116 protein-coding genes and 1 pseudogene (2 of these 117 only partly in view) are annotated in these 111,655 nt (G+C 72.1%); 67 read left to right on the top strand and 50 right to left on the bottom strand.

What is annotated here, in order from left to right; genetic code table 11:
• The 8 genes from K4S16_RS26870 to K4S16_RS26835 form a co-directional block, all read right to left on the bottom strand.
• A protein-coding gene (locus tag K4S16_RS26870; RefSeq protein ID WP_149261810.1) for a sodium:proton antiporter crosses the window boundary here: on the bottom strand, positions 1-760 show its 5' portion. 515 nt of this gene lie to the left of the window's left edge; the window shows 760 of its 1,275 coding nt (coding positions 1-760); it begins with the start codon at positions 758-760; the stop codon falls past the left edge of the window.
• A 127-nt stretch (positions 761-887) separates the two neighbouring features.
• Positions 888-1,430 carry a DapH/DapD/GlmU-related protein gene (locus K4S16_RS26865; protein ID WP_149261809.1) on the bottom strand — a complete coding sequence of 181 codons (543 nt, stop codon included), beginning with the start codon at positions 1,428-1,430 and terminating at the stop codon, positions 888-890.
• Between the two features lie 78 nt (positions 1,431-1,508).
• Positions 1,509-2,459: a LysR family transcriptional regulator gene (locus tag K4S16_RS26860; RefSeq protein WP_149261808.1), complete on the bottom strand. Its 951-nt coding sequence runs from the start codon at positions 2,457-2,459 to the stop codon at positions 1,509-1,511.
• 59 nt (positions 2,460-2,518) lie between these two features.
• Positions 2,519-3,154, bottom strand: coding sequence for a TetR/AcrR family transcriptional regulator (locus K4S16_RS26855; protein WP_149261807.1), 636 nt, complete (start codon positions 3,152-3,154; stop codon positions 2,519-2,521).
• Positions 3,155-4,936: an amidohydrolase family protein gene (locus K4S16_RS26850; protein WP_149261806.1), complete on the bottom strand. Its 1,782-nt coding sequence runs from the start codon at positions 4,934-4,936 to the stop codon at positions 3,155-3,157.
• A 62-nt stretch (positions 4,937-4,998) separates the two neighbouring features.
• Positions 4,999-5,820 carry an alpha/beta fold hydrolase gene (locus K4S16_RS26845; RefSeq protein ID WP_149261805.1) on the bottom strand — a complete coding sequence of 274 codons (822 nt, stop codon included), beginning with the start codon at positions 5,818-5,820 and terminating at the stop codon, positions 4,999-5,001.
• A 1-nt stretch (position 5,821) separates the two neighbouring features.
• Positions 5,822-6,256: a VOC family protein gene (locus K4S16_RS26840; RefSeq protein ID WP_200842141.1), complete on the bottom strand. Its 435-nt coding sequence runs from the start codon at positions 6,254-6,256 to the stop codon at positions 5,822-5,824.
• Positions 6,257-6,330: 74 nt separating this feature from the next.
• Positions 6,331-7,299 carry a helix-turn-helix domain-containing protein gene (locus K4S16_RS26835; RefSeq protein WP_160161049.1) on the bottom strand — a complete coding sequence of 323 codons (969 nt, stop codon included), beginning with the start codon at positions 7,297-7,299 and terminating at the stop codon, positions 6,331-6,333.
• A gap of 160 nt (positions 7,300-7,459) precedes the next feature.
• On the opposite strand from K4S16_RS26835, the gene K4S16_RS26830 reads away from it, so the two are divergent.
• Positions 7,460-8,719 (top strand): hypothetical protein, encoded by a 1,260-nt coding sequence (locus K4S16_RS26830; protein WP_160161048.1) that lies wholly within the window; start codon positions 7,460-7,462, stop codon positions 8,717-8,719.
• A gap of 52 nt (positions 8,720-8,771) precedes the next feature.
• Here the strand turns inward: K4S16_RS26830 and K4S16_RS26825 are convergent, their stop codons facing one another.
• Positions 8,772-9,785: a TerC family protein gene (locus tag K4S16_RS26825; RefSeq protein WP_149261801.1), complete on the bottom strand. Its 1,014-nt coding sequence runs from the start codon at positions 9,783-9,785 to the stop codon at positions 8,772-8,774.
• Between the two features lie 211 nt (positions 9,786-9,996).
• Between K4S16_RS26825 and K4S16_RS46980 the strand changes: the two are divergent.
• From K4S16_RS46980 to K4S16_RS26770, 10 genes and pseudogenes are all read left to right on the top strand, one after another.
• Positions 9,997-10,092: pseudogene (locus K4S16_RS46980) on the top strand (KUP/HAK/KT family potassium transporter); the annotation flags it as partial.
• 532 nt (positions 10,093-10,624) lie between these two features.
• Positions 10,625-12,373 carry a hypothetical protein gene (locus K4S16_RS26815; RefSeq protein ID WP_149261800.1) on the top strand — a complete coding sequence of 583 codons (1,749 nt, stop codon included), beginning with the start codon at positions 10,625-10,627 and terminating at the stop codon, positions 12,371-12,373.
• Between the two features lie 664 nt (positions 12,374-13,037).
• Positions 13,038-13,346, top strand: a complete 309-nt coding sequence (locus tag K4S16_RS45205; protein ID WP_200842139.1) for a hypothetical protein — start codon at positions 13,038-13,040, stop codon at positions 13,344-13,346.
• A gap of 207 nt (positions 13,347-13,553) precedes the next feature.
• The gene (locus tag K4S16_RS26805) at positions 13,554-14,147 is read left to right on the top strand and encodes a TetR/AcrR family transcriptional regulator (RefSeq protein WP_160161047.1); all 594 of its coding nucleotides are present in this window, start codon (positions 13,554-13,556) and stop codon (positions 14,145-14,147) included.
• Between the two features lie 72 nt (positions 14,148-14,219).
• Entirely contained in the window at positions 14,220-15,038 is an 819-nt protein-coding gene (locus K4S16_RS26800) for a helix-turn-helix domain-containing protein (RefSeq protein ID WP_149261798.1), read from the top strand.
• 22 nt (positions 15,039-15,060) lie between these two features.
• Positions 15,061-15,366: a putative quinol monooxygenase gene (locus tag K4S16_RS44505; protein ID WP_160161046.1), complete on the top strand. Its 306-nt coding sequence runs from the start codon at positions 15,061-15,063 to the stop codon at positions 15,364-15,366.
• A 34-nt stretch (positions 15,367-15,400) separates the two neighbouring features.
• Positions 15,401-16,378: an aldo/keto reductase gene (locus tag K4S16_RS26790; protein WP_149261796.1), complete on the top strand. Its 978-nt coding sequence runs from the start codon at positions 15,401-15,403 to the stop codon at positions 16,376-16,378.
• 111 nt (positions 16,379-16,489) lie between these two features.
• Positions 16,490-17,362 (top strand): alpha/beta fold hydrolase, encoded by an 873-nt coding sequence (locus K4S16_RS26785; protein ID WP_149261795.1) that lies wholly within the window; start codon positions 16,490-16,492, stop codon positions 17,360-17,362.
• A gap of 402 nt (positions 17,363-17,764) precedes the next feature.
• Entirely contained in the window at positions 17,765-18,769 is a 1,005-nt protein-coding gene (locus K4S16_RS26775) for a nitronate monooxygenase family protein (RefSeq protein WP_149261794.1), read from the top strand.
• A gap of 145 nt (positions 18,770-18,914) precedes the next feature.
• Positions 18,915-19,490: a dihydrofolate reductase family protein gene (locus K4S16_RS26770; protein WP_149261793.1), complete on the top strand. Its 576-nt coding sequence runs from the start codon at positions 18,915-18,917 to the stop codon at positions 19,488-19,490.
• Positions 19,491-19,539: 49 nt separating this feature from the next.
• Here the strand turns inward: K4S16_RS26770 and K4S16_RS26765 are convergent, their stop codons facing one another.
• Both K4S16_RS26765 and K4S16_RS26760 read right to left on the bottom strand, forming a co-directional pair.
• Positions 19,540-20,025 (bottom strand): hypothetical protein, encoded by a 486-nt coding sequence (locus K4S16_RS26765; protein WP_149261792.1) that lies wholly within the window; start codon positions 20,023-20,025, stop codon positions 19,540-19,542.
• Positions 20,022-21,881, bottom strand: a complete 1,860-nt coding sequence (locus K4S16_RS26760; protein ID WP_149261791.1) for a glycoside hydrolase family 15 protein — start codon at positions 21,879-21,881, stop codon at positions 20,022-20,024. Before K4S16_RS26760 ends, K4S16_RS26765 begins: the two co-directional genes overlap by 4 nt.
• Positions 21,882-22,018: 137 nt before the next feature.
• Between K4S16_RS26760 and K4S16_RS46535 the strand changes: the two genes are divergently transcribed.
• The 7 genes from K4S16_RS46535 to K4S16_RS26730 are packed head-to-tail and all read left to right on the top strand — an operon-like array spanning position 22,019 to position 30,220.
• Positions 22,019-22,150, top strand: a complete 132-nt coding sequence (locus K4S16_RS46535; RefSeq protein ID WP_268843276.1) for a hypothetical protein — start codon at positions 22,019-22,021, stop codon at positions 22,148-22,150.
• The gene (gene kdpF, locus K4S16_RS26755; protein ID WP_149261790.1) at positions 22,147-22,236 is read left to right on the top strand and encodes a K(+)-transporting ATPase subunit F; all 90 of its coding nucleotides are present in this window, start codon (positions 22,147-22,149) and stop codon (positions 22,234-22,236) included. The genes K4S16_RS46535 and kdpF overlap by 4 nt, the downstream gene beginning before the upstream one ends.
• Positions 22,237-23,898, top strand: a complete 1,662-nt coding sequence (kdpA, locus tag K4S16_RS26750) for a potassium-transporting ATPase subunit KdpA (protein ID WP_149261789.1) — start codon at positions 22,237-22,239, stop codon at positions 23,896-23,898.
• Positions 23,898-26,072 carry a potassium-transporting ATPase subunit KdpB gene (kdpB, locus tag K4S16_RS26745; protein WP_149261788.1) on the top strand — a complete coding sequence of 725 codons (2,175 nt, stop codon included), beginning with the start codon at positions 23,898-23,900 and terminating at the stop codon, positions 26,070-26,072. Before kdpA ends, kdpB begins: the two co-directional genes overlap by 1 nt.
• Positions 26,069-26,983, top strand: a complete 915-nt coding sequence (locus K4S16_RS26740; RefSeq protein WP_149261787.1) for a potassium-transporting ATPase subunit C — start codon at positions 26,069-26,071, stop codon at positions 26,981-26,983. The genes kdpB and K4S16_RS26740 overlap by 4 nt, the downstream gene beginning before the upstream one ends.
• 16 nt (positions 26,984-26,999) lie before the next feature.
• Entirely contained in the window at positions 27,000-29,546 is a 2,547-nt protein-coding gene (locus tag K4S16_RS26735) for a sensor histidine kinase KdpD (RefSeq protein WP_149261786.1), read from the top strand.
• Positions 29,543-30,220 (top strand): response regulator, encoded by a 678-nt coding sequence (locus K4S16_RS26730; protein ID WP_149261785.1) that lies wholly within the window; start codon positions 29,543-29,545, stop codon positions 30,218-30,220. Before K4S16_RS26735 ends, K4S16_RS26730 begins: the two co-directional genes overlap by 4 nt.
• 70 nt (positions 30,221-30,290) lie before the next feature.
• Here K4S16_RS26730 and K4S16_RS26725 read toward each other — a convergent pair whose 3' ends face one another.
• Positions 30,291-30,962: a hypothetical protein gene (locus tag K4S16_RS26725; protein WP_149261784.1), complete on the bottom strand. Its 672-nt coding sequence runs from the start codon at positions 30,960-30,962 to the stop codon at positions 30,291-30,293.
• A gap of 3 nt (positions 30,963-30,965) precedes the next feature.
• A complete protein-coding gene (locus K4S16_RS26720; RefSeq protein WP_149261783.1) occupies positions 30,966-31,469 on the bottom strand; it encodes a SigE family RNA polymerase sigma factor in 504 nt (167 codons plus the stop codon).
• A 144-nt stretch (positions 31,470-31,613) separates the two neighbouring features.
• Between K4S16_RS26720 and K4S16_RS26715 the strand changes: the two genes are divergently transcribed.
• Positions 31,614-32,726 (top strand): ABC transporter substrate-binding protein, encoded by a 1,113-nt coding sequence (locus tag K4S16_RS26715; protein WP_149261782.1) that lies wholly within the window; start codon positions 31,614-31,616, stop codon positions 32,724-32,726.
• Between the two features lie 26 nt (positions 32,727-32,752).
• Here the strand turns inward: K4S16_RS26715 and K4S16_RS26710 are convergent, their stop codons facing one another.
• Positions 32,753-33,748, bottom strand: a complete 996-nt coding sequence (locus K4S16_RS26710; RefSeq protein WP_160161045.1) for a helix-turn-helix domain-containing protein — start codon at positions 33,746-33,748, stop codon at positions 32,753-32,755.
• Positions 33,749-33,897: 149 nt separating this feature from the next.
• Between K4S16_RS26710 and K4S16_RS26705 the strand changes: the two genes are divergently transcribed.
• The 3 genes from K4S16_RS26705 to K4S16_RS26690 all read left to right on the top strand — a co-directional run bounded on the left by K4S16_RS26705 (position 33,898) and on the right by K4S16_RS26690 (position 37,355).
• Entirely contained in the window at positions 33,898-35,457 is a 1,560-nt protein-coding gene (locus K4S16_RS26705) for a class I adenylate-forming enzyme family protein (protein ID WP_149261780.1), read from the top strand.
• Complete coding sequence (locus K4S16_RS26695; protein WP_160161044.1) at positions 35,454-36,833, top strand: class I adenylate-forming enzyme family protein; 1,380 nt, start codon at positions 35,454-35,456, stop codon at positions 36,831-36,833. Before K4S16_RS26705 ends, K4S16_RS26695 begins: the two co-directional genes overlap by 4 nt.
• Before the next feature lie 135 nt (positions 36,834-36,968).
• Entirely contained in the window at positions 36,969-37,355 is a 387-nt protein-coding gene (locus tag K4S16_RS26690; protein WP_149261779.1) for an ATP-binding protein, read from the top strand.
• A gap of 48 nt (positions 37,356-37,403) precedes the next feature.
• Here K4S16_RS26690 and K4S16_RS26685 read toward each other — a convergent pair whose 3' ends face one another.
• Entirely contained in the window at positions 37,404-38,615 is a 1,212-nt protein-coding gene (locus tag K4S16_RS26685; RefSeq protein WP_149261778.1) for an NAD(P)/FAD-dependent oxidoreductase, read from the bottom strand.
• Between the two features lie 69 nt (positions 38,616-38,684).
• Positions 38,685-39,242: a GTP cyclohydrolase I gene (gene folE / locus K4S16_RS26680; protein ID WP_200842168.1), complete on the bottom strand. Its 558-nt coding sequence runs from the start codon at positions 39,240-39,242 to the stop codon at positions 38,685-38,687.
• A 174-nt stretch (positions 39,243-39,416) separates the two neighbouring features.
• On the opposite strand from folE, the gene K4S16_RS26675 reads away from it, so the two are divergent.
• The 5 genes from K4S16_RS26675 (at position 39,417) to K4S16_RS26655 (ending at position 43,247) form a co-directional block, all read left to right on the top strand.
• Entirely contained in the window at positions 39,417-40,112 is a 696-nt protein-coding gene (locus K4S16_RS26675) for a metalloregulator ArsR/SmtB family transcription factor (RefSeq protein ID WP_149261776.1), read from the top strand.
• Positions 40,109-40,342: a hypothetical protein gene (locus K4S16_RS26670; protein WP_149261775.1), complete on the top strand. Its 234-nt coding sequence runs from the start codon at positions 40,109-40,111 to the stop codon at positions 40,340-40,342. Before K4S16_RS26675 ends, K4S16_RS26670 begins: the two co-directional genes overlap by 4 nt.
• A 116-nt stretch (positions 40,343-40,458) precedes the next feature.
• Positions 40,459-41,520: a type III polyketide synthase gene (locus K4S16_RS26665; RefSeq protein ID WP_149261774.1), complete on the top strand. Its 1,062-nt coding sequence runs from the start codon at positions 40,459-40,461 to the stop codon at positions 41,518-41,520.
• A 5-nt stretch (positions 41,521-41,525) separates the two neighbouring features.
• Positions 41,526-42,056, top strand: a complete 531-nt coding sequence (locus K4S16_RS26660) for an isoprenylcysteine carboxyl methyltransferase family protein (protein WP_149262043.1) — start codon at positions 41,526-41,528, stop codon at positions 42,054-42,056.
• A 9-nt stretch (positions 42,057-42,065) separates the two neighbouring features.
• Positions 42,066-43,247, top strand: coding sequence for a hypothetical protein (locus K4S16_RS26655; protein WP_149261773.1), 1,182 nt, complete (start codon positions 42,066-42,068; stop codon positions 43,245-43,247).
• A gap of 82 nt (positions 43,248-43,329) precedes the next feature.
• Here K4S16_RS26655 and K4S16_RS26650 read toward each other — a convergent pair whose 3' ends face one another.
• From K4S16_RS26650 to K4S16_RS26635, 5 genes are all read right to left on the bottom strand, one after another.
• Positions 43,330-43,872, bottom strand: coding sequence for a hypothetical protein (locus tag K4S16_RS26650; protein WP_268843275.1), 543 nt, complete (start codon positions 43,870-43,872; stop codon positions 43,330-43,332).
• A complete protein-coding gene (locus tag K4S16_RS46530; RefSeq protein ID WP_268843274.1) occupies positions 43,788-44,177 on the bottom strand; it encodes a hypothetical protein in 390 nt (129 codons plus the stop codon). Before K4S16_RS46530 ends, K4S16_RS26650 begins: the two co-directional genes overlap by 85 nt.
• Positions 44,174-44,647: a hypothetical protein gene (locus tag K4S16_RS26645; protein WP_235037116.1), complete on the bottom strand. Its 474-nt coding sequence runs from the start codon at positions 44,645-44,647 to the stop codon at positions 44,174-44,176. The genes K4S16_RS46530 and K4S16_RS26645 overlap by 4 nt, the downstream gene beginning before the upstream one ends.
• A 110-nt stretch (positions 44,648-44,757) precedes the next feature.
• Entirely contained in the window at positions 44,758-45,234 is a 477-nt protein-coding gene (locus K4S16_RS26640; protein WP_149261772.1) for a RidA family protein, read from the bottom strand.
• Positions 45,235-45,263: 29 nt separating this feature from the next.
• Positions 45,264-45,986 (bottom strand): aspartate/glutamate racemase family protein, encoded by a 723-nt coding sequence (locus tag K4S16_RS26635; RefSeq protein WP_149261771.1) that lies wholly within the window; start codon positions 45,984-45,986, stop codon positions 45,264-45,266.
• 112 nt (positions 45,987-46,098) lie between these two features.
• Between K4S16_RS26635 and K4S16_RS26630 the strand changes: the two genes are divergently transcribed.
• The gene (locus K4S16_RS26630; protein ID WP_149261770.1) at positions 46,099-46,998 is read left to right on the top strand and encodes a LysR family transcriptional regulator; all 900 of its coding nucleotides are present in this window, start codon (positions 46,099-46,101) and stop codon (positions 46,996-46,998) included.
• Positions 46,999-47,162: 164 nt separating this feature from the next.
• Positions 47,163-47,705, top strand: coding sequence for a hemerythrin domain-containing protein (locus K4S16_RS26625; RefSeq protein WP_200842138.1), 543 nt, complete (start codon positions 47,163-47,165; stop codon positions 47,703-47,705).
• A 35-nt stretch (positions 47,706-47,740) separates the two neighbouring features.
• Here K4S16_RS26625 and K4S16_RS26620 read toward each other — a convergent pair whose 3' ends face one another.
• The 5 genes from K4S16_RS26620 to K4S16_RS26600 form a co-directional block, all read right to left on the bottom strand.
• On the bottom strand, positions 47,741-48,640 hold the full coding sequence (locus K4S16_RS26620) for a carbamate kinase (RefSeq protein WP_149261769.1): 900 nt from the start codon (positions 48,638-48,640) through the stop codon (positions 47,741-47,743).
• A complete protein-coding gene (argF, locus tag K4S16_RS26615; protein WP_149261768.1) occupies positions 48,637-49,575 on the bottom strand; it encodes an ornithine carbamoyltransferase in 939 nt (312 codons plus the stop codon). Before argF ends, K4S16_RS26620 begins: the two co-directional genes overlap by 4 nt.
• Positions 49,572-50,786 carry an arginine deiminase gene (locus K4S16_RS26610; protein WP_149262041.1) on the bottom strand — a complete coding sequence of 405 codons (1,215 nt, stop codon included), beginning with the start codon at positions 50,784-50,786 and terminating at the stop codon, positions 49,572-49,574. Before K4S16_RS26610 ends, argF begins: the two co-directional genes overlap by 4 nt.
• A 20-nt stretch (positions 50,787-50,806) precedes the next feature.
• Complete coding sequence (locus tag K4S16_RS26605; RefSeq protein WP_200842137.1) at positions 50,807-52,132, bottom strand: amino acid permease; 1,326 nt, start codon at positions 52,130-52,132, stop codon at positions 50,807-50,809.
• 191 nt (positions 52,133-52,323) lie between these two features.
• The gene (locus K4S16_RS26600; protein ID WP_200842136.1) at positions 52,324-53,775 is read right to left on the bottom strand and encodes a serine/threonine-protein kinase; all 1,452 of its coding nucleotides are present in this window, start codon (positions 53,773-53,775) and stop codon (positions 52,324-52,326) included.
• A gap of 507 nt (positions 53,776-54,282) precedes the next feature.
• Here K4S16_RS26600 and K4S16_RS26595 point away from each other — a divergent pair.
• Positions 54,283-54,849 carry a hypothetical protein gene (locus K4S16_RS26595; RefSeq protein ID WP_200842135.1) on the top strand — a complete coding sequence of 189 codons (567 nt, stop codon included), beginning with the start codon at positions 54,283-54,285 and terminating at the stop codon, positions 54,847-54,849.
• 131 nt (positions 54,850-54,980) lie between these two features.
• Here the strand turns inward: K4S16_RS26595 and K4S16_RS26590 are convergent, their stop codons facing one another.
• Positions 54,981-55,469 carry a MarR family winged helix-turn-helix transcriptional regulator gene (locus K4S16_RS26590; protein WP_149261766.1) on the bottom strand — a complete coding sequence of 163 codons (489 nt, stop codon included), beginning with the start codon at positions 55,467-55,469 and terminating at the stop codon, positions 54,981-54,983.
• 30 nt (positions 55,470-55,499) lie between these two features.
• On the opposite strand from K4S16_RS26590, the gene K4S16_RS26585 reads away from it, so the two are divergent.
• From K4S16_RS26585 to msrA, 3 genes are all read left to right on the top strand, one after another.
• A complete protein-coding gene (locus K4S16_RS26585) occupies positions 55,500-56,573 on the top strand; it encodes a bifunctional NAD(P)H-dependent oxidoreductase/GNAT family N-acetyltransferase (RefSeq protein WP_149261765.1) in 1,074 nt (357 codons plus the stop codon).
• Positions 56,574-56,695: 122 nt separating this feature from the next.
• Positions 56,696-56,995 (top strand): hypothetical protein, encoded by a 300-nt coding sequence (locus K4S16_RS26580; RefSeq protein ID WP_149261764.1) that lies wholly within the window; start codon positions 56,696-56,698, stop codon positions 56,993-56,995.
• Positions 56,996-57,240: 245 nt separating this feature from the next.
• The gene (gene msrA, locus K4S16_RS26575) at positions 57,241-57,750 is read left to right on the top strand and encodes a peptide-methionine (S)-S-oxide reductase MsrA (protein ID WP_149261763.1); all 510 of its coding nucleotides are present in this window, start codon (positions 57,241-57,243) and stop codon (positions 57,748-57,750) included.
• 154 nt (positions 57,751-57,904) lie between these two features.
• Here msrA and K4S16_RS26570 read toward each other — a convergent pair whose 3' ends face one another.
• Positions 57,905-58,438, bottom strand: a complete 534-nt coding sequence (locus K4S16_RS26570; RefSeq protein ID WP_149261762.1) for a YbhB/YbcL family Raf kinase inhibitor-like protein — start codon at positions 58,436-58,438, stop codon at positions 57,905-57,907.
• 156 nt (positions 58,439-58,594) lie between these two features.
• Between K4S16_RS26570 and K4S16_RS26565 the strand changes: the two genes are divergently transcribed.
• Entirely contained in the window at positions 58,595-59,290 is a 696-nt protein-coding gene (locus K4S16_RS26565) for a GntR family transcriptional regulator (protein ID WP_149261761.1), read from the top strand.
• A gap of 241 nt (positions 59,291-59,531) precedes the next feature.
• Here the strand turns inward: K4S16_RS26565 and K4S16_RS26560 are convergent, their stop codons facing one another.
• Complete coding sequence (locus tag K4S16_RS26560) at positions 59,532-59,957, bottom strand: SRPBCC domain-containing protein (RefSeq protein ID WP_160161043.1); 426 nt, start codon at positions 59,955-59,957, stop codon at positions 59,532-59,534.
• Positions 59,954-60,292, bottom strand: coding sequence for a helix-turn-helix transcriptional regulator (locus tag K4S16_RS26555; protein ID WP_149261759.1), 339 nt, complete (start codon positions 60,290-60,292; stop codon positions 59,954-59,956). The genes K4S16_RS26560 and K4S16_RS26555 overlap by 4 nt, the downstream gene beginning before the upstream one ends.
• An 86-nt stretch (positions 60,293-60,378) precedes the next feature.
• Here K4S16_RS26555 and K4S16_RS26550 point away from each other — a divergent pair, with 86 nt between their 5' ends.
• On the top strand, positions 60,379-60,867 hold the full coding sequence (locus tag K4S16_RS26550) for a DUF1579 family protein (RefSeq protein WP_149261758.1): 489 nt from the start codon (positions 60,379-60,381) through the stop codon (positions 60,865-60,867).
• 372 nt (positions 60,868-61,239) lie between these two features.
• Positions 61,240-61,608 carry a histidine phosphatase family protein gene (locus K4S16_RS26545; protein WP_235037096.1) on the top strand — a complete coding sequence of 123 codons (369 nt, stop codon included), beginning with the start codon at positions 61,240-61,242 and terminating at the stop codon, positions 61,606-61,608.
• On the opposite strand, the gene K4S16_RS26540 is transcribed toward K4S16_RS26545, so the two are convergent.
• The 4 genes from K4S16_RS26540 to K4S16_RS26525 are packed head-to-tail and all read right to left on the bottom strand — an operon-like array spanning position 61,571 to position 65,241.
• Positions 61,571-63,145, bottom strand: coding sequence for a pyruvate, phosphate dikinase (locus K4S16_RS26540; RefSeq protein ID WP_149261757.1), 1,575 nt, complete (start codon positions 63,143-63,145; stop codon positions 61,571-61,573). The two genes, K4S16_RS26545 and K4S16_RS26540, sit on opposite strands and share 38 nt — an antisense overlap.
• A complete protein-coding gene (locus K4S16_RS26535) occupies positions 63,142-63,768 on the bottom strand; it encodes a transcriptional regulator (protein ID WP_149261756.1) in 627 nt (208 codons plus the stop codon). Before K4S16_RS26535 ends, K4S16_RS26540 begins: the two co-directional genes overlap by 4 nt.
• A complete protein-coding gene (locus tag K4S16_RS26530) occupies positions 63,765-64,901 on the bottom strand; it encodes a TetR/AcrR family transcriptional regulator (RefSeq protein WP_308800842.1) in 1,137 nt (378 codons plus the stop codon). The genes K4S16_RS26535 and K4S16_RS26530 overlap by 4 nt, the downstream gene beginning before the upstream one ends.
• A gap of 10 nt (positions 64,902-64,911) precedes the next feature.
• Positions 64,912-65,241: a hypothetical protein gene (locus tag K4S16_RS26525; protein ID WP_149261755.1), complete on the bottom strand. Its 330-nt coding sequence runs from the start codon at positions 65,239-65,241 to the stop codon at positions 64,912-64,914.
• Between the two features lie 107 nt (positions 65,242-65,348).
• Here K4S16_RS26525 and K4S16_RS26520 point away from each other — a divergent pair, with 107 nt between their 5' ends.
• The 3 genes from K4S16_RS26520 to K4S16_RS44500 all read left to right on the top strand — a co-directional run bounded on the left by K4S16_RS26520 (position 65,349) and on the right by K4S16_RS44500 (position 67,130).
• Positions 65,349-65,960 (top strand): ABC transporter permease, encoded by a 612-nt coding sequence (locus K4S16_RS26520; RefSeq protein ID WP_149261754.1) that lies wholly within the window; start codon positions 65,349-65,351, stop codon positions 65,958-65,960.
• A gap of 179 nt (positions 65,961-66,139) precedes the next feature.
• A complete protein-coding gene (locus K4S16_RS45200) occupies positions 66,140-66,568 on the top strand; it encodes a hypothetical protein (RefSeq protein WP_200842134.1) in 429 nt (142 codons plus the stop codon).
• Positions 66,569-66,986: 418 nt separating this feature from the next.
• Positions 66,987-67,130 (top strand): hypothetical protein, encoded by a 144-nt coding sequence (locus K4S16_RS44500; protein ID WP_160161042.1) that lies wholly within the window; start codon positions 66,987-66,989, stop codon positions 67,128-67,130.
• 131 nt (positions 67,131-67,261) lie between these two features.
• Here K4S16_RS44500 and K4S16_RS26510 read toward each other — a convergent pair whose 3' ends face one another.
• The 4 genes from K4S16_RS26510 to K4S16_RS26495 all read right to left on the bottom strand — a co-directional run bounded on the left by K4S16_RS26510 (position 67,262) and on the right by K4S16_RS26495 (position 71,465).
• Positions 67,262-68,347: a glycosyltransferase gene (locus K4S16_RS26510; RefSeq protein ID WP_149261753.1), complete on the bottom strand. Its 1,086-nt coding sequence runs from the start codon at positions 68,345-68,347 to the stop codon at positions 67,262-67,264.
• Positions 68,344-69,087, bottom strand: a complete 744-nt coding sequence (locus K4S16_RS26505) for a DUF2334 domain-containing protein (RefSeq protein ID WP_149261752.1) — start codon at positions 69,085-69,087, stop codon at positions 68,344-68,346. The genes K4S16_RS26510 and K4S16_RS26505 overlap by 4 nt, the downstream gene beginning before the upstream one ends.
• On the bottom strand, positions 69,084-70,226 hold the full coding sequence (locus K4S16_RS26500) for a glycosyltransferase family 1 protein (protein WP_200842133.1): 1,143 nt from the start codon (positions 70,224-70,226) through the stop codon (positions 69,084-69,086). The genes K4S16_RS26505 and K4S16_RS26500 overlap by 4 nt, the downstream gene beginning before the upstream one ends.
• A 273-nt stretch (positions 70,227-70,499) precedes the next feature.
• Positions 70,500-71,465, bottom strand: coding sequence for a metallophosphoesterase (locus tag K4S16_RS26495; protein WP_149261750.1), 966 nt, complete (start codon positions 71,463-71,465; stop codon positions 70,500-70,502).
• A 240-nt stretch (positions 71,466-71,705) separates the two neighbouring features.
• Between K4S16_RS26495 and K4S16_RS26490 the strand changes: the two genes are divergently transcribed.
• The 4 genes from K4S16_RS26490 (at position 71,706) to K4S16_RS44495 (ending at position 75,241) form a co-directional block, all read left to right on the top strand.
• Positions 71,706-73,295 (top strand): DUF1254 domain-containing protein, encoded by a 1,590-nt coding sequence (locus tag K4S16_RS26490; protein WP_200842132.1) that lies wholly within the window; start codon positions 71,706-71,708, stop codon positions 73,293-73,295.
• Positions 73,296-73,306: 11 nt separating this feature from the next.
• Positions 73,307-73,984, top strand: a complete 678-nt coding sequence (locus K4S16_RS26485) for a GAP family protein (protein WP_149261748.1) — start codon at positions 73,307-73,309, stop codon at positions 73,982-73,984.
• A 148-nt stretch (positions 73,985-74,132) separates the two neighbouring features.
• Positions 74,133-75,074: a hypothetical protein gene (locus K4S16_RS26480; RefSeq protein WP_149261747.1), complete on the top strand. Its 942-nt coding sequence runs from the start codon at positions 74,133-74,135 to the stop codon at positions 75,072-75,074.
• Positions 75,074-75,241, top strand: coding sequence for a hypothetical protein (locus K4S16_RS44495; protein ID WP_160161041.1), 168 nt, complete (start codon positions 75,074-75,076; stop codon positions 75,239-75,241). Before K4S16_RS26480 ends, K4S16_RS44495 begins: the two co-directional genes overlap by 1 nt.
• On the opposite strand, the gene K4S16_RS26475 is transcribed toward K4S16_RS44495, so the two are convergent.
• Both K4S16_RS26475 and K4S16_RS44490 read right to left on the bottom strand, forming a co-directional pair.
• Positions 75,242-75,727 (bottom strand): hypothetical protein, encoded by a 486-nt coding sequence (locus tag K4S16_RS26475; RefSeq protein ID WP_149261746.1) that lies wholly within the window; start codon positions 75,725-75,727, stop codon positions 75,242-75,244.
• 160 nt (positions 75,728-75,887) lie between these two features.
• Positions 75,888-76,451 (bottom strand): hypothetical protein, encoded by a 564-nt coding sequence (locus K4S16_RS44490; RefSeq protein ID WP_160161040.1) that lies wholly within the window; start codon positions 76,449-76,451, stop codon positions 75,888-75,890.
• A gap of 110 nt (positions 76,452-76,561) precedes the next feature.
• Here K4S16_RS44490 and K4S16_RS26465 point away from each other — a divergent pair, with 110 nt between their 5' ends.
• From K4S16_RS26465 to K4S16_RS26440, 6 genes are all read left to right on the top strand, one after another.
• The gene (locus tag K4S16_RS26465; protein ID WP_149261744.1) at positions 76,562-77,245 is read left to right on the top strand and encodes a response regulator transcription factor; all 684 of its coding nucleotides are present in this window, start codon (positions 76,562-76,564) and stop codon (positions 77,243-77,245) included.
• Complete coding sequence (locus tag K4S16_RS26460) at positions 77,242-78,525, top strand: HAMP domain-containing sensor histidine kinase (protein WP_149261743.1); 1,284 nt, start codon at positions 77,242-77,244, stop codon at positions 78,523-78,525. The genes K4S16_RS26465 and K4S16_RS26460 overlap by 4 nt, the downstream gene beginning before the upstream one ends.
• 60 nt (positions 78,526-78,585) lie before the next feature.
• Positions 78,586-79,734 carry a M23 family metallopeptidase gene (locus tag K4S16_RS26455; RefSeq protein WP_149261742.1) on the top strand — a complete coding sequence of 383 codons (1,149 nt, stop codon included), beginning with the start codon at positions 78,586-78,588 and terminating at the stop codon, positions 79,732-79,734.
• The gene (locus K4S16_RS26450; RefSeq protein ID WP_149261741.1) at positions 79,731-80,549 is read left to right on the top strand and encodes a hypothetical protein; all 819 of its coding nucleotides are present in this window, start codon (positions 79,731-79,733) and stop codon (positions 80,547-80,549) included. Before K4S16_RS26455 ends, K4S16_RS26450 begins: the two co-directional genes overlap by 4 nt.
• Positions 80,546-82,021, top strand: a complete 1,476-nt coding sequence (locus tag K4S16_RS26445; protein WP_149261740.1) for an NADH-quinone oxidoreductase subunit NuoF family protein — start codon at positions 80,546-80,548, stop codon at positions 82,019-82,021. The genes K4S16_RS26450 and K4S16_RS26445 overlap by 4 nt, the downstream gene beginning before the upstream one ends.
• A gap of 215 nt (positions 82,022-82,236) precedes the next feature.
• Complete coding sequence (locus K4S16_RS26440) at positions 82,237-82,803, top strand: DoxX family membrane protein (protein ID WP_149261739.1); 567 nt, start codon at positions 82,237-82,239, stop codon at positions 82,801-82,803.
• Positions 82,804-82,924: 121 nt separating this feature from the next.
• On the opposite strand, the gene K4S16_RS26435 is transcribed toward K4S16_RS26440, so the two are convergent.
• Positions 82,925-84,223, bottom strand: a complete 1,299-nt coding sequence (locus tag K4S16_RS26435; protein ID WP_235037095.1) for an MFS transporter — start codon at positions 84,221-84,223, stop codon at positions 82,925-82,927.
• A gap of 354 nt (positions 84,224-84,577) precedes the next feature.
• Between K4S16_RS26435 and K4S16_RS26430 the strand changes: the two genes are divergently transcribed.
• Together K4S16_RS26430 and K4S16_RS26425 are read left to right on the top strand one after the other, a co-directional pair.
• Positions 84,578-85,159 (top strand): TetR/AcrR family transcriptional regulator, encoded by a 582-nt coding sequence (locus K4S16_RS26430; protein WP_149261738.1) that lies wholly within the window; start codon positions 84,578-84,580, stop codon positions 85,157-85,159.
• Positions 85,160-85,296: 137 nt separating this feature from the next.
• The gene (locus K4S16_RS26425) at positions 85,297-85,536 is read left to right on the top strand and encodes a hypothetical protein (protein WP_235037094.1); all 240 of its coding nucleotides are present in this window, start codon (positions 85,297-85,299) and stop codon (positions 85,534-85,536) included.
• A gap of 28 nt (positions 85,537-85,564) precedes the next feature.
• Here K4S16_RS26425 and K4S16_RS26420 read toward each other — a convergent pair whose 3' ends face one another.
• From K4S16_RS26420 to K4S16_RS26410, 3 genes are all read right to left on the bottom strand, one after another.
• Positions 85,565-86,773 carry a PAS domain-containing sensor histidine kinase gene (locus K4S16_RS26420; protein WP_149261737.1) on the bottom strand — a complete coding sequence of 403 codons (1,209 nt, stop codon included), beginning with the start codon at positions 86,771-86,773 and terminating at the stop codon, positions 85,565-85,567.
• A 487-nt stretch (positions 86,774-87,260) separates the two neighbouring features.
• Positions 87,261-87,512, bottom strand: a complete 252-nt coding sequence (locus tag K4S16_RS26415) for a DUF4873 domain-containing protein (RefSeq protein ID WP_149261736.1) — start codon at positions 87,510-87,512, stop codon at positions 87,261-87,263.
• 268 nt (positions 87,513-87,780) lie between these two features.
• A complete protein-coding gene (locus K4S16_RS26410; RefSeq protein ID WP_149261735.1) occupies positions 87,781-88,629 on the bottom strand; it encodes a helix-turn-helix transcriptional regulator in 849 nt (282 codons plus the stop codon).
• Between the two features lie 464 nt (positions 88,630-89,093).
• Between K4S16_RS26410 and K4S16_RS26405 the strand changes: the two genes are divergently transcribed.
• Complete coding sequence (locus K4S16_RS26405) at positions 89,094-89,912, top strand: helix-turn-helix transcriptional regulator (RefSeq protein WP_160161039.1); 819 nt, start codon at positions 89,094-89,096, stop codon at positions 89,910-89,912.
• A 53-nt stretch (positions 89,913-89,965) separates the two neighbouring features.
• Here the strand turns inward: K4S16_RS26405 and K4S16_RS44485 are convergent, their stop codons facing one another.
• Positions 89,966-90,160, bottom strand: a complete 195-nt coding sequence (locus K4S16_RS44485; protein ID WP_160161038.1) for a DUF397 domain-containing protein — start codon at positions 90,158-90,160, stop codon at positions 89,966-89,968.
• Positions 90,161-90,300: 140 nt separating this feature from the next.
• Here K4S16_RS44485 and K4S16_RS26395 point away from each other — a divergent pair, with 140 nt between their 5' ends.
• From K4S16_RS26395 to K4S16_RS26370, 6 genes are all read left to right on the top strand, one after another.
• Positions 90,301-91,218 (top strand): BTAD domain-containing putative transcriptional regulator, encoded by a 918-nt coding sequence (locus tag K4S16_RS26395; protein ID WP_160161037.1) that lies wholly within the window; start codon positions 90,301-90,303, stop codon positions 91,216-91,218.
• Positions 91,219-91,255: 37 nt separating this feature from the next.
• On the top strand, positions 91,256-93,331 hold the full coding sequence (locus tag K4S16_RS26390; RefSeq protein WP_149261731.1) for a hypothetical protein: 2,076 nt from the start codon (positions 91,256-91,258) through the stop codon (positions 93,329-93,331).
• Positions 93,332-93,333: 2 nt separating this feature from the next.
• Positions 93,334-94,674: a hypothetical protein gene (locus K4S16_RS26385; RefSeq protein WP_149261730.1), complete on the top strand. Its 1,341-nt coding sequence runs from the start codon at positions 93,334-93,336 to the stop codon at positions 94,672-94,674.
• Positions 94,658-96,019 (top strand): DUF4407 domain-containing protein, encoded by a 1,362-nt coding sequence (locus K4S16_RS26380; protein WP_149261729.1) that lies wholly within the window; start codon positions 94,658-94,660, stop codon positions 96,017-96,019. The genes K4S16_RS26385 and K4S16_RS26380 overlap by 17 nt, the downstream gene beginning before the upstream one ends.
• Positions 96,020-96,304: 285 nt before the next feature.
• Positions 96,305-96,832, top strand: coding sequence for an FAD-dependent oxidoreductase (locus tag K4S16_RS26375; protein WP_235037093.1), 528 nt, complete (start codon positions 96,305-96,307; stop codon positions 96,830-96,832).
• Positions 96,833-97,066: 234 nt separating this feature from the next.
• Entirely contained in the window at positions 97,067-98,074 is a 1,008-nt protein-coding gene (locus tag K4S16_RS26370) for an RNA polymerase subunit sigma-70 (protein WP_149261728.1), read from the top strand.
• Between the two features lie 102 nt (positions 98,075-98,176).
• Here K4S16_RS26370 and K4S16_RS26365 read toward each other — a convergent pair whose 3' ends face one another.
• Entirely contained in the window at positions 98,177-98,740 is a 564-nt protein-coding gene (locus K4S16_RS26365) for a dihydrofolate reductase family protein (RefSeq protein ID WP_149261727.1), read from the bottom strand.
• A gap of 121 nt (positions 98,741-98,861) precedes the next feature.
• Complete coding sequence (locus K4S16_RS26360) at positions 98,862-99,545, bottom strand: LysR family transcriptional regulator substrate-binding protein (protein WP_235037092.1); 684 nt, start codon at positions 99,543-99,545, stop codon at positions 98,862-98,864.
• Positions 99,546-99,599: 54 nt separating this feature from the next.
• On the opposite strand from K4S16_RS26360, the gene K4S16_RS26355 reads away from it, so the two are divergent.
• Positions 99,600-99,983, top strand: coding sequence for a DUF5997 family protein (locus tag K4S16_RS26355; protein WP_149261726.1), 384 nt, complete (start codon positions 99,600-99,602; stop codon positions 99,981-99,983).
• Between the two features lie 288 nt (positions 99,984-100,271).
• Positions 100,272-101,372 (top strand): glycoside hydrolase family 6 protein, encoded by a 1,101-nt coding sequence (locus K4S16_RS26350; protein ID WP_235037091.1) that lies wholly within the window; start codon positions 100,272-100,274, stop codon positions 101,370-101,372.
• 277 nt (positions 101,373-101,649) lie between these two features.
• On the opposite strand, the gene K4S16_RS26345 is transcribed toward K4S16_RS26350, so the two are convergent.
• Positions 101,650-102,636 (bottom strand): zinc-dependent alcohol dehydrogenase family protein, encoded by a 987-nt coding sequence (locus K4S16_RS26345; protein ID WP_149261724.1) that lies wholly within the window; start codon positions 102,634-102,636, stop codon positions 101,650-101,652.
• Between the two features lie 314 nt (positions 102,637-102,950).
• Between K4S16_RS26345 and K4S16_RS26340 the strand changes: the two genes are divergently transcribed.
• From K4S16_RS26340 to K4S16_RS26325, 4 genes are all read left to right on the top strand, one after another.
• Complete coding sequence (locus K4S16_RS26340) at positions 102,951-103,679, top strand: alpha/beta fold hydrolase (RefSeq protein WP_200842131.1); 729 nt, start codon at positions 102,951-102,953, stop codon at positions 103,677-103,679.
• A 48-nt stretch (positions 103,680-103,727) separates the two neighbouring features.
• Positions 103,728-104,696: an alpha/beta hydrolase gene (locus K4S16_RS26335; RefSeq protein ID WP_149261722.1), complete on the top strand. Its 969-nt coding sequence runs from the start codon at positions 103,728-103,730 to the stop codon at positions 104,694-104,696.
• 42 nt (positions 104,697-104,738) lie between these two features.
• The gene (locus tag K4S16_RS26330; protein WP_149261721.1) at positions 104,739-106,124 is read left to right on the top strand and encodes an NAD(P)/FAD-dependent oxidoreductase; all 1,386 of its coding nucleotides are present in this window, start codon (positions 104,739-104,741) and stop codon (positions 106,122-106,124) included.
• Between the two features lie 108 nt (positions 106,125-106,232).
• Positions 106,233-109,055 (top strand): LuxR family transcriptional regulator, encoded by a 2,823-nt coding sequence (locus K4S16_RS26325; RefSeq protein WP_149261720.1) that lies wholly within the window; start codon positions 106,233-106,235, stop codon positions 109,053-109,055.
• 26 nt (positions 109,056-109,081) lie between these two features.
• Here K4S16_RS26325 and K4S16_RS26320 read toward each other — a convergent pair whose 3' ends face one another.
• Positions 109,082-109,765, bottom strand: a complete 684-nt coding sequence (locus K4S16_RS26320) for an NAD(P)-dependent oxidoreductase (protein WP_200842130.1) — start codon at positions 109,763-109,765, stop codon at positions 109,082-109,084.
• Between K4S16_RS26320 and K4S16_RS46975 the strand changes: the two genes are divergently transcribed.
• Together K4S16_RS46975 and K4S16_RS26310 are read left to right on the top strand one after the other, a co-directional pair.
• Positions 109,747-110,286: a hypothetical protein gene (locus K4S16_RS46975; RefSeq protein WP_200842165.1), complete on the top strand. Its 540-nt coding sequence runs from the start codon at positions 109,747-109,749 to the stop codon at positions 110,284-110,286. The genes K4S16_RS26320 and K4S16_RS46975 overlap by 19 nt on opposite strands.
• A gap of 110 nt (positions 110,287-110,396) precedes the next feature.
• Positions 110,397-110,576: a hypothetical protein gene (locus K4S16_RS26310; RefSeq protein ID WP_235037090.1), complete on the top strand. Its 180-nt coding sequence runs from the start codon at positions 110,397-110,399 to the stop codon at positions 110,574-110,576.
• Between the two features lie 135 nt (positions 110,577-110,711).
• Here the strand turns inward: K4S16_RS26310 and K4S16_RS26305 are convergent, their stop codons facing one another.
• A complete protein-coding gene (locus K4S16_RS26305) occupies positions 110,712-111,281 on the bottom strand; it encodes a TIGR03086 family metal-binding protein (RefSeq protein WP_149261718.1) in 570 nt (189 codons plus the stop codon).
• A 65-nt stretch (positions 111,282-111,346) separates the two neighbouring features.
• Here K4S16_RS26305 and K4S16_RS26300 point away from each other — a divergent pair, with 65 nt between their 5' ends.
• A protein-coding gene (locus K4S16_RS26300) for a helix-turn-helix domain-containing protein (RefSeq protein WP_200842129.1) crosses the window boundary here: on the top strand, positions 111,347-111,655 show its 5' end (the start). Its footprint extends 435 nt past the window's final position; the window shows 309 of its 744 coding nt (coding positions 1-309); it begins with the start codon at positions 111,347-111,349; its stop codon lies beyond the right edge, outside the window.

Here is a 111,655-nt window from a genome sequence, read left to right as displayed (position 1 = left end):
CGACCGTCGCGACGGTGACGCCGGCGGCGAACGCGGCCAGGAACAGGTTGCCGTGCGTGGCCTGCGCGGTGGCCAGCACGAGCAGCCCGATGGCGACGGCGTTCAGCGGCTCGTACTTGGGCGCGATCGCGAACCACCGGGTCCGCACCAGCATGATCGCGGCCCACGGGATCGCCACGCCGATGGCCACCCCGCCGGCCAGCTCGGCGCCCAGCTCACCCAGATGCAGGCTCTCCTCGCCCCGCGCGATCGCCAGGAACAGCACCACGAACGGCAGGACGAGCCCGTCGTTGACGCCCGACTCCACGTTCAGCAGATGGCGCAGCCGCGGCGGCACCTTGTCGTTGCCGACCAGCGCGGCGGCGAACACCGGGTCGGTCGGGGTGAGGATCGCCGCTATCAGCAGCGACTCCACCCAGCCGAGCCCGACGACGTAGTGCGCGAAGAGCGCGGTGACCAGCAGCGTGAGAGGCAGTCCCCAGCCGAGGGCGCGGCCGGGCAGCCGCCAGGCGCTGCGCAGGTCCTGCCAGCCCGCGTGCATGCCGTCGGTGAACAGCACGGCGAACAGCGCCAGCTCCGCCAGCTCGGACACCAGCGTGTCGCCCGGCTTCAGAGTGATCAGTCCGGTGACGCCGTCGCCCAGCAGGAACCCGCCGACCAGGAACAGCGCCGCCGTCGACAGCACGGTGCGGTGGGCGAGGTTGGACACCAGCACCGCCAGCAGCAGCATGGCGGCGAAGGCGAGCAGAAGGTTGGTCATACCGGGGCTCTCTCGGGAATGGCGGACGCAGTGCCGACCAGACTTCCCGGCTCACCAAGCCACGACCCTAACGGGACTCACGGGTCGATTTCCACGCACGCCGCCCCTCGGCCTGCTCCCGCCGCGGTCACCACTGCCTGTTCAGGGTCGCTTTCGGGCCGGTCACCAGGGTTGCGGGCGGGACGTCGTCGGCCACGACCGCTCCGGCGGCGACCACCGAGTCTCGGCCGATGCTGACGCCGGGCAGGACGGTGGCGCCCGCGCCGATCCACACGTTCTCCGCAACGTCGATGGGCGCGCCGGTCAGCCACTCCCGGCGCTCCCCGGGATCGACCGGATGGCCGACGGTGATGAACGTGGCCTTCGGCCCGACCATCACGCGCTCGCCGAGCCGGATGCCGGCGTAGTCCAGGAACGTGCAGTTCTGGTTGATGAACACGCGCTCCGCGAGATCCAGGCGCAGGCCGTGATCGGTGTAGAAGGGCGGGTAGATCGTGGCGCTCGCGGGCAGCGGCCTGCCGAGGATCCGTTCGAACAGCTCGGCCTTGCCCGCTTCGTCCTCGAAGGGCAGGACGTTCAGGCGGGAGGTGAGCTCCGTGGCCCGGAGGACCCTGTCGGACATGGCCTTGAACTCGGGGCTGTGGATGCGCATGAGGCGGTCGCTGGGCATGCCGCGATCCCTTCTGGTGAATCGGTGAGATGGGGCTCAAGGGGAGGCCGCCATCAGCGGTCGGCCGGGTCGCCTTCGTCAGGCGGGCTCTTGCGATGCCTCTTCGGGCGCCCAGGACGGGAGCCAGACCGGGTCGGGGAGGCTCGGCAGGGTTCTGAGGTGGGCGATGATTCCGCGTAGTCCCGGATGCGGGTTCGTTCTGGGGAGGATGAGCGAGAGCGGGTACGCGAGGGTCGGCTCGACGATGGGGATGCGGCGCAGGTCGTAGCTCGCCGGCCAGATGTAGCGGTCCCGGGCGCCGACGAGGGTGGCCACGTCGGCGGAGTCCGCGAGGACGTCCAGGAGCACTTCGTCGCCGAAGTGCGGGCCCGCCGCGTCGATGCGCAGGTCGAATCGGGCGGCGAGCCGGTCGTAGAACTCTCCCCACTCGCTTCGGGGCGCGATGCCCGGCACCCATATCCGGTGCTTGCGCAGCCGGGCCGGGGTCAGCTCCCGCGCGGAGGCGAGCGGGTGGCCCGGGCCGACGAGGAGTTCCAGCGGGGAGTCGAACGCCCGGATCATCCGCACGCCGGACGGCAGGGCGGCCGGGTCGGTCACGGTGCGGAACGAAGCGTCGATCTCGCCGGCTTCGATGGCGGCGACCGCCGCGCGCGGGTCGTCGACCCGGAGTGTCACCACGTCGAGGTCGGTCCCGGGATGCGACCGCCAGTACTCGTGCAGGACGACGGCCTGCGCGCTCCGGAAGCCGAGGACGTCGATGCGAAGGGCCCGCGACCCCGGCCTGACCGCGGTGACGGCGCGCTCCACCCCGGCGACGACGCTCCGCGCGTGGGGGAGGAACGCCTGGCCGTCGAGGGTCAGCTCCACCCCTCGCGCGGTACGCGTGAACAGGCGGACTTCCAGATCGCGCTCCAGTGCGGCGATCCGCTTGGAGACCGCCTGCTGCGTCACGCCCAGCTCGTCGGCCGCGTGCCCCAGCTGACCGAGCTCGGCCGCCCGGACGAACGATCGCAATGCCTCGGTGTCCACCGGTTCACCCTAGGCGCGCACAACCGACCGTTGTGGCGCGCCGGGAACCGGTTGTCCGGTCACGCGCCGCCGACGCTCACGCGGGTCCGGCGGACGGCGAGGAACTGGGCGAAGTCGGCCAGGAAGTCGAGGCGGGCGTCCTCGACTGCGGGTTCGGGGACGAGGGTCCTGGAGATGGTCTCGCCGTCGAGGAGGTTGCGCGCGGAGGAGACGAGCAGGTGGAGGGTCTCGTCGGGGAAGTCGTCCAGGGCGGGGACCCGGCGGGCGAGACGGGTGATGTCGGTGAAGAAGCGCTCGGCGACGGGGGACAGCCGGGCGCGCAGGGCGGCGTCGGTGCGGGCGGCGACCATCAGCTCGAACCAGACGACGTTCTCGCGGTCGCGGTGGCGGCCGCGCATCCACTCCAGTGCGGCGCGCAGGTCCGACGGCGGCGCGGCGGCCAGGTGGTCGGCGGCGGCTTCGAGGTGGTGGGCGGCGACCCGCTCGGCCGCGGCGACGACGAGGTCGAGCCGGGACCCGAAGTGGCGGAACAGCCCGCCGCGCGAGACGCCCGAGCGGGCGCAGACCTCGCCCACCGAGGTGCCGGCGTAGCCGGCTTCGGCGATGGCCGCGATCGTCGCGTCCAGCAGCCGGGTGACGGTCGCCTCCTTGCGTTCGCGCTGGGTGCGCCGCCGGACGGGCTGCTGGGCGTCCACTCAGCCGACGATAGCAGCCGGGCCCGGGAGGGTCCGGGGGTCGACGGTGCCGCGCGGTTCGCCGGCCCGCAGGAAGCGGCCGGTGCGGCGGCGGCCGAGCTCGGGGGCGTACTCGCCCGCGCCGAAGATCCGGGTGCCCGCGACGAACGTCGCCACGACGGTGGCGTCGTTGCGGTTGACCATGCGCCGCAGCCCGCCGAACGCCTCGACCGGGGCCTCCTGCGCCTGGTCGAGCTCCGGACCCAGGTGGTCGGGGTCGACGATGACGAGGTCGGCGCGATCCCCCTCGCGCAGGAACCCGGCGTCCAGCCCGTACCAGGAGCCCAGCTCGCCGGTGAGCCGGTGGACGGCCCGCTCGATCGTCATGAAGCCCTCGTGGTGGGCGCGGCGCAGCAGCCGCAGCGGGAAGTTGTAGAACGCCATGTTGCGCAGGTGGGCCCCGGCGTCGGAGAACCCCATCTGCACCTCGGGCAGCGAGCTGAGGTGGTTCAGGGCCTGGGGCCGGTGGTTGGAGATGGTGGTGTGCCAGCGGACCTTCGGGCCGTGCTCGACCACCAGGTCCAGGAAGGCGTCGACCGGGTGCACGCCGCGCTCGTCGCCGACCTGCCCGAACGTCCTGCCGACGGCGGACGCGTCGGGGCAGTCGACGATGTGCGCGTCGTACAGGTCGCGGTGCCACACGCGCGGCGTCCACCGGTTCTCGTACTCCCGCCGGAAGCGCCGCCGGTAGGCCTCGTCCTGCAGCAGGGCGTTGCGCTCGACCTCGTCCTTCAGGTGCAGCGCGGCGGCGCCGGCGCCGAACTCCTCGAACACCACCAGGTCGATGCCGTCGGCGAACACCTGGAACGGGACGGGCAGGTGCTGCCAGCGGAAGTCGCCGCCCAGCCGGTTCACCGCGCGGGCCAGCGGCCCCATGATGTGCATGAGGAACGGGTTGGCCTTGACGTCGGCGGCGGTCAGGTAGCTGGTCTTCAGCGGCTTGGTGCCGCCCCGTCCGATGGAGGCCAGCAGCGCGGGGATCAGGGAGACGGGCAGGTTGAGGTTCGGGATGGACTGCAGGACCCGCCCGGAGCTGCGCAGGATGCGGTAGAGGCGGCGGCGCTCGGCGCGGGTGCCGAAGGTGGAGGGAAGGGTGCGCGAGCGGTAGCGGTCGCCGTCCAGCTTGTCCCAGGGGTTGCGCATCTCCGACATGCCGATCATCCCGGCGCGCAGGGCGTCGACCAGCAGCAGCTCCATCCTGCGCAGCTCGGCGCCGGTCGGGGCGGCCTTCGCGTCGGTGGAGCGGCCCAGCCCCATCACCGCCGCGCGCAGGTCGGAGTGGCCGAGGAACGCGGTGACGTTCGGGCCCAGCGGCCGGTCTTCGAGCGCCGCGATGTACTCGGCGGCCGAGCCCCAGGTGTCGCGGTGCCGTCCCAGGATGGACAGGACGTGCTCGCGCGGCACGGCCTCGACCCTGCTGAACAGGTCGGCCGCGTCCAGGGGCTCGACGTGGACGGTGCCCAGCGAGCACGACCCGAACACGACCGTGGTGACCCCGTGGCGCACCGACTCGCCCAGTCCAGGCGCGGCGAGGGCCTCGACGTCGTAGTGGGTGTGGATGTCGATGAAGCCCGGCATGACCCACTTGCCGGACGCGTCGACGACCCGCGCGCCCTCCGCGGGGAGGTCGGCGGCGGAGACGGCGGCGACCTTGCCGTCCTTGATGCCGAGGGTGCGGATCGCGGAGGGCGCGCCCGTCCCGTCGAACCAGCGGCCGCCGCGGATGATGACGTCGAAGCCCATGGCCGACATAGAAACCAATCGGTCGCTATGTGTCAAGGGTGCGGGCGGACGGCCGGCGGGCGTCAGGCGTGCCGGGCGAAGAACTCGAGCAGTTCGGGGGCCAGCGCGTCAGGGGCGACGGCGTGGGTCTGGCCGCTCAGCGTCCGGTGGACGGCCCCTGGGACGGCCTGAGCGAGAGCGGCGCCGGCGTCGCGCATCCAGGCGGGGCTGTCCTGGCCGTTGAGGACGAGGACCGGTCGCCCGATCGACGTGGCCGTGTCGACGGGCAGGGGGTTGCCGGGGCCCATGACCTCCGCCTCGTACGCCAGGGTGTGGGCGAGCGCCTCCATCTGCCGCCACGACGGATCGGCGCGCATCGCACCGACCACGTCGGCGGGGACCTCGGCGGCCCGGACCATGAACAGCTCCACCGCCTCGCCTCGCGCTCCCCCCTCCACCAGAGCGGTGAGGCGCGAGGCGAAGTCGTGCGGCAGTTCGGGGGCGCCGGGGCCGACGTGGTACGGCGGTTCCCACAGCGCGAGGCGGGTGACGGCCGGGAGGCGGGCGGCGGCCCGCAGCGCCAGCGCGGCGCCGGAGGAGCCGCCGAACACCATCGCCGTGCCGCCCGCCGCCTCGATGACCGCGGCCAGGTCCTCGATCTCCCGCTGGACGGCGTAGGGCCGGGTGTCCCCGCTGGCGCCGCGGCCGCGGCGGTCGTAGTCGAACACCGTGAACCACGGGGCCTGCGTCCGCGCCACCTCGTGGAGCAGCGGATGCGACCGGTCGGTGAAGGCGCCGTGCACCAGGACGAGCGCGGGTCCCGTGCCGGTGCGGTCGAAGACGATCGACGTGCCGTCGGCCGAGGTCGCGGTGTCCGTGGCGATCGGAGCCGGAATCGCCGCCATCTCAGCCGGCCGGGTTGATCAGGCACAGCGCCGACCACTGGTGGCCGTCGGGGTCGGCGAAGCCGCGCTGGTAGCGGGGGCCCTCGGTCAGCGGCTCGCCGACGGGCGTCGCGCCGGCTGCCACCGCCTTGTCGAACAGCTCGTCCACCTCCGCGGGGCTGTCGAGGCCGAGCACCAGGATCACCTCGGTGGTCTCGGCCGGGTCGGCGACCGGGTTGCGGCTGTAACCGGCGAACGTCGGCTCCGCCAGCAGCATGACCTGGGTGCGCTCGCTGATGACCACGGAGGCGATGTCGTCGGTCATGCCGAAGAAGTCGAAGCCGAGCTCGGTGAAGAACTTCTTGGACCGGTCGAGGTCCTTGACGGGCATGTTGACGAACAGGGTGTGGGACATTTCCGTTCCCTTCTCGGAGGTCGTGGCCTCGCGGCCTGCCATGTCCACGATTCTGCGGACCGCGCTGCGGCGGGGCTTGTACCTGAGAGCCGGGGACTTGACGATCCGTGCGGGACTCAGCCGCCCGGCGCCGGGCACGCCCTGCGGTACTCGGCCGGCGGCCTCCCGTACGCCCGGCGGAAGAGCCGGCTGAAGTGGGCCGGATCGGGCAGCCCCCACCGCGCGGCGATGGTGCTGACCGACTGGTCGGAGCAGCCCGGGTCGGCCAGGTCCCGGCGGCAGCGTTCCAGCCGCCGGTGCCGGATCCACCCCGCGACCGTGGTGTCCTGCGACTCGAACAGCCGGTGCAGGTAGCGCAGCGACACGTGGTGGGCCGCCGCCACCACGGCCGGGCTGAGGTCGGGGTCGCCGAGGCGTTGTTCGACGAACGCGTGGACGCGGTGCAGCAGCACCCGTTCGCGGGTCTCCGGCTCCAGCGCGTCGGCCTGCGACGCGTGCTCGGCGACCGTCGTCGTGAGCAGGTCCGTCACCACCGTGGCCAGCCGGGCGGCGCTGGCCGGCCGGTAGGTGTCCACGTCTTCGGCGACCCTGCGCAGCAGCGGCCCGGCGAGGGCCGCCGTACCGCCGTCCCCCGGGATCGGGACGCCGGTGAGCCGGTGCAGCGTGCCGGCGGGTACGGCAAGCGCTTCCCTGGGGAGGCTGAAGACCGCCAACTGGACGGCCGAGTCGTAGACCAGCTCGTACGGACGGGTGAAGTCGTACACCGCCAGGTCGCCGCCGCGCAGCCGCGCCGTCCGGTCGTCCTGGCGGAGCAGCACCGTTCCCGAAGCCGCCAGCAGCACCCGGTACAGCGCCGGCCCGCCGCGTTTGATCAACCCTGGCGTGCGGTGGACGCTGTGCGGTGTCGAGGTCTGGATCCTGCCGACGCCGAGCGGGCCGAGCTGCGCGGCCTCGATCCGTCCTTCCAGAGGGACGTCCCGATCCATCCGCACATCCAGCGGGCCCAGGGTGTCGCAGACCACGTCGAGCCAGGTCTGCGCCCGCTCCGCGGCAGGCACCTCACTGGCGTGGATGAGGACGGCCATCCCACCTCCTGTAAATGCCGTCCGCATTGTGGCACTCGGCTCGGACACGCGCGGTGGAGCACTTCGCGACCGTCCGGGCGGTCGGTTCGCTCGCCGGAGGGAGGCGGCTCCCCCGGCAGGGGGAACCGGGCTCCGGCCAGCTCTTTCTAGCCTCCCTGCCATGGAAACGCAGAAGGACGACGCCTGCGAGGCGAGGCCGCCCCGAGGGCCGGTCGCGGCGTCGGGAATGCTTACGCTGCTCATAGCCGGGGTGGGTGCGCTGTGGTTCGCCCGTCCGTCGAGCTACCCGTTCGGCTCCGCCGACAAGGTCACGGTGTCGGTCACCCACCTGATCGAGCACCGGGCGGCGGGCGCGATGCTGCTGGCGGCCTCGGCCGCCGGGCTCGCGGCCACCGCGTTCGCCGCCCGCGGGCGCGCCCGCGTCGCAGCGCTGCGGGCCGCCGGCGCGATCGCCCTCGCCGAGACCCTGTTCTTCGGCCTGGTGATGGCCGACATCACGCTGATGGTGGGGCTCGCCTACACCCTCGCGCTCACCAGCCCGTTGATCGTGCTGACGACCGTCCTGGTGGCCTGCGTCCGCCGCCAGCGGATCGGGTACCTGGCCGCCGGGATGCTGCTGGCCCTGGCCGCCGTCGGGGTGGCGACCGGCTTCCTCACCGTCGGCTCGGTGTCCCGGTTCGCGCGCAACGTGGGGCACAGCTTCGCCGACTACGACCTGCGGCTGGTCTGGGGCATCGGGATGTCGGCCGTCACCGCCGGCTGGGCGTTCCTGGCCTACCGGCTGCTGCGCCGCTCGATGCTTCTGGGCGGTGGCGGTCGTCTTCCGGCCTGGGCGACCCCCGAGGGCGCCCGCCGATGGGGACGGATCGCCACGATCGCGGCGGGACTGTGCCCGCTGACGTACGGCCTCGTCCGGCTGACCTGGCTGACCCCGTGGCCCATAGGACTGATGGGCAGCGAGGACAATCCGGCGACCCGGATGCAGGGCGCGGGACTGGGGGTGGCCGCGGTCGGCGGCACGGTGCTCACCCTGGGGCTGATCGCCAGGTGGGGCGAGCGGTTCCCGCGCTGGGTCCCGGTCGTGGGCGGACGTCCCGTGCCGCCGGGGATGGCCGTGATCCCGGGCGGCGTGGTCGCCGCGGCGGCGTGCGTGGCCGCGCCGGGCTTCGTCGTGCACGGGCTGGAGAGCGACGGCATGGGCGTCGGCATGGTCATGGCGTTGCTGATCTTCCCGTTCCCGATCTGGGGTCCGCTGCTTGCCGCCGCCGTCCTGGCGTACCGGCTGCGCCGCGCCCCCTCAGCGGGACCCGGCGGCGCTGCACCGGCGGCGGCCCGCGCCCGCCGCTCGACCGCCGGGAGGGCATCGCGCCCTTCGGACACCGGCACCACGCTGGGGAACCTGTCGGTCGCCTTGTCCTGATCGGCACTGCCTGACGCCCTCGGCCGCGCCGACGCGATGGCGACTTGCAGGGTCACAGGTCGTCTCCGGGCGGACGGGCTCCTGGCTCGGGGACGTCCGGCGACCCTGGGGCCCGTCCATCGTGGCTTTCGTCGGTCCCACCGCGGGTGGCGAGGAGGGACCAGCCGATGGAGACGGCGATGGTGACGGCGATGACCGAGAGGGTGAGCGGGATGGGGAGCTTGCCGACGGGCGTCTCGGACAGGATGAGCTTGACGCCGGCGAACACGAGCAGGACGGCCAGGCCGTAGTGCAGGTAGGCGAAGCGGCGCAGGAGGCCGGACAGGCAGAAGTAGAGGCTCCGCAGGCCGAGGACGGCGAAGGCGTTCGCCGTCCACACCAGGAAGGTGTTGGTGGTGATGGCCAGCACGGCGGCGACGGAGTCCACGGCGAAGATCAGGTCGGTGGCCTCGACGGCGACCAGGACGACCAGGAGCAGCGTCGCGACGCGCCGTCCGTCGACGCGGGTGACGAACCGGTCGCCGTGGAAGCGGGGGTCGGTCGGGACGATCCTCCTGACGGCGCGGACGACCGGGTTCCTGTCGGGGTGGACTTCGGAGTCCTTGGAGACGGCCATCTTGTAGCCGGTCCAGATGAGGAAGGCGCCGAAGACGTAGGCGGTCCAGAAGAACACCCGCAGCAGTTCGGCGCCGACGAAGATGAACACCAGCCGGGCCCCCAGCGCGCCGATCACGCCCCAGAACAGGACCTTGTGCTGGTAGGCGTCCGGGACGGCGAAGAACGAGAAGACGAGCGCGAAGACGAACACGTTGTCGATCGAGAGGGCCTTCTCGATCAGGTAGCCGGCGTAGTAGGTGGAGGCGACCTCGCCGCCCTGCCACAGCATGAGGACGCCGCCGAAGCCCAGCCCGGCGGCGATCCAGCCCCCGCTCCAGAGCGCGGCCTCCCGGAAGCCGATCACGTGGCCGTCGCGGTGGGCGAGCAGGTCGACGGCGAGCATGGCGACGATGCCGGCCATGACCGCGGTCCAGACCCACAGCGGGACGGTGAACGTCAGATCGTTCATGGGACGGCCGGCCTCCTCGGGGACACGGGCGGGATCTCCAAGCCCGGCGACCAGGGGAAACGCCCCGCCGCCGGTTCACCTCACCCGTACCCGCCGTCCGGGTAGGTATGGCGTCATGACCGACCCGCGGACGGCGAAGGACACGCCGGGGCCGCCCGCGTCCGGGAACGGCGCCCTCACGTCCTGGGCGCGGGGGCGCGGCGTGCTGATGCTGGGCGCTCTCGGCGTGGTCTACGGCGACATCGGCACCAGCCCGCTGTACGCCCTGCAGACGGTCTTCTCGATCGACCACGGAGCGGTCCTGACGCTGCTGTTCATGGCGCAGCGCTGGGGGACGCATCGGGTCGGCGGCCTCTTCGGTCCCGTCACCCCGATCGCCCTCCCGCAGGACCTCCCCGCCGCGCTGCGCCGCGCCGCCGCGCTCCCCGTCCCCGAGCTGCGCTTCGACCCCGACCACGCCTCCTACTTCCTGTCCCGGATCACCCCGCAGCTCACCTGGGCGCCCGGCATGCGCCAGTGGTGCAAGAGGCTCTTCCTCCCTGGCCCGCAACGCCGCTGACCCCGCCGAATACTTCCGCCTCCCCGAGAACCGCACGGTCACCATGGGCTCCCAGGTCGACATCTGACGTGGTGCGAAATGGCTTCCATTTGGTCATCGGGCGACAAAGTCCGTCCTTGATTTCGGTGGTCGCCCCAGGGGAATCCGAAACTCGCGCAAGCGAAGAGTGATCATGATGGGTGGCGCCGGCCGGTCCGATCAGCGTGACGGCCGATCGATGAGGGTCGGGCGCCGTTTCCGATGAAGGAATGCCGGATGTGGACGGAGGCGGCGCGGCGCCATGGGATCGCTCGAAGTCTTGAGGCCGCCCGAGCGGGCGTGGCGGCCGGCGCCGACGGTCGGCGGGACCGGGCGCCGGACGCTCTGGTGGCCGGCGCTGCTCGCCGGCGGCTGGCTGACGCATTTCGTGGTGCGGCTGCTGTTCCTGCCGTTCCACCGGATGCCCGTTCTCGTTCCGGACGAGACCGGTTATCTCCTGGCGGCCCGTCTCCTGTCCGGCGGTGACCGAGGAGATCTGTCGGGTCGCACCCTCTACGAGGGCGGGTACCCGCTGCTCATCAGTCCGGCGTTCCATGCGAGCGACGACCCGGCGACCGTCTACCGGATCGTGCTGGTCATCAACGCGCTGATCGGCGCGTTTCTCTTCGTGCTCGCTTACGCGGCGCTGAGACGCCTGGGGTTGTCGCGCGTGCCCGCGTACGCGGTCGCCATGACGACCGGTTTGCTGCCGTCCGCTCTCTACTACGGGCAGTTCGCCCTGACGGACGCGGTCCTGCCCGTGGTCGTCCTCGGGTGGATGCTGTGCATCCATTCCTGGATGTCCCGAGGCGGAATGGGGCACGGGGCGGCGGCCGCCGCGCTGGCGGCCTACACCGCCAGTGTGCATGTCCGCGGCGACGTCATCGTGGTGGTGCACGCGGCGCTGCTGATGGCCGTGTTCGTCCGCCGCTGGGCGCCCAGACGCGACGTCGCCGCCGCGACCGGTGTCCTGGCGCTGGGCGTGGCCGCGGGTGCTCTGCTGAACAGGATGCTTCAGTCGCAGATCTATCCCGGCGGCCCCATGGACCTGGACGGCTTCCTCGTCCAGCGGCTGACGAGCCTGGACGGCTGGGGCTGGACGCTGGGCCTCACGGCGGGGAAGCTCTGGTACCTCGTCGTGTCCACATGGGGAGTGGCAGGAGCGGGCCTGGCGGCCGCCGGGTTCGTCGCGGTACGGCGCGGGGCGGGTCGGGCGCTGCGGGTGTCGGCCTTGGCCGTCCTGGCCGCGATGGCGGGGATCGCCCTTGCGTCTTCGGCCGCCGTGCCGGACGAGGGGACGGTCGCGAACTTCGCCTACGGCCGCTACCTGGCCTGCTTTGCACCGGTCCTGTTCTTGGCGGGTGCCGCTCTAGCGCTGCGCCGACCCCGCAGGGAAGTTCAGCGCGCCGCGGTCGCCACGGTGATGGTGACGCTGCTGTGCGCCGTGATGGTGATGCAGCACGCGGGTCAGCGCCTGTACACCGACTTCTTCGGAGTGTTCGACTTCCCCGAGATGAGCGTGGTGACGTGGAGCTGGGACGCCCTGAAACCAGGATGGGCGACGCTTGCGGTGCTCCCCGGGCTGGCGCTGCTGGTCCTGCTGAAGAACCGCCGGATGGCCGCGGCGGCGCTCGTTCTCGTCGTCGTCCTGAACATCGCGGTCGTGACGGCGGTCAGCGTCCGGGAGACGCGGTACTGGGGGCGCAGGCTCGACTCCGCCACCAGCCTGGCCGTGGCGGGGCTCACCGCGCGCGACGTGGTGGCGCTGGACTACGGGGGCGTGCCGTGGCGGGTGTGGGTGTCCCAGGCGTTCCAGGTGCGGACGCACCTGAGGCCCCTGGACCGCTTCGATCCTTCGACCCTGGCTCCGGACGCGACACTGGCCGTCGTCCCCTGGGATCCCGGGACGCCACCCGCGAAGAGCTGGCCGGGCGCACCCGCGAACTTCACGTTCGTGGCCGCCCGCTGGACGTACACGGGGGCCTGGGCCGTCTGGCGCCGCACAAGCTGACCGCCGCCCGCGCAGGGTAAGTCCGGTTTCGGCTCCGTATAGCGGCATGCCGAGATTTTGACTGCGCTGTGGCTTGCGAATAGTCGGCTCCGCCTTGTTGTTGAACTCTTTCTTTCGCCATGAGCTGATCTCGCGTCCGAGTGGGGATTTAGTGCACGCCGCGTCCGCGGTGCCTCGAAAGACAGTTCGTGCAATTCGTAGAAGAGGGATGAAGTTGACCTACTACAGGAAACGGCGCGATCGGCGAACACTCGCACAGGGGCGCCCCTTGCTGGTAGCGCTGGCGGCCGCCGGCGGGCTCACCCTGGTGTCGGCCCCCACGCTGGCGATGACACCGCAAGGCGCATCCGCCGCAGTGCTCCAGCGCGGAGACGCTCGGCCCGGCGGATGTCATCCGCCCGCATGCGATGAGGGCCACCACGGATGCGAGCATTCGTGCGCGACGGGCCCGACGGGACCCGGGGCCGGTGAGCCCGGTGCCACCGGACCGACTGGTCCGGTGGGGGCCACCGGCCCGACGGGACCCGCCGGTGGAGTCGTGGCCGGCCCTACCGGGGCCACCGGCCCCTCGGGAAGTCCGGGAGCGACCGGGCCGACCGGAGCGACCGGGCCTCAGGGGGCGACGGGTCCGACCGGGCCGAGAAGCCTGGGCCTCGACAGCACGATGCTGGGCGACGACAAGTACATCGGCGTGGTCGGCCAGAACGGCCGGACCCATGTCTACGATCCGAACCTGGGTTCCTGGCACGACATCTCCAGCCTGCCCGGCTACCCCGTCAGAGGGGCCGACGACATCTCCGTGATCTCCCAGGGCGCCAACCGGATCCACATCACCGTTCGTGGCACGGACGCGGCCGGCCACGACGTCATACGCCAGACGTCGTGCAGGGTGTCGCCCGTTCCCGGCCGGGGAGGCAATCCGCGCTGGCCGCGCAACTGCACGGCCTTCTTCGACTTCACGCCTCCGGCGTGACGGCCGAGTCATGAGATGACGTGGCACCGGTCGGGCGGAGAGCCCCGCCCGACCGGTGGCGCGCTCCGGGCGCAAGGGCAAGCGGATGATGCGGACTTGTCCAGATATGACCGCAATGCAGGGTTATTTCACGCCGGGCGGCGGGTGTCGTGGGCGACGGGGGGAAGGACCGAGGACGGGAGAGCGTGTTTCTGGGAAGGGGGGACTGTGGCTGCCCAGGAGGGCGCGGGGGAGGAGCGTGAGCTGGTCATCCAGGCGGCGGCCAGGCTCTTCGTCCAACTCGGATACGACGGCACCACGCTGCAGATGATCGGGGCGGCCGCCGGGATGAGCGCGAAGCAGGTCAGCCGTCTCGTGGAGGACAAGCAGCATCTCTACCTGGAGGTGATGACCCGGTACTCCAGGGCCGAGGCCGTGTACATGAGGGGCGTGATGGAGCGCATCTCGCCCGACATGGCCGGTCTGCACACGCTCGTGGACGGCTACCTGGACTACTCGATCGCCCATCCGGAGCTGCGGGCCCTGTGGTTGCACCGCTGGCTCCAGGACGCGGCCGACGTGCAGGACGTCGAAGGCCTGTACCGGCCATTGCTCGGCGCCCTCGTCGAGATGTTCAAGGACGCGGTCCGCCCCGGCTACGACCTCGAACTCGGCCTCTGGAACATCATCTGGATGGTGAACGGGTTCATCCACGTGGGCCTCGTCGACGCGGAGGGCACACGCCGCTTCGCGGACCATCCCCCGACCCTCCGCCGCTTCCGCGCCTACATGCACGACATGCTGGAGCGCACCGCCGCCTGACGCCCGGGAACCCGATGGGCGCCGCTGATCACGCCCCAGAGATCGCGCGAGGACGGCAGGTAGGCTGGAGGGGTGCTCCAGATCGGGCGCGTGCTGCCGGCGCCGCCGCTGCGGGGATTGATCGAGCGCTACTGGTGGTGTGCCGGTGCGACGGAGCTGCCAGTGGTGTTCCCCGGCACCGGCGCGGAGTTCTGGATCCACCTGGCGGGCGGCGTCGAGTTGGACGGTGCGCCTCTGCCGCGCGCCCATGCCGTCTGCCTGCGCCGGACACGCTGGTCGCTGAAACCCCGCAGTGAAGCGAGCTTTGTCGCCGTCCGTTTTCGCGCGGGCGCATTGCGCCACTTCACCGGGCAGGGACTGGCTGAGTTGGCCGACCGCGTGGTGAGCGCCGAGGATCTGTGGGGACGCCTCGGGAACCGGATCGTCGAACAGGTCGCAGAGGCGGGCCCGCCGTCGCGGTCGACGGCCTGGGCCCGGGCGCTGGACCGCGGGCTGGAGGAGTTGCGACGCTCGCACGGGCGGGAGGAGTCCCGGGTGGACGTTGCCGTCCGGGTGCTTCATGCCCGTCCCGGGACGGCCCGGGTGGACGGGCTGGCGAGCGAGCTGGGGCTGACGACGCGGCAGTTGCAGCGGACGTTCCCCAGAGCCGCCGGCGCGACGCCCAAGGAGTTCCAGCGTCTGGCCCGGTTCCGGTCGGTGGTGCGGCCGCTGCTGCTGAGCGGGAGCACGGACTATGTGCACGCTGCGCTGGATGCCGGTTTCTACGACCAGAGCCACTTCATCCGCGAGTTCCGACGCATCACGGGGGAGTCCCCGATGGCGGTGCTCGGGCGAGGGACGTCGCATTTCTACTATCCGTCGCTGCCGGAGGGGCCGGAGACTCGGCACTGACCGAACGACGGGAGGCAGTGCGATGACGGTTGCGATGGCGAGGCTGGAGGCCGTTCCCGGCCGGGGCGACGAGGTGGAGGCGGCCCTGGCCGAGGTCGCGGAGCGGACGGCGCGGGAGCCGGGAGCGGTCGCCTACTCGGTGGTGCGCCACGACCAGGTCCGTTTCCTGGTGTACGAGGAGTACGTCGACCAGGCCGCATGCGATGCCCATTTCACCGCTCCTTACGTGCAGGAACTGCTGGAGCGGTTCGCCGATCTGCTCGTCGCGGCCCCACAGGTGGACTTCGGCTCGAGAGTCGCCGGCTTCCGCGCCTCCACCACCGCCTGAGGCACGGCATCCCCCAAAGCCAAGGAGTATTCGAATGTTGAGGCGTGCGTTGGGCAGCCAGGGGGCGGAGGTCTCCGCCATGGGCCTCGGCTGCATGGGAATGACATTCGGCTATGGCCCGGTCGCGCAGGAGCGCGCCATCGCCACCATCGACCGGGCACTTGAGCTGGGTGTCACCTTCTTCGACACCTCCGACCATTACGGGCCCGAGAGCAACGAGGCGCTACTTGGGAAGGCCCTCGCCGGGCGGCGCGACCGAGTCGAACTGGCCACGAAGTTCGGTTCGTATTCGCCGGACGGTCCTGTCCCCGACGGGCGTCCGGAGCATGTGCGCTGGGCCATCGACGGGTCACTGAGGCGGCTCGGCGTCGAGCATGTGGATTTGTACTACCTCCATCGGGTGGACCCGAGGGTTCCGGTGGAGGACACCGTCGGGGCGATGGCGGAACTGGTCGAGGCGGGGAAGGTGCGGTACCTGGGACTCAGCGAGGCGTCGGCGGACACGATCCGCCGCGCCCACGCCGTCCATCCGCTGACGGCCGTCCAGAGCGAGTACTCGTTGTGGAGCCGCGACATGGAGGCCGAGGTCATCCCGACACTGCACGAGCTGGGCATCGGCTTCGTTCCTTACAGCCCCCTTGGCCGCGGGTTCCTCACGGGGAGCATCAGCGGCCCGGACGACCTCGCCGAGAACGACTTCCGGCGCACCAACCCGCGCTTCCAGGGGGACAGCCTCGTCCGCAACCGCGAACTGGTCGGGCACGTCCAGCGGATCGCCGCTGACCGCGGTGCCACCGCCGCGCAGGTCGCGCTGGCGTGGGTGCTCGCCTCGGTACCGGACGCCGTCCCGATCCCCGGCACGACCCGGCCGGAACGGGTCGAGCAGAACGCCGCCGCGCTGGACGTCGGACTGACCGAGGAGGACCGCAGGCTCCTGGCCGAGACGTTCCCGCCGGGAGCCGCCGCGGGTGAGCGCTGGCCGGCCCCCTTCATGGCCACCTTGAACGGCTGAGCCGACCGCCCCGGAAGAGACGCCCGACAGTCGGTCTGGCAAACCAGACCGACTGTCGGTCCATTCACCCGGCCGACTTGTGGGGCGGTAGGTGCCGCCCTGGGAGGGTTCATGACGCCCGACGAGTTCGAACGCCACCGCCAAAGGGTCCAGACCGCCTCCGGGCCGGTCGGGTACGCCGATACCGGCGGGGACGGGCCGCCCGTCCTTTTCCTGCACGGTCTCGCCACGAGCGGCTACCTCTGGCGCCACGTGGTCGAGCGGCTGGACCGCCGCTGCGTCGTCCCCGACCTGCCGCTGCACGGCACCACGCCGGCGGCACCGGACCAGGACTTCACCCTGCCGGGGCTCGCCCGCTTCGTCGGCGACTTCTGCGACGCCCTCGACCTGGACGGCTTCCACCTCGTCGCGAACGACACGGGCGGCGCGATCGCCCAGACGTTCGCCGCCCGCAACGCCCACCGGCTCGCCACACTGACCCTCACCAACTGCGAGACCAACGGCAACCTGCCCCCCAGGGCGCTCCTGCCAGTGATCATGTTGGCGCGCGCCGGGCTGCTCGCCCGCACGGCTCCGAGAATGCTCCGCGACCTGCCGCGAGCGCGCAGGCGGGTCTACGGCAGCGGGTATCAGGATGTCCGGACGCTGCCGGAGGAGGTCGTCCGCGCCTATCTGGAGCCGATCTTCGGTACTCGCGAATCGGCCCGCCGGTTCGAGCGGTTCCTGCTCTCCCTCCATGCCCGCGACCTGCCGGCGATCGATCCCGACCTCGCCCGGCTGCGCGTTCCCACGCTCATCGTCTGGGGCACCGCCGACAAGTTCTTCCCGCTGAAATGGGCCTACCGGCTTCGAAACACCATTCCCGGCGTGACAGAGGTCGTCGAGCTGGAGGGCGCCAAGCTCTTCTTCCCCGACGAGAGGGCGGCCGACCTCGCCGCCGCGCTCATCGCCCATTGGGCGGCGCAGCCTGGCGGCCACCTGTGAGCCTATGCCGCACAGAACGGGGATCTCAGGAGCGGGCGCCGTCTTTGCGTTACCGAGGTTCGACCGCCACCCTGATTCCCAGGGCTACCAGGATTGTCCCGGTCACCATGTCCAAGCCGCGGCGAATTGACGGGCGGCGCAGCAGGCTACTGAAGAAGACGGCCATTTTGGGATTGCCGAGATCGCTCAACAGTCCGCGGCGAAAGCAACTGGACCCGGTCCTTCTTCGCGCCGGATGCAAGTAGGAGAGTGAACATTTCACCGCCTCGAAGCAGTTCGCTGGAGCGGTTGCGACAAAGAGTCCAGTGCCAATGCATGTCCAAGATTGCCGTCACGGGGCCCCAGCGTCAATGCCTATTTTTCGGTGCAGGTATAATCCGTTGGCCGTCAAAGGTCTGACCAATGGAGGGGGCCGGAGTGGCCGGGACGTTGACGACGCCATTGTGCGGTCGGCTGGGCATAGCGGTGCCGGTGATCCAGGCACCGATCGGATCGGCCGCGACACCCGAACTGGCGGCGGCGGTCTCGGCGGCGGGAGCGCTGGGCACGCTGGCGCTGACGTGGGTCGACGCCGCTGAGGCGGTGCGGCAGGTCCGGAGAGTCACCGAACTCACCGACAGGCCGTTCGCCGTGAACCTGGTCCTCGACTTCGACGTAGAGGACGTCCTGACGGCCTGCCTGGCCGAAGGGGTGCCTGTCATCTCCACCTTCTGGGGAGCCCCCGAGGCCGTGACCGCTCGCGTGCACGAGGCCGGTGCGCTGCATGTGCACACCATCGGCTCGGTGGGCGAGGCCGTGGACGCGGTCCGCGCGGGCGTGGACGCGGTGGTGGCCCAGGGCTGGGAGGCCGGCGGCCATGTGCGCGGCCAGGTCACCACCATGTCGCTGGTGCCCGCGGTGGTGGACGCGGTCGGCCCGACCCCGGTGATCGCCGCCGGTGGCATCGCGGACGGACGCGGGCTGGCCGCGGCTCTGATGCTCGGCGCGCAGGCGGGCTGGCTGGGCACCCGGTTCCTGACCGCGGACGAGGCCGCCAGCCACCCGGTCTACCGGGACGCCGTCGTGCGCGCCGCTCCCGAGGACAGCGTCCACACCAGGTGCTTCGACGGCGGTTGGCCCAACGCCCCGCACCGCGCGCTGCGCAACACAACCCTCACCGCCTGGGAGGAGGCCGGCAGCCCCGCGAGGCCCGACCGCCCAGGCGAGGGCGCGGCCATTGCCAGCGATGCCCAGGGCCGCACCCACATGCGCTACGACGACATGGTGCCGGTCGAAGGCATGAGCGGAGACCTCACGGCCCTGGCCCTGTACGCCGGGCAAAGCGCCGGGCTGGTCCGCGACCGGGCGTCCGCAGCCGAGATCGTCGCGACCATCGCCGACCAAGCCACCAGGGCCCTGCGTGGCTAGCCGCCCACTTGCACGGCGCCCCTCCGTCATGCCCGGGGTTTCGCCCGAAGTTCTTTGACGAGGATGTCGATGCGCGGGCGCCCTGTTCGTCGGTGGGTCGAACCGCCGGTGAAGTCCACCGGCGGTAACGACCAGGGAGAACGACGTGCGCAAGCTGATCGCCGCCTTCAAGACCTCGCTCGACGGGCAGGTGGAGGGCCCGGAGGGATACGCGGACTGGGTACCGGCCTGGTCGGAGGACTACGGCCTGACGCCCCAGGTGGACGCGGTCGTGATCGGGGCGGGCATGTACCCCGGCTACGAGCAGTACTGGACCGCGCTCAAGGACAAGCCGGAGGGGCCCCACCCGCTGACCGGCCACACCCCCACCCCGGGCGAGATCGAATGGTCCCGCTTCGCCGAGCGGACCCCGCACTACGTCCTGTCGAGCACCGTGACCTCGGCCGCTTGGCCGCAGACCCGCTTCCTCCGCAAGGTGGAGGAGATCGCGGAGCTCAAGCGGCAGCCCGGCAAGGACATCTACCTCATGGGCGGAGCCCGGATCACGGCGAGCCTCATCGACGCCGGACTGGTGGACGAGCTCCGGCTCATCGTGTACCCGCTGATCGCCGGTGAGGCCAAGCCGCTGTTCGGGACGACGGAACGCCGCCACACACTCCAACTGCGCGACGTCCAGCCCCTCCCGGACGGCCTCGTGAACCTGACCTACACGATCACCTGACCACCACCCAGCGGCTCGACCGCCCCCAACCCGAGGGTCGGGTTGGGGGTCAGGTTGAGCCGAGTGTGGTGAAGCCTCCGACTATGGCGCCGTAGCCGACGTGGGCGAGGACGGTGACCAGGGGTGTTGTGGGCCCGTAGTTGAGCATCAGGAAGCCCGGGGGTTCCAGGAGGGCCACCCGAGGGGCGCTTGTCAGCGGGCTGCCCATCCGGGGGTGGACCAGCGGCAGCAGGATGTTCACCAGCGCGGTGCCGGAGAACAGTCCGTGCACCAGGCCGAAGAGGGCTCCGAGCCACCAGCCGGCGTGGCCGATGGCGAGGAAGACCGCGTAGTAGACGAACGCGAACACCTCTCCGTTGGCGAAGTGCACGAGGTAGCCGAGCGCCTTGGCGCGGCCCCGGTCGGCGGTCACGGCGGTCCCGAGCAGGAACGGCAGGTCCATGCGGGTGAGCCGGAGCTCGCTGGCGGTGCGCAGGACGGTGGTCAGCACCAGCGTGCCGACGAAGGCGCCCGCGGCGGTCCCCCAGGCGCTCACCCGCCCGCCTCCCCGGTGATCGACTCGATGGCGCACGCGGCACTGATCAACGCCAGGTGGCTCAGTCCCTGGGGCAGGTTCCCCAGGAAGGCGCCGGTGGCCGGATCGATCTCCTCTCCGTACAGGCCGACGTCGTTGGCCAGCCCGACCAGGTCGTCCATCAGCGCCGTGGCCTGTTCGATGCGTCCGGTGCGGGCGAGGCATTCGGCCAGCCAGAAGGAGCAGGCCAGGAACGCGCCCTCGGTGCCGCTCACCCCGTCCTCGCCCGAGTACCTGTCGACGAACGGGCCGTGGCGCAGTTCCCGATCCAGCACATCGACCGTGGAGCGCATGCGGGGATCGCCGGGACGCGCATACCCGTGCAGGAGGCCGAGCAGCACTGCGGCGTCCAGCTCCGGGCTGTCGGCGGAGCGCGTGTAGCAGTGGCGGAGCGAGGAGAAGCAGCGCGTCTCGATGAAGTCGCGCACCTGCGCGCGGGCCTGCCGCCAATGGGCCGAACCGCGGTCGGGGATCAGGCCGCGCTCGCAGAGGTCGATCGCCCGGTCGAGCGCGACCCAGCACATCATCTTCGATTGCGTGAAGTGCAGGGGAGCGCTGCGCACCTCCCAGATCCCCGAGTCCGGCTCCCGCCAGGCGGCGCAGACGAAGCCGGCCAGTTCCGCGAGGCGCCGGGCGATGTCCGCGTCGAGCCGTCCGGCGGCGCCCGCGTACAGCCACCCGGTCTGCAGCAGCTCGCCATAGGTGTCGAGCTGGGTCTGCGCGCCCGCCGCGTTGCCGATCCGCACCGGTCTGGAGCCGCGGTACCCGTCGAGGGGGAGCGTCCGTTCCGGGGCGTGGCCGCCGCCGTTCAGCCGGTAGAGCACCCGCAGCCGCGGATGTGTGAGCTGGGAGGCGTGCATGAGCCACCAGAAGTAGGCGTCCGCCTCGGCGGGGCATCCCAGCCTCAGGAACGCGTCGAGGGTGAACGCCGAGTCGCGGACCCAGGAGAAGCGGTAGTCCCAGTTCCGTTCGCCCCCGACCTGCTCCGGCAGCGAGGAGGTCACCGCGGCGGCGATCGCCCCCGAGGGCGCGAAGATCAGGAGCTTGAGCGCCAGCGCGCTGCGCAGCACGGCGTCCCGCCACCTGCCGCCGCAGGAGCGGGCCCGGGCCCAGTCGCGCCACGCCGCGATGGTGTGGTCCATGCGGGCATCGCACTCGGAACGGGTCGGAAGGACGAGCGGTTCCTGGTGGGCGAGCGGCATCGCCAGCAAGGCCCGCCCTCCCTGCCGCACATCGAAGCGGCCGTTGATCGACCGGTCGGTGCACTCGGGCTCTCCCGCGTCCCAGGCGCAGACGGCGAGCGCGTCCGCTCCGGCCACCGCGACCGGGGTACCGGCCCGCTTGGTGATGCGTGGCCGGTGGGCGCCGTAGCCGAACCGCGGCTGCACGCTCCAGCGCAGCGGTACCGTTCCGGCCACGCCGTCGAGGCGCCGCTGCACCTCCCGCATCGGCCCCAGGGCCCCATCGGCATCCAGGGTCATCGCATCGGTGACCCGGACGCTGCCGCGGTCGGTGGTGAACGTCGTCTCCAGCACGTTCGTCCCGGGGAGGTACCGGCGCGCGACCGTGTAGGGCTCCTCCGGCTCCAGCAGGAAGCGGCCGCCTCGGGCGGGGTCCAGGACGGCGGCGAACACCGAGGGGGAGTCCAGGTCCGGCATTCCCAGCCAGTCCACGGACCCGTCGGCGGCGATCAGTGCGGCACTCCGCCCGTCTCCGATCACGGCGTAGTCGCGCAGCCGGGCGTAGCCGTCCCTCCGGAAGGCCGTCGCGCTTCCGGGGCCGGGCGGGGGGTCAACGGGCGGACCGCTGACTCTCATGGAACCAGGATCTCATCCGGTTCCGGCCGTCCCGGGAAGGGGAGGGCCGTAGGGGGCGCGTGAAGATCGCGCGGTCGGGCGTAAGGAAGGCGTCAAGATGAGCCATTTGTCCTGCTGACGGGTGTTTTCTGCGGGGTGTGCCGTGGATCGCGCGGCGCCGGACGAGACGGCAGGGACTCGGAGTCATGGCAGACGTGGTGCTCGTGGCGCTGACCATCGCGGTGTTCGCGGTGCTCGCGCTGGTGGTGAAGGCGGTGGGGCGCCTGTGAGCGTCGAGAACGCGGCGGGGCTGGTGCTCGCCGTCGGGCTGGTCGTCCTCCTCGTGGTCGCGCTGCTCTTCCCGGAGAGGTTCTGAATGGGTTCCACGACCGCGGGGATCGTGTTCGTCGCGTCCCTGCTCCTGGCGCTCGCCGCGGTGCACGTGCCGCTCGGCGACCACATGTACCGGGTGTACTCCTCGCCCCGGCACCTGCGGGTGGAGAAGGCCCTCTACAAGGTCATGGGCGTGGACCCGGAGGTCGAGCAGACGTGGGGCGTCTACGCCCGCAGCGTCCTGGCGTTCTCCCTGGTGTCGGTGCTCGTGCTGTACGGGTTGCAGCGCCTTCAGGGGCTGCTGCCGTACAGCCTGGGCCTCGGCGGCGTGGAGGACCAGGTCGCCTGGAACACCGCCGTCAGCTTCGTCACCAACACCAACTGGCAGGCCTACTCCGGCGAGTCCACGATGGGCTACCCGACGCAGATGGCCGGGCTCGCGGTGCAGAACTTCGTGTCGGCGGCGGTCGGGATGTCCGTGGCGGTCGCGCTGGTCCGCGGGTTCGCCCGGCAGCGGACCGGCGAACTCGGCAACTTCTGGGTGGACCTCACCCGCGGCACCCTGCGGATCCTGCTGCCCGTCGCCGCCGTCGGCGCGGTCGTGCTGGTCGCGGGCGGCGTCGTGCAGAACTTCGCGGATCCGCACGCCGTCACCACGATCGCCGGGCAGCGGCAGGCGCTCCCGGGCGGGCCGGTGGCCTCGCAAGAGGTGATCAAGGAACTCGGGACGAACGGCGGCGGCTTCTACAACGCCAACTCCGCCCACCCGTTCGAGAACCCCGCGGCCTGGACGAACTGGATCGAGATCTTCCTGCTGCTGCTGATCGCGTCCGCGCTGCCCCGCACGTTCGGCCGGCTCGTCGGGCAGAAGCGGCAGGGGTACGCGATCGCCGCGGTGATGGCCGTCCTGGCGCTGATCGCCGTCTGCGCGACGGCGGCGGCGCAGGCCGTCCACCACGGCACCGTCCCGCAGGCGGCGGGCGCGGCGGCCGAGGGCACCGAGACCCGCTTCGGGGTCATCGGCTCCGCGATGTTCGCCGCCGCGACCACGCTCACCTCCACCGGCGCCGTCGACTCCGCGCACGACTCCTACACGAGTCTCGGCGGCGGGATGCTGCTGGTGGACATGATGCTCGGCGAGGTCGCGCCGGGCGGCGCAGGCTCGGGCCTGTACGGCATGCTGATCCTCGCCGTGATCGCGGTGTTCGTCGCCGGGCTGATGGTCGGCCGGACGCCCGAGTACCTCGGCAAGCGGATCGGCGCCCGGGAGATCAAGTTCGCGGCGCTGTACTTCCTGGTCACCCCCGCGCTGGTGCTGGTCGGCGCGGGGATCGCGATGGCGTTCCCCGGCCCGCGCGGGTCGATGCTGAACGGCGGGGCGCACGGCTTCTCCGAGGTGCTGTACGCGTTCACCTCGGCGGCCAACAACAACGGGTCGGCGTTCGCCGGGCTGTCGGCCGCGACCTGGTTCTACGACGTCGCGCTCGGCCTGGCGATGCTCCTCGGCCGGTTCCTCCCGATCGTCCTCGTGCTCGGGCTGGCGGGCTCGCTGGCCCGCCAGACCCCCGTCCCCGCGTCGGCCGGGACGCTGCCGACCCACCGCCCGCAGTTCGTCGGCCTGGTCGTGGGCGTGGCGGTCGTCCTGGTCGCCCTGACGTTCTTCCCCGCGCTGGCTCTCGGGCCGCTCGCCGAAGGGATCCACTGATGTCCCCCCGAAACCTCCGGACGAGGCCGTCCGGACGGCGCCCCGCACGCGGCCGTCCCGCGTCGGACCTGGTGGGCGGCGGCCTGCTCGACCCCGGGCAGCTGCTCGTCTCGCTGCCTGCCGCGCTCCGCAAGCTCGACCCGCGCATCATGTGGCGCAACCCCGTCATGCTGATCGTCGAGGTCGGCGCGGTGTGGACGACGGTCCTGGCGATCGCGGACCCGTCGTCGTTCTCGGTCCTGATCGCGGTGTGGCTGTGGTTGACGGCGCTCTTCGCGAACCTGGCGGAGGCGGTCGCCGAGGGGCGCGGCAAGGCCCAGGCCGAGACGCTGCGCAAGGCAAAGCGGGGCACTCTCGCGCGCCGGCTGCGCGGCTGGACGCCCGGTGCCGCCGCCCTGGACGAGGAGGAGGTCCCGGCCGCGGAGTTGCGCCGCGGTGACGTGGTCGTGGTCGAGGCGGGCCAGATCATCCCGGGGGACGGCGACGTCGTCGAGGGCATCGCCAGCGTCGACGAGTCCGCGATCACCGGGGAGTCCGCCCCGGTCATCCGGGAGTCGGGCGGCGACCGCAACGCGGTGACCGGCGGGACGAAGGTGCTGTCCGACCGGATCGTCGTCGAGATCACCCAGCGGCCCGGCGAGTCGTTCATCGACCGGATGATCGGTCTGGTGGAGGGCGCCGCCCGGCAGAAGACGCCCAACGAGATCGCGCTGAACATCCTGCTGGCCGCGCTGACGATCATCTTCCTGGTCGCCACCGCCACCATGCAGCCGTTCGCGATCTACGCCAAGGCCGACAACCCAGGCGTCCCGGACAGCGCGGCGCTGGACGGGAACGGCGTCACCGGCGTCGTGCTCGTCTCGCTGCTGGTCTGCCTGATCCCGACGACGATCGGCGCGCTGCTCAGCGCCATCGGCATCGCCGGGATGGACCGGCTGGTGCAGCGCAACGTCCTGGCGATGTCCGGCCGCGCCGTCGAGGCCGCGGGCGACGTCAACACCCTGCTCCTCGACAAGACCGGCACCATCACCCTCGGCAACCGGCAGGCGGCGGATTTCGTCCCGGTCGGCGGCGTCACCGAGGAGGCCCTCGCGGACGCCGCCCAGCTGTCGAGCCTCGCGGACGCGACGCCCGAGGGCCGCTCCATCGTCGTCTACGCGAAGGAGGCGTACGGGCTGCGGGAGCGGTCTCCGGGCGAGCTCGCGCACGCCGACTGGATCCCGTTCACCGCGCAGACGCGGATGTCCGGCGTCGACCTCGACGGGCGCCGGCTCCGCAAGGGCGCCGCCGGGGCGGTGGCCGCGTGGGTCCGCGAGCAGGGCGGGCAGGTGCCGCCCGCGCTCGCGGAGGTCGCCGACGGCATCGCGGCGGCGGGCGGCACCCCGCTGGCCGTCGGCGAGACCCGCCCCGGCCCGGACGGGACGCCCGGCGCGGCCGTGCTCGGCGTCGTCCATCTCAAGGACGTCGTCAAGCAGGGGATGCGCGCCCGGTTCGATCGGATGCGCGCCATGGGCATCAAGACGATCATGGTGACCGGGGACAACCCGCTGACCGCGCGGGCGATCGCCGACGAGGCGGGCGTGGACGACTACCTCGCCGAGGCCCGGCCCGAGGACAAGCTCGCCTTCATCAAGGCCGAGCAGCAGGGCGGCCGGCTCGTCGCCATGACCGGCGACGGGACCAACGACGCGCCCGCGCTCGCCCAGGCGGACGTCGGCGTCGCCATGAACACCGGCACCTCCGCCGCCAAGGAGGCCGGGAACATGGTCGACCTCGACTCCGACCCGACCAAGCTCATCGAGATCGTCGAGATCGGCAAGCAGCTCCTCATCACCCGGGGCGCGCTGACCACCTTCTCCATCGCCAACGACGTGGCCAAGTACTTCGCGATCATCCCGGCGCTGTTCGTGTCGCTGTTCCCCGGCCTGGAGGCGCTGAACGTCATGCGGCTGACCAGCCCGGAGTCGGCGATCCTCTCGGCGGTCGTGTTCAACGCGCTCGTCATCGTCGCGCTGATCCCGCTGGCGCTCCGGGGCGTCCGCTACCGGCCGACCTCGGCCTCCCGGCTCCTGCGCCGCAACCTGTCCCTCTACGGGCTGGGCGGCGTCCTCGCCCCGTTCGCCGGGATCAAGGTGATCGACCTCATCGTCCAGTTCATTCCGGGGATCTCATGAACACGCTTCCCGCCTGGGCCCGCCGGCATCTGGCGGCCCTCCGCGCGCTGCTGGTCTTCACCGCCGTCTGCGGCGTCCTCTACCCGCTGGCCGTCACCGCCGTCGCCCAGGCGCCCGGCCTTCGGCACAGGGCCGACGGCTCCCGCGTCGTCGTGGACGGCAGGGCCGCCGGCAGCGCACTGATCGGCCAGAGGTTCACCGACGGGCACGGCGAGCCGCTCAAGCAGTACTTCCAGGGCCGCCCGTCCGCCGCCGGCGACGGCTACGACCCCGCGGCGTCCGGCGCGAGCAACCTCGGTCCCGAGGACGTCGTGGACGTCCTCCCCGACCCCACGCTGGTCAAGGCGGGCAAACCGGACCCGAACGCCCGGCAGAGCCTCCTCACCCAGGTCTGCGCGCGCAGCAAGGCGATCGGCGCCCGGGAAGGCGTGGACGGGGCGCGTCCGTACTGCACCGGCGGGGGCGTGGGCGCCGTGCTTTCCGTGATCGGTCCGCGCGACGCGAGCGGCGCCGTCGTCCGCCCGACGCGGGTCGTCAGCGTCAACGAGGCGTGCCCCGCGACGCCGTTCCTCGCGACGTACCGTGGAGTCGAGGTCGAGTGCCGCGCCGCGGGCGAAGACGTCGACGAGGGCCGGATCATCCCCGTCCGAGGCGGGGCTCCGGCGCGGCCGGCGGTCCCGTCCGACGCCGTCACCGCGAGCGGCAGCGGCCTCGACCCGCACATCTCACCCGCGTACGCGAGACTGCAGGCCGGACGCGTCGCGCGGGCGCGCGGCCTGAGCGTCGACCGGGTCCGCGCGCTGATCGACGGGAACACCGCCGGGCGCGCGCTGGGGTTCATGGGGGAGCCCGCGGTGAACGTCCTCCAGCTCAACATCGACCTCGACAGGACCGCCCCGTACCGGGGCTGAACGGAGGAGACCGACCATGGCCAGGGGGCTGCTCCGCATCTACCTGGGGGCCGCCCCCGGCGTGGGCAAGACCTACGCCATGCTCGCCGAAGGCAGGCGGCGCGTCGCTCGCGGCACCGACCTCGTCGTCGGCTTCGTCGAGACCCACGGCCGCGTCCACACCGCCGAGCTCCTCGACGGCCTGGAGATCGTCCCGCGCCGCGCCCTCACCTACCGCGGCGCGGAGTTCACCGAGCTGGACGCCGAGGCCGTCATCGCCCGTGCGCCCCAGGCCGCCCTGATCGACGAGCTCGCGCACACGAACGTCCCGGGCAGCCGCAACCCCAAGCGGTGGCAGGACGTCGAGGAGATCCTGGAGGCCGGGATCGACGTCGTCACCACCGTCAACATCCAGCACCTGGAGTCGGTGAACGACGTCGTCGAGCAGATCACCGGGGTCGCCCAGCGCGAGACCCTGCCGGACGAGGTCGTGCGCCGCGCCGACCAGGTCGAGCTGGTCGACATGTCCGCCGAGGCCCTGCGCCGCCGGATGGCGCACGGCAACGTCTACCCGCCGGAGAAGATCGACGCGGCGCTGTCCAACTACTTCCGGGTCGGGAACCTCACCGCCCTGCGCGAGCTGGCCCTGCTGTGGCTGGCCGGCAAGGTCGACGAGCAGCTCGACCGGTACCGCGCCGACCACGGCATCGCCCGCACCTGGGAAGCCCGCGAGCGCGTCGTCGTCGCGCTCACCGGCGGGCCCGAGAGCGAGACCCTGATCCGCCGCGCGTCCCGCATCGCCGCCCGCACCAAGGGCGCCGACCTGCTCGCCGTGCACGTCATCCGCGGCGACGGCCTCTCCGGCACCCGCCCCGACCGGCTCGCCCGCCAGCGCGACCTCGTCGAGAGCGTCGGCGGCACCTACCACCAGGTCGTCGGCGACGACGTGCCGAAGGCGCTGCTGGAGTTCGCGCGCGCCGTCAACGCCACGCAGCTCGTCCTCGGCGTCTCGCGCCGCAACCGGTTCGCGCAGGCACTGTTCCCCGGCGTCGGCGTCGCCACCACCGCGCTGTCCGGCTCGATCGACGTCCACATGGTCACCCACGAGCACGCCCACCGCGGCCTGCGGCACCATCGCGCGGCGGACACCGGCCTGGCGCCGCGCCGCCGGCTCGCCGGGTTCGTCCTCGCGGTCCTCGGCCTCCCGCTGCTCAGCCTCACCCTCGCCGAACTGCGCGGCGCGTTCTCCCTGCCCGTCGACATCATGTTCTTCCTCGCCGCCATCGTCGGGGTCGCGCTCGTCGGCGGCATGTGGCCGGCGCTCATCGCCGCGGTCACCGGGTCCGTCCTGCTGAACTACTTCTTCACCCCGCCCCTGCACACCCTCACCATCGCCGAGCACGAGAACCTGCTGGCCCTCGGCGTGTTCCTGGTGGTGGCCGCCGCCGTCAGCGCCGTGGTCGACCTCGCCGCCCGAAGATCGCGCGAGGCCACCCGCCTCGGCGCGGACGCCGAGGTCCTCTTCACCCTCGCCGGCAACGTCCTGCGCGGCGAGCGCGCGCTCGACGCGCTGCTCGGGCGCCTCCGGGAGACCTTCGGGCTCGACTCGGTCACCCTCCTGGAGCGCGGCCCCGGCGCCCTGCCCGCGCCCGGCGGCCACGGCGGCACCGCCGACTGGAAGGTCATCGCCGCGGTCGGCGGACGTCCCTGCACCACCCCGGAGGAGGCCGACACCGAGATCCCCTTCGACGAGGGCCTCGCCCTCGCCCTGCGCGGACGCATCCCGACCGCCGGGGACCGCCGCATCCTGGAGGCGTTCGCCGTCCAGGCCGTCGCCGCGCTGGAACAGCAGCGGCTGGAGGCCGAGGCCGAGCGGGCCCGGCCGCTGGAGGCCGTGGACCGGATGCGCACCGCCCTGCTCAGCGCCGTGAGCCACGACCTGCGCACCCCCCTCGCGTCCGCCAAGGCCGCCGTCGAGAGCCTCGGCAACACCGAGATCCGCTGGACGCCCGAGGAGCGCGCCGAACTCCTCGACACCGCCGCCGAGTCCCTCGACCGGCTCGACCGCCTCGTCGCCGACCTCCTCGACATGAGCCGCCTGCAGGCCGGCGCCCTCGGCATGGCCGCCCGACCGCTGGCCCTGGACGAGGTCGTCCCCCGCGCCCTGGACGAGGCCGGACCCGAAGGCCACGACGTCAGCGTCCGGATCCCGGCCGACCTCCCCGAGGTCGAGGCCGACCCGGCGCTGCTGCAGCGGGTCCTGGTCAACCTGATCACGAACGCGCTGCGCTACAACCCGCCCGGCAGGCCCGTCCTCGTCACCGCGGGCGCCCTCCGGGACCGCGTCGAGCTCCGTGTCGCCGACCGCGGCCCCGGCGTCCCCGCCGCCGACCACGACCGGATCTTCCTGCCGTTCCAGCGGCTGTCGGACCGCGACAACCACACCGGCTCCGGCCTCGGCCTCGCCCTCGCCCGCGGGCTCACCGAGGCGATGGGCGGTGAGCTGATCCCCGAGGACACCCCCGGCGGCGGCCTCACAATGACCGTCTCGCTTCCCCGCGCGACCCGGACGGACGGCCCATGACCCGCGTGCTCGTCGTCGACGACGACCCCCAGATCCTGCGGGCCCTGCGCATCAACCTGCGCGCCCGCCACTACGACGTCGAGACCGCCGCCGACGGCACCGCCGCGCTCCGCCTCGCCGGCACCGCCCGCCCCGACCTCGTCGTCCTGGATCTCGGCCTGCCCGACATCGAGGGCCTCGACGTCATCCACGGCCTGCGCGGCTGGACCGACGTCCCGATCATCGTCCTGTCCGGGCGGGCGGGCAGCCGCGACAAGGTCGACGCCCTCGACGCCGGGGCCGACGACTACGTCACCAAGCCCTTCACCGTCGAGGAGCTCATCGCGCGCATCCGCGCCGTCACCCGCCGCGCCAGACCCGGCGAAGCCGTCCCCACGGCCTCCGTGGGCGACCACACCGTCGACCTGGTGAACAAGACCGTCACCGCGTCCGACGGCACGACCCTGCGCCTGACGCCGACCGAGTGGCACCTGCTGGAGATCCTGCTGCGCAACCCCGGCAAACTGATCGGGCACCGGTACCTGCTGACGGAGGTCTGGGGGCCCGAGTACGTCCGGGAAAGCCACTACCTCCGCCAGTACATGGCCCAGCTCCGCCGCAAACTGGAACCGGACCCGACCCGTCCCCGGCACCTCCTGACCGAGCCCGGCATGGGCTACCGCTACAACCCCTGACGCGCCCGCTCCGTGCTCAGCGTGCGTAGGCCTCCAGGGTCCACGCTCCGGCGGGTTTCACAGGAGCGGCTCATGGCTTCGGCGGATGCCGCGTCTTGCACGTGTCGGATGTGCACGGGCCGCTGTAGACCTGGACGCTCCAGTGTCCAGGCGTCGGCTTGTGGGCGGCCAGGTACCGGTTGAGCGCGGGGAGTGTGGGCATGTTGCCCACATCCCTGGCCGCCCCTCTGGACAGGACGGTCGTCTCGATGGTGACGGGCACGCCGGGAGTGGTGAGCATGTAGGCCTCCCCTCCGCACCTGTAACTGCTCAGGGTGTCGTGGCTCAGTCCGAAGACGGTCGCGTCCCCGCAGTCGGCCGCCCTGACCATGGTGAACTCGCCGGTCGGGGTGAATGTGAGGCGGGCCGTCCGGCCGAACTCGGAGTAGTGCACCTCCGCCACCGGTCGCAGTCCCTCGACCCGGGCGGAGTCCGGGAAGGCGCCGTTCGTGACGCCGGTCATCGCCGGTCCGAGCGCCTCCTGCCTGCGAGGGGCGGGGCCGGAGTCGTTCCCGGCCAGCGCCTGGACCGTCCCGAACGTCCCCCCGGCCACCAGCGCGACTCCGAGGGCCCCGGCGGCGGCACGGGCCCGGTTGCCGCGCCCGACCCGGCGCCGGACGTCGGCGAGCAGGTCGGGCGAGGGCCGGCCGGGCGCGCTCGCGGCCTCCATGACCTCGGTCAGGTCCTTCAGCGTGTGGGCCATCGGTCACTCCCTTCCCTGCGGCGTGGCGGCGAGGACGCCCGGATCGACCCTGAGCTTGGCGAGGGCCTTGCTGGTCTGGCTCTTGACCGTGCCGACCGAGCAGCCGAGGACCTCGGCGACCTGCGGCTCGGACAGGTCCTCGAAGAAGCGCAGCACCACCGTGGCGCGCTGCCGGTGCGGGAGCCGCCCGAGCGCCGCCCACAGGACGGCCTTGTCCTCGGCCGCGCCGAAGCCGTCCGCCGGGTCCGCCGCCTCCGGTGGGCGTTCGGTGGGCCGCTCGCCCCGCCAGCGGCGCCTCGCCCACGACGCGTGCGTGTTGACGAGGATCCGGTAGACGTAGGGATCGGGGTCGTCCCCGATCCGCCGCCAGGCCCGCCACGCCTTCACCAGCGCCGTCTGCAGCAGGTCCTCGGCCTGGCCCCAGTCGCGGCACAGCAGGTAGGCCGTCCTGAGCAGGCGCGGCGACCGCTCCGTCACATACGCCGCGTACTCCGGTCGCTCCCGCATCCGACCTCCCAAGAGATGTTCTGCCGACATCTACCGGTTGGCCCACCGGAACGGTTGCCCGCCCCCGCCGGACATTTCCGTCTTTCCTTGGCCTCGGGGGCCGGGGATTATGGTGCGACCGAATCGCCACACGGGGGGCAGCGCATGGAAACGCCGTCATCGCGGTCTGGAGCGGAGCGCACTGCCGGGTCGTCAATCCAGGTCGGCGCGCTCGTTCCGCTGACCCCGCCCGGCTGGGTCGAGGCGGGCCGGCACCTGCTCGCCGGCCTTGAGCTGGCCGTCCGCGACGTCAACGACGCCGGCGGGATCGCCGGACGACGGCTCGAACTGGTGGTCCGGGACACCGCGGCCGACCCGCGGCGGGCCGAAGCGGCGGTCGACGAGCTGGCCCGCCTGGGCGTGGCCGCCTTGGCGGGGGAGTACCACAGCGTCGTCGCCCGCGCCGCGGCTGCCAGGGCCGACGCCCTCGGCCTGCCTTTCCTCTGCTCGTCGGCGGTTCTCGACGCGCTCACCGACAAGTCCACCGAACGGGTCGCGCGCCTGGCCCCGGCGCAGTCCCGCGGCTGGCGGATCTACGCTGACTTCCTCCTCGACCAGGGCCACAGCCGCATCGCCGTGGCCGCGCAGCCGAGCGTCTACTGGACGTCGGGGACCCGCATCCTGCGGGACCGTCTCGCTCAACGCGGCGGCACCATCGTCGAGCTCGACATGTGCGTGCTCGCCCCCGCGGCGGTGTGCGACGAGCTCGTGGCACACCGCGCGACGGCCCTCCTGCTTCTGGTCGGGCACCCGGACCCGGCGGTGCCGATCGTCCAGGCCGTCCGCCGCGACCGGCGCCTCACCGAGATCTTGATCGGCGCGCCGGCCGGGCAGCCGGAGTTCACCGAATGGGCGGCGCTGCTGGGCGACGCCGGCTCAGCGGTCCCGTTCCTGCGCTACCTGCCCGAGCGTCTCGGCCCGCTCGGCGCCCGAGTCGAGACGGCCCTCCGCGAGCGGCTGGGCCGAGCGCCGTCCTTCGTCGCCTTCGAGGGCTACGACACGGTCGCCGTCCTCGCCGACGTGCTGCGCCGCCGCGGCGCGGACCGGGCCGGCGTCGCCGAGACCTGGCCGCGGGTCGCGGTCGAGGGCACCCGCGGGCAGATCCGGTTCTCCCGTGCGCAGGGCATCAGCGTCTGGCAGTGGGCCTGGCCGCCGATCCAGGTCGTCGACCGCGACCCGGCCGAACCTGATCGATTCCGGGTCCTCCACACCGGCTGAGCCACGAGGCCCGACCGCCCGAAGCCTCAGAACGGGCTCGTCGCCGGTCGGCGCGGCGGGGCGTCGCACATCGACAGGGCCGCTCTGCGGTGCTCGCGGGGGCTCATGTCGTAGCGGGCCCGGAAGGCGCGGCTGAGGCCGGGCGCGTCCGGCAGGCCCCAGCGGGCGCCGATCTCCGCGATGGACCGTCCGGCGAGCAGCGGGGAGCCCAGGTCGTCGAAGCAGCGGCGCAGCCGCTCCTCGCGCAGCCAGCGCCCGAACGAGGTGCCTTCGCGGGAGAACAGCCGGTGGAGCTGGCGCAGCGAGATGTTGTTGGCCGCGGCGACCTTGGGCGGGGACAGGCACGGGTCGGACAGGTGCAGCTGCATGTAGAGCTGGACCCGGCGCAGCAGCTCCTCTCCCGGTGAGGCGGGCGGGCGGTCGATGCCGGTGAGCGGGGCGAGCGCGGTCGCGACGAGGTCCAGCGCCATCTCGGCGAGCCGCTGCCCGGTCTCCGGACTGGCCGTGTCCGCCATCCGGGTGGCGTTGACCAGGAAGGGGGAGACCAGGCGGCCGACCATGGAGTCCACCGCGATCCGGCGGGCCGTGGCACCGGCCGCCTCGATGCCGCGCTCGCTCAGCGCGGCGCGGGGGAACTGCAGCACCAGATGATCGAACTGCGGGCCCTGGAAGTCCACCAGGTAGGGGCGCGTGCTGTCGAACAGCGCCAGGTCGCCCGGTTCCAGAACGGCTCTCCTCCCGTCCTGGTGGCCGACGGTCCGGCCGCGCAGCTGCAGTGCGAGCAGGCAGACGTCCTCCTCCGCCGACCGCAGATGGCGGCGTGACCGCTCGGCGGTCATCGGATCGGTCAGGATGCGGGTCGCCTGGATCGGGCCGACCTGGTGGTTCCGCACCATGCCGCGGAACCTTCCGCCGCTGGTCTGGGCCACGTCCAGCTGGATGAAGGTCGAGCAGATGACCTCGTGCCAGTACGCGATCCGGTCCCGCGGCGGGACCTGTTCGGTGGAGAGCACCTGTCCCACGAGGCCAACGCTAGGCCGGTGTGTCCGGGGGGACAAGGCAGGACTTGTCGCTGCGTGCCAGATGGCTTGTCGCTCCGTGCAGCGGACGTCCGCGGACGGCGCCCGCCTCCTAGCTTCGTGGGCATCGCTCGACCTCACGAGGAGGAAAGATGCTGATCAGGGCGGGGATGCTGCCGGGTGACGCGGCGGCGCGGTTCGCCGGGAGGACGGCGCTCACCACGGCCGGCGGGACCCAGACCTTCGCGGAGCTCGACGCGTCGGCGAACCGGGTCGCCACCGGCCTGGCCGCCCTCGGGGTGGGCGAAGGGGAGCGGGTCGGCGTGCTCTCCCACAACCGGGCCGAGGTCGTGCACGCCTGGCTGGGATGCGAACGGGCCGGAATCGTCCGGGTCGTCCTGCACAGCCACTTCGACATGGGCACCCATGCGGAGCTTCTGGAGCAGGTGGGGGCCCACGGGCTGATCTTCGACGTCCGCTTCGCCGATGCCGTCGATGCGCACCGGGACCGGCTCGGCGACCTCCTGCTGATCGCGGTCGGCGAGGACCCGCCCTCCTGGGCCACCCCGTGGACGGACGTCCTGGCGGCCGGGTCCCCCGTGGCCGAGCCCCTGGACGTGGACGAGGACTCCCCCGCGTTCATCCAGCCCACGTCCGGCACCACGGGCTCCCCGAAACCCTGGACGGTCAGCCACCGCTCGTGGGCGGCGGTGGTCGACCAGAACCTCCACCACGTCGACACGTTCGCACCCGGACTCGAACCGGTCGGCCCCTCCGACGTCGTACTGCACGCGCACGCGCTGCAGTGGGCGACGGGATTCCAGCTCCTGTACCCCTACCTCGTCCGCGGCGCCCGGACGGTGCTGGTGGACGACTCCGACTTCGACCCCGCCCACGTCCTGGACGTCATCGTCTCCGAGGGCGTCACCGGGCTCCTGCTGCCGGCGCCGATGCTCGACCCGATCCTCGACGTCGTCGAGCTGCGCGGCGGCGTCGGGCACCGGCTGCGCCGGCTGGTGGTGTTCTTCGCGACCCCCGAGCTGCTGGAGCGCACGACCGCACTGCTGGGGCCGGTGTGGTGCCACGGGTTCGGCTCGACCGAGCAGGGCGCGGTGACCACACGCCTGCTCGCATCGGAGGTGGCCGAGGATCCGCGGCGGATCACCAGCGTGGGACGTCCCGCCTCCCCGTTCTTCGAGGTGGCCATCGTCGACGACGCCGGCCGGCGGGTCCCGACGGGGCGGCTGGGCGAGATCGTGGTCCGCAGCGCGATGTCGATCGGCCATTACTGGGGCATGCCCGATCGCACGGAGGACGCCTTCCTGCCCGGCGACTGGTTCAGGCCCGCCGACGTCGGCCATCTCGACGAGGACGGATTCCTCTACTACGTCGACCGCGCCGCCGACTCGATCCCGACGGCGTCCGGGAGCGTGTACCCGCACGCCGTGGAGGCGGCCGTGCTGAAGCACCCGGCAGTGGCCAACTGCGGTGTCGTCGGGCTCGGGGACGACCGGGTCGTGGCCGCGGTCGTGCTCAAGGAGGGCTTCGCCGACACCGAGGCCCTGCGGGAGGCGATCGACCGCACGGCCGCGCCGGGACTGTTCCCGCACGAGCGGCCCGAGATCGTCGTGGTCGACGAGCTGCCCTGCGTGCTGGGCGGGGCGAAGGTGCAGCGGGCCGTCCTGCGCGAGCGCCTGGCGGCGGGATCGTGACCGCCGCCCGGGCCGCCCTCCTGGCCGCCGGACCCCGCGTGCTGATCAGCGATGACCGGGGAGGCGCGCGCACCGGCGACGAACTCGCCGCGCGCGTCGACCGGCTCGCCGGGGCCCTGGCCGAGCGCGGCCTGGCGGGCGGGCGGATCGGGCTGTGGCACACCAACGCGATCGCCGCCGTCGAGGCGTCCCTCGCGGTCGAGTGGCTGGGCGCGACCAGGGTCCCCGTCGATCCCGGTGCCGCGCCCGCCGAGGCCGCCTCGATCTGGAAGGCCGCCGGCACGGACGCCGTCCTGGTGGACCGCGAGCACGCCGGGGGCGGCGCGCTGGTCCACGACGACGACGAGCCGCTGACCGGCCCGCCGGCGCCGTCCGAGCCGGAGGTCCCCGCGGAGCGCACCCTGCTGCTCTACCCGCGGGCCGTCCGTTCGGGGGAGCTGATGGCGGTGCCGATCTCGTACGGCAACTGGGAGGCCGCGATGGCCGCCAACATCGCCCTCTACCGCGATGGCGGCTACGGCCCGGGCTTCGGGCCGGACGAGTGCTTCCTCACCGTCCAGCAGCTGATGCACGGCACGGGACTCGTGGGGACCTTCCCGTTCCTGCGCATGGGGCTGCCGCAGACGATCATGCGCCGGTTCGACGCCGACGCCGTCCTCGACCTGCTGCGGTCCGGCACGGTCACCTCGACGATGATGGTGACCGGCATGGTCTCCCGGCTCGCCGCCGCCGTGCGGAGCCGTCCGGGCGGGCTGGGCTCCCTGCGGCGCCTCCTCTACGGCGGGGCGCCCATGGCGCCGGAAGACCTGCGCGACACCGCGCTCCTGCTCCCGGACGTCCTTGTCCAGATCTACGGTCGGCTGGAGGGCGGCTGGCCCCTCACCGTCCTCGACCAGGCCGATCACCGGGCGGTGGCCGAGGGCGACATGTCCCGGGCGGGCAGCTGCGGCCGTCCCGTCGCCGCGGCCGGTGAGCTGCGCCTCGGGCCGTCCGGGGAGATCAGCGTCCGGTCGCCGATGGTGGTCGCCGAGTACGCCGACGCCGACGGGTGGTGCTCGCTGGGCGACCTGGGACGACTGGAGGACGGCCACCTCCGTCTCCGCGGGCGGCTCGACCGAATGATCAACACCGGGTACCACGTCTACCCGCAGGAGATCGAGGACGCCGTCCGCCGCGTCCCCGGTGTGGCCGACGTCCTCGTACGCGGGGAACCCGACGAGCGGCACGGCGAGGTCGTCGTCGCCCATCTCGTCGCCCGCGGCGACGTCTCCCCGCGGCCGCTGGTCGCCAGGGTGGACGCCGAGCTGCGGTCGCGGTTCGCGCGGTACAAGGTGCCGCGCCGCTATCTGGTCACCGGAACCCTCCCCAAGGAGTGATCGCCATGCCGATCGAGTCGCACACCGCCCATCACGGACCCCGGCCGCGGAAGGCCGCGCCCGGCGAGGGCACCGCCCGCGGCGGCCGCGGGCGGCCGCCGGGATCCGGGACCGCGCCGCCCGGGAGGTGCCCTGATGACCCGTGAGACGGCGCTGATCGGTACGGCGGCCTTTCCCGGCACCGGTCGTTCGGTGGCGCGCGCCCGCCGGTTCGTGCGCGAGGTGCTCGGGACGGGGCCGGTGGCCGACACGGTCGAACTGTGCGTCAGCGAACTGGTCACCAACGCCGTCCGACATTCGGCCAGCGGTGACGGCGGTCAGATCACCGTCACCGTCGCAGCGGACGGCGACGTGATCCGCGGCGAGGTGACCGACGACGGCGCGGCGGACTCCACTCCCCACGTCAGGGGCGCGGCCCGCGACGAGGGCGGCCGCGGAATGATGATCGTTGACGCCCTCACCACGCGCTGGGGCGTCACCCCGGCGCCGCCCGGCGTGACGGTGTGGTTCGAATGCTCCTGAGGGTCCGCCGGTGCGGTCGCAGGCGCCGCGAGGCCGGGCCGGAGCCGGTCAGAGGTCCGTGAGGGCGATGTCCGCGTCGGCGAGCCGGTCGGTCGTGATCGCGCGGCCGACGAGCGAGCGGAGGTCGTCGTTGACGTCCCAGATGTTGACGTTCATCGCGGCGGTGACGAGGCCGTCGCGGAGCCAGAAGGCGATGTACTCGCCGCCCGCGGTGTCCCCTCGGATGACTACGTCGTCCTCGGCGTGGGCGTGCCCGACGTACTCCATGCCGAGGTCGAACTGGTCGGTGTAGAAGTACGGCTGCCAGTCGTACCGGCCGGGACGGTCGAGGATCGACATCGCGGCCAGCCGGCCCTGGCGGATGGCGTTGTCCCAGTGCTCGACCCGCAGGGACCGTCCGAGCGCGGTGTTGCGGGCGGTGACGACATCGCCCGCCGCGAGGATCGCGGGGTCGCTGGTGCGGAGCCGTTCGTCGGCGACGACCCCGCCGTCGACCTTGAGGCCGGCCTCGGCGGCGAGAGCGGTGTTGGGGGTGGCGCCCACGCCGATGACGACCAGGTCGGCGGGGACCAGGCCGTGGTCCGTCCGCACTCCGGTCGCCTTCCCGCCGGAGCCCACGATCTCGGAGACCGACACCCCGGTGCGGAGGTCGACCCCGTGGGAGCGGTGCAGCTCGGCGAAGTACCGGCCCAGGCGGTCGCCCAGCACGCGCTGGAGGGGGAGCGGCGCGTACTCGAGCACCGTCACCTCCCGGCCGGCCGCGCGCGCGGCGGACGCCACCTCCAGCCCGATCCAGCCGCCACCGATCACGACCCATCGGCCGCCCTCGTCCAGCGCGGCTCTCAGCGCGTCGCCGTCGCCGATCCGCCGGAGCGTGTGCACCCCCGCCAGCTCGGTGCCGGGGATGTCGAGGACGCGCGGGCTGGATCCGGTGGTGATCACGACTTGCCGGAAGGCCACCGAGTCCCCCGACGCGAGCCGCACCTGCCGTCCGAACCGGTCGATGGACACGGCCGCCTCACCGAACCGCGTGTCGATCCCGTGGTCGGCGTACCAGTTCTCGCCGTGGACGTACAGCGAGGAGGCCTCGGTCTTCCCCTGCAGGTAGCCCTTGGACAGGGCGGGTCGCTCGTACGGCCGTTCGCGTTCGTCTCCGATGAGCGTGATCGGCTCATCGAACCCTTGCTCCCGCAGGGTCTGCACGACGTTCGCGGCGGCGAGTCCGGCTCCGATGACGACACATCCCGGATCTGCGGCCATCGCAGGCTCCTTTCCGATCCAATTCGTTCGCGGCTGGGGGGTCAGCGGTCATGCGTCAGCGCGGGGGCGTCAGGTGGTCGTCGCGGCGAGGAACTCAGCGCGGGTGGCCGGGTTCTCGCGGAGGGCGCCGGACAGTGCCGTCGTCCTGGTGACCGTCCCGCCGGCCCGGACGCCCCGCAGGGTCATGCAGGTGTGCTCAGCCTCGATGACGACACCGACCCCGCCGGGGCGCAGCCGCTCGTCCAGCCAGGTGGTGATCTGCCAGGTGAGGCGTTCCTGGACCTGCGGGCGGCGGGCGAACATCTCCACCACGCGGGCGAACTTCGACAGCCCGAGGATCCGGTCGCCCGGCAGGTAGCCGACGTGCGCGGTCCCGGTGAAGGGGAGCAGATGGTGCTCGCAGACCGACTGCACCGGTATCGACCTGACCACGACCAGCTCGTCGTACCCCTCGTGGTTGGGGAAGGTGGTCATCTCGAAAGTGCGCGGCGTGAGCATCTCCCGGTACGCCTGGGCCATCCGCAACGGGCTGTTGCGCGTGCCGGGTTCGTCGCAGGCCACGCCGAGCGCTTCGAGGAACTCCCGTGCCGCGCGTGCCGCCACCTGCAGGCCGACATCCGGGTCCATCGAGATCGGGTCGTGGCCGGCGTTCGGGTGGCCGCTCGGGGAGCTGATGGTCTCGGTCATGAAGGCAGAGGATCGGTGCGCATGGATTGGCTCCAGGTCTAACGGATAGTAGAATCAACGTTAGAGCTGGAGCGACTGTAACGTCAACACTGATGTCCGTTAGAAGGTGGGCGGGTGCCTGGATTCGAGCAGAACGTGGCCGGGATCGGCGCCCTTGCCGAACCGGTGCGCCGGGCGCTCTACCTGTATGTGTGCGCGCAGGCGGCGCCGGTGAGCCGGGACGAGGCCGCCGAGGCGGTGGGCGTGCCGCGCCACCAGGCCAAGTTCCATCTCGACCGGCTCGAGGCCGAAGGGCTCCTCGAAGCCGACTACGCCCGCCTCACCGGCCGGACCGGGCCCGGCGCCGGACGCACCTCCAAGCGCTACCGCCGGACGTCGCACGACATCGCCGTCTCGCTGCCGGACCGGCGGTACGAGCTGGCGGGACGGCTGATGGCCGAGGCGATCACGGAGTCGGCGCGGACCGGCGCACCCGTCCTCGACACGCTCCACCGGGTCGCCGCCGCACATGGCATGGCGATCGGAAGCGCGGTCGCGGACGGTGCTCGAACACCGCCTGCCGAGGCTCTCGACGCCGCTCTCGGCGCGCTGGCCGAGTACGGCTACGAGCCGCGGCGCGAGGGCGACCGCGCGGTCATGGCCAACTGCCCCTTCCACGCCCTCGCCCGGACGCACACCGAGCTCGTCTGCCACATGAACCATGCCCTCATCAACGGGCTCATCGACGCGGTCGGGGCCCACGAGTTCGAGGCGAGCCTCGATCCCGGCGAGGACCGCTGCTGCGTGACCCTCACGGCGAGGCCGCGATGACGGCCTCGCCGCCCGGCGCTCACGCCGAAGGGGCCGACGGACGCGACCTGGTCGCCGTCCTGCGGCGCTGGGAGGATTGCGGGGCCGTGTGGCGGGTGCTGGCCCGGGGGCGGTCCGGGGTCACGGTGGCGCTGTGCCAGTGCGACGGCGGCCAGGAGGTCGAGCGGTTCACCTCGGCCGATCCCTCGCTGCTGGCCTTCCTCGCCGGCCGTTCCAGCAGCGAGGAGTGACAGCGGAGGCGCTCGCCTCGCCGCGGGGGTCCGGCCGGTTCCGAGAGGGGAGATTGATCCGCTGGTACAAGCCGCGCTGGTGGGGAAGGAGCCGGGAGGGTGGCTTAGGGGGAGCTGTGCGTGTAGGGGCTGTGCGGACCGTCCTGCCGGAACATCACTACGACCAGCGTGAGATCACTGAGGCCGTCGTCAGGGCGACCAGCGCCGATCGGCGGGTGGTGGAGCGTTTCCACACCGCCACCCGGGTGGCGGGCCGGTACCTCGCGCTCCCGATCGACAAGTACGCGAACCTCGACGGTTTCACCACGTCGAACGGCGCCTACGTCGATGCCGCGCTGTCCCTCGGGGAGCGGGCCGCCAGGGGCGCGCTGGAGGCGGCCGGGGTCGACGCGTCGCAGGTCGATCAGCTGGTCTTCTGCTCCTCGACCGGGGTCGCCACCCCCTCGCTGGACGCGACCCTGGCACAGCGCCTGGGCCTGCGGCAGGACGTCAAGCGGGTCCCGATCTTCGGCCTGGGATGCGCGGCCGGCGCCGCGGGGCTGTCGCGGCTGTACGACTACCTGCGCGCCTGGCCCGACCAGGTGGCGGTGCTGGTCTGCGTCGAGCTGTGCTCGCTGACGGCGCAGCGCGACGACGACTCGCTGGCCAACCTGGTGGCCAGCGGCCTGTTCGGGGACGGCGCCGCGGCCGCCGTGGCGGTCGGGAACGACCGGGAGGCCGCCGCCGGTGGGCCGGTCCGCTGGGGGCCCCAGGTCGTCGCGACCCGCAGCAAGCTCTATCCCGGCACCCAGCGGCTCATGGGATGGGACGTCGGCGAGCACGGCTTCCGGATCGTCCTGGCCGCCGACCTGGTGGACCACGTCGAGGCGACGCTGGCGGACGACGTCGCCGCCTTCCTCGGCGAGCACGGCCTGTCTCCCGACGAGGTGCCCTCGTGGGTCTGCCATCCCGGCGGGCCGAAGGTGATCGAGAAGATCGCCGAGGCCTTCGCCCTCGGGGCCGGTGAACTCGACCTGACCTGGGACTCCCTGCGGAAAAACGGCAATCTGTCGTCGGTCTCTGTGCTCAACGTCCTGCAGGAGACGATCGAACGGCGCCGCCCGCCGGAGGGCGATCCCGGGCTGCTGCTGGCACTCGGCCCCGGGTTCTCCGCCGAACTGCTCCTGCTGCGCTGGTGACCTCCGTGACCGGGTTCACCCTGCTCGTAGCGCTCGTCGGAGCCGAGCGGATCGCGGAGCTGGTCGTGGCCCGCCGCAACCAGGCCTGGGCCAGGAGCAGGGGCGGTGTCGAGTACGGGCGCGGACTCTACCCGGGGATCGTCGCCGCCCACGTCGGCCTGCTCGGCGGCGCGCTGCTCGAAGTGCGGCTGCTCGACCGCCCCTTCATCCCGCTCCTGGGCTGGTCGATGCTGGGTCTGACCGTCCTGGCCCAGGGACTGCGCTGGTGGTGCATCGCCACACTCGGCAGGCGCTGGAACACCAGGGTGATCATCGTTCCGCACCTGCCGCTGGTGGACGCGGGTCCCTACCGCCGCCTGCGCCACCCCAACTACGTGGCGGTCGTCGCCGAAGGCATCGCCCTGCCCTTGGTGCACACCTGCTGGACCACCGCCCTGGTGTTCACCATCGTGAACCTCGGCCTTCTGAGGTTCCGCATCAGAACCGAGAACACCGCCCTCCAATACGCCACCGCCCCGGACGCTTTCGGCCGGTAGATTGGCCGGGTGAATCGAGAGGTGTTCGCCGCGCGGTTCGCCGCATCGACTCGGGCCGCCTGGGAGGTCGCCCAGTCACTGGTCTCCGAGGATTTGCCGGAGCCGCTGGTTTTCAGGGTACGGCTCAACCAATCCTACGACGGGCACCCCCCGCAATCCGGCGAGTTGAGGTTTCCGGAGGACAGTGCCCGGAATCGGGCCGTCGAACTGAGCAGATGCGACGCGGAAACCGTCGTGGCCGAATTGTGGCGCGACGGCCACGTCCCCGAATGGGTGAACGTCGCGGCGGTCAGTGAGACGGGCACGGCGACGGTTGTCGAAGTCGTCTGCTGCGGGCGCTTCACGAGCGACGATTCCCGGCTCTATCACTCCGAAGAGGGAACGCCGCCGTTTCACGTGTTGAGCCCGCTCCTGCCGCCCCGGCATGACGGCACCCCGTTCAGCATTCACACGCATGCCGAATGCCGGCACCGCTCCGACCTCGAACCACTGGCGACCGCCTCCGACCGGGTGTGGTCGCTCACCCTGATGACCGAAGAGTTCGATGACCGCCTGCTTTCCGCTGTGCCGAACCTGCCGAGCCTTGAGATCTTCGAGCATCGGGCGTGCACGATCGAGGCCGAAGCACTGTCGGCTTTCCTCCGTTTCCCGAAACTGCGGATCCTGCGCCTTTATCTCGGGGAGCCGGGCGCCTTCCATGCCGGCGTCGGCGGCGGGCGACTCGATGCCCTCGCCGATCTGACGATTGCCAACCTCCCCTCGCGCCCATGGGGTCAGGAAATGCTGACCGAAGCCGCCCCCGGCCTCACGAGCGTCCATCTCAGCGCGAACGAGTCCCTCTGGTTGGACGCCCCCTTTTCTTCGGCCCTGAACAGCGTGACGCTCACGGCGGCCAACGTCGCCGGTTCGGCGAGGTTGCCCGCGAAGCTCGACCGTCTGGACATCTGTCTCACCTCTGCCGCCGATGAGGACCTGATGACACTGCTCGACGGCGTCAGGTGCATGAGGTCGTTGAGCCTTCGCGGGACACCGGTCACCGATGCGATCGTTCCGGTGCTCGAGCGGTACGACCTCGACCACCTCGACCTCGTCGACACCGAGGTGACGGCCCCGACGCTGTCCCGGTTCCGCGCGGACCATCCCGGTACCAGAGTGTTTCCGCGCCCTGTCCCTTCCCGCCCGGCGACCTGACGAGCGTGCCGCGGTGCACACGGCCGGGAGCGCGTCGAGGACCGCGCGGACCGGGTCGGCGGTGAATTGCCGGAGTCCTCGCTCAGGTGGCCGGGTCGCGGCTCGAAAGCTCCGCAGCGACGTCGATGATCTGGGGCTCGGTCATCAACGGCGCGATGACGCGTTCGGCGACCTCGGTCAGCGCGAAGACGTCGACTCCCGGGTCGTGGCCGGTCCGTTCCAGCGCCGCGGCGAGAACCTCCGTCTGGGCGTTGCCCGCCCCGGCCCCGAGGCCCCGGAGCGACCCGCCGATGTAGGTCGCTCCGTTCTCGACCGCGGAGAGCGCGTTGCCGACGCTCACCCCCAGGTTGTTGTGGGCGTGGAACCCGATGTCGGCGCGGACCGCGTCGCGCAGCGCGGCGACGCGGGCTCCGGCGGAGTCGGGCACGAGCGCCCCGGCGGAGTCGACCACGTAGACCACTTCCGCGCCGTAGGAGTCCAGCTTGGCGGCCTGCGCGGCGAGGGCCGCGGGCTTGAGCTTGTGGCTCATCATCAGGAAGCTCATGACGCGCATGCCGTGGTCGCGGGCGTGGCGGGTCGGCTGCTCGGCGCAGTCGGCCTCGGTGCAGTGCGTGGCGACCCGCACCGTGGTCGCCCCCGCGTCGCGGACGGCGTCCAGGGCCGCGAGCGTCGAGATCCCGGCACGTACAGCACGGCGATGTCCGCCCTGTCCACCGCGGCGACGGCGGCCCGCACGTACTCGACGTCCGTCGCGGCGGCGAACCCGTACTGGACCGAGGAGGCGCCGATGCCGATGCCGTGGGCGACCTCGATGACCCGCACCCCGGCCCCGTCGAGGCCTCCGGCGACCGCGCCGACCTGTTCCGGCGTGAACGCGTGCGCGACGCTGCTCATGCCGTCGCGCAGGCTCGTGTCGACGAGAGTGATCATCGGGCGGCTCCCAGGGGCGTCTCCGCGATCCGTTCGGCGACGCTCCGGCGGACCCTCGCGTACACGGTGTCGCGCATGGCCATGGGCGGCTCGGCCGGATTGATCAGGGAGAACGCCTTGGCCTCGTCCACTCCGGCGACCGCGACCAGGGCCTGCCCGGTCTTCTCGCTGAACTCGCTGAGGTTCGACCGGGTGCCCGGACCGGCACCGGCGCTCGCGATGGTCGCCACGATCTCGCCGTACGACGCGTCGGCCACCTGGTCGATCGCGTACAGCAGGGGGATGGTGGCCTGTCCCGCGCAGCCGCCCATGTTGAGGTTCGGCGCCTCCAGGTGGTCGTCGAGGTTGACGGCCGGCACGACCCAGGGGCCGACCGACGCGGGCGTCAGGTCGATCGCGGTGATCCCCGCGGCCGCGTAGCGCGGCGCGGCCGCGGCGTGCGCCTTCGCCGAGGTCGCCTCGAAGACCAGCGGAGGCCGGTCCGGTCGCCGAGCAGCCAGTCGACGCCCTCTGCGGACACCTCGACGCCGAGGCCCTTCCCCCGCAGGCCGGCGGCGGGGGATCCGGGGGAGTCGCGGGCTCAGCCGTGTGCCGGCCGGTGGAGTTCGACCAGGAGTTCCAGTTCGACGGGGGAGCCCAGCGGCAGCGCCGACACCCCGACCGCCGAGCGGGCATGGCGTCCGGCGTCGCCGAAGAGCTCGCGGAGCAGGTCCGACGCCCCGTCGGCGACCTGCGGGTGCCGGGTGAAGTCGGCCGTCGACGCGACGAACACCAGGGCCTTGACCACGCGGGCCACCGCCGCCAGGTCACCGGTCTCCGCCTTCAGCGCGGCCAAGGCGTTCAGCGCGCACTGGCGCGCGCATGCGTAGCCGAGTTCCATGCCGACCGCGTCGCCGAGCCGGCCGGCCGCGATCAGGCGTCCTTCCCGCAGCGGCACCTGGCCCGATACGTGGACGTGGTCACCGCTGCGCACGGCGGGCACATACGTCCCGACCGGCGGGACGGCCTCCGGCAGCGCCGGCCCCAGTTCCGCGAGGCGCTGTTCGGGACGGGACATCGCGCGCCCCGTTCCGCGGCGTCCCGGGCTCATCGGGGGCCGCCGCGCCAGTCGGGCATCGCCCGCTCGCCGACGGCGACGTCATAGGCCGCGCGGGCCAGCAGACGGGTCGAGTCCAGCGTCGGCAGGGACGAGACGTCGGGCGTGATCAGCAGCGGGATCTCGGTGCAGACGAGGGCGACCGCGTCGCAGCCCCGGTCTGCCAGCCGGTCGATGACGCGGAGGTACTCCCGGCGCGACGCGTCGCTGATCACGCCGTTCACCAGTTCCGCGAAGATGACCTCGTTGACGAGGTCGCGGTCGTGGGCGTCCGGCAGTTCCGCGGCGATCCCGCGGGCGGCGAACGCGCGCGGATACAGCGGGCCGTCCATCGTGTACCTGGTGCCCAGCACGCCGACACGGGTGCGCCCCTCGGCCGCGGCCTGGTCCGCGACGACCTCGGCGATGTGCAGGCCCGGCAGCGCCAGGTCCGGTCCCGGCGCCTCCAGGGCCATGTGGGCGGTGTTGTCCGGGCAGACGAAGAAGTCGGCGCCCGCCCGGGCGAGCCGCTGCGCGCTGGTGGCCAGGGTGGCCCGGACGGCCGCGTGGTCCCCCGCGTCCCAGGCGGGCATGCTGTACCCGAAGGCGATGTAGTCCAGGGTGACGTCGGGGTGCTCGTTGCGGCCCGTCCGGCGGAACCCCTCCTCGCAGAAGGTGAGGAAGCACAGCGCGGCCCCTCCCGTGCTGTGGGCGAGGACCCCAAGGTGTTTCACGACGGCTCCGGCGTTCTCCGGTGAATCGGGACGACTTGATTCTTCCCGGCGGATCCCGACATGCCTACTCTGAGGCATCGATCGATATGGCACCCATGCCTTGGAGGTATGGATGGATCTGCGCTTGCTGGGCTATGTGGTGGCGATCGCCGAAGAGGGGTCCATCAGCGGAGCCGCCCGCCGGCTGCGGCTGACCCAGCCGAACCTGAGTCGGCAGCTCCGCGAACTGGAACGGCGCTTGGGGGCCGAGCTGTTCGTCCGCGCCGGCCGCGGACTCGTCCCGACCGCCGCCGGGGATGCGCTGCTCCGGCGGGCCGTGCGCATGCTGGCCGATGCCGAGGCCGCCCTGCACGACGTCCGGCTGGCCGCCGAGGGCAAGACCGGCCGCCTGACGGTGGGGTTCGCCGGATCGGGCATCAACGGCGCGCTGGGGGACGCCCTCGGGCGGCTGCGGGCGGAACTTCCCGACGTCGACCTGTCCCTGGTGGAGCTGTTCGACGACACCGAGATGTCGGCCGGAATCCTGGACGGAAGCCTCGACGTGGCGGTGCAGCGGCTGCCGGTCCACGACGCCCGTCTCGCCACCCGGGTCTGGGCGCGCGAGCCGCTGACCCTCTTCCTGCCGTCCGGGCACCCCCTCGCCAGGACGACCGGTGAGCCGGTGCCGGTGTCCGTGCTCGGGGAGATCCCCCTGGTGCTGTGGCCGCGCGAATCCGCGCCCCGCGCGCATGACGAGATCACCGCGGTGTGCCACCGCGCCGGTGTCGTGCCGCGCGTCGGCGCGCGGGGCCGGACCGTCCAGACCATCCTCGCGCTGGTCGCCGCCGGCTTCGGTGCGGCCGTGATGGCCGACTCCTATCGCGTGCTGCACCGGGAGGGCGTGACACCGCGACGGCTCGCGGGCACCGCCACCACCTTGCACCTGGTCTGGCGGGCCGGGGACGCCGATCCGCTCCTCGCGCGTTTCATGGCCGCCCTGAACACCGTGAAGGCCCGGTACCGCGCGGAGTGACCCCACGGTGCGACGGCCGCGCCATGGTCGGGTGTCGGGAGGGCCACCCGGAAGATCCCTGGCGCCTGCGGCTTGGGCGAGTCCGAGGGATCTGCGGTGCCGTGGATTCAGGAGGATGCCCGGACGGGACCAATGGCCCTGCCCGGGGCCATGAAGGTCCGCCGATGCTGGGAGGGAGAACGATGTGCCGGCGGTCGAGAACCGGCACCGCGGCGGGAGGCGGGCAGGGCGTCATGTGCGAGTACTGCGGATGTCAGGCCATCGATTCGATCGGGCGGCTGACCGATGAGCACGAACTCGTGGTCGACCTGATCGGCGAGGTGCGCTCCGCCCACCGAGCCGGCGACCGGGACCTGATGAGCGCTCTCGCCGGCCGGATCGCCGCGGTCCTCGGTCCGCACACCGCCGTCGAGGAGCAGGGGCTGTTCCCCGCGATGGCCGGCGACTTCCCCGACCACATCGATGCGCTCGTCCACGAGCACCGTCTCGTCGAGGCGGCGCTCTCCGAGGCGGCCCAAGCGGTGGAGCCGGGCGGGGAGGAGCGGCTGCTGGACGCCCTGCACGTCCTGCGACAGCACATCCTCACGGAACAGGACGGTGTCTTCCCCGCCGCGCTGGCGAATCTCGCCACCGCGCAGTGGGAGGCGATCGAAGCGATCCGGGACCGGGTCGGTTCGGCGCTCCCCGGGCGGCCGAGCGCGGCCTGACCGCCGAACGCCACGCCGCTGGCGCGGTCTGGGGCTCATGGCGCCTCGACTCTGGTGCCCGCCTCACCGGCGAGCAGGGCGGGCGCGTCGGCGAGCGAGCCGATGACCGCCACGGCGCCGGGACGCTGCTCGGCGAACCGGCAGGCCGCTTCCGCCTTCGGCCCCATGGAGCCGCTCGGGAGGTCCATCGCGCGGAGCCGGGACGGCGTGATGAGTCCGACGGGACGGGCGTCCGCGGTGCCATAGCCGGCTATCACCGCGGGGACGTCGGTGAGCAGCATCAGCGTGTCCGCCTTCAGGTGCGCGGCGAGGAGCGCGGCCGTGAGGTCCTTGTCGACCACCGCTTCTACACCGTGGTGGTCCGGGTCGACCGGGACGCCCCCGCCGCCGGCCGCGATCACCACGCAGCCGTCGTCGACGAGCCGCCGCATGGACGCGAGTTCCACGATGCCGCGCGGTTCGGGGGAGGGGACGACCCTCCGCCACATGCGGCCGTCCGGGCGCATCGCCCACCCCCTGGCGTCCCGCAGCCGCCGCGCCTCGGCCGGCGGGTAGCCGCGGCCGATGAACTTGGTCGGATCGCGGAAGGCGGGGTCGGCCGGGTCGACCAGGGTCTCGGTCAGCAGGGCGACGACCTCCCGGTGGGGGAGGACGCGGCGGAGCTCGCGGATCAGCCAGTAGCCGATCATGCCCTGGGTCGCGGCGCCGAGGGCGTCGAGCGGGTAGGGCGCGGCGAGCTCGGGGTCGGCGGCGCTCTCGATCGCCAGCAGCCCCACCTGCGGGCCGTTCCCGTGCGTCACGATCAGGTCGTTGCCGTCCGCGAGGGCCGCGAGGCCGCGGACGGCCTCGCGGACGTGCGCGATCTGGACGGCGGCGTCCAGGGGCTCCCCGCGCCGCAGCAGCGCGTTGCCGCCGAGTGCGGCGACGATCCTCATCGCCGTCCCTCCAACTGGTCGGTCAGGAGGGCGTAGAGGACGGCCTGGGTTGCCGGGAGCCGGTTGGCGGCCTGCCTGAAGGCCAGCGACCGTCCGCCGTCGATGACGGCCGCGGTGACCTCCTCCCCGCGATGGGCGGGAAGGCAGTGCATGAACACGGCGTCCTCACCGGCGCCGTTCATGAGGTCCTGGTCGACCTGGTACGCGGCGAACACGGAACGGCGGCGCGCGCGTTCGTCCTCGGAATCCCCCATGGACAGCCAGACGTCGGTGTAGACGACGCTTGCGCCCCTGACGGCCCCGGCGGGGTCATGCGTCACCGCGATGCTTCCGCCGCGCCGTTCGGCTTCGGCCCTCGCGGACGCGAGGACCTCCTCTCGGGGCAGGTAGCCGTCCGGGGCCGCGATGGCCATCTCCATGCCGGCGACCGCCGCGGCCTCCATCAGGCTGCGGGCGACGTTGTTGCCGCCGTCGCCGACGTAGGCGACGCGGTGGCCGCGCAGCTCGCCGAAGTGCTCCTTGACGGTCAGCAGGTCGGCGACGGCCTGCAGCGGATGGTGGCCGTCGGTCAGCGCGTTGACCACCGGTATCGGGGCGGCGGCCGCCAGCTCCTCGACGTCGGCGTCGGCGAAGGTGCGGATGACGATCGCGGCGGCGTAGGAGCCCATGACCCGGGCGGTGTCGGCGATGGTCTCGCCGCGCCGCAGCTGCAGCTCGTCCGGCCCGACGGTGACGGGCGCGCCGCCGAGCCGCGCGACCGCCGCCGCGGTGGACAGGCGGGTCCGGGTGGACGGCTTGGCGAAGTACATCGGCACGATGCGGCCGGCCAGCAGGTCGTGAGCCGCGCCCGGTTCGTCCTGGAACCCGGTGGCCAGCTTCAGCAGCAGGGCCAGGTCGTCGGCGCTGAGGTCGTCGGCGCGGAGCAGGTCTTTCATGGGGTCACCTCGTCGCGGAGCAGGGGGCAGGACATGCAGCGGGGGCCGCCCCGGCCGCGGCCGAGTTCGCTGCCGGGGATGGTGACGACCTCGATGCCGTGGTGGCGGAGCATGGTGTTGGTGGTGACGTTGCGCTCGTAGGCGACGACGACGCCCGGTTCGAGGGCCAGGACGTTGTCGCCGTCGTCCCACTGCTCGCGCTCGGCGGCGCGGACGTCCTGCTCGGCGGTCAGGACGCGGACGCGCGGCAGGTCGAGGGCTCGGGCGATCGCGGGGAACAGCGCCTCGTTCTCGTGCACGAGGACCTCGGCGGCCCGTCCGGGCGTGAGCGTGTAGGACCGCAGCGGCGGCAGCCCGCGGTAGACGGTGAAGGCGTCCCGGTCGACCATGGTCATCACGGTGTCGAGGTGCATGAACGCCCGCCGCCGGGGCAGCTGGGCGGCGATGACGCGGTGCGCCGCGCCCGCGGCGAACAGCCGCTGGGCGAGCAGCTCGATGGCCTGCGGCGTCGTCCGCTCGCTCATGCCGACCAGGACCAGGCCCTTGCCGAGGACGTGGATGTCGCCGCCTTCGAGCGTGGGGAGGGCGAAGCCGGCGCCCGGATACCAGACCGGCGGGTGCTGCTCGGCGAACATCGGGTGGTACCGGTAGATCGCGTCCAGATGGAGGGTCTCGCGGCGTCGGGCGGGCTTGGCCATCGGATGCAGGGTGACGCCGCCGTACACCCAGGCCGACGGGTCGCGGGTGAACAGGTGGTTGGGCAGCGGCGGCAGGACGAAGTCGCCGTCGTCGAGCGAGGCCAGCAGCAGGCTGTGGACGGCCAGGCCCGTCTCCGCCTTCGTCAGCCCGCCGATGAGGTGCCGGGCGAGGGAGTCGGGGTCGAGCCCGTCCAGCGCGGCCCGGACGGGACCGGCCAGCGTCGGCCCGAGCACGGTCTCGAACGCGGTGTGGTCCAGCACGTGCGCCCGCGCCTGGTCGTTCTTGAGGGTCTCGGCCAGCAGTTCGGCGAGGTAGAGCACCTGGACGCCGCGCTCGCGCAGCGTGTCGGCGAACACGTCGTGCTCCTGCCGGGCGCGCTTGGCCCACAGCACCTCGTCGAAGAGCAGGTCGTCCTTGTTGGCCGGGGTGAGCCGGAGCAGTTCCAGGTCGGGGCGGTGCAGCAGCACCTGCCGCAGCCGCCCGACCTCGGAGGAAACGGTGAACACGGAGATCTTTCCTTTCGAGCGGCGGTTCAGGCGGCCTTGGCGGGCGGTTCGGGCCGGCTCGCGACGGCCTCGAGCGGGGTGCGGGCGTCGCGGTACTTGAGCCACGCGTAGACGGGGAACCCGGCGAAGACCAGCAGCGTGCCCTTGAAGACGACCTCCTGGCCGGCGCCGGAGATCGCCCACACCGAGTAGCCGAACGCCAGCAGCGCGATCACCGCGTCGCGGGCGAGCCGGCGTCCGGAGAACGCGGTGTGGTCGGTCGCGAGCAGCACCAGCTCGGCGGCCGCCGCGTAGGCGTAGGGGATGACGGTGGTGAGGGTGGCGAGCAGGATCACGAACGTGAACTGGTCGACGAGGCTCGCGTTGTAGTTCATCGCCATCAGCGCCGTCACCAGCACGCTGGAGATCACCAGGCCGCCGACCGGGGTGCCGCCGCGTCCGGTGCGGGCGAAGACCCGGGGGAACAGGCCGTCGCGCGCGGCGGCGAACGGCACCTGGCCCTGCAGCAGGATCCAGCCGTTCAGCGCACCGAACGCGCTGATCGCGGCGCCCGCGGCGACGAGGTCGGCGGCCCATCCGCCGAACGCGGCGTCGGCGGCGTCGGCGAACGGCGCGGTCGAGGTCGCCAGCGCGGCGGCGGGCACCAGGCCGAGGACGGCGACGGTGCCGAGGATGTAGATCAGCGCGGTGACGGCGGTGCCGGCGACGGTGGCCCTCGGGATGTTCTTCTCGGGGTTCTCGACGTCCTCGGCAGGGACGGTGGCCGACTCCAGGCCGATGAACGCCCACAGCGTCAGCGCCGCCGCGGCGGTGACCGCCGAGAAGGCGCCCTCGCCGCTGGCGTTGAACGGCCCGAAGTTGGCGGACTTGATGAAGAACAGCCCGCCGACCGCGATCAGCAGCAGCGGCGCCAGCTTCAGCACGGTCGTCACGACCTGGACCGCGCCGCCCTGCCGGACGCCGTAGGCGTTCACGGCGGTCAGCAGCCAGATCACCGCGATCCCCACCGCGGCCGCCAGGACCCTGTCGGTGGCCAGCGCGTGCCAGAAGTGGGCCAGGTAGCCGACGAACGCCACCGCGATCGCCGCGTTCCCCGCCCAGACCGCGATCCAGTAGCCCCAGGCCGTCTGGAATCCGACGAAGTCGCCGAAGGCCCGCCGCGCGTAGGCGTAGGGCCCGCCCGTCCGCGGGTAGGCGCGGGCCAGGCGGGCGAACACCAGCGCCAGCAGCACGGCGCCCGCGCTGGTGAACACCCAGGCGATCAGGCTGATGGGGCCGTACTCGGCCAGCGAGCTGGGCAGCAGGAAGACGCCCGAGCCGATCATGTTGCCCACGACGAGTGCGGAGGCCATCCAGAAACCCAGTCTTCGGCGGGGGGATTGCGTGCCCATGAGCGTCTCCTCGATCAGCGGCCTGCGTGCCGCGACACTCAGTCGATCACCGGCGTCCCGCCCGGTCGCCGGTCGTCGGTCCCGCAAAACCCCGGACCAAGGTCCCGCCCCGTGAAGACGTTCGTCCGGCGGTCACCGCACCGCGCCGGTGTTCAGTCCCGGGTCGCGAGCACGAGGGAAACGATGCTGAGGCCGATGACCAGCAGTGTCAGGAGCGCCGCGAGGTACCACCCGAATCCCATGGAGACCTTGGTGTGACTGCTCGCCAGGTGGACCAGCGTTGGAGGCAGCACCTTCGCGTTCGGGATCGCGGGCTTCTTGATCTGAGGCAGGACGGCCGCGATGGCCAGCATGAGCAGGCCGACCAGCGCCGGCGCCGCAGCGGTCGCCGCAAGCCGGCCCTTGGACCGGACGCCGCCGAGGACGCCGAGCGCGGCTGCCGCCGCCGCGCACAGCAGCATCCCCCAGCCCCAGGCCGAACCGAGTCCGGAGGAGGTGGTCGGCGGGATGTGGGGGAGGCCCGCCCCGGAGACGGTCACCGTCTGCCAGGGCAGCAGCACCGTGGCCATCAGCAGTGCCGCTGCGCCAGCGATGAGGAACCCCGGCCAACGGCCGATGTGTCTGCTCGAGCGCGACACGTACGGCGGCGGTGGCTGCCACGGAGCCTGATGCGCTGGAGGCCCCTGCGGTGGTGGCGCGATGTTGGGCGCTGGTCCGGGAACCGGCCCGGGCGGATCGCCGGGCGAGCCCTGCCCGCCGGCCGGCGCGGGAGCGAACCCGGCCTGCTGGGACGCGAGCGCGTTCAGCATCTCCAGCGCCTGGTCAAGCCCCATCCGTTCGGCCGCGTTCTTGCGCATGAGGCCGTGGATGACCGGTGCGAGGGGACCGGCGTGGGGAGCGGGAGCCGGTTCTTCGGTCGCGACGGCGACGAAGACGGCTCCGGGGCTGGTGCCCGAAAAGGGCGGACGGCCTTCCACCGCGGTGTGCAGTGTCGCCCCCAGCGACCACAGGTCGGACTCGGCGCCGGCGGGCAGGCCGCGGACCTGCTCCGGGGACATGTACGCAGGGGTCCCCAGGAGTGCGCCCGAACGCGTCAGGGTCGCGTCGCCCTCGACGGCGGCGATACCGAAGTCGGTCAGGACGACCCGGTCGCCCTCCAACAGGACGTTGGCGGGCTTGATGTCGCGATGGACGATGCCCGCCCGGTGGGCCGCGCGCAACGCGTCCAGCACCCGCGCGCCGAGCGCGGCGGCACGGTCCGGTGAGAGAGGGCCGTGCTCGGCGAGCACATCGGCCAAGGACGGACCGGGCACCAGTTCCATGATGATCCACGGCTGCCCGTCGCCGGTGGTGACCAGGTCGTGCACGGTGACGATGCCGGGGTGCCGGAGCCGGGCCGCCGCACGCGCCTCCCGATCGAGCCGGGCCGTCCACGCGCGGCGCTGCTCGGCGTCCAGGCCCTCGGGCAGCCGCAGCTCCTTGACCGCGACCCGGCGGCCGAGCCGCTCGTCGTACGCGCGCCATACCGTGCCCATACCGCCGCGTCCCAGCGGATCCATGAGCCGGTACCGACCCAGCAGCATTCGCCCGAGGTCCTCAGCCACGCCAGGACCGTAGCCCACCGACCGCACGCCCTGTCAAACAAACACTTCTGTATGACTAGGCGACCTGCGGGTGACGAAGCCCTCCGACCCGCCGGTCGGTGATGTGTCGCGCGGGAGGAGCCCTTCGCCGCTTAGGCAGCGATCCGAGATGTGTGGTGAACGGCAAGCCGCTGCTCCGCACCCTTTCCGCGGTTCCTCCCGCGCATCACTTATAAGACCGCCTTGGCCGATGCCCGACCCAGGGCCGAAAGTCCCTCATTGCGCCGCGCCTCCACCTGACGGACGCCACTGGCCGCGGATGGACGCGTGGAGCTGGGCTCCGGACGACGCGGCTGGAGGGCGTCCCAGCGGTCGGCCACCCCGCTGCGTGCATTCTGGTCTCCGTGCTCATTGTGGGACGAAGGTCCCTTAAAGGGTGGGGCGAATGCACCTATGGGGGGTGGTTCGGGGTGCGTTGAATGATCAGTGACAAGAGTTCGGGGTTCGACGGGAAGGGTGGGGACGACAATGGCTGTCTCCGAGCACAGGATCAGCGGGCGCCGGGCTCTGGTGAGTCTGAAGGTGGTGGCGGCCAGGCCGATCACCGAGTCGCCGGCCGCGCGGTATGTGTGGGCAGTGGCCCGGATCGCGCTGGGGTGGGTGTTCTTCTGGGCGTTCCTGGACAAGGCGTTCGGGCTGGGGCATGAGACCCCTGCGGGCAAGGGGTGGATCGACGGCGGCAGCCCCACCGAGGGGTTCCTGGCCCACGCCCCCAAGGGCCCGCTGGCCGGGTTCTACAACGATCTGGCAGGGCTCGCCTGGGCGGACTGGCTGTTCATGCTCGGCCTGGCGGGGATCGGCGCGGCGCTGATGCTGGGGATCGGGATGCGTCTCGCGGCCGGTGCCGGGGCGGCGCTGCTGGTCATGATGTGGGCGGCGGTTCTGCCTCCGGAGAACAACCCGTTCATGGACGACCACCTGGTCTACGCCCTGCTGGCTGTGGGTCTGGCTCTGGTCAGCGCCGGCGACACTCTGGGCCTGGGCCGCTGGTGGGCCGGCACCCCGCTGGTTCGCCGCCTCCCCTTCCTCAAGTAGCCACACCAAGACAAAGAGGGGCGCTCGCCACGGTGAGCGCCCTTCTTCGCGTTTTCGCGTGAACGCGAAGGCACAGCAGCCAAACAAGACCGACCCCACGGAAAGCGGGACAGCACGCGACAGCGGCGGTGTCAGGTCTGGGGTGGCCGGGGTGCCTCGTCTGGGGGCTCCACCTTTCTGGCGATGTGCTCAAGGGCCGTCAGGTCTTCCGGTGCGAGGCGGTCGATGAAGTGGTGGCGCACCGATCGCAGGTGCGCGGGCGCGGCGTCCACCAGAGTGTCCAGGCCGTGTTCGGTGAGGACGAGGAGGCAGCCCCTCCCGTCGTCCGGGTCGGGCGCGCGCCGGATGAGGCCGCGCGCCTCCATGCGGGTGGCGTGCCGGGAGAGGCGGCTGCGCGACCAGCCCATCTTCGCGGCCTGCCCGTGCAGGGTGCCGGCGTGGTCCGGCCGTTCCGACAGCGTGCTGAGCACCTCGTAGTCGGGTTCGGAGAGGCCGACCTGGGAGAGGTCGCGCGCGGTGCCGGTCTGGACGGCGATCATCATGCGGCGAAAGGCCCGCCACGCCCGCTCCTCGTCCGGGGTCAGCCAGCGCACCGACCCGTCCGACGGATTCTTTGACATGTAAACAACCTATCGTCTAGATTCATTTACATGTCAACGAAACAGGTACGCGTCCTCGTGCTGGTGTGCAGCACCCGGCCCGGCGCCCTCGGCCCCGCGGTGGGGGCATGGCTGACCGAGACCATCACTCCCCGCGCCGCCGAACTCGGCGCCGAGCTGGTGCCGGTGGCCCTCGCCGACCTCGGTCTCCCGTTCCTCGACGAGGAGGAGCATCCGTCGTCGGGCGTGTACCGCAACGAGCACACGCGAAGGTGGAGCGCGATCGTGGACGCGGCGGACGGCGTCATCGTCGTGACGCCGGAGTACAACTACGGGATGCCGGCGTCCCTGAAGAACGCACTGGACTACCTCTCCCGCGAGTGGGCGTGGAAGCCGGTCGGTTTCGTCAGCTACGGCAACACCTCGGCGGGCACGAGGTCAGTGCAGCACGCCAAGCAGGTGGTGACCACGCTGCGCCTGGTGCCGCTCGGGGCCACGGTCGCTCTCCGCATCGCCGACGCCGTGCAGGACGGGGAAGTGCGGCCCGCCCCCGCTGCCGGCATGGCCGCGATCGATGTCCTCGACGAACTGGTCCGGGTCGCGCACGCGCTCAGGCCGATGCGCGAGCAGGCGCGGCCCGAGTCGGTGGCCGGGCCCGAACCGGGGTCCTACCTGCGGCGGTTGACGCCGGACGACGCCCCCGAGGTGACCGTCCTGCAGCGGTGCTGCTGGGTGGACGAGGCCCTTGCCAACGACCCCGGCACCGTCCCGGCGCTGCACGAGTCCGTGGAGCAGGTGCGTGAGTGGCTCGCCGACTGGGACGCGGTCGGACTGTGGCGGGACGGCCGCCTCCTCGGCATGGTGCGGACCCGCCGCGTCGAAGCCGAATGGCACGTGGGGCGGCTCGGCGTCTCCCCCGACCTGCGGGGGCGCGGCCTCGGACGCTGGCTGCTCCGTACGGCGGAGGCCGTCGCCGACCCCGCCTGCCGCCGCATCGTGCTGTCCACTGGAGCGGGCAGCCGGAACAACATCGCGCTCTACCGGAGCGAGGGATACGACCCGGCCCCGCTCCCCGGCGAGGACGGCACCATCCGCCTCACCAAGGAGCCCGTCCGCACCGGCTGAGCGGCATTCGAGCCTGGAGTCGTCTCGCACCGGACCGTCGCCTGCGCCACCAGTGCGGCCACACCTGCGTAGAGTGGCTGCAAGGGTGTGGCCACACCCTTGCAGCGAGAGGTGCCGGCCCCATGAGGCTCGAACTCACCAACTACGAAGCCCTGCACGGCTGGGGCGTCGTCAACAACAGTGCCGACTGGCATGCTCAGCGCAACCGCAAGCCTCCCGCGGCCGAACAGGCCGTCGGGGACATCCTCTTCACGGCTTACGACTGCCGGACCAACACCACGACCACGGTGGACCTCAGCGACGACGAGCGCGCGAGCCTCGCCGAACTGGTCAGCGAACACATCGCGGAGTGGGTGAAGCGCGGCCAGGAGAACGCTGCGACCCCCCACCTGCGCTCGCTGGTCGCGAAGCTGGGCGGCTGACATCCCTACACCGGGCAGTCCGCAGCGCAAGTTCCGCCTCGCCGACGATGCCCTGTGGGCCGAGTACGACCAGGCGTGCCGTGACGTCAACGGCAGCGCGGACCGCAGTGACGACATCCGCAAACACGTCGAGGCCGTCGTCGCCGAATGGAAGAAGCGACGCGAGGCTAGGTGAGCGGCGCGGAATAGCGCCGAGGCGATGACCGCTGTAGTCATCGACAAAGGAGACGAGGGGGACGAGGAACATGGCAACCGAGAGGGCCCTGCTCGCGGGCGGCTGCTTCTGGGGGATGGAGGAGCTGTTCCGCCGGCAGCCCGGAGTGGTCTCCACGCGCGTCGGCTACAGCGGCGGCGACGTGCCCAACGCCACCTACCGCAACCACGGGTCCCACGCCGAGACCATCGAGGTCGTCTACGACACCGGCCAGACCGACTTCCGGGCGCTGCTGGAGTTCTTCTTCCAGATCCACGACCCCACGACCGTGAACCGGCAGGGCAACGACATCGGCACGAGCTACCGCTCCGCGATCTTCTACACCTCGGAGGAGCAGCGGAAGGTCGCCGAGGACACCATCGCCGACGTCGACGCGTCCGGCCTGTGGCCGGGCGAGGTCGTCACCGAGGTGACCGCCGCCGGCGACTTCTGGGAAGCCGAGCCCGAGCACCAGGACTACCTGCAGAAGTACCCGAACGGCTACACCTGCCACTTCCCCCGCCCCGGCTGGAAGCTGCCCAAGCGGACCGCCGAAGCCTGACACAGCGGACGGCGCGAGCATCAGCACGCGCCGTCCCCGCGCTGTGCCGGCGACTACGACAACGTTGAACCGCCTGCGGCTGCCCCGTGCCTCGATGTGGTGAGGGTGGCTCTCGACCACTCTCGCGGTCGAGAGCCACCCTCACTGCCGTTCATCAGGCGGCGGTCTCGGCGGTGGCAATCAGGACCGCGCGGCCGAGGATGTGGCCGGTCATGGTGAAGCCGAGGAGGGCGGGGGTGGCGTCGGCCGGGACGCCGATCGAGGCGACGTCGAGGGCGTGCACCACGACGAAGTAGCGGTGCGGGCCGTGCCCGACCGGAGGGGCGGCACCGATGTAGCGGGCCGCCCGGGCGTCGTTGGGCAACTGGAAGGCGGCTTCGGGCAGAGCGGAGCCGGTGTCGTCGCCAGCGCCCTCGGGCAGTTCGGTGACTTCGGCGGGGATGTCGGCGACCGCCCAGTGCCAGAACCCGGACCCGGTCGGGGCGTCGGGGTCGTAGACGGTGACGGCGTAGCTCTTGGTCCCTTCCGGGGCACCGCTCCAGGACAGCTGCGGTGAGAGGTCCTTACCGCCGGGGACGCCCGAGGAGAACTGCTCGGGCGGCCAGACGCCACCGTCGGCGACGGTGGTGCTGGTCACGGAGAAGGACGCCGCCTCGGGGAGGCGGGCGAAGGGGTCGTTGGCGCTCATGTCGCGTCGTTCCTTTCGAATCGTGACGACGGGCGGCGGCGATGCGGTCGACGACGGCCGGCAGCACGCGGCTGCGACGCCGCCGCCGTCCGTCCGCTGTGAATCGGCCATAACACTAATAATCGATTATCTTTCGAATCGTCTATGCTGGCGTCCATGAGTCAGCCGCTCCACACCTCGCCGCCGTCGGGGAAGCAGATGCTCTCCGAGCAGGTCCACGCGCACCTGCGGGATGCGATCATGCATGGCCGACACGCCCCCGGGGCCGCCCTCAAACCGCAGGACCTGGCCAAACAGCAGGGCGTGAGCCTGGCGGTCGTGCGCGAGGCGCTCGTGCGGCTGGTCGGCGAGGGGCTGGCCGAGCGGCTGCCCAACCGCGGCTTCGCCGTCCCGGCCTTCTCCGACCTCCGCTGGCAGCAGATCGCGGAGGCCCGCCGGACGATCGAGCCGGTCATGCTGCGCATGTCCATCGAGCGCGGGGACGTGGACTGGGAGGCCCGCCTACGCGCCGCCCATCACCGGCTGGCCCGCACCCCGACGCACGTGCCGGACGAGGGCGAGTACTACAGCGATGCCTGGGCCGAAGCCCACCGGGACTTCCACCGCACCCTGCTGGACGGGTGCGGCAACCCCGTCCTGCTGGAGACCTTCGACCGGCTGTGGACCGCGAGCGAACTGGCCCGCCGCCTGTCGGCGCTCCGCGCTCCCGGCCGGGATGCCGTCGGCGAGCACCGCCGGCTGGAGGAGGCGGCACTGGCCCGCGACGCCGACACAGCGACCGAGGTCCTGACCCGGCACCTCACCCTGACCGCCGCCGGGCTGACCGACCACAACGACGCCGCGCCCACCTGACGGGGTCGCGGACCACTGACATCCGGTCATGGACGGTCCAGGCTGACGGCTGACCCCCACGCCGTGATCCTGGGCGGCCCTGGCCGGGTGCCCCGCATCGTGGGCAAGGCCTCCGGCAGCACCGACCTGCTGGTCGACAACTCGCTCCGCTGATCACCGTCCTGCCCGCCAGTGCCCGCGGCGCGCTGCTCGGCTGCGCGCTCTGCGGGCTCGGTGCGGTCGGCGCCGAGTTCGTTCAGGCTCAGCGGGGTTCCTGGCGTTCTGCTGTTTCGCTCAGACGGCGGAGCAGGTGGGCCCAGCCGTCGCTGGTCTCCTCATCGAGGGCGGCCGGTAGACCGCTGTGGCGCAGGGTGAGCTTGGTGCCGTCACCATCCGGGGTCAGGGTGACTTCGACTCGGGATGCCTCTGGTGCGATGTCGGGCGCTCCTGGTTTCGGCTCCCAGCCGAAGGTGAAGACGAGGCGTTCGTACGGGACGAGCTCCACGAATCGCCCGCGCATCACCGGGCATGGGCCCTCGTGCATCGCAACGCGCAGAGTGCCGCCAGGGCGGGCGTCCAGTTCTGCCGTTCCCCACCAGCGCGCCAGGCGTGCCGGGTCGGTGAAGTACCGCCAGACCGTCTCGGGACGCGCGCGGATGTGCAACGTCTGCTCGATCGTCCTGCTCACAGCGATCCCTTCGCGTCCTGTTCGCGGGTGTGCGCGTGTTCTTCCTGCTCGGCTTCGTGCTGGAGGCGGCTGAGCGAGGTGGACCACATTGATTCCAGGAACGTCGCCGCCTCGGCCAACCCTTCGGGGCGCAGCCGGTAGAAGCGGCGGTTGCCGGCGCGGCGGACGTCGACGAGGCGGGCCGCTGCCAGTGTCCGCAGATGCTGGGACACCGCCGGACGACTGATCTCGGGGAAGCGCTCGGCGATCTCACCCGCCGAGACCTCGCGATCCCGCACCAGGACGAGGATGGCGCGGCGGGTCGGGTCCGCCACGGCGCGAAGCGCGTCGTCCATGGGCCACCGCCTTCGTTGCGCACTGCCGGGAGACTGTGTAAGTGTTTAAGCAACATCTTACATTCTATCGGTGACGAGGACCCGCCATGTCAGGAGACGGCAACGCCCGCGCCCCCCGACCGGAGAACCAGCGCCTGGGCGCGCTGGTCGGCCGTTGGCGTTCGCAGGGGCGTACAGCGGCCACCGCGAGCGACCCGGAGATCCGCATCGCCGGGTCGGACACCTACGAGTGGCTGGCGGGCGAGCACTTCCTCATTCACCGCGTGGACGTGCGCATGAACGAGGAACGCGTCGAGGTCATCGAGATGATCGGGCCCTACGATCCGGAGAGCCGGACCTACCCCATGCGCTCCTTCGACAATCACGGCCACTTCGTCACCATGCGGGCAAGCGTCGACGACGGCGGTGTCTGGACGTTCGCCGGCGAGACGGAGCGGGCGACGCTGGTGATCGCCGAAGACGGCGAGTCCATGACGGCCGAATGGGAGCGCACCGACGACGGCTCGAACTGGCGGCACTGGATGGACATGAGCTTCACGAGGGCAGCCGGTCCCGGCGCCGTCCTTCGCCGCTGAACCCTCCGCAGATCAGATGCCTCACCCGGTCAGGGCTGGTGTGAGAGGCGGGTGGGGCGGGCGGCGTAGCGGTGGGTGAGGTGCTCGATCGAGGCGCACCCGCCCGGCGGCGTCGCCGAGATCCTCCGCCACCCGTGAAGGCGCGGGGCCGTCGACCCATCGCCACTCCCAGCAACCGGCCGAGGGGTCGTAAGCGTGATCGATCTCGATACCGAGCGCGTCGGCCGCCGCGTGCAGCCAACGCCGCATCTCCCTCGCATCCTTGCCCGCCGTCCTTGAGGTGGCGCGCCTCTCGGGTCGCTCCGGGAAGGACGCTCCCGGCAATTCGGATGATAATAACATCTGGATGTTAAGAACATTTGAGATGGTGTGGTGGAGCGGCCGATGGTGGCGCGGCATCTGTACGTGGTGAGGCATGGGGCGGCCGACCCCTTCGGAGAGTTGACCGACGTGGGACGGCGGCAGTCGGAGTTGGTGGCCGACCGCCTCGCCGGCCTGCCGGTCGACGCGGTGTGGCACTCGCCTCTGCCGCGCGCGGCGCGTTCAGCGCGGATCATCGGCGAGCGTCTGCCGGGCGTTCCGGTGCGGGAGGCGGCCGAACTGGTCGATCACGTCCCTCATGTGCCGGACCGGGTCCCTGAGGCGTGGGCGGGGTTCTTCGACGGCCATGACGCCGCGGAGGCGGCAGCGGGTGCTTCCCTGGTCATCCTCGGCGGCCCAATGCGGCGTGGGCCGCTTTGAGGCGTTGGACCTCGTCGCGTTCGGTGTGGTCGCCCGATACGTCGTCCGCCCATGACAGCAGCCGGCGCAGACGCGGGTCGGCCGTGCCGGTGGTGGTCGGGGGGCTGCCGAGGGCCACCGTCCCGCTGGTCCCGTCGATGGTGACCAGGGCGCCTTCGCCGATGGTGCGTCCATCGGCCGTCACCGAGGCGCCGGCGTCGATCTCCAGGTCGGCGACGCCGACGACGGCGGGCTTGTGCATCGCCCGGGCGACGACCGCGGCGTGGCTGGCCGGCCCGCCGAGGGCGGTGACGATGCCCGCGGCGGCGGCCAGGCCGCGCATGTCGTGCGGGGAGGTCTCCGGGCGTACCAGGACGACGGGACCGTCGGCGGCCATCCGTACCGCCGCTTCGGTCGTGGTGGCGACCCTGCCGGTGGCGACGCCGGGACAGGCTCCCACCCCTCGGGCGAGCACGTCGGTCTGCGCGGAGGCCGCGATGAGCGGTGTACGGACGTGCTCGAGATGGTGCGGCGAGACGCGACGCAGCGCTTCGCGGCGGCTGATCAGGTGCTCGTCGGCCAGGTCGGTCGCGACGCCCACGCCGGCGGCGCCGCCGTACCGGCAGGGCCGGACTTGCAACAGCCACAACTCGCCGGCCTGGAAGGTGAACTCGACGTAGCAGGCGTCGCGGTAGTGCCGCTCCAGCCGGGCCAGGGCATCGGTCAGGGCGGCCCAAACGGCCGGTTCCCGCGAGTGGAGTTCGTGCAGGGGCCGAGCCGCCGATCGGCCTGAGACGACGTCCTCGCCCTGGTGACAGAACAGGAGGTCACCAAACGGGACGTTCCTCCCCGTGTTGGGGTCGCGGCTGAAGGCGACTCCGGAGCCGCTGCGCTCGTCGAGGTTCCCGAACACCATGGCCTGGACGATCACGGCGGTGCCGAGGTCGTGCGGGATGCCGTGGAGTTCGCGGTAGGTTCGCGCACGCGGTGCCTCCCACGACGAGAACACGGTCTCGACCGCCAACTCCAGTTGCCGGAACGCGTCGTCCGGAATCGTCTCCCCGCGCGGCTGCCGGCCGGCCCGGGTCGCGCGGACCGCCCCACCGAGGCGCCCGGCGGCACCGCCGTCGGCGAGCGCGGAGGCGAATCCGGACCGGAACCGCAGCCGCGAGTCGCGGGCGAACCGCTCGTCGCCGGTCTCGGCCGCGAGCGCCTGCGTCGCTCCGGTCGTGAGACCGAGGTTGAGGATGGTGTTCATCATGCCGGGCATCGACACGCTCGCCCCCGAGCGGACCGATACCGCGAGCGGCGTCCGGTCACCGCCGAACCGTCGTCCCGTCGCGGCCTCCAGGGAGCTCATCGCGGCCGCGAGTTCGGTGTCGAGCCCGGCGGGGAGAGCTCCTTCGCTGAGGAAGGCCCGGCATGCCTCGGTGGTGACGACGAACGCGGCGGGCACCGGGAGTTCCAATCGGTGCAGTGCCACCAGACCGTGCGCTTTGGCGCCCAGCGTCTCGGCGGGGTCCTCGACCTCGGCGGAGATCTGGCGGATCCACTTCACCGGGGGATCCCGAGGGTGGCGAGCAGGTCTTCGTGCAGCTCGGCCCACACGGTGTGGTACGACGCGATGTGGTCGGCCACGTACTCCAGCTGCCCCGAGGCGGCACGGGCGAGGGCGTCGGCAAGGCGTTCCCGATAGAGGCCGAAGCGCGGCACCACCGCCGCCAGGTCGGCGCAGACAGCCGCGGCCCGCTCGTCCAGATCGGCGAACCGGCCGAGGACACGGGCGTCGTAGGCGGGGTCACTGTGGTCGTTGACGGTCGTGACGCCGTCGACAGCCCTCAGCTGCCAGGCCGTGCAGAGGTCCAGGAGCTCCGGGTTGAGCACCATGAACCGCTCGTACGCCCCGGCCACGGCCGCGCGGGCGCCGTCCGATTGGAGCTGCGCGGGGATGCGCTCGCCGGCGGCGACGCGTCCGGCGTCCGTCAGCCCCCAGGCGCTGAACACGCCGGACTCGTAGGTGACGAGCCCGGCGACCGCGAGGTCGATCAGCTCGGACTCGACCGCGGACTCGTCCATACCGGTGGCGGCCGCCAGGCGGGCGGTGCCCGTGTGGCCGCAGCAGCGCAGGGCGTGCAGCACCAGCAGGTCGCCGTCGGTCGAAGAAAGTCCAGGCGAGGTCATGTTCCCGCCTTCCGCGACGTCGCGCGCGCGGTGCCGGCGGCGGCCGCGTGGGCGGCTCCCCGGCCGTGGGCCCGGGCGACGATCGCCCCGTCCTGGATCCGCACCGCGGCCTCGGTCGTGTCGTCGGTGCCGGTCAGGCCGATGGACGTCGCCACGGCGGCCGCGTCGTCGCCGATGACCAGCCGGAAGCGCCGCCAGATCTCTGTGGGGAAGACGCGGCGCAGGCAGGAGGCGAGGTCGGCGACTCTCAGCCGGAGGAGAAGGCCCGTCTCGTCGGGGTCGCCGGTGACGACGGCCACCGTGACCCGTTCGCCGGACCGAGCCGACCGGACGGCGTCCTCGGCCGCCTCCATCCTGTGTGCGCCCAGCACGCTCACCAGTCCGTCGGCGCGGAGGTCGATGCGATCGCCGGTTAGCCGATCGGTGAGTCCCTCCGGCGGGGACCAGACGTCGCGGCTGGTACGAGCGGGCTTGACGAAGGGCAGGTACGGCGGCGCCCAGGTGTCGGCCAGGGGGAGCCCGGCCAGATGTTCGCAGGCGCGGGCCCGGTCGAAGGGGTCACCGAAACCTGGTGCCATCTCCGCGAGCAGGGCGGATCCGCCCAGCAATGTCAGTGCCAGCTCGGCGAGCCGGACCTGCCGCGATGCGGAGCCGTTCCGCGCGCAGCTCTCCAACCCGAGGGCCAGCAGCAGCGCCTCCAGCCGGGCGATCTGTGCCAGCACGGTGCGGCTCTGCTCGTCATCGACGACCTCCGCCAGTGAGCGCAGGCGCAGACGGCCTTCCGGTGCCGTGTCGCCCGTCAGCGGCAACCGCTCCAACCATGCCCGGGCGAACGAGCCGAGCGCTTCCCCCGCGGACTCCGGCCGTTGCGGAGGCTCCACGATGTCGGCGCCTTCGACCATCTCGATCAGAACCGCCAGGTACAGCGCCCGCTTGCCGGGAAAGTTGGAGTAGACGGCCCCCCGGGTCAACTGCGCCCGCGATGCGATCTGGTCGATCTTCGCCCCCGCGTAGCCCTGCTCGATGAACTCCTGCCTGGCCGCCGCCAGCACCGATGCGCGTGTGCGTGCCTGCTGTTGGACCCGCGTCAGCCGGGCCATCGCCACCACTCCCTCGACTCGACGAGGCTCCAAGATACTCTCATCATCCGAATGATGGCATCATCTGAACTCCGGTCGTCCTTCCGGGACCGAGGGGGACGCGACCGCGAGAGGAGGGCAGGTGCGTGGAGGAATACGCGTTCCAGACCGAAGGGCTGGTCAAGCCGACGCGCTGGCCGACGACATAGCGGTGATCCACCATGGCCGTGTCATCGCCCACGGAACGCCTTCGGAACTGAAGCAGATCGTCGGCGGTCAGGCCGTCGCCGCTCGTCCCAGAGACCCCGACCGCCTCGATGACGCGGCCGCGATCCTGGCGACGGTCGCAGGGCACCCGGTCGAACGGGCCGACCGCCACGAGATCGCCGTGCACGTCGACAGCGACCGGGCCGTCTTCGAGGTGGCGCGCCGCTTCGAAGAACAGGGGATCGCCCTGGCCGAGTTCTCCCTTCGGCTGCCCAGCCTGGACGGCCCGCGGGACTGCTGCGGCACAGCCTCATCCTCGCCGGACGGAGCCTGGCCAAGTCGGCCCGCAACCCCGGCGCGGCCGTCAACGGCGTCATCACCCCGGCGATCTTCATGCTGCTCTTCGTCTACCTCTTCGGCGGGGCCGTCGCCGGATCGACCGGCGAGTACCTGGACTACCTCTTCCCCGGCATCCTCGTCCTGGGCGCAGGGCTGTCCGGGATGCTCGCCAGCGGGCTGACCCTCAACATCGACATCAAGAAGGGCGTCTTCGACCGCTTCCGCAGCCTGCCCATCGCCCGTTCCGCGCCGCTGCTCGGATCCGTCCTGGCCGACGTCGTCCGTTGCGCGGTGGCCATCGCGCTCCTGTTCGCCATCGGGTTCCTCATGGGCTTCCGCGTCCACACCGGCACGGCGTCCGCGCCGGCGGCGGTCGCGCTCGCGCTCGGCTTCGGGTTCTGCCTGAACTGGATCACCGTGTTCCTCGGCGTCCTGGTCAAGGACGAGGGCGCGGTGTTGGCCTTCGGCTTCGTCGCCTTCATCCCGCTCATGCTCGGCACCAGCTCGGCGACGACCCTCATCGTCTTCTGCCCGATGGCCATCGCCACCTACAACCGCAAACGCTGATCTGGGTGCTGGGCGCGGGAACACGCTGGGGCGACGGAGAAGAGTTCCTAAACCACCGTAAACGCAGTGCAACCTGGTGATTGCGGCGCTGATGCCATGGGTACGCGGCACTAACGGACTCGCAGACAGCGGCCCGTCTTCGGACGATGAGAGGCCGAGATCCTCTCCAGGAGGCCGATATGGCAGCGCCCCAAAAAGCCAGGACCACGACCACCACCACGCGTAGTCGTGCGCCGCAGAAGGCGAAGCCCCAGACCAGGGGCCGGGCCGCCCCTGCGAAGCGGCCCGCGGCGAAGAAGAGCACCGAAAAGGCGCACCGGACGGTCACCGTTCCTCTCGTCGCCCCGCACTTCACCGTCCACAAGGTGGACGTGCCGGCGCCGAGCCTTCCGGTGAGCGGCGACGACATGGTGACGGCCGGCAAGACCGTGACCTCGTTCATTCGGCCGCCGGGCCGGCTGGTCTACTACGCCGGGCTGGGCGCCCTGGCCGCGTTCGGTGTCGTGGAATGGCCGGTCGCCGCGGCGATCGGAGTAGGGGTCGCTGTCGCGAAGCGGGCACGCCGCTCCGACGAGCAGCGGCATGAGCAGACGGGGCGCAGGCAGTAGGAGGACGGTCGGCTGGTTGATGCCCGCCGGACAACGGCACCACCACCCGGCCGCACGCCGTCACTGGCGACCCGATGACCAGGCATCGCGTTGATCGAGAGGTTGACCGAGGCGTCATGCACGCCGCCCCGACGAGCTGCGGCTGACCGCCCGGGACCATCACCGACCCACTGCTTCGGCTATCGGCTGCCGCTTCCCGATGGCTGGGCCATCGCCGCCCTCGGATCCGCAGGGCGTGCCCGCTGCCGGCGGTCCCGCTCACACGGTCGCCGGCCATCGGCGCCCGCCCCCCGCACAAGGCATTAACCGGTCATGGGCCAATGTTCACCTTCTGGCCAAGTTCTGGTTCCCTGAGGGAAGCCGTAACCCGGCATAACGGACAAAAGGTAATCTTTCGTCTTCCTGTTGGAGAACTTCGATGTCGGACCTCCTCGCCAGCATCCTCGCCAAGGCGCTCGTCGCGGCTGTCGAGGCCCTCCTCACGCGCCTGCTCGTGCAGCTCGTGCAGACGGCACGCCAGCGCCGCAGCCCGGCCGGCGATGTGATGCCCGCCCTGGCCTGAGCGAGATCCCGCCGGCCGTAGCGGCCGCCGCGCCGCACAGGCGGTGTGCGGAACATCGCGACTGGCTCTGCCGAGCGAGCCGTGCCGGTCGCGCGGTCCGCGGCCGCGAGCACGGCGGGACTGCCGTCGTCTCACGGGCCTTCGAGGATTTCGAGCATCCTCGCCGTTGTCGCGGCCCAGGGGTAGTGCCCGGCGCGGGCGCGTGCGGCACCTCGGCGCCGAGATCGCGGCAGGCGGCAGAGGTGCTGGACCGCGTCGGCGAACCTCGTCGGTGTGGGCGGGGCGGCGATTCCGGCGTCGGGGGCCAGCAGTTCGTGGGCCGCGCCCCGGTCGGCCGCCACGACGGGGGTGCCGCAGGCGAGCGCCTCCAGCACCGCCAACCCGAAGGATTCGACGGGGCAGGTGGCCAGGGCCACGTCCGCCGCGGCCAGCAGCGCGGCCACGTCGCCGCGCCCGTGCACGTGTCCGTGGAAGCGGACGGGGAGGGCCTCGTGGGCTGCCAGCGAGCGGAGCGCCGGATACAGCGGGCCGCTGCCCACGACGTCCAGGTGGACGGGGACGCCGCGTCGCCGCAGCTCGCGCACCGTCGCCAGGGCGAGTTCCGGGCGTTTCTCCCGGGAGAGCCGCCCCAGGTGGACGAGCCGGAGACGGTCGTCCCCGCCGGTGCCGGCCGGTCGGAACGTGGCGAGGTCGACGCCGAGCGGCACGCGGTGCAGGCGGGGCGCGCCCACCCTGGCGAACTCGGCCGCGGCGAACGCCGAGGTCGTCACGATCGCGTCGAAGGCCGCGGCCAGCCGCCGGTTCCAGCGGTCGGTGACCGGTTCCAGCGGGAGCCACCCGGGCGTGTGCGGCGCCAGGATCGCATCGAGGCGTTCATGAGAGAACAGCACCGTGCGGATCCCGCGCCGCCGGGCCCAGCGGGCCGCCACGGTGAGGCTGGCCTTGTCGGAGACCTCCACCACGTCGGGTCGGAGCCGCGCCAGCACCCTAAGCACCGGCCGCGGATCCAGTACGAACCGGTAGCCCGGGGCGACCGACGCGCCCGGCACCGTGATGAGCAGCCCCCTGTCGTCCTCCGTCCGCGTGTGGGCGCGAGCGGGCACCACCAGTGCCCGCTGGTGACCGGCGGCGGCGTATCCGGCGCCGAGCATGTCGACGGCGGTGCGCAGCCCGCCGGACACCGGGCTGTAGAGATTGGCCAGCTGCACGATCCTCATGCCGTCACCGCGGCCTCGTAGGTCATCGGGCGGGCGCCCGCGGCCAGGGCCAGGTCCAGGGCGGCCAGCGTGGTCCGGCGGAGGCCGGGACGGGTCAGGTCCGCCGGGTGCAGGGCGATCCGGAACGGCATCCGTCGCCGGGAGAAGGTGCGGGCGGCATCGATCATCAGGCGGGCACCGGTCCGCTCTCCCGCCCCGCCCGGCCGGTGGGAGAGCACCGGCATCCGGCGGACCGGCCCGCCCGGCAGGCAGTGGACGGCCAGATGGCTGGTCCAGTACCCGAACCCGAGCGCGGCCAGCGCCCGCCGCGTACCCGGCGAGGCCAGCCATCCCGGCGGCGTGAACCCCATCACGCCGATGTCCGCGTCCGCCAGCATCTCCAGGCCCGCCCGCAGCCGCCGCCGGGCCTGCTGCTCCGTCAGCGTCCAGAACTCCCCGGCTCCCCGGGCCAGCACCTCGTTGACGCCGCGCCGCCAGAGTGAACCGCCGGGAACGCCTTCGTGCCGGTAGCCGTGCAGGGCGAGTTCGTGGCCGCGGCCGGCCGCACGGTGCAGGAACTCGGTCAGGGCGGGGTCGTCGCGAAGCGCCGGACCCCCGCCGAACGGGCCCGGGATCAGCAGCAGTGTGGCGGGCACACCCCGCTCGTCCAGGTCGGTGAGCCACTGGGCGGTGGGCGCCGCGGTGCTGGAGGCCACATCGTGGACGGACACGATGATCGGAAAGCTCGCGTGCGCGTTCATGCGGCGTTGCCGGCCTGCCGCGCGGCCGTCTGCTGCGCGGCCGCACCGTAGGCCGCCTGTCGGTAGTGGCCGATCAGTTCTTCGCACACGGTGTTCCAGTCTCGTCCCACCACCGACTCCAGGGCCGCGTCGCTCATCCGCGCCCGCAGCTGGGGATCGGCCACCAGTGCGGCCACGGCCGCGCGCAGGCCATCGCCGTCATCAGGGGCGTACAGCAACCCGTTGACGCCGGGCCGGACCAGGTCGAGCGGACCGCCCGCCGCGGCCGCCACCACGGGTACCCCGCACGCCAGCGCCTCCTGGATCGCCTGGCAGAACGTGTCGTCGGCGCCGGTGTGCACGAACACGTCCAGCGAGGCCATCAGCCGCGACAGCTCGGCGCCGGTGCGGAACCCTGTGAACACCGCGTCGGGCATCAGGCGGCGCAGGCGCCGTTCCTCCGGCCCGTCGCCCACGATCACCAGTCGCGTCCCGGGCAGGCCGGCCAGCCGCGCGAGCATTCTCGGCCGCTTCTCGGCGGCCAGCCGTCCTACGTACCCGATCAGGACCTCGCCACCTGGCGCGAGCCGTTTCCGCAGGTCGGTCGACCGGTGTGCGGGGTGGAACCGGCTCCGGTCCACGCCTCGCCCCCACAGCGACAGCCTGGGCACGCCGTGGCGTTCGAGCTCGGCCAGGACCGGTGTGGAGGGGACGAGCGTACGGTCGGCGCGCCCGTGCAGGCGGCGCAACCACCACCACACGAGCGGATCGGTGCCGCGCAGGCCGTACCGCCGGGCGAACCCGGCGATGTCGGTCTGGAAGACCGCCACGGCCGGCACGTCCAGCCGTTCGGCCGCGGCCAGGCCGGAGGCGCCGAGCACCAGCGGCGAGGCGAGATGGACGATGTCGGGCTCGAAGTCCCGCAGCACCGAGGTGACCCTGCGGGACGGCAGGCCGACCGCGAACGAGGAGTAGAACGGGAGTGCGACACCGGGGACGAGTTCCACCTGGACGCCGGCGTAAGTGGCCGGACCGGGCTCGGGGGCGACGACGACAGCCTGGTGCCCGCGCGCGGCGAGCTGTTCGAGTACGCGGCAGACAGAGCCGGTGACCCCGTTGACCCGGGGCAGGAACGACTCGGTCACGATGGCGATCTTCACGGCGCAAGCGTGAACGTCCGGCACGACCTTCCCACCCCGCCCGTCGGCCCGGTAGGCGAACAACGCGGAAACCTTCAAGACGATGGAGCCGGGCGCCTGGGAGGCCGCCGCCACCAGCGCGAGCCCACGGGCACGGCGGCGACCGAGACGGATACGCCTGCGTCCCCGGTGCGTGACCGCACCGGGGACGCGGGCGCCGGGTGTGCGCACCGTGGCCGGTCGAGAGATCGGCGGGGCCGGATCGCCGAGCCGGAAGCGCGCGTGGAGGAGGGGTCAGCCGGCGGGGACCGTCTGGGGCTCCCAGGTGAACACCTTCGGGTCGTTCCGGTCGGCCGTGACGCGGAGCCACTGGGAAGCGGTGGCCCCGAAGGTCTCCAGGCGCGTCAGGTTGGGAACCCCGGCGTACGCCGGCTCCACCTCGTAATGGTGCTCGTCGCCGTGGACCAGCAGCACCGGCTTTCCGTACGCCCTGGAGCGCTGGACGATCCGCTCCCTGATCTCGGTGAATCCGGGCGACGCCGCTGGCTCGGCCTGCATCATCAGCAGCACTCCGGGGGCGTGGGTGCGGCTCGCCTTGGCGAAGGTGGTGTCGATCCAGTCCAGGGCGGCGGCCTTGCGGGCCTCGAACTCGGCCAGCCGCGGCGCGGGCCGGTCGCCGCCGGGCAGGTCCGCCCACGGTTCCAGGTCGTTCTCGCTGCCGACGACGTGCAGGGTGGAGAACACCACCTGGCCTCGGCTGAACATCACGTTCTCGCGGTAGGCGCGGTGCCGGGGGTCGGTGGCCTGGCTGGACACGCCCATCGGCCGGCGGCCGAGGGTCCTGCCCGCCACGGGGTAGAAGACCTTGCGGACCTTGTCGAGGCGTTCGGTCGGCAGGTAGCCGCCGGCGGCGGTGCGGTGGCAGTCGGTCCACTCGTTGTCGCCGGGCGTCAGCACGAACGGGGCCTGGAAGGTGCCGAACAGCCCGGCCAGATCCGCGAACCGGGCGTCGTCGCACGTGGACGAGCCGTTCTTGACATCGCCCGCGTGCAGGACGAACCGGATCCTCCTGTCGCCGTTCACGTCCGAGACCAGCGCCGGGAAGGCGGCTCGCTGGGCGTCGCCGTAGGGCGTGTCACCGATCAGGGCGAACGTGACCGGACGTCCGCGGTCGGCCTGGGCCTCGGCGGTGCCCGGTACGACCAGTCCGATGGCGGCGGCGGTCGCCATGACCTGCGCCGCCCATAGGAATTTTCTCATGGGGAATTCTCTGCGCGTCCGAACCAACGCACCATGACCGGCGAATGGCCCGGCGACGACGGCCGACCGACACGGCGGCGCCGCGGCGCCCGCGACGACGGATGGCCTTGTCCCCGGCGGCGATCGTTCATCTTTCGTCCAGCGAGAAACCAATGACTCAGGACGCTGCGTTTAGTGATGGTTCGCGGCAGGTACGGCTCGTGGGCGAGGGGAGCCCTCTCCCGAGAACGGAGCGATGCCTTGCAGCAAGCCGGACGGATCTCGCCCCAGGTCATGGAGTCGCTCTCGACGCCCGGGCGGGTGGAGACGCGCCTGGGCACTCTGGAATTCCCGCTGGGCATGCCCACCGACGAGACCGCCGACCGCGTCTACGACCATCTGGACCATGTGCACGCCGTCGGAGCGTTCCTCGACGCGTATTCCGGGGTCAACGTGTGGGCGGCGCGCAAGGGCTTCCTCGAGGCCGGGATCAGGGACCACGACGTCCTGCTCTTCTCGGAGTTCATGGATTCCGAGACGCTCGTGCTGACAGGGAACGCGGACACCGTCTATTTCGTGACGTTCCTCGACCTGACTGAGGGCCCGCTGGTAGTGGAAATGCCGCCCCTCTCCCTGTGCTTCGTCAACGACATGTGGTTCCGCTGGGTCGCGGATCCCGGTATGGCCGGGCCGGATCGCGGGGCCGGCGGCAGATACCTCTTCGTCCCGCCCGGTTATGAGGGCCCCCTTCCGCAGGGCGGCTACTTCACCCAGCCGACCCGCACCACGCGGCTCCTCCTGGGCGGGCGGGCGTTCCTAGAAGGCGACGACCCGAAGCCGGCGGTCGCGCGCATCAAGGAGGGGCTGCGCATCCACCGCTACGCCCCCGGATTCTTCGGAACCAGCATCGGGGAGATCGTCACCGGGGGCACGGCCCCGCCGTCGCCGTGGACCGCTCAGACGTGGACCGCCGCGCTCCGCAAACCCGACCCGCCGCGCTTCGTCGAGGGCACCGGGTTCGCCGTGAACACGGTCCCACCCGCGGACGCGACCTACTTCGACCTCGCGAGCGAGCTCGTGCACGACCAGCCGGCCGAGGCGCTCGATCCCGAGATCGCCGGTGCTCTGGCCGCCCTTGGGATCGCCAAGGACCGGCCGTTCCAGCCGGATCCGCGGATGCGGGGGATCCTCGCCGAGGCGGCCGCGGTGGGGAACGCGACGGCCCGTACCCTCGCCTGCCGCCCGCGCCCGGAGGAGGGGGCGCACTTCTACGGCGCGTCCTCCCAGTGGGTCAACGGCCTGCTCGTGTCCGGCTACGACTTCATGACCCCGCCTCCGGACATCACCGACCGGGGCGTCGAGCTCCGTCCGAGCGACGGCGCCCGCAAGCTGAACCTGCGGACCTGGTGGTGGTACCTGGGCGTGGGCATCAGCCCGGCGTTCACCGCACCGTTGCCCGGCATCGGCTCGCAGTACCTGTTCGCGTTCGCGGACCGGCATGGCCGGGCCCTCGACGGGGGCGGGCACTACCGCCTGGTGCTCCCGCCGGACATTCCCGCAGCCCGTTTCTGGTCGTGCACCGTCTACGACAACCAGACCCGCTCGATGCTCTCCACACCGCAACGCTTCCCCCGGGCCGGCAGCCAGGACTATCCCACCCCGGCGGCGGCCGCCGCCGCGGACGGCAGGACCACGGTGCACTTCGGGCCGGACCGGCCCGACGGCGTACCGGAGGGCAACTGGATCCAGACCGTTCCGGGCAAGGGATGGTTCGTGGTCCTGCGGCTCTACAGCCCTCTGCCGCCGTTCTTCGACAAGACCTGGCGGCCGGGCGAGGTCGAACCGGTGTGAGGTAGACGGCCGTGGGCGAGGCGATCGGTCAGGTTCTGTCGTACGCCGTCGGGGTGGCGCTGAGCCCGTTTCCGATCATCGGTGTGGTGCTGATGCTCGCGACTCCCAGGGCGCGGTCCAACGGGCCGGCGCTGCTCCTGGGCTGGATCCTGGGACTGTCCCTGGTCGGGACGGTCGTGCTGCTGGTGTCGGGCGGCGCGGGGCCGAGCGAGCAGGGGCAGCCGGCCGAGTGGGCCAGCGCGCTCGACCTCGCGCTCGGCGTGCTGCTGCTGTGGGTGGCGGTGAAGGAGTGGCGCGGCCGGCCGCGCGGCGACGAGGAGGTGTCGCTGCCGAAGTGGCTGCACGCGGTCGACTCGTTCACCCCCGTCAAGGCGGGGGCACTCGGGATCGCGCTGTCGGCCGTCAACCCGAAGAACCTGCTGCTCGTGATCGCCGCGGCGGCGGCGATCGCGCGCACGGACATCTCGGCCGGCGCGCAGGCCGCGGCGCTCGCGGTCTTCGTCGTGATCGGGGCGCTCGGGACCGGAGCGCCGGTCGTGCTCTACTTCGCGCTCAAGGAGCGCTCCGAGCACATCCTCGACGGCCTCAAGGTCTGGATGGAGCGGAACAACTCGGCGATCATGACGGTGATCTGCCTGATCCTCGCCGCGAAGCTGGTGGGCGGCGCCATCAGCGATCTCTCCTCCTGACGAGGCCGAGCATGCTCAGGCCGGCTCGCCGACGTCGCGGGCGATCCACGCCGGCGTGTCGAACCGCCCCGCCCGCGTCAACGGAATCGAGGATGCTCCGCGAAACGGACCCCTTAGTTCCCGAGGAGGTAAGTGCTTAGATACTCCCGTGACCGTCAGACCCTCGTTCGACCCGCTCATCGCGGCGGAGGACCGCGCCCTGCTGGAGGCGCGGCCTGAGTTGCTGCACCCCGCCGCCGGAGTGCGGCCGTCGGGGCCGGTCGGTGGGCGGACCCCCCGGGATGTGCTCTTCAGCCTTTGGAATGCCCCATTGTGGGCACTTCTGCCCCTCGTCGTCGCTCCGTTCTACGGGCGCAGGGCGCTGATCGCCGGAGCGATCGGGCAGGTCGCGGCGGGCGCAGTGCTGATCTTCGCGCCCGGCGGCCTCTTCGTCCTGTCGGGAGCGGCCGTGGTCGCGTTCGGTGTGCTGCTGGCCCGGTGCGGGCAGGGCCGTGCCGGTTCCCTCGCGCGGCGGCTCCACGGCTCCTACGTGGTCCCGGACGACCTCGACACCGCTACGGCGGCACTGCTCGGGCGGGTCCAGCGGGCGATCCAGGTGGTGCTGACCTCCGAGGTCACCAAGGAGGGCCTGCTCGACGATCTGCGGAACACCGTCACGTTGCCGGCGCAGGAGTGGGAGGTCGCCCAGACCCTGCAGGAGATCAGCCGCTTGTCGGAGGAGCAGCGGACGGCGCGCCTGGCCGGGCAGAGCGCCGAGCTCGCCCAGATGATGGCCCCGCAGGCCAAGGCGCTGAAGCTGGCCACGGCCTCGGTCACGGAGCGCATCGAGGCCATCGAACGGTACGCCGAGCAGGTGACGGCCGCCGATCGGGCACTGCTGCAGTGGAAGACCCTGCAGCGCTTGGCCGACAGCAGCGACGCCTACGGCGAACTGCTCGCGCGGACCGTCCGGGACGAGCTGGCGGTCGCGGAGATCGACGGGCTCACCGACGAGGCGAGGAAGCTCGAGGAGGCGCTGCGGCACAGCGTGGAGAAGGCGCGCAGGACCGGGCTCACACTGCTGCCCGGCGGGCTGGCGGAGGCGGGCTGATGACGCGTCGGCGCGAGAGCGGCAAGAGCGGCAGGAGCGGCAAGGCCGGGACGCTCCCGGCGCTGTCTCCGGGCGGGGAGGAGCTGTTCGGCCGGATCCCGGTCTGGTTGAACGCCCTCGGCGGGCTGGTCCTGATCGTCCTGCTCTGCCTGCTGCTCTTCGCCTGATCACATTTCCCGGATCGCCGCCCGGAGCGGCTCGCCGGTGATCTTCCACCAGGCCCCGGCGAGGATCAGCGTGCCGACGAGCGCGAGCGCGACCCGCCAGCCGGGCAGGCCGCCGTTCTCGAGGATCGGGCCGCGGGCGTGCGGGTCGAACACCCGGTCGACGTGGAGCTTGCCCCAGAGGCCGAGTTTGGACGAGATCGCGCTGGTCCCGCCGATACCGAACCCGGCCTGGAAGACGACTCCGATGGCGCCCATCCCCGCGGCGCAGAGGCCGAAGGCCCCCTGGCCGACCGCCACGGCCCCGATGGCGAGCTGGCCTATGGCGACGACGCCCCGCGCGAACTGGCCGACAGCGATGACACCGGTGGCGATCTGACCGATGGCGATGATCCCGCTGGCCTCCTGCCCGACGGCGAACACGCCGACGGCCCGGGGCCCGACCGCGAGGACCGCCGGGGTGCCGTCCCCCATTGCCACGAGCTGCATGCGGCGAGCATAAGGGATCTCTTACCCGAGCCGGGAGGTATGGGCAGTTCAAGTGGGCCGGTGTGCAGCCCTCCCATGCCGATCGGCTCGTCCAGTCGTCCCTGGAATCGGGACCAGGTGGTCGCGGCGTCCGCACCGTGCACTGCCAGGGCGGACGAGGCTATTCGCGGCTCTCGGAATGGCGGTGGTAAGGGTCTTCGGTGTGCGTGCGGTCATCGGGATGCTCGCCGGTGCGGTCCGTGCGCTCCCTGCGGACGGTGGCGAAGGGGCGGTCGCCGCGGCAGGCGACGACCATGGTGACCTGGCGGGCGGACGAGCGGAACCGGACGAAGACCGGGCTCTGCGGTCCGCGGCGGCTGTCGCCGACGCTGTAACCCTGCCGGGGCGTCCAGGAGGCCAGGTACGCCGAGCCGTGGTTGCAGCGGGCGACGATGTCGCCGGCCTCGGAGGCGAGGTTGGTGACGGAGGTGGTGATCTTCTGGGTGACCGTGACCGTCGGAGCCGGGCGGCGCGAGGGCCGCGGGGCCGCGGGCGACGAGGGCGACGGGGCCGGTCCGGCCGTGGGGGCGGCCAGCGCGGCCTCCACCTCGCGCGGGCTCATGGGCTCGGTGCCGCGGTCGGTGATGCCGGAGCCCACCGCGGAGATCGCCGCCATGCCCGAGATGATCGCGATGACAGCGGCCGCCGCCCACGCCATGGCGGCGAGCGCGCTGTGCTTGGACATGTGCCGACTGTCGCATGTTCGTGGCTAAGGGTCGGTTAAGTTGCCCTTAAGGCCCCCGTAAGGGGGTGATCCGGCCGGTGCCGGCGGAGCGGGCGGTCTAGCGTTGCCGCGTGGTCCAACTGTTGCTCGTGGAAGACGACATCGAGGTGCGCGGCAGGCTCGTCCGGGCGCTCGGTGAGCGCGGGCACGCGGTGGCGTCGGTCCCGACCGGCATGGAAGGGATCCGGCGGGCCGTCACCGCGCGGCCCGACCTGGTGATCCTGGACCTCGGCCTGCCGGATCTGGACGGCGCCGAGGTGCTGCGGATGCTCCGCGCGGTCAGCGCCGTCCCCGTGATCGTCGCGACGGCCCGCGACGACGAGCGCGAGATCGAGCGGATCCTCGACGCCGGCGCGGACGACTACCTGGTCAAGCCGTTCGGCGCCGGGCAGCTCGACGCCCGTATCAGGGCGGTCCTGCGCCGTTCGGAGGGCGCGGACGCCGCGGCGCCGGCGGTCCAGGTGGGCGGGCTGCGCATGAACGCGGCGGCGCGCGAGGCGGTGCTGGACGGGCGGATGCTCGAACTGTCGCCCAAGGAGTTCGACCTGCTGTACTACCTGGCCTCGCGCCCCGGGCAGGTGGTCTCCAAACGCGAGCTGCTGACGCAGGTGTGGCAGGTGCCTATGGGCGGGGCGAACAAGACGATCGACGTGCACGTGGCCTGGCTGCGCCGCAAGCTTGGCGAGACGGCCTCGGCGCCCCGGTACCTGCGCTCGGTCCGCGGCTCCGGCATCAAGATCGTCGATCCGACGTGAGGCGGCACATCACGCTGCTGGTGGCGGCGACGGTGGTGCTGGTGCTGGTGGCGTTCCTCGTCCCGCTGGCGCTGCTGGTCCAGGACGTCGCGCGGACCCGGACCCTGGCGGCGGCCAACGTGCGGGCGCAGTCGCTGGCGCCCGTCGTGGCCGCGGGCGACCGGGGGACGGTCGAGCTGGCGCTGCAGCAGAACGCCTCCACCGGCCACCCGATGACGGTGCTGTGGCCGGACGGGCGGGTCAGCGGGGCGCCGGCCGCGCGCGACCCGGGGGTGCGGCTCGCCGAGCGCGGTCAGAGCCTGACGGTGGACACGCCCGGGGGACAGGAGATCCTGGTGGCGGTGCTCGGCGTGCCCGGCGGGACGGCGGTGATCCGGACCTTCGTGTCCGACCGCCAGATGCGGGCTGGCGTGACGCGGGCGTGGGGGATCCTGGCCGCGCTCAGCAGCGGACTGCTGGCGGTGAGCCTGGTGCTCGCCGACCGTCTGGCGCGCTCGCTGGTGCGGCGGATCGCCCTGCTGGCCGACCTGGCCAAGCGGGTCTCGAACGGGGACCTGGACGTCCGGGTCGCGCCGGGCGGGCCGCCGGAGATCCGGGACGTGACGATCGGGCTGAACGACCTCGCGGCCCAGATCGGCGAGCTGCTGGCCCGGGAGCGGGAGTCGGCGGCGGACCTGTCGCACCGGCTGCGGACGCCGCTGACGGTGCTGCGGCTGGAGGCGGAGACGCTCAGCGACCCCGCGGAGGCGGAGCGGATCGGCGACCAGGTGGGGGTGCTCGAACGCACCGTCACCGACCTCATCAACACCACCCGCCGACCGGCCCGGACGGAGGCGCCGCGCGCGGACGCGGCCGCGATCGTGACCGAACGGGTGGAGTTCTGGTCGGCGCTGGCGGACGAGCAGGACCGCCGCGTGGACCTGGACGTCCCGCCGGGTCCGCTGCCGGTCAAGGTGCGCGCCGAGGACCTCTCGGCCTGCCTGGACGCGCTGCTCGGCAACGTCTTCTCGCACACGCCGGAAGGGAGCGCGCTGGCCGTGGCGCTGCAACCGCGCAGCGGCGCCGTCTACCTGACGGTGGACGACGCCGGCCCGGGTTTCGGCGCCCGCCACCTGCTGCGCCGCGGCGTCAGCACCGCGTCGTCCACCGGGCTGGGGCTGGACATCGTGCGGCGCACCGCCGAAGCCAGCGGCGGCAGCCTTCAGCTCGGCGTGTCCCCGGCCGAAGGCGCGCGGGTCATGGTCCGTTTCGGGGTTCCGCCCCGGGGCCGCGCTTCTTAGCCCAGCCTTAACCTGGAGGCAGCGCCGCCTTATCGGCTCGGACGCGACCCTGGTCCGGTGATGTCCAGCCACCAACCGGGCGGCCGGTCGATACTGCCGCTCGCCAACCGCATCACGTGGCTCGGCGGTGCCGGGGCGAGCGCCGTCCTGCTCATCCTGTCCGCCGTCGTGGCGCAGACGGTGGCGCCCGCGCGGAGCGGGCCGGCACGGGCGTCCGCACCCGCCTCCGGCCGGACGCGGCCGGTGCATGGCTCGCACCCCTCGGAACCCGCCCGGCCGGCGGCGAAGTCGACGCCGCTCGTGCGCACCGTGCGCGCCGTGGTCCTGCGGCAGCGCGCGCCGCTCGCGCGCCGCGACTTCGGGGGCCACGCCCCGGCGGCGCCCAGGGTCCTGCTGTCCCGGTCGGACCCGGCGCGCGGCTGGGCGTTCGGCTCCTCCGTCCTCACTCCCCCCGAGGGCGTGGACGCCCCTCCCGACGCCTCGCTGTTCATCGCCCGCCGCGCCAGGACGGGCTGGCACGTCGCCGTGACCGGTTCCGAGACCTTCACCGCCTACGCGCGGCAGGCGCCGGACAGCGTCGTCCCGAAGGCCGAGCGGTCGTTCCTGGCCGCGTACGGCAAGGCGGCGGCGTCGAAGGACACCGGCCTGTCACTGCCCTGGGGGGCGGGCAAGTCGTGGACCATGCGCCCCACGGGCAGCGCGGAACTGATCGCGTTCACCGGCGGGGACGGGCGTGTGCTGGCGGCCGGATCGGGGCGCCTGTACCGGCTGTGCAGCCGCGAGCCCGCCCACGGCATGCTCCTGCTGATCCATCCCAACGGGCTCGCCTCGACGTACTCCCAGATGTCGGCTCTCGCGAACGTCAAGGACGGGGCGGTCGTCCAGCGGGGCGCCTACCTCGGGACGGCCGGGAACGAGGAGTCCTGCACGGGCGCGCACGTGGACGGGGCCGCCGCGGTGGTGTTCGGGGTCCTGTCCGGCGGCCGCCCGGTGCCGCTGGACTCCCTGCGGATCGGCGGCTGGACCCTGGACGTGCCCGCATCCGGACCGATCCAGGCGGAGCGCCCCGGGTTGCGAATCCAGGCGGGGGATCCGCTGCTCAACCTCGGCGTCGCCCCCGGTGCCTCCCCGGCGCCGTCGGCGAGGCTCAGCCCCACGGCTCCGGCGCCGTCCCGCAGCGTCGGTGTTCTGATGCGGAAGGCGTCATGAGCGCGACCTCCTCCTCCGACACCCTGCCGTCCGGCACCGGCCGGCGGGTGCGCGCGTTCCTGCTGCTCGCCGCCGGCCTGGCCGCCGCGGCCGCCGCCGGGCGGACCGCTCCGGCCGCGAGCGCGCTGGCCGGCGTGCACGCGTTCCTGGAGTTCTTCTCCGGCGTGTTCACCCTGGTCGGGCTGACCGGGGCGGTGGTGTTCGGGCTGCTGGCGAGCGGCCGGTTCACTCCCGTCCGGCTGCGGATCGTCGCCCAGTCCGGGCACCGGGCCACGGCCACCCTGTCGATGAGCTTCCTGGCCGTGCACGTGACCCTCAAGATCCTGGAACGGCACGCGACCGCGCTGGACGCGGTCCTGCCCGCCGCCGGGCTGCGCGGGCACGGTCTGATGGTCTCGCTGGGCCCGGTCGCCGGTGATCTGATGATCCTGGCGTTCCTGATCGGCGTCGCGCGCGGCCGGTTCATCGGCGCCGGCCGGGTCTGGACGTGGCGGCTGCTGCACCTGAGCGTCTACGTGTGCTGGCCGGTCGCCCTCGTCCACGGCCTCAACGCCGGCCGCGCCGCGAAGAGCTGGGTGACGTTCAGCTATCTCGCCTGCGCGGCCGTCGTCGTGGTCCTGGTGCTGCTGCGCCTCGCCCTCGCCGCCCGGCACCGCCGCGCGACCCGGCCGCGACCGGCGCAGCCCGCCGTCCCCAGGTCACCGGCCCGGCCGGCGGCCAAGCCTGCGCCGGACGTCGTCGCCCGAGTGCCCGACGAGCAGTTCTGGGCGGACCTGAAGGATGAGGCCCGCCGCTGGTCGAGGAGCCGCCCGTGAGCCCCGTCCCCCAAGTGACGACGATCGGCCGTCCCCGGCTGCTGGCCGGGCTCGACCGGGTCTCCCGGCTGGACGCCGCCGCGCACCGGCGCGTGCACCGTGTCCCGGCCCGGTTCTCGGTGCCCGATCTGGTGGCCCTCGCCGAGGCGGTCGACCTGCGCGGCCGAGGTGGAGCCGCCTTCCCCTTCGCCCGCAAGCTCACCGCCGTGCGTAAGGCGGCGGCCCGGTCCGACCGGCCCTGCGTGGTACTGGTCAACGCCACCGAGGGCGAGCCGGCGAGTTCCAAGGACAAGGCGCTGCTCGCGCACGTCCCGCATCTCGTGCTGAACGGCGCGATGCTCGCGGTCCGGGCGCTGCGCGCCCGGGAACTCGTCATCGGGATCACCGATGAGGGGCCGGCCGCGCGGTCGCTGCGGCTGGCCGTCGCCGAGTCCGGGCTGGACGACCGGGTCCGGGTCGTCCAGTTGCCGGAACGGTTCATCACCGGGGAGGGCGGCGCCCTGGTGCGCGGCGTCAACGGCGAGACGCCCATACCGCCCGGGCGCAAAGTCAGGGCGGCGGAGAGCGGGGTCGACCGGCTGCCGACCCTGCTGTCCAACGCCGAGACGTTCGCGCAGCTGGCCGTCCTCGCCGGACTGGGCGCCGAGGGCTACCGGTCCGTCGGCACGGCCGCCGAGCCCGGCACCGTCCTGCTGACCGTCACCGTCCCCGACGGCGGCCACGTCGTCGTGGAGACCCCGACCGGCGTCCCCCTCGCCGACGTGCTGCGCCGATGCGGCACCGACGCCGGGCAGGGCCTCATGGTCGGCGGGTACCACGGCGCCTGGCTCACTCCCGCGCAGGCGGCGACCGCGGCCGTGTCGCGGGAGTCGATGACGGCGGCGGGCGCCGCGCTCGGCGCCGGGATCATCGTCCCGCTGCCCCGGGACACGTGCCCGGTCGGCGAGGTCGCCCGCGTCGCCGCCTACATGGGGGCCGAGTCCGCCGGGCAGTGCGGCCCCTGCCGGCTGGGCCTGCCCGCCATCGCCCAGTCCTTCGGCGCCCTGGCCGCCGGGAACACCGGTGACGAGGCGCTCGCCGCGATCCGCAACGGCAGCGCGACCGTGCGGGGGCGGGGGGCGTGCAGCCACCCCGACGGGACGACCCGCTTCCTGCTCTCGGCGCTCAAGGCGTTTCAGGACGACGTCGACGCGCACCTGACCAAGGGCGGATGCGGCCGTCCCACCCGCCGGTTCCTTCCCGTACCGGGGGAGCGGACCGAGGAGGAGTCGGGGGCCCAACTGGCCATCGACTGGTCGCGCTGCGCCGGCCACAAGCTCTGCCGGCATCTGCTTCCCGAACTCATCGAGTTGGACCGCTTCGGCTATCCCGTCATCACCGGCGCGGCCATCCCGTCCCGGCTCCTGCGGGGGGCCGCTCAGGCCGCCGAGATGTGCCCGGCCCTGGCGCTGTCGATCCGGGCCCGAAGCTGACACCCGGCCGGATCCGCCGGCGCATGGAGAGCCGCTTCCGATAGGAGCGACCGCATCCGGGTTAAAGTCCGGGCTCCCGTATCAGAGCAGCATTTTCATTGTGGGACGAAGGTCCCTTAAAGGGTGGGGCGAATGCACCTATGGGGGGTGGTTCGGGGTGCGTTGAATGATCAGTGACAGGAGTTCGGGGTTCGATGGGAAGGGTGGGGACGACAATGGCTGTCTCCGAGCACAGGATCAGCGGGCGCCGGGCTCTGGTGAGTCTGAAGGTGGTGGCGGCCAGGCCGATCACCGAGTCGCCGGCCGCGCGGTATGTGTGGGCGGTTGCCCGGATCGCGCTGGGGTGGGTGTTCTTCTGGGCGTTCCTGGACAAGGCGTTCGGGCTGGGGCATGAGACCCCTGCGGGCAAGGGGTGGATCGACGGCGGCAGCCCCACCGAGGGGTTCCTGGCCCACGCCCCCAAGGGCCCGCTGGCCGGGTTCTACAACGATCTGGCAGGGCTGGCCTGGGCGGACTGGCTGTTCATGCTCGGCCTGGCGGGGATCGGCGCGGCGCTGATGCTGGGGATGGGGATGCGTCTCGCGGCCGGTGCCGGGGCGGTGCTGCTGGTCATGATGTGGGCGGCGGTTCTGCCTCCGGAGAACAACCCGTTCATGGACGACCACCTGGTCTACGCCCTGCTGGCTGTGGGTCTGGCTCTGGTCAGCGCCGGCGACACTCTGGGCCTGGGCCGCTGGTGGGCCGGCACCCCGCTGGTCCGCCGCCTCCCCTTCCTCAAGTAGCCACATCGCCATCAAGAAAGGGGCGCCCACCACGCGGTGGGCGCCCCTCGCATGTCCGGCAGTGCATTGAAGAAATGCGGGTCGAAGGTCTACCGCCAGGCCTCGCCCGGCAGGTCGGGATTCAGGGGGCCGGAACGGACTGGCGGGTCCGGGAGTCGGAGCCGTGCGCCGGGCGCCGCGGCGACCGGGACCTTCCGAGGCCGCCGAGCGCTATCGCCGCCATGCCGATGAGGGCCGCGACCAGTGGCACGACCAGCGCCGCGTGCAGGCCGTCCAGCAGATCGGACGGCGCCGTGCCGGGTCCGGCGGCGGCGTCGTCGACAGCGGTGACGACCGCGAGGACGAGCGCGGGCCCGAGCTGGAACGAGGTGTTCACCAGCCCGCCCGCGACACCCTGCTCCTCGGCCGGAACGCCGTTGGTCGCGGCGATGTTCAGGGGCCCGTAGGCGAACGAGAACGCCACGCCGACCAGCAGGAACGTCGGAAGCATGGCGGGCGCGTACGCCGAGTCGGGGCCGAGCGGGAGCAGCAGGGCGTACGCCAGGGCGGCCGCCGCCAGCCCGGCGAGGGTCACCGGGAACGCGCCGAAGCGTCCCACCAGCGGGGCGCCGATCCGCGGTGCCAGCAGCGCGACGAGGAGGCCGGACGGGGCGACGGCGAGGCCGGTCTCCAGCGGCGACCAGCCGCGGACCTGCTGCATGTAGAGGGTCAGGATGAACAGGCAGGACACCCAGCTCCCCAGCAGCGCCATCGCGCCGAGGTTGGCGCGGATCACCGGACCCGACCGCAACAGGCCGAGACGGACCAGCGGCGCGGGCGCGCGGCGTTCGATCAGGGCGAAGACCGCGAGCAGCAGCCCGGTGGCGACGAGGGAGCCGACCGTGCGCGCCGACCCCCAGCCCGCCTGGGGCGCCTCGACCAGGGTGAACACCAGAAGGAGCATCGCGGCGGTGGCGCTGATGGCGCCGGCCACGTCGAAGCCCTGGCGAGGGCCCTCCGGCCGGACGGTGCGGGGGACCAGCCAGAGCGCGCCGAGGAGGGTCGCGACGGCCATCAGGACCGGGGCGAAGAAGACCCAGCGCCACGACAGCTCGGTGAAAAGGCCCCCTACGACCAGGCCCAGAGCGAAGCCGGACGCACCCGTCGCGCTGTAGACCGACAGGGCCTTGTTGCGGGCCGGCCCCTCGGCGAAGCTCGTGGTGATGATGGACAGCCCGGCCGGAGCGGAGAACGCCGCGCTGACGCCGGTGAGGAAGCGGGAGGCGATGAGGACCTCGCCGTTGGCGGCGATGCCGCCGACGGCCGAGGCGACCAGGAACGCGGCGAGCGAGAGAACGAACATCCTGCGCCTGCCGAGCAGGTCGGCGGCCCTGCCGCCGAGAAGCAGGAAGCCGCCGAAGCCGAGCACGTAGCCGCTCACCACCCCACTGCAGCGAGCGGGTGGACATGCCGAGGTCCGCGCCGATCGAGGGCAGCGCGACGCCCTTCATCGAAACGTCCAGGGCGTCCAGGAAGAGCGCTCCGCAGAGCACCAGCAGCATGCCCCAGGCACGTCCGCCCAGCCTGCCGCCGTCGTCGGCGGCCATCGAACCCGTTGTGTCCACGTACGACTCCTCACGGTTGCGGACCGATCGGTCCCGGACCGAACGGTCCCCATCCTTGATGGACGGCGGAGCCGGTGTCAACCGGTCGGGAGCTCCGCGCCCGAAGCGGCGGACCGATCAGTCCGCTATAATCCGTGCGGGGACGGTCGACGGTCCGGCGGAGGTGCTCGATGGCCCGAAAGCCCGACGAGGGGGCGCGCGATCGCATCCTGGAGACCGCGTCGCGCCTTTTCGCCCGGTACGGCGTGCACGCCGTGGGGCTCCAGCGGATCATCGACGAGTGCGGCTGCGGCAAGAACCTCCTCTACCGCGAGTTCCGCAGCAAGGACGAGCTGGTCGTCGCCTTCCTGGAGCGCTGCAAGGACGACTGGGACGCGGTCGTCGCCGATGCCGCCCGGCCGGAGACGTCCGACCCGGGCCGGGAGATCGTCGCCCTGGTCGCCGCGGTCGCCGAGCGCGCCGCCGAAGACGGCTTCCGGGGCTGCCCGCTGCGCAACGCCTACGCGGAGTTCCCCGACGAGACCCACCCCGCCCACCAGGTCATCGTGGACCACTTCACCGCCAAGCAGGCGCACCTGCGCGACCTCGCGAAGCGCGCCGGAGCGCGGGACCCGGAGGCCCTCTCCGACCGGATCAACCTGATCATCGACGGTCTCAACGCCAACGGGGCCGTACTGGGCTTGAAGGGTGCCACAAGCGCCGCCGTGCAGTTCGCCCAAGACACCGTCGAGGCCGAAACGCGGCGAGCCTGAGCCTCCACCCCGCCTAAGGGCCCTGCCGGTGCCCTCGTCCCGACGACCTCGGACCTTTCGACGGCCTGCGGGGCTCGCATGGAGGGCGAGCGGCCGGGTAGGGCTCGGCACGAAGACCGACGGAAAAGGGGGGACCGATGAGTCTGATGCATGAGCAGGAGACCGGCGGGATTACGGGCACCAAGGACAAGGACTACAACCTGGTCTGGTTCGTTGAGCAATGCCTGAGCAACGCGCTGCGACTGGAGATCTACATCGCCGACGCCGAGCGCGAAGGCGACAACGAACTGGCGGACTTGTTCCGCCGTGCCCAGACCGAGAGCCGCAAGGGCGCCGAGCAGGGCAAGGACTTCCTGCGCCGGCGCCTAACCGCCTGACGCCGTTCGACAACGTCCGCGCGCCTTGTCAGGGGGACGTGCGGGGCAGGTGGAGGACCATGCGGGTTCCGCTGGGGTGGTCGGCGACGTAGAGGTCGCCGTGGTGAGCGCGGGCGATCTGGCGGGCGATGGGCAGGCCGAGGCCGGTGCCCTCGGGGTCGCTGCGGCGGGCGTCGGCGCGGCGGTAGAAGCGCTGGAAGACCGCTTCCCGCTCGTCGGCGGGTATCCCGGGGCCGTCGTCGATGACCTCGACGAACGCCTCCTCGCCGCGTTCGTGGACCTTGATGTGGATCAGGCTGGTGGCGTGCCGGTCGGCGTTGGTCAGCAGGTTGGCCAGCAGCCGCGCCAGGCGGACCGCGGACCCTTCGACCACGATGCCTTCGGTGATGTCGACGGTGGTGGCGCAGGCGAGGCCGGACCGCGCGAGTTCGGCTTCCACCAGCGCCGACAGGTCGACCGGTTCGGTGGGGAAGGGGGCCTTGCCTTCGAGCCGGGCCAGTTCCAGCAGGTCGCTGACGATGTCGCCGAGCCGTTCGGCGTCCTGCAGTGCCGCGTGCAGGACCTGCCGCGAGTCGGCCTGGGGGTCGGTCAGCGCCACCTGCAGCCTGGTCTGCAGGCCGGTGAGCGGGCGGCGCAGGTCGTGTGAGGTGTCGGCCACCACCTGCTGCTGCCGGCGCAGCGCCGCGCGGGCGGCGGCGGTGGCCTGCCGCTCGCGTCGCTGTGCCCGGCGCAGCCGCCGGTTGGCCTCCTGGAGTTCTTGCGCGCGCTGGAACAGCTCGGCTTCGGTCGCCTCCACCTGGTCGGCCAGGAACCCCTCCTCGGCCGCGCCGGCCGACCGGAGCCGCTGGATGTAGGAGGTGATCTCCTCGACCCGGTTGACCACACATGTGACTCGGCCGTCCGGTCCCAGCAGGGGGGAGTTCACCGCGGTCCAGTATCGTTCCTCGAAGTTTCCCGGCTGCCCGGCCGCCTGCACGTCGTAACGCACCAGCGGCATCACGTCGACGTCGCCTTCGGCCAGCACGCGCTCCAGTGAGGCGCGCAGCTCCTGGACGCCCTCCCCGGACGGACCACCCGAAAAGACCTCGAAGATCCGACGCCCGAGCAGCTGTCCGCGCGGGCGTTCCACGACATGCTCGTACGCCCGGTTCACCGCCAGGTACACCAGGTCGGACGACAGCACCGCGCACGCGGCGGGAACCGCGTCGAACACCGCTGAGTAATCCAGGGTGGTCACATTGACTGCCTACCCCGGCCGCGTCAAGAACTCCTCCCCACCGACCCCGCCACGCCCTAAGACGCGCGCTTATCCCGGACGCCGGGGACCACTTGGCGCTGCCGCCGGAGGTGGCCGAGATCTCGACCCGCTTCGAGCGCTCGGCGTCGGCGACAGGATCGTCCCCGTTGAGCGCGAAGGCCGGGTCCTGCCGGCCGCGCACTCACCCGAGCGGGTCACGGTAGTGGACGGCACGCAAGTGGGAGCAGATCGGCGACCCGCAACTCGTCGACTTCTATCGCACCTGCGGCGAGGCCCTCGACCAGCCCGCCGACAACCCACGGCTGGCCGAGCCGGCCGACTGCATCACGCGGATGGCCGACGAACAGACCGGCTGGACCAAGCTCACGCGCGGACCCCGAAGGATTCCGCCTCTTGATCGCCGTGCTCGAAAGGCAGCGGCCCATGCGACCGGGAGGATGCCGGCGCCGCTGGTCGGACGATCTGCTCAGCCGAAGGGCGGCGGACCACTTCCGACCAGCGTGACGACGTCGGACCAGGCCTCCGAACCCCCGAGCGCGACCTGTCCCTCGCGGCCGTCGGGAAGCCTCAACGTCCGGTCATGAGGATCGCTGGAATCGAAGTCGGCGATGGTCGCGGTCCCGGACCACTCCCGCTGCCTGGAGCGCAGATCGACGTAGACCTCGACCTCGGCTCCCCCGCTGCTGATCAAGGTGGCGGGCCCCCTGTAGCGGCTCACGCCCGGACCTTCTCATCGAGACTGGTGTGGAGTCTGTTCACGAAAACGCACCATAGTCCCAAGGTCGGACGTTCCCGTCCCGCGACCTCTAGTAGCAGAGGCTTCCTGCCCTACGCCGGCTGGTACCTGAACGGGACGCATCGTCGGCCTGTCCCGCACCCGCTCATGGAAATAGTCGATTTCCCGGCTCTCCACCCCCATCGTTTCCCGGTCCCCCTCGCTTCGATCGAGGTGACCACTGAAGCAAGGGGGTACGGGCATGCCCGGGTCAGAGCTCTACCCGCAGCGCCTTGAGGAAGTCGCGCGTCGCGGAGGGTGTCAGAGCGCGGGCCCACAGCTGCTCGAACGCCGACAGATAGAGGCCGACCTCCTCGGCGGCCTCGATCATCCGGCCGCCCCCACCGAACTGCTCTGTGTAGACGACGCGCGGGTCGGCGGCGAACTCGAAGATCTGCGCGGGGAAGCCCTGCGCGTTGCTCGGGCCTCGGCTGAACGGCATCACGCGCAGCTCCAGCTTGTTCTGGTCGGACGCGTGGATGAGCCGGTCGAGTTGGCCCGCCATGATCGCGGTGCCGCCGGCGTACCGGCGCAGCGGCGCCTCGTCCAGCACGATCGCCAGCTGCGGACCGTCCGGCCCGGTGGCGATCCGCTGCCGCTCGGCCAGCAGTTCCACCCGCCGCTCGATCGCGGCGCTGTCGAGTTCGTCGGCCGCGGTCAGCTGGGCTCGGGCGTAGTCCGGGGTCTGCAACAGCGGGCTGACGGCGCGTTCGTCGTAGATCGAGACGCGGACCGCGTCTTCCTCCAGGCTCAGCAGGTTCTCGGTGCTCTCATCCATCACGGCGGAGTAGGCCGACCACCAGCCCTTGCGGCGCGCCTCCCGGACCATGGTGAGCAACTCCTCGCGGCGCTCGCCGCTCACCCGGTAGAAGTCCAGCAGCTCGCGGGCGTCCTGAATCCGGACCGCGACGAGGTTGTTCTCGATCCGACTGATCTTGGCGGGCGAGCACTCCAGCCGCTCGGCGACCTCCTCCAGGGTGCGGCCGGACGCGCCCCGCAGCCGCTGGAGTTCGGCAGCCAGCCTCCGGCGCTGCATCACCGGGCTCCTGCCACGTGCCATCCCGTCCCCTTTTCCGCCGTCTCGCAGCTCGACGTTACATCTTGCAATTTGCGTTCTGCGCCCCGCTCTCGCCCTGGAGTCGAACTCGGGGGGCAGGGCTTGATTACCTGGAGGATACGTGGATAGGCGCTCACGGCCGCGAGAGGTGTCCGGTACCGTCGGGAAACCGTCCCGGTGGCCGTTCGCGGAGTTGGAGAAGGTCTGCGCCCTTTGTGCGCCGATCCTGCTGGCGGCCGGCTGGACATGGCCGGCGCTCGCGGCGTTCGTAGCGGCCCTGCTCTGCTGGCTGCCCCAGCCTCTCGGCCGGCTGCGGCGCGCCCTCTGGCCTCCGGTGCGTGGGCGGCATGCCCAGTGTCGTGGGGAACGTCACGCAGGTGACCGGGGTATCCCGGATTGCGAGGACTAGCCGCGCTGATGCATAATCAGCAAATTGCAGGTTGCAAACGATCACCGCGGGGGTGGGGATGGGGATCTGGCAACGTCGCCGGCTCGGCACGCATCTGCGGGGGCTGCGTACGGCGGCCGGTCTCGACGCCGGCGCTGCGAGCGCGGCGCTCCAATGGCAGCCGCACAAGCTCGAACGCCTGGAGGCGGGGTTGGCCGGCATCCGGCGGGCCGACTACAAGGAACTGGTCGCCGCGTACGGAGCGGAGCCCGAGGAGGCGCTGCTCGCCGGCACCCGCGACTGGTGGGCTCCGTACTCCGACGACATCGGCGACGACTACGAGACCATGCTGATCCTGGAGGAGAGCGCCGTCCGGATCCGCACCCAGACCGCCGGCCTCATCCCCGGACTCTTCCAGACCCGCGGCTACGCCGCGGGGCTGTTGGGCACCCGCCGCGACCAGCCGTGGCCGCGGATGGAACGGCTCGTCCGGCTCCGACTGGAGCGCGCCCGCGTCCTGAGCGGCGACATCGGCCCGGAGGTGGAAGCCGTCATCGACGAGGCCGCGCTCCGCCGCCCCGTCGGCGGCGCCGCCGGGATGCGCGCCCAGTACCAGCACCTGATAGAGCTGGCGCATCGGCCCCGCGTGACGATTCTGGTCCGCCCGTTCGCGGCACCGCCTTTCCGCGAGGCTGGCTTCACCTTCCACCTCTTCGCGCTGCCGGAAGAGCCCGGAGGAATCAATTCGGTCGTGCAACTGGAGGAATTCGACCGGGAGTATTTCGAATGGACCGCCGCGGAGGTTGACCGGTACGCGGACGCCTTCGACCGATCCCGGGCCGGGGCGCTCGACCCGGACGCCTCGATCGTGTTCCTCACCCGGCTGGCGGCGCGGTGACCGGACTGACCGCCGGGCGCCTGCAGGGGCGGCGCCCGGCGGGCCCCGCACGGTCAGCCGCGCAGCATGGCCAGGAGCCGCCGTGCCGCGACCGGGTCCAGCGCCAGCGTGCCGCCCTCCGGGTCCTTGGAGTCGCGCACCAGCAGCCCGGCGCCGTCGCCGGCGACCTCCACGCACGCGTCATTGTGCGAGCCGCTGTAAGAGCTCTTGCGGAAGGCCGACCGCTTTCCGCTGTCAGAGACATCCATGGATCTGCTCCTCGCCCGGCGGGCCCGATGCCCGCCGACAAGGTGATCATCCGTTTCGATGCCGGGAAAGCAGCGGGGCGCGCGACCGGCAATACCACCGGCAATTTCGCGTTCCATAAGGACCGATGAAGGGGGAGAATATGCCGAACGATCTACCGGCGCCCAGGACCGGCGCCGCAATCCGGACGTTCGATTCCATCGAGGTGCGCGACAAGGGTCGCGCGCTGCCGCTCGGCGGCCCCACCCACCAGGCGGTGCTGGCGCATCTGGTGATCTCCGAGGGTTGGATCGCCCGGGGCGCCCTGGTCTCCTACGTGTGGGACGGGAAGGAGGAGCCGCTCGGCGCCGACGAGGACCTGCAGCGCAAGGTCCGGGACGTCCGAAAGGTGCTGGAAGCGGCCGGGTTCGACTCGGACGTGCTGGAGACGGTGAACCGCGGCTACTGGCTGAAGCTGCCGCGTGTGGCCGACTTCCAGCTCTTCCGCGACCACGCAGAGCACGCCCGGCGGATCGCCGGGGAGGCCCCGGCCGCCGCCGCCGACCAGATGGCCGGCGCCTTGGACCACGTCGCGGGCACCCCTCTGCCCGGCCTGGCGGGCACCCGGGCAGAGGCGTTCCGGCAGCGCCTCCTGGCGGAGCGCGCCGAGGCTCGCCGCCTCCTGGAGTTGTGGTCGCTGCAGGCCGGCCGCGAGGAGGCCCGCGTCCCGCTGCTGCGCGAGGCCCTCGCCGAAGACCCCTACGACCAGGTGATGGCCGGCTACCTGATGTACGCGCTGGCGAAGCTGGGCCGCTCGAAGGAGGCCCTGTCCGTCCACGACGCGATGCTCGACCGCCTCACCCGCGAGGGCCTCCCCATCGATCCGCGGCTGACCGCCGCCCGCGACCGCATCCGGGATGGCGGCGTCGGCCCCGGCACCGAGGCCCCGGCTCCCGACCCGGCCCCCGCCGCCGCCCCCGGGAAGGCCGCGAACCACCACCACGAGTACCACCGGATCAAGATCGCCGAGGGCGGCACGGCCCAGTTCGGCGTGGTCAACAACTTCCCCACCGGGCCGTGACCCGGGACCACTCTCACCCACGGCGGTTGGTCGACCCGTGAACGAAGCGAACACCCAGCAGGAACCCGACAGCGAATCGGCTACCGAGACGGGCGAGCAGCCCGCCGGCGACGGTGCGAAGGACGAGCCCAGGGGCGGCGGCACCCGAGCCACCCACCAGTTCACGCAGGAGGCGAACCAGGAGTTCCACACCAAGGTCGAGAACCACGGGAACGTCTACCTCGGGATGCACGGCGCCCCGGGCGGGACGACGTCCAAGGCCGTCACCGGTGAGCTGAGCAAAGCGGAGATCCACACGCTCCGGACCAGCCCGGTCCGGTCACCCGTGCACGGCGAGGCGGTGCGACTGCTCTCCGATGCGCGAGTGCTGGTGATTTTTGGGCGGCCCGGCAGCGGGCGCGAGCACGGCGGCACCGCCGTGCTCGCCTGTCTCGACCCTCAGAAGATCTTCGTGCTGACGCCCGGGCTCATCTTGGACGAGCTGGCCCGCCGCGGCTACCAGGAAGGCTGCGCCTACTTCGCCGAGGCCGTCCGGGAAGGCGCCGACCGGCGGATGGCGACCGACGCCTGGCGGCGGGTCCGCACCAGGCTCGCCGACTGCGGGGCATGGCTGCTCGCGGTGTCGGCAGAGGAGGCCGGGGACATGTCCGGCGCCGGAGGCGTGCGGCGGCTGCGCTGGGAGCCCCCCGACATCGCCGAGATCCTCACCGCGCACGGCCTTGACGCCGCGACCGCCGAGGTCGTCCGGGACGAACTGCCGGACGAGCCCGCCATGGGCAGCGTCATCCGGACCGCCGAGCTGGTCGCGTCCGGTACAAACCCGAAGGAGGCCGTCCAGCACACCTTCGGGCTCGCCGCCGCCGCGACGGTCCGGGATTGGTTCGCGAGCACGCCGTCCCGGGCCGAGATCTGCTCGGTCACCGTCCTGGCGCTGACCGGGGGCCTCCGGCACCGCGACCACGGCATGTGCCTGATGAAGTTCGAAAGCATCCTCGACAAGCACATCCCGCCGTCGGCCGACGACGACAAGGAACGCGAGGACCTGCCGCGGCGGCGCGGCGCCGTCCTGAACGGCGACGGGCTGATGACCTGCGACCGGATCGTGCGCCACGGCGCCGCCAGCAGCCGGCTCCGGTTCAAGGACCCCGCCTACCGGTCGCATGTACTGCGCGAACTCTGGGGCGAGTACGACGAGCGGTTCTGGTACGTCGTCCACGAGTGGGTGCACGAGTACCTGCTGGACGACACCGTCCGGTTCAACCTGTCGGTCGGGCTGGCGCTGCTTGCCCGCGAGGCCTACGACGAGGTCGAGCCCGACTACCTGCTGCCCTGGTCGCAGGGCCGGGACGGCTGGCGGGGCCAGCAGGCGGCAGTGTGGGTGCTGTCGGTGATGTGCACCGATGAGGCGCTGTCCAAGACCGCCCTCGACACCGCGAACGACTGGGTCAACCACGGCACGTCCCAGCAGCGGTGGACGGGCGCCGTCGCCTTCACCGGCCTCCTCGGCGTCCGCTACCCCGAGGAGGCGGCCCGCCGCATGTGGCAGCTGGTCACCCAGTGCACGTCGATCAGTCCCGCCGTCGCGCAGAGCATGGGGCAGCTGTTCGCCACGCTGGTGGAAGCCGAGGGCAGGTCGCACCACGTCCTGGCGCTGCTGCGCAAGCGGCTGGACCTGCTGCGCCCGACCGGCCGGGACGCGCCGCGGTACCGGCTGGCGATGAAGGCCGTGCTGGCGGTGCTGTCGACCAAGCTGCCCGATGGCGGGAAGCCCGCCATCGTCGTTCTGCTGCTGGCCCGCCCCGACCGGCGCCCGCTGATCTGCCGGATCTGGGCCGACGCGCTGCGCTACGGCCCGGCCCGCCTGGGCGCACTGCGGGCGCTGGCACAGGCGCTGCGCGGTATCGAGCGGCTCAGCGAGCACGCCGAGCGGGAGGCCACCGCGCTCGGCGAGGAGCTGCGCCGCGCGCTCGGCCCCGCCGAGCAGGCGGCGCTCCGCCGCGACCTGCCGAATGTGATGGCCCGGAACCCGGCGCACCGCGACCGCCCGTCCCCCCTGACCAAGATCCTGCTGGCCGCGCTGGACGCGGCGAGCCCGTCCCCCGAGAGCGAGTGACGATGCCCTATCCGATCACCGAGCAGTGCCCCCTCGCCGAGGCCCGCAAGCACGGCCGCGCCGGCTTCAAGCGCAAGCAGCGGGTGGCCGCGGAACTGCCGCCCGCACGGCCGCACCAGGCGTACGTGTTCCAGATCGGCGACCGCTTCACGGTGCTGCGGCATCCCCGGCCCGACCACCCCGACGCGATCGAGGCGACCAGCGTCAGCGTCGTCGACATGGCGATGGGCGTGAGCGTCGCGGTGCGGCTGCCGGTCGCGTCGCAGGACGCGCAGACGTTCCAGGTGGACGTCATGTTCGACTGCACGGTGGTGGACGCCTCCCGGGTCGTGAAGTCAGGGCTGCGCGACGTCACCGCACCGCTGGAGCAGTACCTGCGCGAGCACAACGAGATCTTCGAGGTGGGCCTGCGGCGCGGCCTCGCGGAGTGGAAGGAGTTCAAACTGGACGTGACCGCGCAGATCAAGGCGTACGCCCACTTCATCCAGCCGACGGTGCCGGGCATGCGGATCGCGCTCGCCGCGGTGGACGTCCAGACGCCGCCGCCGATCAGCAAGGTGGAGGGCACCCTCGGCGAGGACGCCGGCGAGCAGCGCGTCGCGGACCAGAAGGCGGAGATGGAGCGTGACGCGGAACGCCGGACGCGCGAGTTCAGGGTCGAGATGCAAGAGAGGGAGCGGGAGGCCGAGCTCCGCAACCGCGAGGAGCGGGCCGAGTTCGCGCGCACCCAGCTCGACCACGACTACGACGCCATCGGCAACGACCCGGTGCGCGCGACGATCCTCGCCAACCAGTACGGCGCCATCGGCCACGAAGATGTCGCGGTGACGGTCGGTGAGCAGGACCGCCGGGAGGAGGAGCACCGCGAGAAGCTCCGGTTGGAGCAGCGCGGCGACGCCCAGGCGCTGCTGGACCGCGAGGAGCGGCTGCGCCTGGAGCGGCGCGCCGACTACCGCGCCGTCGCTGAGCAGGAGCACGAGGACAAGCTGCGCCGCGAGGTGTGGGACCGGGAGGAGAAGCTGGCCGAGATCGAGGCCGGGCGCAAGGACATGATCCGCCGCGAGACCTGGGACCGGCAGGACCGCCGGGATCGCGACGAGCGCGAGCACCAGGACCGGCTGCACGCGCTGGACCTCCGGCTGAACCTGCTGCGGGAGATCGCCAAACACGGCTACCTGGACCAGATCAATGTCGATGTGGAGGGCCTGATCAAGGGCCTGCAGGCCGACTCGGGCAAGCCCGCCGTGGATTCCGGCCAGCGCCCCGAAATCGTCGAACCGAGCCGTGACGCCGCCGACGACCAGAGCATCGAGGACCTCACCGAAGATGACGACGACTACTGACCCTTCCCGCGACGTGGGCCCGTTCACCGCGATCACCCCTGAGGCGTTCCGCCCCGTCCCTCCGAGCACCGGCCCGCTCCGCCTGGTCCGTGACCTGATCGGGGTCATCGACGAGCGGCTGTGCTGGTCCCCCGAGGAGCGCCCGCGGCTGGCCTGGCAGGGCGTGATCACCCTGTTCACCGGCTGCATGGCCGCGGTATCCATGAGCTTCTTCCTGTACCGCGTCTTCGGCCACCCCGCGGTGTTCGCGGTGGCGCTGTTCTGGGGCGCCCTGATCTTCGCCCTGGACGCCTGGCTCATCTCCTCGGCGCAGGGCGTGGTGAGCGGCGCCCGCAAACTCGTGCTGTTCGTCCCGCGGATTCTGATGGCCGTCCTGATAGCCGTGGTGATCGCCGAGCCCTTGGTACTGCGCCTGTTCCATGAGGAGATCCGCCAGGAGGCCCTGCAGATCCGCCAGGTGCAGGCCCTGGAGTACGAGAGCAGGCTGCGCCGGTGCAACCCCACCACCGGCCTGCCGAGTACGTCCTCCGACTGCGCGGGCAGCACCCTGAGCGTCGCGGGCTTTCCCGCAGGCGTTCAAGCGGACCTGGACGCCAAGCAGCGAGAGCGCACCCAACTGACCGACCAGATCAGGCCAATCGAGCGGAAACTGGACGCTCTGGAGAAGCGTGCCCGCGAGGAGTGCGACGGCACCGGCGGCACCCGGCGCTACGGCAACGGGGTCAACTGCAAGGCCAACCGCGCGACGTTCGCCACCTACAAGAAGACGTCCGGCATCGACGGCCTGCACCGGCAACTCGCCGCCGTCAACGCCAAGATCACCGCCTTGACCACGGACCTGGGCACCGGCACGGCCGGCTACGCCGCCAACGTGAACAAGCGGATCGCGGAGCAGGTGGCGGAACGCAAGAGCGCGGCGAAGGGCATCGGCGTCCTGGAGGAGATCAAAGCCCTGCACCACCTGGCATCCCGGGACACCAACGCCGGCGCCGCCCTCTGGCTCCTGCGCCTCCTGCTCATCATCGTCGAGTGCGCCCCCGTCCTGACCAAACTGCTGGGCGGTACCGGCAAGTACGACCGCCTGCACGAGGCCCGCCTGACGGCCAACGAAGTCGTGCACCGCCGCTGGGTGGATGCGCAGACGGCAGCCGAACTCGACCGCATCGAAGTGGCCGCGGCCAAGGAGAAAGAGCACAGCGCCGCCCTGATGGCCCTGGTCAACGAGGCGGAACACGACCGCGAACTGGCCGCCGTCCGCCGCCAGGAAGCCGATGACGCCGCGGAACGAGCCAACCTGAAGCGCAAGATCGACGCCTACGCCGCCCAGATCCGTGGCACCGCATGAGGCCGCGAACGTTTCCGTCACGGCCGCCATCAGGCGAAGTCGATGGAGGGCCGTCCCCCGGGCGTCGTCTGGGCCGCACCAGCCCTTGCAGACCTAGGCGAAGCCCTGCAAACGGGAGCTGGAGACCTCGAACCGCTTCTTCCACCTGATCTGGCGGTCGTTCGCACGCGGCACGATCGGCGCCCCGGCCCTCGGGATGGGACGGATGGCGGAGCAACTCGCGGCCCGGTTGCCGGACGGAGCAGTGTCACTGGAGACCGCCGTGCGAGCGGTCACAGGCGAGGGGTGCAGAGCTCCGAGGGAGAGGCATTCGAGGCGGATGCCGTCATCGTGGCGACCGACCCCGCCCAGGCCGCCGCCCTCGTCCCCGAGATCGACGCGCCCGTCATGCGGGACGTCACCACCTTCTACCACGCGGCGCCGAAGTCCCCGCTGGAGGAGCCCCTGCAAATCCTGGACGCCGAGGGGATCATCACCGACACCCTCGTTCTCACCGACGCGGCGCCCGAGTACTCCGCCGACGGCCGCGCACTCATCTCGACATCCGTGCTCGGGATCGACGCCGACGAGTCGCGCGTGCGCGGCCGGCTGGAGGAGATCTACGGTGACACCGCCGGGTGGCAGCTGATCGCCACTTATCCGATCAAAGCCGCTCTTCCGGCGATGCTCCCGCCACTGCGGCTGCGCCGTCCGGTGCGGATACGCAGGGGACGCTACGTATGCGGCGACCACCGCGACACCGGCTCCATCCAAGGAGCCCTGGTGTCCGGCCGCCGTGCCGCCGAAGCCGTCCTGGCCGACCTGCCCGGCTGAGCCGGGTACCTGGGAGGGCGGCCTGCGGGCCCAACGTGCTGTCGAACCTTGGCATTGCGCGGCTTGGACCCGGACCCGCGGGACACGGTTGCTCGACGCGAACACGTCCACTGGATCGCCCCGACCCGTCCGGTCTGACGAACGGGTCGGTGTCAGCGGCTTCACCGATCAGAAATCCTTCGCCACGCCGTCAGTTCTGGTGGCCCCTCGCCACCCGCGGAAGGATTGACGACCATGACCGACGCCGGCCTGCTGGACGCCGACACGGCCGCGTTCATCGCGGCGGCCCGCTCGAACGACACAGCTCAGTTCGCGCTCATCACGGAGCGCTACCGGCGGGAGCTGCAGGTGCACTGCTACCGGATGCTCGCGAACTACGAGGACGCTCAGGACATGACGCAGGAGACGTTCCTGCGGTCGTGGAGCAAGCGAGAGTCGTTCAAGGGCAACGCCGCGCTGCGGACCTGGCTGTACCGGATCGCGACGAACGCCTGCCTCGACTTCCTGGAGAAGCGCAACGACCGCACACCCGTGCCCGCCGAGCTGCCGGACGCGGGCTCGGAAATGCGCTACCTGCAGCCATACCCGGACCGGATGCTTCCGGAGGACCCGCAGGAATCGGTGGTGGCGCGGGAGACGATCGAGCTGGCGTTCATCGTCGCCGTCCAGCACCTGCCGCCGAGGCAGCGGGCGGTGTTCATCCTGCGGGACGTCCTCGGCTGGCCGGCGTCGAAGGCCGCGGACGCCCTCGAACTGACCGTCGCGTCGGTGACCAGCGCACTGCAGCGGGCGCGCGTGACGATGCGCGAGCAGCTGCCCGACCGCCGCCTCGACTGGCGGAGCTCTGCCACGCACGAGCTGTCGGACGACGAGCGCGGCGTGGTGAAGTCGTACATCGACGCCCATGAGCGCAACGACCTCGACGGGCTGATGGCCCTGCTGCGCGACGACCTGCGCTTCATGATGCTGCCCGGGTCGGGCACCGTGGACGTCACCGCCAAGGACGCGGTGGACGGCTGGGTCGCCGGTGGGCTCTTCCAGCCCGGCCACGACGACTGGCGCTGCATCGCCACGACGGTCAACCGCATGCCCGCCGCCGTGCTGTACCTCCGCACCCCCGACGACCCCGAATACCGTCTGTTCAATATCGCGGTCCTGCACATCGTCGACGGGAAGATCGCCGAGCTCACCGGATTCGACGCCACCGACAAACCATGGCTGAACCTGCCCGCGACGCTGTGACCGGACGAGTCCCCACCGGCGACGACTCATAGTCGAGGGGCACGGCGAGCGTGCCAGAAAGGATTTCGACCTGGCCTTAGGAGCCGAGCATCTGGCCCGTGCTCATCGCCTCGTCTCGTATCGGGTCAGCAGCACGCCGCCGGGAAATGTCCGCGTCTCGACCAGGTTCAGCTTCACCCAGCTGTCCAGCGCGGTGAAGAACGGCTTGCCTCCGCCCACCAGGACCGGCACGGTGACCAGCACGTACTCGTCGATCAGCCCGGCCCGCATCGCAGCTCCGGCGAGTGTGGCGCTGCTGATGTCCATCGGGCCACCGTCCTCGGCCTTGAGCCGGGTGATCTCGGTGACCGCGTCGCCGGTGACCAGGCGGGCGTTCCAGTCGACCTTGTCGATCGTCGATGAGAACACCGCCTTCGGCATGTCCCGCCAGCGGCGGGCGAACTCGATCTCCGCCGGTGTGGCGCCGGGCTGCCGGTCGGCGGTCGGCCAGTGGGAGCTCATCATCTCCCACAATCTGCGCCCGTACAGCGCCAGGCCGGTCGCCCCCACCCGGTCGGACCACCACTGGAACAGCTCGTCGCTCGGCACGCTCCAGCCCAGGTCGTCGCCGGGCGCGGCGATGTAGCCGTCCAGGCTCAGGTTCATGCCGTAGGTCAGTTTCCGCATGGCGTCAGCCTCCTGTGAGTCGATCTCACACCTACAGACGGGCGCGGCGCGGAAACCTAATCGGTGTGCGATCTGCGCCGGCAGGTAGTCCCCGCGTCCCGACGCAGCACGGCGTACTCGGCTACGTCCGGCGGCGTTTTTTGTGGCGGCGCTTGGGGGTGGAGCGCTGGCGGGGCGGCTTCTTGCGGGCGGGCTGTTGTTGGGCGTTGCGGCCGCGGGAGCTGTTGGGGGTGCGGCCGCGGACGATGCCGATCAGTTCCTCCATGAGATCGGTCGTCTCGGCATCGAGCCAGGCCAGGCCGATCTGGGATTGAGGAGCGTCGGTCACGGGGCGGTAGGTGAGGTCTCGGCGGTGGTGGAGGCGGGCCAAAGACTGCGGAAGCAGCAGGATGCCGGCCCCCGACGCCACCAACTCGATCGCAGCGGCGGTGTCATCGGGACGGGTGAAGGCGGGCTGCCCGGGACGGTCGTCCCAGGTCAATACCTCGTCGAGCGGCTCGAACACGTCCTCGTCGGCGAGATCGGCAAGCTCGACCTCCTCCACCGCGGCCACCGCGTGGTCCTTGGGCACCACCACGACGGTCGTCTCCAGGTACAGCGGGATCACATGGAGGGCCTCGCGGTCGACGGGCAGGCGTACGAACGCCGCGTCCACATCGCCCTTCCGCAGCAGGGGGACGGCATCGGCGGCGGGGAGCTGCACCAGCTCAAGCGGCACATCCCGCACCCGCTCGGCCCATACCCCCGCCCACTTCCCGGGCGTCACCCCCGGCACGTAGGCCAGCCGGAACTCACCTTCGGTCACTCCCTCAGCGTAGTCCCGTCCAGGCAGCCCCTTCCGCTGGCTACCCTTGGGGCCATGAGCGCGTCCAAGGCGAAGACCCCGCAGACCATGAAGCCCGCGACCGCGGCCAAGAAGCTGGGGATCCTGCTGTCGGCGGCGCCCGCCGAGTTCCAGGAAGGCCCTGTTTCCCGGGACGAATTGAACGCGCTCCAGGCCGACCCGCCCTCGTGGCTCGCCCGACTTCGCCGCGAAGGCCCCCACCCCCGTCAGGTCGTCGCCGCCAGGCTCCGTGTCTCCGCCTCAGGTCTCGCCCGCGCCGGCATCACGGGCCCCCTCACCACAGCCGAGATCGAGAACCTGAAGGCCGAGAACCCCGACTGGCTGGAACGCGAGCAGGCCGTCCGCGTCAAAGTCCGCGAAGAGGAACTCCGCCTCAAGCAGCAGCGCGCCAAGGCCTGACTCCCGTAATGCCCCGGCCGAGGCGCCGGGGCTGAGGCATGTCAGGACGCCGAGCCGGCCGGAATCATCGCCGACACCTGCGCTTCCGTGCTGCCCGAAGGCGTCCACACCGCCGCAGAGAAGACCACTGCAGATCAGCCCCTGACCAGGCCCGCAATATCGGTGGCCCGCAGGCTCGCAATGACGGCGGGCTGCTCTGCAGCTGGATGAAGATGAAATCGTGAAAGGGCTCTTGACTCGAATTGAAGTGCGTCGATAGTTTCGCGGGAAACGTCCAGAAAAAGTGCATTGGACTCGTCCGCTTCCTATGATCCGCTGAAAGATGGCCGGAGAGCCGGCGGACGGTGCCGCAATGACACCGGACAGGAAAGGACCCCCGTGCTCCCCGCTCTCCGCAGATGGACCATCACCGCCATCGCCGCGGTCACCGCGTCGACGGCCGCGCTGACCGGTGCCCACCTCACCGGACAGCAGCCGCAGGCCGCCAAGGTCGCCGCCGTCTCCTATGCCCCACCCGAGGCCAAGGCGATCGCCGCGGCCAACCTGTACGTCGACCCGAACTCCAACCCGGCGGCCTGGGTCGCCGCCAACCCCGGCGACCCGCGGGCCGCTCGCATCAAGGCGGCCATCGCCGACCGGCCGATCGCACGCTGGTTCGGCAACTGGGACAGCGATATCACCGCGGCGGTGTCCCGCTATGTCGGCGGTGCCGCGCAGACCGGGGCCACGCCGGTGCTGGTGGCCTACAACGTCCCGGGCCGTGACTGCGGCAGCCACTCCGGCGGCGGCGCGGGCAGCCCGGAGGCCTACCGCACCTGGATCGGGCAGTTCGCCACGGCCATCGGCGACCACCGGGCGATCGTCGTGGTGGAGCCCGACGCGGTCGCCCAACTCGACTGCCTGCCGAACGACAGCGAGCGGCAGATCCGGCTCGACCTGCTGAGATACGGCGTGCAGCAGTTCAAGCAGAAGGCACCGAACGCCTGGGTCTACCTGGACGCCGCCAATGCCAACTGGATTCCCGCCGGCACCATGGCCCAGCGTCTGCAGGCCGCCGGGATCGCAGACGCACGCGGCTTCTCGGTCAACGTGTCGAACTACTACACGACCGAACAGTCGGTCACCTACGCCAAGGCCGTCAATGCCGGGCTCCCCGGCGGTAAGACCTTCGTGGTCGACACCAGCCGCAACGGCAACGGCTCCAATGGTGAATGGTGCAACCCGGCCGGACGCAGGCTCGGCACCCCGCCCCGCGAGGGAGCCGATGCGGAACTGGAACTGTGGGTCAAGGTCCCAGGCGACTCCGACGGCGACTGCGGAATCGGTGCGGGGATTCCCGCCGGCCAGTTCAGCCCCGACTTGGCCATTCGCCTGATCGACGGCACTTGATATCCAGGCGTGCCGCCCGCGCCGCAGCCCACCATCCCGGTGGAGGGCGACAGGTGGTCACGCCGACCTGACAACCGCCGTCCCCTCGGCCCGTCCCGGCGTCATGTCCGGGGCGGGCCGACGCCGCAGCCAGTGGCGGGTGGGGTGGCCGGCCCACTGGGGTGCGGTTTTCCGAACGTCCGATTCGGGGGCGGGCACGATCGATCGCCGTGCTCCGCCCGCCGAGGATGAGCCGGACGGGATGCCGGGATTCGCCGAGCGGTCGGCTCCGTGCCGCTCAGTGCTCGATGTCGATGACCACCTTTCCCAGGGCCGTGCCGTTCTCCACGGCGGCGTGTGCTTCGGCCACCGTCTCGAGGCTGAAGCGCTGCGGGTCGAGCAAGGGGCGGAGTCCGCCGGCGTCCGCGAGCGCGGTGGCCTCCCGGAGGATCTGGCCGTGATGTTCGCGCCCGGCTCCCGTCAGCATCGGCAGCAGGGTGAACACGCCCGAGTAGGTGGCGCCGCGGAACGACAGCGGCGCGAGGCTGTGCGTACCCCATCCCAGGGCACTGACCACGTGCCCGGTATAGGTGCGCACGGCCGTGAACGAGGCGTCCAGGACCGCGCCCCCGACGGTGTCGAACACCACGTCGAAGCCGGCGCCGCCGGTATGTTCGGCCACGTACTCCTCGACGGACGTCGTGCTGTAGTCGATCGGCGTCGCACCGAGGTCCCGGACGAGGGGCGCCTTGGCGGCCGACGCGGTCGCGTAGACCTCGGCGCCGCGGGACGCCGCGAGCTGGACGGCGACACCGCCCACACCGCCGGCGCCGCCCTGCACCAGGACGCGCTGGCCCGCCCGCACCCCGGCACGGTCGACCAGCCCCTCCCACGCCGTGATCACGGCGAGGGGGAGCGCCGCCGCTTCACGCATCCCCAAGGAGGCCGGCTTGGGGGCGAGCAGGCGGGCGTCGACGGCCGCGTACTGCGCCAGCGATCCCTGGAGATCGCCCACTCCGCCGGTCAGCCCGTACACCTCGTCGCCCGGCCGGAAGCCGGTCACCCCCGGTCCCGCCTCCACGACCACGCCTGCCAGGTCCAGGCCCAGAACCGCCGGCAGCCGGCTGCGCGCATGATCCGCGCGGCCCGCCCGGATCTTGGTGTCGAGCGGATTGACGCCGCTCGCGCGAATCCGGACCAGCACCTGTCCCGTCCCCGGCACGGGGTGCGGTACCTCGCGCAGATCCAGGTGACCACCGAACTCCTCCAGTACGACAGCGCGCATGGCATGTCTCCCTTTCTCCCGATGCCCCGAGTGTCGGTGCTGTGAGCGCCGGCTCGCATCCGTGGCCTCACTGGTGGCGTGCCCGGGAACCTGCCGACGTGCCCGGCGGCGCGCCGGGGCCGACGGTGATCGGCTCGCTCCACGGCCTGCCCCGCGCCAGGGCCGGACGCCGACCGGTGAGGGTGTTTCGGGTGCGCCGCGGCGACGCAGGTCGTCAGGCGCTAGGGACTCCCGCCGGGGACCGACGGATGCGAGTGGCGGGACGCCGAGAACAGACTGGCCGCATTCCGGTGCCGAACGAGAGGAACCAGACGATGAGCATCACGACGAACTCCGCAGGCAAGCCCACGATCGTGCTGGTGCACGGGGCGTTCGCCGAGTCGTCGAGCTGGAACGGCGTCATCGCCGCACTGCTCGACGACGGCCACCCCGTGATCGCCGTCGCGAACCCGCTGCGCGGGGTCGCCTACGACGCCGACCACCTGCGCGGCGTCCTCGCCGCGATCGACGGCGACGTCATCTGCGTCGGCCACTCGTACGGCGGCATCGTCATCACCAACGGGACCGCCGGGAACGGCAACGTGAAGGCGCTGGTCTACATCGGCGCCTTCGCCCCCGACACGGGGGAGAGCGCCGCCGACCTCGCGGGCCGCTACGAGGGAAGCACCCTCGGGGAGACGCTCGCGCCCGTGAAGCTCGCCGACGGCAGTACGGACCTGTACATCCGGCAGGACCTCTACCACGCGCAGTTCGCCGCAGACTCCCCGGCCCGCGAGGCCGCGGTGATGGCCGTGACGCAGCGCCCGATCGCCGAGTCGGCGCTCGCCGAGCCGTCGGGCGAGCCGGCCTGGAAGACGATCCCGTCGTGGTTCCTGATCGGCGGCAAGGACAAGAACATCCCCGCCGCGGCCCAGCGGTTCATGGCGGAGCGGGCGGGATCCCGGCGGACCGTGGAGCTGCCGGAGGGCTCCCACGCCGTCGGCATCCCGGAGGCCGCCACCGTCGCCGACCTCGTCCGGGAGGCCGCCGCCTCCACGGCGTGACCGTGGTGGACGCGCCACCGGTCCTTCGAACCAGTAAGGGGTCCCGTCATGACCGACCAGTCCGACGCCGGCATCGTTCTGGAGCCCGCCTCGCAGCGGCTCTCCGACGCCACCGCGCACCCGCCCTTCCTGTACGAACTGGGGGTGGCGAAGGCCCGCAAGGTGCTCGACGACCTCCAGGCGGAACCGATCGAGAAACTCCCCGCCGACTCGGAATGGACGACCGTCCCCGTCGACGCCGGCGACGTGCGGGTGCGCATCGTGCGCCCGCAGGGCGCAGCACGGCCGCTGCCGGCCGTGCTGTACATGCACGGCGGCGGGTGGATCCTCGGCAACGCGGACACCCACGACCGGCTCGTCCGCGAGCTCGCGGTGGGGGCGGGGGCCGCCGTCGTGTTCGTCGAGTACACGCGCTCGCCGGAAGCCCGCTACCCCGTCGCCGTCGAGCAGGGGTACGCGACCGCCCAGTGGATCGTCCGGCACGGCCGTGAGCATGGTCTCGACCCCGACCGCCTGGCCGTCGCCGGCGACTCCGTGGGCGGGAACATGGCGGCGGCGCTGACCCTGCTGGCCAAGGAGCGCGGCGACGTCCGGTTCGTCCACCAGTCCCTGTACTACCCGGTCACCGACGCGGGCATGGACACCGGCTCCTACGCCCGCTTCGCGACCGGCTACTTCCTCACGGCGAAGGCCATGGCGTGGTTCTGGGACGCCTACCTGCCCGACGCCGCGCGCCGCGCGGCCATCACCGTCTCGCCCCTGCGGGCGACCCGGGACCAGTTGGCGGGCCTTCCGCCCGCCTTCGTGATCGTGGACGAGGCCGACGTGCTGCGGGACGAGGGCGAGGCGTACGCCGCGAAACTCCGTGCCGCGGGTGTTCCGGTGACCGCGGTCCGCTATGGCGGCATCACCCACGACTTCATGATGCTCAACCCGCTCAGCGAGACCGACGCCACCCGGGCGGCCGTCGCCCAGGCCGTCGCGGTGCTCCGCGCGGCGCTGGACTCCGACGACTGATACGGGCGTGGGAGCCCGGACCGAGCCTTGAGGGAGGAACGGATGGCACCGCCGGCAGAGGACTTCGACCTTCTCGTCGTGGGCGGCGGCAAGGCCGGCAAGACGCTGGCCATGGACCGGGCGCGGGGCGGCGCCCGCGTGGCGATGGTGGAGCAGGGCATGATCGGGGGCACGTGCATCAATGTCGCGTGCATCCCGACCAAGGCCCTCGTGGCCAGCGCCCGCGCCCGCAGGACGCTGGACCGCGGCCGCGAACTCGGGCTCATCGTGGACGGTGCGGAGGCCGACGCCGACCTGCTCCGGGCGCACAAGAGCGATGTCGTCGACGGAATGGTCGCGCTCAACCACAAGCAGTTCCTCGACTCGGGCATGGACCTGGTGATCGGCCGGGCGCGGTTCGTGGCCGAGCGCACTGTGGACGTCCGGCTGGGCGACGGCGGCAGGCGGGTGCTGCGCGGTGCGGACACGGTCATCAACACCGGCACGCGGCCGCGTGTCCCCGCCATCCCGGGACTGGACGCGGCCGGGGCGCTGACGAGCGAGAGCCTGCTGCGGTTGGAGTCGATCCCCGGTCGGCTCATCGTGCTGGGTGACGGGCCCATCGGGCTGGAGTTCGCCGACATGTTCGCCGCGTTCGGCAGCCGGGTGACCGTGGTGAGCCGGCATTCCCGGCTGCTGCCGCGTGAGGACGCCGAGATCGCGGCGGCGGTGCGGGACCTGCTGTCCGGCCATGGCGTCACCGTCCTGCTCGAGCGCGAGGTCGCGCGCGTCGGCCGTGACGGCGGCGGCGAGGTGACCGTGGTGCTGGCGGACGGCCTGGAACTGGCCGGTGACGACGTGCTGGTCGCCGTGGGACGGCAGCCGGTCACGGAGGAGCTCGATCTCCCGCGGGCGGGCGTGGCGGTCACCGCCGCCGGGTTCGTCGACGTCGACGAGCACCTGGCCACGACCGCGCCGCACACGTGGGCGGCGGGCGACGTGGCCGGCAGCCCGCAGTTCACCCACGCGTCCCTCGACGACTACCGGATCCTCAAGGAGAACATGGCGGGCGGCTCCCGGTCCACCAAGGACCGGCTGGTCCCGCGCACGACCTTCCTCAGCCTCGACCTCGCCCACGTCGGCCTCACCGAGGGGGAGGCCCGTCGGCTCGGCCACCCCGTGAAGATCGCCCGCCTGCCCGTGTCGGCCATTCCCCGCGCCCGCACGACCGGGGAGACGCGGGGGCTGTGGAAGGCCGTCGTCCACGCGGACACGGACCGCATTCTGGGCGCGACGCTGCTCGGGCCGGAAACCGGCGAGACCATCACCACCGTGCAGACCGCGATGCTCGCCGGCCTGCCCTTCACCGCCCTCCGCGACATGATGATCACCCACCCCACCATGAGCGAGGGGCTCACCATGCTCTTCGCGGGCTTGACCGACGACTGACGACGGGCCCGCCTGCGCCCGCATTCCGGGCGCACCTGCCCCGACCTGGGCGAACCGCCGTTCGCGGCCGTAGAGTGGCCTCAGCGGCTCCCGGCGGACGGAGGTGGGATGTCGTCGACAGATCCGACCGGCCTGCGTCCTCCCGCCTGGCCGCAGCGGTCCGGACTGCTGGGGCGGCGTGCGGAGTGCGAGGCGCTCGATCGGCTGGTGGACTCCGTGCGCGCCGGGGAGAGCCGGTCGCTGGTGATCCGCGGGGAGCCGGGGACGGGCAAGTCGGCGCTGCTGGAGTACCTGGTGCGGCGGGCCGACGGCTGCCGCGTGGTGCGCGCCGTGGGGGCCCAGTCGGAGATGGAACTCGCCTTCGCGGCCGTGCACCAGTTGTGCACGCCGATGCTGGACCTGCTCGGCAGGCTGCCGGAGCCGCAGCGCGATGCGCTGAGGACGGCGTTCGGCCTGCGCGGCGGGCCGCCGCCGGACCGCTTCCTGCTGGGCCTGGCCGTGCTCGGCCTGTTCGCCGCGGCGGCCGAGCCGCGTCCGCTCGTGTGCGTGGTCGACGATGTCCAGTGGCTGGACAGGGCTTCCGCGCAGCTCCTGGCGTTCGTGGCGCGCCGTCTGGGCGCGGAGTCGGTGGCCTGCGTGTTCGCGGTCCGCGACGCGGAGGAGGGCGCGGAGCACGACGCCGACTCCCCCGACCGGTGGGGGCTGCCGGAGATGGAGCTGCGGGGGCTGGGCGACCGTGACGCGCGGGAGCTGCTGCGGCGGGCGGTACCGGGTCCGCTCGACGAGGGGGTGCGCGACCGGATCATCGCCGAGGCCCGCGGCAACCCGCTGGCCCTGCTGGAGCTGCCGCTCGGCTCGACCCCCGCCGAGCTGGCGGGCGGCTTCGGACTCCCCGGGACGGGGACGCTCTCCCGTCGCATCGAGGACGGCTACCTGCGGCAGCTGGAGCGGCTGCCCCCGGCCACGCGGCGGCTGCTGCTGCTGGCCGCCGCCGAGCCGCTCGGCGACGCGGCCCTGGTCTGGCGGGCGGCCTCCGGGACGGGCATCACCGACGGCACCGCGGCCGCCGCCCCCGCGGACCATCTGATCCAGTTCGGCACCCTGATCCGCTTCCGGCATCCCCTGGTGCGCTCGGCGGTCTACCGGGCCGCGACGGCGGAGGAACGGCTGGGCGCGCACGCGGCGCTGGCGGACGCGACCGATGCCCGCGCGCATCCGGAACGCCGTGCCTGGCACCGTGCGCACACGGCGGCCGAGCCCGACGAGGAGATCGCCGCGGAACTCGAACGCTCGGCCGGGCATGCGCAGGCGCGCGGAGGCCTGGCCGCGGCGGCGGCCTTCATGCAGCGCGCCGTCGCGCTCACCCCCGATCCCGCGCGCCGCGCCGAGCGGGCCCTGACCGCCGCCCACGCCCAGCAGGAGGCCGGCGCGGCCGAAGCCGCCCGGAGGCTGCTGGCCGCGGCCCAGGCGGGGCCGCTCGACGAGCGGCAGCGTGCTCGGGCGACCCTGCTGCACGCCGAGATCGAGTTCTCCGCGCACCACGGCAACCTGGCTCCGCCTCTGCTGCTCGACGCCGCCAAGCAACTGGAGCCGCTGGACCTGCCCCTTGCGCGTGACACCTACCTCCAGGCCCTGTCCGCCGTGATGTTCGCCGGCCGCCTGGCGCAGGGCACCGGACTGCTGGAGGTCGCCGTGGCGGCCCGTGCCGCGCCGCGTCCGCCGGCACCCTGCCGGGCCGCCGATCTCCTCCTGGACGCCTTGGCCCTGCTGTTCACCGAGGACGCGGCGGCGGCGGCCCCGGCGATGAGGCGGGCGCTGCACGCCTTCCTGGCCCGGGACGTCTCCGCGGACGACGAACTCCGATGGCTGTGGCTCGCGTTCATCACGGCCATGGCTCGGTGGGACGACGAGGCGGGCCGGTCGCTGGCCGACCGCCACGTCCGCCTGGCACGGGAGACCGGCGCCCTCGCGGTGCTGCCTCTCGCCCTGAGTTCGCGCATCATGGTGCGGCTCTTCGAAGGTGACCTGGCCGGGGCGACGACGCTCAGCGAGGAGGTGGACACCCTCACCGCGGCCACCGGGATGCAGATCACGAACTACGGTGCCCTCGCGCTCGCCGCGTGGCGGGGCCGCGAAGCGGAGGCCGAGGAGCTGAGGGGAACGGCCGTCAGCGAAGCGACTTCGCGGGGCGAGGGGGTCGGTCTGAGCGTGGCCCAGTGGACGAGCGCCGTGCTCTACAACGGTCTGGGGCGCTACGAGAAGGCCCGGGACGCCGCCCGGCAGGCCAGCGCGGACCCTCCGGCACCGGGCGTCGCGGCCCAGTGGGCGCCGACCGAACTGGTCGAGGCGGCGGTCCGCTGCGGAGACACGCGCCTCGCCGCAAGGGCGCTCGGGCAGCTGCTGGAGACCACACAGGCGAGCGAGACGGACTGGGCAAGGGGAATCACGGCCCGCTCACGCGCGCTCCTCGGCCACGGCGACGAGGCGGAGGCCCTCTACGGCGAGGCGATCGACCGCCTCGGCCGCACCCGGCTGCGCTCGGAGACGGCCCGCGCCCACCTGCTGTTCGGCGAATGGCTGCGCCGCGAGCGGCGTCGGCTCGAAGCGCGCGAACACCTGCGCAACGCGCATGGGATGTTCACCGCGATGGGCATGGAGGCGTTCGCCGAGCGCGCCGCACGGGAGTTGCGGGCCACCGGCGAGACCGCGCACAGGAGAAGCGCCGAAGCCGACGGTGACCTGACCCAGCGAGAGTTGCAGATCGCACGTCTCGCCAGTACGGGCCTGACCAATCCCGAGATCGGCGGCAGGCTGTTCATGAGCCCGCGCACGGTCGAGTACCACCTGCGCAAGGTCTTCGCGAAGCGCGGCATCGCCTCGCGGACCGAGCTCGGGACCGTGCTCGGCGCCGACGCCGGGCCCACAGGCTGAGCGTGCCGGGCCGGTCGGCGCGCCGGTCACGCGCCGCTCCTCCCCGCTGCGGCGTACTTCCGGGCATGGGCCACCGTACGGGCCGCCTCGACCAGGCCGGCGGCTCCGGCCAGGCCGCGCTCCAGCACCTCGGAGGGGTCACCACCACTTGCGCGGACGGCGTCGCCGAAGTGGTGCATGTCCTTGTGCATGAGCGTGTGGACGTGTTCGGCCAGTTCCGGGGTGATGTCGCGGCCGAGGGCGTGGAGCGCCGCACTGCCGCCGCTGCTAGCGGAGACCACCTCGATGAGGGCCGGAAGGTCCAGGCCGACCTGCGCGGCCAGACCGAGCACGTCCTCGGCGTTCTTCATGTTGGTGATGGTGAGCGCGTTGTTGAACAACTTGGTGATCTGGCCCGCGCCGACCGCTCCCATCAGTTTGACGGTGTCGCTGAACGTGTCGAACACCGGTCGGGCCGCCTCGAACGCGTCCCGCGACCCGCCGGTGAAGGTCGTCGGCGTGCGGGCGCGGGCAGCGGGGCCGCCGCCGCTGACGGGGGCGTCGAGGTAAACGCCTCCGGCCTGCGCGACGTGTTCGGCGATGCGGACGGCCTCGGTGGGATCGCCGGTGCCGTGGTTGACGATGATCGTCCCCGGGACGAGGGCGGCCAGCAGTCCTTGGCCGTCCAGTATCTGCGCGGGCCACGGCCTACCTGCTGCAGATCGCCGCACCGGCGGGGGCGCGGCGCAAACGGCCCCGCAAACCCGAGCGGGCCGGCGAGGGCATCCGAGCCCTCATCGACACGTGGCCACTCACCCCGGCGTACATCCACGGCAAGTACATGGACGTACTCGCCGCCAACAGCCTCGCCATCGCCCTCTCACCGTTCAACGCCCCGGGCCGCAACGGCATCCTCGCGGCTTTCCTGGAACCTGAGATGCGGGAGCTCCATCAGGACTGGGAGGGCATGACCGCCCGGGTCGTCCCTTATCTGCGTTCCATCGCCGGCGCGGACATCGACGACCCGCGCCTGGTCGAGATCCTCGGTGAGCTGTCCCTGCGCAGCTCGCCAGCATGCATGCCCCCGATACACCACCTGCAACCGCCCGACCCGTCCCCCGGCGCACCACGCCGTGACCACCCGCTGCCAGTCGGGGATCGAGCGGGTTGTGCACGGTCGGGTCGTCGAGAGACGTTCCGGTGGTGGGCAGGGCGTCGTCGAGAGCAGGGCGGCCGTGCGAGACGTTGGTGACATGACACACCCGGCCCGACTTGCTTAACTATGGACGATCTTGTCGTTACTGTCGTACCCCAGGGTCGGCGAAGCGGTCACCGGAGGTGGCGATGAGGTCAGGACGGTGGATGCTCGTCGCCTGGCTGATCATAGGAGCGCTCGCCGCGGGGCAGCGCCACTACTACGCCCAGTTTGACGGTAGCTGCGCCAAAATCGCCACGATCGGAATCACCTGGGCATCCGGTCCGCTCAACTACATCGGTCTCAACCCCACCGCCAACTGCAAGGTTCCCCAGCCGAGCGCATGACATGGCGGGCTCTACGACCGCGTCATCGTGAGGCCTTCTGACGGCATCTTGAACGCAGCCGGTGGCCTCGACATGGACTCCCGCCTCCACCTCCCGCCACCGTCCCGGGCCGGCGCGGCGCGGCGGACGGTGTGACTACGCCCAGGCGGGATCGCGGCCGGTCAGGCCGAGGATGCGGTCCAAGGCCGGTGCGTCGGTCGGCACCGCGACCTCCGGTCCGTACATGCCCATCTCCCGCCCCTGGTCCACGCTGGCGAACACCGTGTCATGCAGATGCGTCAGCAGGTCGGCGGGCAGTTCCAGCCGCTGCCCGGTCGCGACCGCCAGGTCCCAGCCGTGCATGGCCAGCTCGCCGACGATCATGTCGCCCAGGACGGGCGCGGGGAGCGTCTGCGGTGTGCCCATGCTCGTCTCGCCCTCCCAGGCGCTCGGCGGCGCCCACGACGACGTGATGTCGTCCAGCAGGGCGAGCAGGCGGCCGCGCCAGTCGCCGGCCGCCAGGTCCACCTCGGACTCGGCGCCCGCCGGCTGCGGAACGGACTCCTTGCGGCCGCCGCCGGCGAGCGACGGGCCCCAGAACAGGAGGTGGTTGACCAGTGCCCGCACGTCGTACTCCGTGCACGGAGTCTTGTTGGCGAGCTGGTCGTCGGTGATGGTGCGGGCGACTGCGGCCATGGCCTCGGCAGCGTTGGACAGATGCGACATGGGCAGCGAGGTTAGGCGGCCCGGGCGGGAGGGGTATTGGACAAAGGCGACATACACTCTGCCGTGTGGAGCGGGACGTTCGTGAGCTGCGGGGTGCGTGGACCAGGTATCAGCGCCACACGTTCCACAGCCCGTCGCCGGCGCTCGCGCCATGGGTGGAGCGGTACTGGGAGGCTCGCTGGGACTACGCCGAGCCCTACCGGCAGAAGATCGTGCCGTACCCGAACGTCCACCTGTCGTTCGGCGGCGGCCGCGCGGATGTCAACGGCGTGTGCAGCGGCTACCAGATCAAGGTCCTCGAGGGTCGCGATCATGTCTTCGGCGTCGCGTTCCGGCCGGGCTGCTTCCGCCCGTTCCTCGGTGCCTCCGTCTCG

It is taken from the genome of Actinomadura sp. K4S16 (genome assembly GCF_008327685.1).
Lineage (GTDB): Bacteria > Actinomycetota > Actinomycetes > Streptosporangiales > Streptosporangiaceae > Spirillospora.
This window is presented reverse-complemented; position numbering and strand designations above follow the sequence as displayed.

Bases quoted from the DNA above. Each gene is read 5' to 3' on its own strand.
- K4S16_RS26340 (WP_200842131.1), top strand. From the start codon at position 102,951: ATGAGCATCACGACGAACTCCGCAGGCAAGCCCACGATCGTGCTGGTG.
- K4S16_RS26405 (WP_160161039.1), top strand. From the start codon at position 89,094: ATGGGGATCTGGCAACGTCGCCGGCTCGGCACGCATCTGCGGGGGCTG.
- kdpA (WP_149261789.1), top strand. From the start codon at position 22,237: ATGGGTTCCACGACCGCGGGGATCGTGTTCGTCGCGTCCCTGCTCCTG.
- K4S16_RS26585 (WP_149261765.1), top strand. From the start codon at position 55,500: ATGTCAACGAAACAGGTACGCGTCCTCGTGCTGGTGTGCAGCACCCGG.
- K4S16_RS26305 (WP_149261718.1), bottom strand. From the start codon at position 111,281: ATGTCGCATCTGTCCAACGCTGCCGAGGCCATGGCCGCAGTCGCCCGC.
- K4S16_RS26625 (WP_200842138.1), top strand. From the start codon at position 47,163: ATGCTGGGAGGGAGAACGATGTGCCGGCGGTCGAGAACCGGCACCGCG.
- K4S16_RS44500 (WP_160161042.1), top strand. From the start codon at position 66,987: ATGTCGGACCTCCTCGCCAGCATCCTCGCCAAGGCGCTCGTCGCGGCT.
- K4S16_RS26835 (WP_160161049.1), bottom strand. From the start codon at position 7,299: ATGGCCGTCCTCATCCACGCCAGTGAGGTGCCTGCCGCGGAGCGGGCG.
- K4S16_RS26690 (WP_149261779.1), top strand. From the start codon at position 36,969: ATGACCCGTGAGACGGCGCTGATCGGTACGGCGGCCTTTCCCGGCACC.
- K4S16_RS26510 (WP_149261753.1), bottom strand. From the start codon at position 68,347: ATGAGGATCGTGCAGCTGGCCAATCTCTACAGCCCGGTGTCCGGCGGG.
- K4S16_RS26670 (WP_149261775.1), top strand. From the start codon at position 40,109: ATGACGGCCTCGCCGCCCGGCGCTCACGCCGAAGGGGCCGACGGACGC.
- K4S16_RS26355 (WP_149261726.1), top strand. From the start codon at position 99,600: ATGAGCGCGTCCAAGGCGAAGACCCCGCAGACCATGAAGCCCGCGACC.
- K4S16_RS26535 (WP_149261756.1), bottom strand. From the start codon at position 63,768: ATGACCTCGCCTGGACTTTCTTCGACCGACGGCGACCTGCTGGTGCTG.
- K4S16_RS26570 (WP_149261762.1), bottom strand. From the start codon at position 58,438: ATGAGCGCCAACGACCCCTTCGCCCGCCTCCCCGAGGCGGCGTCCTTC.
- K4S16_RS26450 (WP_149261741.1), top strand. From the start codon at position 79,731: ATGAGCGCGACCTCCTCCTCCGACACCCTGCCGTCCGGCACCGGCCGG.
- K4S16_RS26605 (WP_200842137.1), bottom strand. From the start codon at position 52,132: ATGGCCTCCGCACTCGTCGTGGGCAACATGATCGGCTCGGGCGTCTTC.
- K4S16_RS26740 (WP_149261787.1), top strand. From the start codon at position 26,069: ATGAACACGCTTCCCGCCTGGGCCCGCCGGCATCTGGCGGCCCTCCGC.
- K4S16_RS26760 (WP_149261791.1), bottom strand. From the start codon at position 21,881: ATGAGAGTCAGCGGTCCGCCCGTTGACCCCCCGCCCGGCCCCGGAAGC.
- K4S16_RS45205 (WP_200842139.1), top strand. From the start codon at position 13,038: ATGCTGGGCGACGACAAGTACATCGGCGTGGTCGGCCAGAACGGCCGG.
- K4S16_RS26685 (WP_149261778.1), bottom strand. From the start codon at position 38,615: ATGGCCGCAGATCCGGGATGTGTCGTCATCGGAGCCGGACTCGCCGCC.
- K4S16_RS26830 (WP_160161048.1), top strand. From the start codon at position 7,460: ATGGAAACGCAGAAGGACGACGCCTGCGAGGCGAGGCCGCCCCGAGGG.
- K4S16_RS26565 (WP_149261761.1), top strand. From the start codon at position 58,595: ATGAGTCAGCCGCTCCACACCTCGCCGCCGTCGGGGAAGCAGATGCTC.
- K4S16_RS26725 (WP_149261784.1), bottom strand. From the start codon at position 30,962: ATGGCCCACACGCTGAAGGACCTGACCGAGGTCATGGAGGCCGCGAGC.
- K4S16_RS26705 (WP_149261780.1), top strand. From the start codon at position 33,898: ATGCTGATCAGGGCGGGGATGCTGCCGGGTGACGCGGCGGCGCGGTTC.
- K4S16_RS26825 (WP_149261801.1), bottom strand. From the start codon at position 9,785: ATGAACGATCTGACGTTCACCGTCCCGCTGTGGGTCTGGACCGCGGTC.
- K4S16_RS26630 (WP_149261770.1), top strand. From the start codon at position 46,099: ATGGATCTGCGCTTGCTGGGCTATGTGGTGGCGATCGCCGAAGAGGGG.
- msrA (WP_149261763.1), top strand. From the start codon at position 57,241: ATGGCAACCGAGAGGGCCCTGCTCGCGGGCGGCTGCTTCTGGGGGATG.
- argF (WP_149261768.1), bottom strand. From the start codon at position 49,575: ATGAAAGACCTGCTCCGCGCCGACGACCTCAGCGCCGACGACCTGGCC.
- K4S16_RS26395 (WP_160161037.1), top strand. From the start codon at position 90,301: ATGCCGAACGATCTACCGGCGCCCAGGACCGGCGCCGCAATCCGGACG.
- K4S16_RS26730 (WP_149261785.1), top strand. From the start codon at position 29,543: ATGACCCGCGTGCTCGTCGTCGACGACGACCCCCAGATCCTGCGGGCC.
- K4S16_RS26715 (WP_149261782.1), top strand. From the start codon at position 31,614: ATGGAAACGCCGTCATCGCGGTCTGGAGCGGAGCGCACTGCCGGGTCG.
- K4S16_RS26865 (WP_149261809.1), bottom strand. From the start codon at position 1,430: ATGCCCAGCGACCGCCTCATGCGCATCCACAGCCCCGAGTTCAAGGCC.
- K4S16_RS26325 (WP_149261720.1), top strand. From the start codon at position 106,233: ATGTCGTCGACAGATCCGACCGGCCTGCGTCCTCCCGCCTGGCCGCAG.
- K4S16_RS44490 (WP_160161040.1), bottom strand. From the start codon at position 76,451: ATGTCCAAGCACAGCGCGCTCGCCGCCATGGCGTGGGCGGCGGCCGCT.
- folE (WP_200842168.1), bottom strand. From the start codon at position 39,242: ATGGACCCGGATGTCGGCCTGCAGGTGGCGGCACGCGCGGCACGGGAG.
- K4S16_RS44495 (WP_160161041.1), top strand. From the start codon at position 75,074: ATGACGCGTCGGCGCGAGAGCGGCAAGAGCGGCAGGAGCGGCAAGGCC.
- K4S16_RS26410 (WP_149261735.1), bottom strand. From the start codon at position 88,629: ATGGCACGTGGCAGGAGCCCGGTGATGCAGCGCCGGAGGCTGGCTGCC.
- K4S16_RS26425 (WP_235037094.1), top strand. From the start codon at position 85,297: ATGAGTCTGATGCATGAGCAGGAGACCGGCGGGATTACGGGCACCAAG.
- K4S16_RS26640 (WP_149261772.1), bottom strand. From the start codon at position 45,234: ATGTCCCGTCCCGAACAGCGCCTCGCGGAACTGGGGCCGGCGCTGCCG.
- K4S16_RS26735 (WP_149261786.1), top strand. From the start codon at position 27,000: ATGGCCAGGGGGCTGCTCCGCATCTACCTGGGGGCCGCCCCCGGCGTG.
- K4S16_RS26365 (WP_149261727.1), bottom strand. From the start codon at position 98,740: ATGCGGAAACTGACCTACGGCATGAACCTGAGCCTGGACGGCTACATC.
- K4S16_RS26475 (WP_149261746.1), bottom strand. From the start codon at position 75,727: ATGCAGCTCGTGGCAATGGGGGACGGCACCCCGGCGGTCCTCGCGGTC.
- K4S16_RS26720 (WP_149261783.1), bottom strand. From the start codon at position 31,469: ATGCGGGAGCGACCGGAGTACGCGGCGTATGTGACGGAGCGGTCGCCG.
- K4S16_RS26550 (WP_149261758.1), top strand. From the start codon at position 60,379: ATGTCAGGAGACGGCAACGCCCGCGCCCCCCGACCGGAGAACCAGCGC.
- K4S16_RS46530 (WP_268843274.1), bottom strand. From the start codon at position 44,177: ATGATCACTCTCGTCGACACGAGCCTGCGCGACGGCATGAGCAGCGTC.
- K4S16_RS26850 (WP_149261806.1), bottom strand. From the start codon at position 4,936: ATGGGCTTCGACGTCATCATCCGCGGCGGCCGCTGGTTCGACGGGACG.
- K4S16_RS26380 (WP_149261729.1), top strand. From the start codon at position 94,658: ATGACGACGACTACTGACCCTTCCCGCGACGTGGGCCCGTTCACCGCG.
- K4S16_RS26455 (WP_149261742.1), top strand. From the start codon at position 78,586: ATGTCCAGCCACCAACCGGGCGGCCGGTCGATACTGCCGCTCGCCAAC.
- K4S16_RS26430 (WP_149261738.1), top strand. From the start codon at position 84,578: ATGGCCCGAAAGCCCGACGAGGGGGCGCGCGATCGCATCCTGGAGACC.
- K4S16_RS26385 (WP_149261730.1), top strand. From the start codon at position 93,334: ATGCCCTATCCGATCACCGAGCAGTGCCCCCTCGCCGAGGCCCGCAAG.
- K4S16_RS26440 (WP_149261739.1), top strand. From the start codon at position 82,237: ATGGCTGTCTCCGAGCACAGGATCAGCGGGCGCCGGGCTCTGGTGAGT.
- K4S16_RS26555 (WP_149261759.1), bottom strand. From the start codon at position 60,292: ATGGACGACGCGCTTCGCGCCGTGGCGGACCCGACCCGCCGCGCCATC.
- K4S16_RS26335 (WP_149261722.1), top strand. From the start codon at position 103,728: ATGACCGACCAGTCCGACGCCGGCATCGTTCTGGAGCCCGCCTCGCAG.
- K4S16_RS26790 (WP_149261796.1), top strand. From the start codon at position 15,401: ATGTTGAGGCGTGCGTTGGGCAGCCAGGGGGCGGAGGTCTCCGCCATG.
- K4S16_RS26580 (WP_149261764.1), top strand. From the start codon at position 56,696: ATGAGGCTCGAACTCACCAACTACGAAGCCCTGCACGGCTGGGGCGTC.
- K4S16_RS26370 (WP_149261728.1), top strand. From the start codon at position 97,067: ATGACCGACGCCGGCCTGCTGGACGCCGACACGGCCGCGTTCATCGCG.
- K4S16_RS26590 (WP_149261766.1), bottom strand. From the start codon at position 55,469: ATGTCAAAGAATCCGTCGGACGGGTCGGTGCGCTGGCTGACCCCGGAC.
- K4S16_RS26785 (WP_149261795.1), top strand. From the start codon at position 16,490: ATGACGCCCGACGAGTTCGAACGCCACCGCCAAAGGGTCCAGACCGCC.
- kdpB (WP_149261788.1), top strand. From the start codon at position 23,898: ATGTCCCCCCGAAACCTCCGGACGAGGCCGTCCGGACGGCGCCCCGCA.
- K4S16_RS45200 (WP_200842134.1), top strand. From the start codon at position 66,140: ATGGCAGCGCCCCAAAAAGCCAGGACCACGACCACCACCACGCGTAGT.
- K4S16_RS26505 (WP_149261752.1), bottom strand. From the start codon at position 69,087: ATGAACGCGCACGCGAGCTTTCCGATCATCGTGTCCGTCCACGATGTG.
- K4S16_RS26330 (WP_149261721.1), top strand. From the start codon at position 104,739: ATGGCACCGCCGGCAGAGGACTTCGACCTTCTCGTCGTGGGCGGCGGC.
- K4S16_RS26775 (WP_149261794.1), top strand. From the start codon at position 17,765: ATGGAGGGGGCCGGAGTGGCCGGGACGTTGACGACGCCATTGTGCGGT.
- K4S16_RS26495 (WP_149261750.1), bottom strand. From the start codon at position 71,465: ATGAGAAAATTCCTATGGGCGGCGCAGGTCATGGCGACCGCCGCCGCC.
- K4S16_RS26345 (WP_149261724.1), bottom strand. From the start codon at position 102,636: ATGCGCGCTGTCGTACTGGAGGAGTTCGGTGGTCACCTGGATCTGCGC.
- K4S16_RS26310 (WP_235037090.1), top strand. From the start codon at position 110,397: ATGCTCGTCGCCTGGCTGATCATAGGAGCGCTCGCCGCGGGGCAGCGC.
- K4S16_RS26840 (WP_200842141.1), bottom strand. From the start codon at position 6,256: ATGGCAGGCCGCGAGGCCACGACCTCCGAGAAGGGAACGGAAATGTCC.
- K4S16_RS26595 (WP_200842135.1), top strand. From the start codon at position 54,283: ATGGCTGTCTCCGAGCACAGGATCAGCGGGCGCCGGGCTCTGGTGAGT.
- K4S16_RS26620 (WP_149261769.1), bottom strand. From the start codon at position 48,640: ATGAGGATCGTCGCCGCACTCGGCGGCAACGCGCTGCTGCGGCGCGGG.
- K4S16_RS26845 (WP_149261805.1), bottom strand. From the start codon at position 5,820: ATGGCGGCGATTCCGGCTCCGATCGCCACGGACACCGCGACCTCGGCC.
- K4S16_RS26815 (WP_149261800.1), top strand. From the start codon at position 10,625: ATGGGATCGCTCGAAGTCTTGAGGCCGCCCGAGCGGGCGTGGCGGCCG.
- K4S16_RS44505 (WP_160161046.1), top strand. From the start codon at position 15,061: ATGACGGTTGCGATGGCGAGGCTGGAGGCCGTTCCCGGCCGGGGCGAC.
- K4S16_RS44485 (WP_160161038.1), bottom strand. From the start codon at position 90,160: ATGGATGTCTCTGACAGCGGAAAGCGGTCGGCCTTCCGCAAGAGCTCT.